Here is an 83,923-nt window from a genome sequence, read left to right as displayed (position 1 = left end):
CTTCGCAATCCGTGAAGGTGGCCGTACAGTTGGTGCTGGCGTAGTAGCTAAAATCATCGCTTAATAACATAAGCAACCGATTTCAAAAAGGTCACTGAGGTGGCCTTTTTTTATGCTTGTAATAACAGATAGCACAAAATATTAGGTAATAAGCAGTGGGCAGCGTCGAATAAAGTTAACTAAAATATTGCATGCAATACTTTAGAAATCTCAACAACGAAAACTTTGTTGCCCGCTGGACATCAGTCTTTAGTGTTAAAAGTGTTGAATAATTGTTGCTTTCTGCACTGCAATTTTACATTAAGACCAACTAGTCTGGTTGAAATCAAAATTGTGCCCTGAAATCCCTAAATTGTATGGTTGATAGCTTTACACTTGCCTCGGCATTTAACATTATAAACGCCACGGAATAATATTAAGTGACAGGATGTTGCGTTTTTACCTTTAATTAAAAACTGACGTTTTTAGTTTTCGCCCACTGACTTAGGCTTGAATGGCAAAATAATGATAAATGCACTCTCAATTAGACAGAAAATTCTGCTTACACTTATTCTTTTTGTAATGCTCACTGCTACCCTCGTAGGCACTGTTAGCATGCTTACCGCCAAATCAAGCATTGAAAATCGGGTATTAAGCTCAGAATTGCCGAATACTGTAGAAAAAATAGCTGAAAGTATAGATAGTGATATCGTGTTAATGCAGGTTTTGGCACGACAGATTGCGACTGATGAACATATTCATCAATGGGTTAACAGCGGGCAAGACAAAGTAGGTGAAGCTACCTTAGTACGAAAATTAAAGTCTGCCGCAAGCCTAAACCAATTAAGTGCCGTGTCATTTGCCAATAAAAATACCGCCGATTATTGGAATCAGGATGGTTTTTTACGCCGTCTACAAAGAGATGCAGCAGATAATTGGTTCTATGACTACACAGCTAGTGGTCAAGAATATATGGTCAGTGTCTATCGTGATCCTAATACGGGCAAAACCGATTTATTTGTCAATTATCAGCAACCAAAGGGCCAAGGGCTATCAGGTACTGCGAAGTCCTTCAAATCAGTTGTGGATATGCTGGCAAGTTTTCAACTTGAACAAAGTGGTTTTGTATATCTGGTGGATGGCAAAGGTTTAATACAACTACATAAAGATAATGCAATGTTAGGCAAAGTAAACCTGAGCCAACTGTATGATCCAGAAACCAATTCAACGCTATTAAACAAACAAAAATTCAATTTGTCAGTCATAGAAAACGATGGCGAAAAGGTGTTATTAGCCTCAAGTTTTATTCCCAGCATGGGCTGGTTTGTTATCGCTCAAGTGCCCTATGAAGAAATGTTCAGTGGTTTAAATAGTGCCACTTGGCAAATACTATTGTGGTCAGGGCTGATCGCCGCGTTAGCGTCTATTGCAGCCTGGTTTATCGCGGGCACGGTTACACGGCCAATCAGTCAGTTGGCTGAGGTATTTAGTAAATTAGGCCAAGGTAACGCTGATTTGTCTTATCGTTTGCCGCAAGATGGCCAAAAAGAAATTGCTGTGGTTGCGGTTGGCTATAATAATTTCATTCAAAAACTTGAAGACTTATTTAATCAAATTGCCCACAGCGGTGAAGCTTTGCGTGGGGTGGCTACTTTGCTTAAACGAGATGCCGATCAGACTACAGCCAGTGTCAAAAGTAGTGCTGATTCTACCCAAGTCATTTCTAATTCCTTAGAACAAGTCAGTGCTAGCGTGATACTAACAGCTAAAAATGCCAGTGATGCAGCGAAAGTGGCCGATCAAATCAGTACTGATGGCAAAGTAATAACTGAGGTTATTCGAAGTACCCAAGTTGATATAAAACAACTAGCAGACAAAATTAATGATGTTGCTAAGGTGATAACATCATTAACCAATAATACCGAAACGATTGCAAAAGTATTAGAAACAATTCAGGCGATTTCAGATCAAACTAACCTCCTAGCTTTAAACGCCGCGATAGAGGCAGCTCGTGCTGGAGAGCAGGGTCGGGGTTTTGCTGTGGTAGCTGAAGAAGTGCGTAATTTAGCGCGCAGAACGGCAGACTCTACCCATGAGGTGCAAGATATTATGGAAGAGTTAAAACGCACTTCAGGTTCGGCCACTAGCGAAATAACCTTAATTATTCAACAGTCAAAAACAACCTCAAATTCGATTAGCCAAGCAGAAAAAATTCTGATGGAAAACCAACAACATTTTGCACAAATATCCCAAACGAATAAGACGGTAGCCGCAGCTACTAATGAACAGTCAGTCAATATTGAAGCTATTAATATGAAAATGACCGACATTAGGCAGAGTGCGCAGCAAAATGTGCAGAATGTCCAAAAGATAGCGGATGAGACTCTCAGTCTTAATCAGTTGGCAGAGAAATTGGACAACCTTATTAGTCTATATCAGCATAACTAACATAATAAGCAGTAAAAAAAGGCGGGATATAATGACAGAAGGTAAACGGTATAGTTTTACTATGCGTGGCGAAAATATGACGCGCATCGAAACCTTTGTTGCAGCGTCTTTTGCCTTTGCCATTACAATGATGGTGATCTCTTTGGGCACTATTCCCGCCTCCATCACCGAGTTTGTGGAAGCGACCAAACAAATCCCTGCCTTTGTTGCAAGTTGTGCACTTATAATCTGGATATGGCATACCCATGCGAAGTGGAGCCGTCGTTATGGGCTTGAAGACGGCTTAAGTATATTTCTAAGTTCTAGTTTGATCTTGTTGGTCTTGATTTATATTTACCCTCTCAGATTAATGATGCAAGGACTGTTTCAAACTATTAGTAATGGTTATTTTCCTATGCAATTGACGTTTACGTCTGAATGGGAATTTCGCTTTATGTTTACGTTTTATGCTTTAGGTTTCTTGCTGCTGTGCCTTAATTTTGTGGCATTGTACTTTTATGCTCTGAGCCAAAAGAAAATATTAATGCTAACTGCACATGAAGAATTTGATACAAAGAGTGAAATTTATCTGTGGCTGGTCGCTGCCTGTGTTTGTTTGATTTCATTAAGTATTTCATTAACTGCACAAGGCAATTTCATTAGCTACTCAGGCTATATATTTTTTGCACTTTTTCCACTATTAACCGGTTTAGGCTTTTATCGCGGTAGTTTGAGAAGAATATTAATTAAGACAATTGTCGAAAATGAACCACAAGCGTAATTGTCTCACTGCTTTTATTGTCACTGTTGTTTTTGTCACTAAATATTGGCCAAACTTTAATTAAATTGGTCTTTTTTATATTCTGTTTTATCTGGCTTGTAGTAAGTAATTGAAATATATAAGTTAATTTAATGGCTTAACAATTGCTTAACTAAGCGAGTAAAATAACTAAGGAACAAATATGTATACAGATGATGATTTGACCCATGCTGTAGAGCAGGGGATCTTTACTGATAACTCAATACAACAATTTCGCCACTATATGGCACAGTCTAAAAATACCAATTTAGTTGACGAAGAAAACTTCCGCTTGATTTCAGGATTTAATGACATTTTTGTAATGATTGCCAGTGGCTTGCTGTTAGTGTCAGTTGCTTGGTTAGGCACAACTATTGAACCTTGGTTAGGTGCTGTGGCTTGCTCAGCAGTATCTTGGGGCTTGGCTGAGTTTTTTGTTCGTCAGCGCCGCATGGCCTTACCCGCTATTGGTCTGTTGTTAACATTTTTAGGGGGTATATTTGCCCTGCCTATTTTGTTTAACGATTTTGCGCAACAAAATGTATCTGAGTCGAGTATCGTGATTTCAGGCATACTCACTGCACTCGCCGCCCGCTTGCATTGGTTGCGATTCAAAGTACCTATTACTGTTGCTGTTGGCACCGGCGCGTCGGTGGCAGGTGTAGTGGCGATTATTGTGTCTGTTTTACCCGCCGCAGTTAATATTTTGCTCCCTCTGGTTTTTATCGGTGGATTAGTGACTTTTTTCATAGCGATGATTTGGGATAGTGGTGATCGTAAACGTCAAACACGTCGTTCTGATGTCGCATTTTGGTTGCATTTGGTCGCAGCGCCAATGATTGTTCATCCTATTTTCACTGCACTAGGCATATTAGGCGCAGTGGAAAGTGTTGTCAGTTCACTTATTGTTATTGGCCTATATCTTATTTTGGCTTTTATCTCTATTGCGGTAGATCGACGAGCAATTATGGTGTCTGCATTAATATATGTGGTGTATGCATTTTCGAGCTTGTTAGATAATTACGGCATGGTTAGTTATAGTTTTGCTATTACAGGCTTATGTATAGGTGCGACCTTGCTTATTTTGTCGGCCTTTTGGCAGAATAGCCGTAAAAATGTATTGAAACTGATACCTGAAATGTTGTTATTACGTTTACCTGAATTAAAAGCATAGTAGGCGAATGTTCAAAAAAAGTCAGGGCGTTTAGCCCTGGCTATCCAGTGTTAAGTACTGTAACCACAAAAATGTAAAACTTAGCTGTTAGATTTATTGGATAGGCGCTATCCGATAGTCATTCGTTAAATAAGCTTTATTTGATAAGCCACACCGCTAGAAAACAAAATATTAGGGTGGTTTTTCGATAAAAGGAGCAAAAAGTATGGTTAAAGAGGGTACTTACTTGATAAGCTGCTCATAAATCAATCATCTAAGTTTGTTCATGATAAGAGTTTTCTTTAGCTTTATAATTCTATTGTTGTGCATGGGGCAAGCCAGTAGCAAAGTTCTCTCTGTTGGATGGGAGTTGTGGTATCCCTATCAATATCACAATAAAGAGCGTCAATTAGTTGGTTTAGATATCGAATCTTTTAAGGCAATTATGGCGGAAGCTAAATTGCCTTACACTACTGCTGAAATCCCATGGAAAACCCATTTACATTATTTAAAAACGGGCAAGATGGATATGGCAATGGGAGCTTCTTGGTCTAGTGAACGAGAAAACTATGCTTATTTTACCCAGCCTTATCGCCACGAAACGGTCAAGTTATTTGTCAAAAAAGGCTTGTCAGCCAATATCAAACTAAACACCCTGTCAGACTTGATTGGTAGTAAATATATACTGGGAGTCGAGAGCGGTTATTACTATGGCGACACTTATCAGGAGCTCATTAAAAAGCCGAGTTTTCGAGCCAACATTAGTGAAGTTATCGACCTAGAACAAAACGTGACGTTAGTATTGGATGGGCATCTGGATGGCTTTTTAGTTGATCCAAATACGATGCAATCTTTTGTTGAAAAATATCACATGCAAGATGAGTTTGAACAACACCCGCTAGAGATTTATAGCGCCGACATTTTTATTATGTTGAGTAAACAGACTTTAGACAAAGATGTGTTAAGCCTTATTGATACAGCAATTACAACGTTGAAAGATAATGGTGAATTAGCAAGAATTAATCAGCGGTGGAAGGCCTCACACAATTCTGACTAATTTTTGCTTGTGTTTGTGTTGAGACTGCCCTTTACGAATCCACGTTTTCCAATAGGATTAGTAGAGCAAGGAGATCGCCAGGGGGAGGGCGTCAGTGGCCAGTTTGAGCGATCTATAGTCATACGATTAGGGTCTGCTGACCGTCTCAAAAATGCCCGAAGCAGATATTAAGGTCTAACCAAATTGCCGATTTACTATTAATGTTCGACAACAGACAAGGTTCAAGAGTTACTAAAGCTAAAGTCGCTTTACTCTCTGCGTAATAGTGCTTTGAACTGTAAAATAAAACTTTTGTTGTTTATGTTTGATTAAGCTTTTTCAATTGCTCTTTTGCGTGTTTATTATCCGGCTTTAACTCAAGTACTTTTTTATAATGCTCTAATGCTTCAGGTGTATGACCTAACAACCAATAAATTTCCGCCAAACTATTGTATGTATTAGCGCTTAAGGGGAAAAGATATGTATTCAATTTAAAAATCTCTAGCGCTTGTTCCTTCTTATTTTGCTCAATCAATTTATAACCCCAGCTATTTAACTCATCCTCTTCAAACTTTAGTTGATGTGTTTTCTGCAACGCTTTCACAATCTGAACAGCCTTATCATATCCTCTAGATTCTAATGACTGCCATAGGGTTTTTATAGCGGGAGGCAAGCCAAAACCATTTTCTTCTTTCATTTCTGGAATGTAAAAACCGGCAATTTCATCGATAAAGTGTGATGGAAGACCTCCCATCAGGTTGGTGAGGACCACGATTGAAAGATCATCTTTTGGGTAAACAAAAAATGCAGCCCGATTTCCTCCTGCAGGCGCAACAGCCGAGTGTTCACTCCTTCCAACAACAGGCCATCCTAATGCATAACCGTTTAATAAATTATTAAAACCTTTTGTTTTACCGTTAGTGAGTACCGCCGGTGTCCATAGAGTTTCGATGCTTGCAGGTTTATTTAATAGCTTTCCGCTTTGTAAGGCCATTATCCAAGTTGCAATCTCTTTAGCGGTAGAACTCATGCCCGCCGTGGCACGAAGAAACGCAGGAAAGTCTGCCGCCTTTATATTCGCTATTTCGCCTGAACCATAATAAAAAGTATAACGACGGGCCGAGTGCGCTATAACGTCTTGAAGGTTTGAAAAACCAGCTTCTTCGGTTCTATTCATGCCTACTTTTCGTAATTGATTTTGCGTTATATAGTCAATAAAGTTTTGACCGCTAACACTGTCGATAATTTTACCTATCAACAAGTAATTCGTTTGGTTATAACGAAACTGAGTATTAGCTTCAAAATCTAGCGGTCGTTGTTTAACCAACTCCCATGATGCTTCTCCACCGTCATTAGAAATGAACTTACCAGTGTTACTATCCATTATATCGGGTAGCCCTGAAGTATGGGTCAATAACTGTTTTACTGTGATGTTATGCCACTCAACAGGCAAATCTGGTAAATACTTGGAGATGTTGGCAGATAGTTCAAGCTTACCTTGTTCAACCAACTGCATAACCGCGACACCGGTAAATGCCTTAGTAATTGAGTTAATCGAAAATACCGTGTGATCATCTACGGCAACGGCGTCCTGAATGTTAGCGAGTCCATAGCTGGACGTTTTTACTATTTTGCCATGTCTAACAACAGCTAGTTGTAAGCCTGGAATTTTTCTTTTAACCATTTCAGCATGTATGAAATCGTCTATCTCGTCAGCCTTTACCCAACTACTTGTTAGTCCCATTAATAATAATATTGAAAATAGACTAGTAACCAAAAATGTTGCTGCATTATAACCAATTGATCGGCTCATTTTTTATCCTTTATATATTTAACATGAATCCCAATAGTAAATATTTCTCTCGTAACTGCGTAATAGAGAGAGTCGTTATCGGGCTATTGCTCAGCCATTCGTAAAATCGAAAAGGCATTAACATTGGAGGGTTATAATGGCAAAGTGCTAATGAGAATTCGACCGACTAAAAAAGTCGGACGTCTTATTTATATTGGTGTACAGCGATTGATGAAAATTTATTTATTCATCATAGTAAGTTATGAATGTAATTTTCGATATTGAGAAGGTGTCATCAATAGGTGCTTTTTAAAAGCGGTATTGAACGATGATTTTGAATTGAATCCAACTTCGTACAAGATCTCTAATACCGTTTTTTGCTGTTGCTCATTTGCTATTAGCATTTCGGCGGCTGAATTGATTCGATAAGAGTTCACGAAATCAAAAAAGTGTTGTCCTATTATTCTGTTGATAGCGAGTGAAAGTTCACTGCCAGGTAGGTTAAGTTGTTTTGCCAAATTCTCTACGCTCAAAGAGGGATCTAAGAAAGGTTTACTCTGCTGCATGTAATCTCTTAATAGCGGAACAATCGCATCGTATTTTTCAGTTTCAACAGTGCTAACTTTAGAAACGCTTGAATGTTTTTGGCTCGCAGCAAGTTCATCAATCAATTCTGTGGTTGAACTTACTCTGGTAAATAGTTCTGGCCTATGCAGCGCTTGCCACAATATCCAACAAATACTCAATAACATCGAAATAATCATGATTAGTTGCACTAACCTTTCATAATCATAATCATGGTAAATTGAGAACCTAAAAAACATTCTTCCTAAACCTATGATATAGATCAGAGTAAACAGAAATATCAGTTGGGTTAACCAACGTTTGTTTAATCTATCTGCATCAGAGTAATTTTCAACAACAACTTTTCTATATCTTATCAAGTGTTTATAAATGGCTAAAAGGTACAAGCCAAGTTGTACAAACGTCATGAAATGAATAAAGGTTAATTCAGGGACATCAGTGAAGTTGTCATACCAAAGCTGTTTTGAGGCATTATCTACACTGAAAAAGTTGGGTATCATCACGAGACAGGCAATGACGTAAGAGATAGCGTGAAGCAAGTGTTTAATTTTTAATTTAAAGTCATTATAAATAGCCGCTTTAACATAAAGATATAAAGTGGGACCGATAAATAGTGAAATATTATATCTGAGCATATCTAGATCGGGATATGTTTGGTAAAAGTCGCTAAATATGATGTTACTCAGATCAATGACTACAACCAGTAAATAAGCTGCAAATAACCTATGACTTAAGCGGTTGCCAGTGCGAAGACTACAAAGAAAGGTGGCCACCAATAAATGAGAAAAAAATACCACTAAGACAATGTTTTCAAACATTAATACAATACTTTCAACCACTAAATGCTTTCCTGTTTTAAATGCTATCGGTGATTCGGCTAAAAGAATTATCAACAGTTACGATGCCATGGGTTATAACAACGTTGAGGTTATTATACTTTTGTTAAGTTCGTCTATTATTTCATAACTGAGTAAAGTTAGCGGCAACAACTAACTTTACTCAAGCGTCACTATACAGTTCAATGTAGTGGTCAACAAATTCGGGACAGTAAATTGACAGACGTTCTGTTTTTGCCGGTTGCGCACTACTATGCGGGGTGAGATACGCAGATTTATCCAATCTTCAACGATTAGGTGCGCCATGCTATGTGAAAAGTGCGTTTATGGGTTACAAAATTTGTTCATACAACTACGCACTAGCTAATAGAATGATGTCCAATGACGCTTCAAACTATTGTCAACATAATGAAGACAATCTTTCTGCAAAACCTCTATTTATCTGCGATACCTCTTCATTAATACTTCAACTCTAGAATCAATTGAGAGAAAGATTAAGGTGTATCATTTACTAACAAAGTTAAAAGCAATATTCAGTTTAAACGCAAAGGCTGTCTCCACTTTGGCTGCATCTGGACAGAACACTATTAGTTTTAAGTCATCTGACTGCGCGATGCTCAGCGAATTTGATTCAGGCTGGCAGACACCTTACGCAATTTACGATATGAGCGTTTACACCGCGCTCTGTTCCTAGCAGAGAATGCATTATTAATGGATAGTACGGCTGTTCATCAGTCAAGTTTGTCACAAAGTCTTATTATTTGCCAAAGACTCAACATAGCGTTAATTCGCTAAAAGCGATCAAACGGAGAAACATGGTGGAAAATGAACAACACAATAGCCCATCCCCCTTTCACAGTGGTGAACAGACGCTGCAATTAAGAGCCGGGAAGCGTGATGCGATGGAAAAGTTTGGTCGCCGAGTTATACGCAATTACTTACCACAGCAGCATCGAGAATTTTATGCTCAGTTGCCTTTTATTGTCGCCGGTTGTGTTGATGAACAAGGAAATACCTGGGCCTCACTGCTAGCTGGCAAACCCGGATTTATTCAATCGCCAGAAGCAACACTGCTGTCTTTGCAGCATTCACCGATCAAGGGGGATCCGATCAATCAGGCCTTAGCCACTGATGGCGCGCCGATTGGCTTGTTGGGAATAGAATTCAGCAGCCGCCGCAGGAATAGGGTCAACGCTCGTGTGCAAAATCCTGTTAGCGGTCAGCCTGCTCAATTGGCCGTCGACCAGGCATTTGGTAACTGTCCACAATATATTCAAACCCGAGCGCTTCACTTTCATCGCGAACCAAGTATGCAAGAGACTGGAGAAGCGCCGATCCAATTGACCGAGCTAGACGATGATGCCAATCGGTTAATTGATATGGCCGATACTTTTTTTGTTTCTAGCTTTATCTCAGCAACAAACAATCCGCAAGTTGAGGGAGTTGATGTCTCTCACCGAGGAGGTATGCCCGGGTTTGTCAAAAGACAAAACAATACTTTGACGATCCCAGACTACATGGGCAATTTCCATTTTAATACACTGGGCAATTTCTTACTTAACCCGAAAGCGGGGTTGGTGTTTACAGATTTTAAAAGCGGTGACGTATTAATGCTCACTGGCAGTGTTGAAATCCTTTGGGAAGATGATCCTGAGGTTCGAGCATTTAAAGGCGCTGAAAGAGCCTGGCGATTTACTATGAAAAAGGCACTTTGGCTTAAAAAAGCCCTGCCTTTTACCGCTAGCCTTGAAAAGTATTCACCCAACTCAGTTATTACCGGTTCGTGGTCTGAAGCGCAGCAGTTGATTGAAGCACAAAAGCATCGACAGCAGTGGCAAGCTATGCGGGTAACCAAGGTGGTTCAAGAAAGCTCAGTGATAAAGTCATTTTACCTACAACACGGCGCAGGCCAAGCACTATTATCATTTGAAGCAGGGCAACATTTAACGATTAAAGTCACGCCGGTTGGAAGCAACAAGCCGGTAATTCGGACTTACACGGTGTCCTCTGCCCCTCACGATGAATACTATCGGTTATCGGTAAAACGTGAAGACGAGGGGAACATCTCTAAGTATCTGCACGAAACGCTAAAAGTGGGTGACCTGATTGAGGCAAAATCCCCCAAAGGAGATTTTTTCATTGACGCGTCAATAAAGCGCCCTACTGTATTACTCGCTGGTGGAATTGGCATCACGCCAATGAAGTCTATGGGTGAGCATATTGCCAGAGAGGGTTTGCGCACACGTTATACACGACCCACCTATATCTTTCATTCGTCACGAACCAGTGAAGAAAGAGCGCTTTATCTGGAGCTTAAATCATTAGCGTCTGGCTCTGAAGGTAAGATCAAATTTTATTCATTTCTGTCGCGACCGACGAATGAAGATAAACCTGGTCAAGACTACAACGGCTCAGGACGTTTAAGTGCGGATGTGTTAAGGCAAACGCTGCCCTTAGACGATTATGATTTCTATTTGTGCGGCCCCTCGGGGTTTATGCAGTTTATGTACGATGAGCTTATGACGCTAGGGATCCGCGACGAACGGATCTTCGCTGAGGCCTTTGGTCCTTCAACGATACGCCGGCAGTTTGTCCCAAATAACGTTGCTACTCAAGCTGCCAAAGAAGAGGGCGATGATGTCATCGTTAAATTCAACGTATCTGGCTTCGAGCAGCGTTGGAGCAAAGGTGATGATGTGTTGTTGAAGGTTGCCGAAGCACATGGTCTGGAACCTGAATTTAGTTGTCGAAACGGGGCTTGTGGGTCATGCGCGGTGAAAGTGAATTCAGGCGAGGTTGCCTATCGAACTCAACCCACTGCATCGGTCAATTCCGGAGAGGCACTCATTTGTTGCGCGGTTCCCGCTAAAGGCACAAAGACACTCGAGCTGGCCCTTTAACGTTTTACTTTAATTAACTTGGAGATTTTTATGCAAACACGTCCGCCCATCCCACCTTTTGATTTTGTTAGTGCATCCCAAAAGGTTCGGTTAGCCGAAGACGGTTGGAATAGTCGCAACGCTAGTGCTGTGTCTAACGCCTATAGTGTCAATACCCAGTGGCGAAATCGTGCTACTTTTGTTGAAGGTCGAGAGCAAGCAGAACGTTTTTTATCTGAAAAATGGAAAAAAGAGATTGATTATAGACTGATTAAAGAGCTGTGGGCTTACTCGGATAACCGCATTGCGGTGCGATACGCATACGAATGGCACGATGACAGTGGCAATTGGTTTCGTTCATATGGAAATGAAAACTGGGAATTCGACGAAAATGGTTTGATGACCAACCGCTATGCTTCAATCAACGACCTGCCCATCCAAGAAAAAGACCGCAAATTTCATTGGCCATTGGGCAGAAGACCTGACGATCACCCTAGTCTTTCAGAGTTGGGACTGTAGTGTTTTGCTTGGGCGAGATCAATGCTTCAGTGCTCGCGAGATAAATAAAACCTTTGGCAAAAATCCATTTTCTGGGTAAATAATTAACATGCAAACCTTTTATTATTAGTGACTGCTCTATCGTGGATAAGAGGCTGCGCATAAAAACAAGATGTAGGTGGGGCGGGACTGTTACATCGTTGGTGATGGCAGCCCACCTCGTCCCATAGGCAGAAGCCTACCATGTCATTAATGACATACAAGAAAAGGCACAAGAACAGTTAGCGTTGTGGCGCGAGCTTTTTGCTCCTGTCTAGCAAAAAAGAATTGATATCATCATGAGTCAAAGCGCTATCGCGGATGCAGAGTTGAAATTCAACCAACAGCATATTGCTTTTTTACAACTGAGCGTGAAGACAAGCATATTTAATTGACTGAAGTGGAGAGAACAAGACATTGATGGTAAGAAGAATCAAAACATCATCGATAACGCCGCGTTTTTAAGCGCTATGCAAGTATTGTTTTTCCTGACCCGACTCAAGAAAAAGTTGTTGGCTACACATATAACAGCCCAATTCACGATTGCTTTGTTGAAAAATCTTTTAAATATAAAGCCGCTTTCAATGTCAGAATGTCCGAATTGAACGGCTTATGCACCTAATAAGTCAATAAAACAACGCGTTACAAAATGCGTAGGACCCTAGTTTGAGCACTCCTGAAAAGAATCCTCGGTTTTACTTCGTTAATAACTATTGAGCAAAATCAGAAATTATTGAATATTTCGACTATCAGAGTATTGTTATAAAAATGTTAATTTAAAGAGCTCCATCATGGAACGCTCGCCTATTACGCGCAGAAAATTTATTTCTCTAACTGGCGCAGCTATCGCCACAGGAATGACCCCAATAATCGCCATCGGCCAGGATCGTCAACCTACGGCGAAACAAGTTGAAGGTCCATTTTTCCCAAAACATCAGCAAATCGACAAAGACGCTGATATGACAAGCGTAGCGGGTATGTCAGGCAAAGCATCTGGAGAAGCTCTTATAGTAAAGGGTAGGGTATTGGATACCAATGGAGATGTCGTCGCCAATGCGCTAATTGATATTTGGCAAGCAGATAACAATGGTCGCTATTTGCATGAAGATGCGCCAGAAACCTCGCCACTAGACCAAAGTTTTCAGTATTGGGCAAAAATCAAAACAGCCGAAGATGGCAGCTACAGGGTAAAAACCATTAAACCCGCCAAATATGCCGCTGAGGAAGATTGGCAGCGACCTCCACATATTCATTTTAGGGTCGCCAAACGAGGCATGCGCGAACTGACTACGCAAATGTACTTTGCCAATGAGCCACTTAATGAAATAGACAGGCTTTACTTGGAAGCACCAGCAGAGCAGCGCCCGAGTATTACCGTTGATGTAGTAAAGGGTGAAGCGACGTTTGATATTGTGCTAGCCAAGGTTTAAGCACACATTGTGCTCAGAGTGAACTCGACCCTGGGCATGTTGCAGTGCGGCAGAGTCGATAAAAATAAATGAATTAAGCGCGTAACCCAACATAGGTTACTTGCATAGGCACAAAGCCTTTTAACGCGCGTATATTGTTAAGCCAGTTTCGAATATTGGGATAGTTATCTAGCGATACATCACCCTCTGGCGCATGTTCGATATAAGTGAAGTTTGCAATATCGGCGATGGTGGCTGAATCACCTACCAACCAATCCCGCTGTGCTAAATGCTGCTCCAACGTATCGAACAATTTATAAGCGGTTTGCTTGGCATTTTCATGATCAATACCGGCGCCAAACACATTGACGAGTCTTGCGGCGGCTGGACCAAAAGCAACTGCACCTGCTGCGACAGATAACCAGCGCTGAATTTCAGCTTGAATGACGGGATCATGCGGATACCATTGGTTCGTGCTATCAAATTTACTCGCTAGGTACACTAAAATGCCGTTTGAATCATTGATAAACGTTCCGTTGACTTCTAAAACGGGCACTTGTCCAAAAATGTTTTTCGCTAAAAACTCTGGTTGCTTATGGTCGCCTTGTTTTAGAGCGACTTCAATCACTTCGATATTTAGCCCTAATAAAGAGGCAAATAATTCGGCGCGGTGAGAATGGCCCGAAAGTGGAAAACCGTGCAATTTAATCGTGTTCATAGTGTTGTCCTTTTGTTTATTTAAGGTTGTTAAAATTAATGTTTAAAAGTTCTTCAAAACCGCCCACTGAGCGATTATTAATAAATACTTGTGGGTAAGTTCGGTTTGCCGTTCTAGTGCGCAGTACTTGTAGCGCACTTGAGTCTTGATAGACGTCGTATTCGATAAACGGTATGTGCCGGCTGGTCAACAAAGCGAGTGCATGTTCGCAGTATCCACAGCCGGGTCGGGTATATATTTCTACAGGGTGCATGTGGCCTCCAATTAACTCGTTTCAACATTGTCCCGAGCACGGAATGCATATTACGCTTCTCAATTTATTGAAAAAGAGGGTTGATATAGAATTAATGTCAATGCTACATTGACAGTCATGGATACTATTCTTGGCATTAAAACCATTATTGCGGTCGTAGAAACGGGCTCGTTTACTGCAGCAGGTGATCGGCTGTCTATTTCAAAAGCGCTGGTTAGTAAGTATGTGGGGATTGTGGAAGAGCAAGTTGGTGTGCGTTTGTTCAATCGCTCTACACGAAAAATATCTATTACTGAAGCAGGGAAAAACTACTACGAGCGGGTGGTGCCACTATTTGATGACTACTCTGAATTAGTCGATAACTTGGCAGAGCATGAAACCTCACCTCGTGGTCAATTGAGGATCAGCGCACCAGTCACCTTTGGCGAATCTAACCTAGCGCCTTTGTTACCTGAACTGCTTAATCGATATCCTGATTTGAGTGTCGACCTGCATCTATCTGATAAAATTATCGATATGCTTGAAGAAGGCATTGATCTGGTGATCAGGATCGGCGGAGTGGACGATTCAAACCTTATCGCCCGCAAAATCACATCGTTTCCATTAATCATGTGTGCTTCACCTGCCTATCTTGAAAAGCATGGACACCCAACGAATGCGCGAGAGTTAGAACAACATACCACCATTATCGATAGTAACTTTAGAATTGGATTTAACTGGCCATTGATAAGCAAGTCTGGAGAGCCATCGGTGGCGCATGTTAAATCACACATCTCAGCAAACAGCCCCAGAGCAGTTAAAGAGGTAGTACTGGCAAACGGTGGAATTGGCTTGATACCGGAATTTGTTATTGAAGAGCAGCTTCGAACGGGTGAGTTGCTGCGTGTTATGGACAACCATAAAACCCTCGAATTTGGTATGTTTGCTATTTACCCACATCGGAAATTTGTGCCCAGAAAGGTGCGTACTATGGTCGATTTTCTTATCGAAAAGTTTAGTTGAAAGCGCACTTTGGTTTGATAAAAGTCTAAGTCGCTACTCTCGCCCAAAGCTACACTCGATGGTTTTTCTACACCTTGTTTTGATAAAGTTTTTCAGTCGCATTCTTAAGTTCAGCGTGCGGGATAAACTGATCTGCAATGGTTAAAATGGCATGAATATTATTCGTCAATTTTTCGATTTCCAATTCACCTGGTTTTACCGCGCTTTGGAACAGATGAATTGCCATGTCTGCAAGCAGTATTCTTTGTTTTTCCAGCCATTGCTCATCGCCTTTTTTTGCCGTATTGCTTAAGTAGTTACTTTCAACAATATTGTGCAGTTTCCAACTTTCTTCGATCAATTCTTTACGTTCAAAGTCGTTCATACATCATTCTTCTTAAGTGTTGTGGAGCCTAATAAATCGCGGCAACTTTCTATATATTGCGTGCTATTCAAGCCTCTCAATTAAATAGTTAAATACCGCTTAACTGTTTTTTTAATTGCTCATACTTCGTTCTGCCGACGGGAACTTCCTCCCCAGAATTAAGTAGTAGTGTGTACTTACTTCCTTCGTGAATTTTAAAGGCCTTAACTTTTCGCATATCGACCAGATATGAGCGGTGAACGCGTATAAAGCGTTCGGGAAGTAATTGCTCAATCTTCTCAATATTTTTACTGTGCAGGACTTTTGTTGGCATTGCATCAGTGGTGGAGGTGAGGTTGAGCCAAGTGTAGTGACCGTCTGCTTGAATGTAATCTATGTCTTCGAGCGATATTAGCTGGATCTCTCCGGCTTTTTTAACGCTTAAATATTTAGCGCTACGGTATTCATTTTTTCTGTTGTGTAACAGTCGCTCAAAAGCCTGAATAAGTCGTTCTCTGGTAAAGGGTTTGGCGATAAAATCCAGTACGCCATACTCAAAAGCTTCAATCGCTTTTTCTGCATAAGCTGAAATAATGATGGTGTGAAATGCCGCTGCAAGTTTGTTTTTTAATAGTGTGAAGCCATCACGGCCCATTAAATTCAAGTCAAGTAGCAATACATCAATTGTATTTTCGCTGAGGAACGATTCAGCATTATCAATATCATCAAAGCAGAATATTTTGGGGTCTTTTGCAACTAAAATCTCTGCAGTAAGACGTTGGATACGTTGCTGTATGAGCGGTTCATCTTCAACAATGACAATTACCATATGGTTCTCGTTTTTAATTTGCTGTTGCGTTGATGTTCACGTAGCTGATCTGTGACACCCAGTTGTCATCAGACTCATAGCTAGCAAACTCGGCTTGCTTTTGATTCAGCTCCGCTAATTTAGCGTGAATAAAATGGTTTCCACTGCCCGTTCCTTGATGATTGGTTTTGTTTTCAATAGGGGTTATCAAGGTCAAATTTACCCGTTTACCTGCTTGCCTTACCTTAAGTTCGAAGGTTCTATCGCTGGATATTTTGTTATGGGTAAAACAGTTTTCTACCAAACTGTGCAATATAGCAGAGGGTATCCAGATCCCTTCCACTTCGCCAACTACCGCTAATCGATAATCTTTCTGATAACGGATAGACATTATCTGAATATGGTTTCTGCATAAAGCAATCTCGTCGGCTAGCGGCACATAGTCTTGCTCGCTCTGCTGAGTCAGTTGACGGAACTCCTGACTCAAAGCGGAAATCAAGACAAGGGCATCTTGCGGGTTGGTTTCGATCAGCTCCATTAGTTGAGTTAAACAATTCATCAAAAAATGTGGCTGCATATTGCGCCTAAGCAGTTCAGTTTTGATGCGCTCCGCTTTTAATGAACGTGCCTTGTGCTGTCTCATTTCTTTGATTAGCGCCACCAACATGGTCAGAACAATAGCGATAAAAAACACCGCAAAACCAAACTCTACAAAATATTCAGGGTAGAAAATAATAAAGCCGATACCAATGATGATAAATAATGAAGCGGCTTTACCTCGCCCAGATTCTCTTACTTGCAAAATGTTTATAATAAGTGACCAACACAAAGCAGCAAAGAAAAGAGCCACACTGGTGATGTCATAACTAAGATTCAATAAGGAAATAATGATCAAGCTTATTAGGCTGCATGTTACCCATATTTTGACCTGCTTAAGTCTAAAGTATGCGACGTAAAACATGGGTAGTAAAAAGCTTGTAATAAAGGTAAGCACAAAGATGACAGACAGCCGCAGTGCATGCCAATTGTAAGGATAGTCTAACCAGAACTTGGCTTGCTCTACGCTTAATAGAAGCGCGGCGGATAAGCATAGAATACTGAACATTTGATAGGATTTTTCTGCTTGATACAGCCAATTTACCAGTTGAAAGATGACAAACAGAATCACTAAAACACCGATGAAAAAAGCACTCAACATGCTCACAAACAGAACCACATTAGCTAACTTTGGTTCATCCACTATGGCCAGTACATAGCCGATAGAATCGAGCTCTTTGCCAACACTGAACGTCGATATGGTTGCACTCAACATGTGCTCTCCATCGTTCAATAAGTCATCGGATAGCCTTACTAAGGTCTTTATTGTCCCTGGGTCTTCATCATTAAACGATGGTGCAGGGGAGCCGTTGGAAATCAGCGGTTTATAGTCCCATCTGAAATCTACCGAACCTAACATACCAACTAATAACGAAGGGTTGCTCGATAGTGTTTCCCGATGAATATTAATCTTTGCTCGCAGACAAAAAAACTGGTTTTGAGGCAGTTCACTGAAGCTAATATTTTGCCAGTCACCTTGGTCTACTCCGGAGGCGTGACATTGAATACTTGTGTTGAATTCATTGCTTTTTATGGGCCTTATTTGAATCTGAGTAAATACATTGTTCGGCACGCTTGGGCGATGTTCAGTATCTGCCGAGTTGTTGTTTTGTGACCACGCCGGTAATGCAAAGAAAATAATGAGCGCAACATGTAAAAGGAAGATGATTGGTTTGTGTTGTCGCATGTCTCGGTCCGGTTTTTATTTACACCTCTCCATTCTACGTTAATTAACCCGAAGTAAAATGTCGTTGGTGATATTCACGAGCAGTTGAAGCATTTCTGTCACTAAAATAAGCACCTAAAGCCTATTGTGATGACCAGTGAAAAATGAATAACGGTTTTTGTGAGCCGGACAACATAGCGAGACATTGTCATGATGAATTTTATTAAATGGGTATTGATTGTTCTGGGAGTGATGAGCCTCTGGGTTTTACTAAATGTGGTATCAACCACCCAAGGCTGGTTTAAACAACCCATTGCGCCGACTAATGATACCACCTCTTTTATGACTGAAGCGGTTAAATCAATTAAAACAGAAGCCAAGGGAAACGGTATTTTTGTCTTAGTTAGTGAAGGAAAGGTATTCGATGATTTTTCTTACTCTAAAGACAAAAAAGTCACAAAAGACACCGTTTTCGGGGTTGCGTCATTGGGCAAATGGGTCGCTGCATTTGGCGTTTTGAAGCTGGTCGAACAAGGTAAGCTAGATTTAGATGCGCCTGTAGCAAATTATCTCACGCGTTGGCAGTTGCCGCCTAGTCAGTTTAACAACGAACAAGTCACCATACGCCGTTTGTTGAGCCATACCGCGGGGATAACCGATGGCTTAGGCCACAATGGTTTTTTAAGCGCAGAACAAGTACAACCACTTGAAAAGCATTTAACCCACGCCTTAGACGCCGATGAGGGAGTTAACGGCCAAGTATTGGTAGGTATTGAGCCTGGTACTCAATTTAAGTATTCGGGTGGGAGTTACAATTTACTGCAACTGATTGTTGAAGAGGTTAGCGGTATGTCCTTTAGTGCTTACATGCATCGTGCAGTGTTTGAGCCGCTCAACATGACAAATACCGGTTATAACAAAGACCAGTTTGGTGACAATTTAGCGCAATACTTCGACGATAAAGGCACCGTTAGGCAGTATCCTTATTACACTTCATTGGCTGCAACGGGCTTGTATACCAGCGCGAATGATCTGGTCAAATTCTTAAACCACAACATTACGCTTTCGGAAATGGAAAGTAGCACTCCCGATTTACTTTCTGCATCGACGCTTAAACACATGCGAACCCCAAACGCGACTAGCATGGGAATAGATATTTGGGGCTTAGGAGTCATGCTGTTTGCCAGTAATAATGCTGACGATTTTATTATTGGACATGGCGGACAATCACCCTCTTTGAATGCCACTTTACGAGTAAACCCAAACACGGGAAATGGCATCATTATGCTTACCACGGGTAATCGTTCCTTAGCCGCTGATACAGCAACACAATGGACTTTATGGGAAACTGGCAATCCAGATATGTATATGCTGCGACATATGATCCCGAAGATGTTAAAGACCTCTGCCATAGGATGTTTGGTGATTTTTATTCTAAGTCTAGTTTACGTATTTTTTGTACGACGCAAAGCAAGTAAGTTAGCTCTACAAAAATAATATTAATTACTCGAGATTCAACAAGGAAAAATTAACATGAATACAGGCTCAAAACTCTTGGTTGTATTACTGATAATGTCGTTAAGCGGATGCGCAGTTCCCGTGATCGTTCACGAAATTGCGACAGAGGTGCAAGAAGGAAAGCGTATTGATAAGGAAAATAAACGCGCCATTGCCCAAACCCACAACGATCTTAAACAGTTAAAAAGCTAATGATAATAGTGGTGGGATAGCCTCTAAATATAGCTTCTAACAACTCAACCAGTTAACTAAGTAGGTTAAACCCATGAAAATATAATAATTAACACTTATCAAATAAAAAGAAGCTACAAGGGCATTTTATATTTAAGTGATTAATTTAATTAAAGATAAATTTTTCATTGTGGATGTAATTAAATTCGCATGTTTATTAGTCAATTAGAGGAAGTTATTAGTGAATACCTTGAAGTTTTTTTGTTTTTTTATCTTAATATTTATTGGTAGTTGTGGCAGCAACGGTACAGATGATGAGAGTTCTGTCCCTGAAATTAGTTCAACACTTACCGAGACATTAGATAACTATATTGATACATCAATTCCAAGCTCAGGCGCAGGTATAGCAATTTTTGTCAATAAAAATGAAACGGTTAAATATACTGGTTTTAAGGGACTTGCGAATATACAAGAGAGCATTTCAATTGATGCAGATACTGGGTTTCGTATAGCTTCTATAAGTAAAGTTTTTACGGCTTTAGCTACTATGAAGCTTTTTGAGCAAGAATTGATTCAGCTAAACGACTCTATTTTAAAGTATCTCCCTGAGCTGCCTTCCTCATGGCAGCATATTACTATTCATCATTTGTTATCACATCAATCGGGTATTCCTCAATATGAGAATCATCCTGATGCGACAATATGGGATGGGCAAACAAATGATGATGTGTTGAGATTTTACATTTCTCACTCTGAGCTGTCTTTTGAAGCAGGCTCGAAAGGCGAATATAGTAATGCAGGTTATCATTTACTTGCGGAAATTATTTTTAGGGCGGTTGGTATCCACTATGAAAATTATATGCATGAGTATTTTTTCGAACCTCTAGGTATGAACAACAGCTATGTAGCGGATGAAACAACGTCACCTAGAGTCAATGATGCGCTAAATTTCGCACAATACACTACGTTTAATGGTAAGAATAATTTTACCAATGGTGCCAATGGTATTGTGAGTTCAATTAATGATCTAAATATTTTTATTTCGGCTTTACTAGATGGTCAAATCGTTAAACTTGAAACGCTCAACTTAATGTTGGTGCATCATACACCTGCTTTATTAGGCGAAGCTGATTATGGTTATGGTTGGATCCTTGCTCCAGAAGGAAGTGATGCGTTTTCTCATACTGGCGGACATGATGGATTCAGAACGTGGTTGCTAATAAATAGAGATAAAAATCTTCGAATGATTATTCTTGGAAACGGTGGTGACCTTACAGGCGACCACGAACAGTTAGCTAAACTTATGGGGCCTTTTCTTTAACATTAAGTTTTAGCTCGTTAGTGCTAATGTCTTTTTTTTGTGGCAAAAGTTAGCGTTCCGAGATGAAACCTGACCGTCTGCTTACCACCCTGAGCCGTTCGTCAACCATATTTTAGACAATCAATGGAGAGTTCCTCTCTCTTAGTGCTTTCAAATATTTTGACTCATCGTAAAAAACCTTGTCCTTCCAACAACGATATAAAATCCGTATCCACTTAAAAGCCAGAGACCGCAACGCTGAATTGTGATTATTTCCTTTATTGCGCTGCTGCAAATAATATTCCTCAGCCCAAAATGAAAACTTGATAGATTTCCCTGCCCATTCAACAAAACTCTGCCGGACGAATCTTGAGCACTGCAAACGCCAGTGGATCCAACAGCTTTTGCCACTGCGCTCAGTAACGGGTGCAATGCCAGAATACCGCTGTATCTCGGCTGCACTTGAGAAGCGTTTTCTATCCTGACCAAGTGCGACCAATAACCGTGGCGCTAGACATTTTCCTACGCCCGGAAAAGACCTGAACAGATCTGCATCTGGCATATCCGCGAATAAGTTCTCGATCAATGTGTCAAATTCTCTAATAGCGTGAATGATTGGCAAGACTTGGCGAGCCAGCGTCATTGCCAGCAATTGATTCGTTTCAACTACCGTCGGATTATCAGTCAGCTCTTTGGCTTCCTTGATTAACTCTAATCGTTTGGCAATGGATTTCATGTTGCTGCTATGAGATGACATGAACTTACTCACAGTCTGAGGTCTGGCGCGTTTTAATATGGTTAAATTCGGCCAGCGTATGATCATATCCATAAAGAGCTCGGTATCCCTGTGTGAGAACCAGTCCAGTATTTGTGGGAAGTATTGTTTTAGGGTGGCATTTAAACGGTTGCAATACCGTTTCTTGTCATCCACAAGGCGTCTGCGCTCTTCTACGTAAAACTTCAACTTATTAACCTTCTCATCAGCAGGTTCAATCGGAAGGACGACGTCGGGATACCTGAGCATTAGCTCAAGAGCAAACATCGCATCAGTTGGGTCGTCTTTGGCCCCAGATAACGCAAATGTTCGGCGATAACGGCAAAGCATTTTCGGGTTTATTGGAAAAATAGTAACAAAATCATATTTTTGCAGTGCATAAACAATCGGCCCTTTACTCAGTTCAACAGCAACTGCTATTTGGCCAGGATAAGCTGCGTGAAGTGCTTGAAGCCAGTTATCAATGACTTCAGAGTTGTGTTCAATGATGGAATTAACTCGCTTCCCATCTGGATATTGAATACAGACATCATGCTTACGTGTTGCCCAATCCAAACCAACTAATAAAACGAATTTTTCTGTTATTTTAGTCATCATAGCCTCCCAACAAAAGTGACAAGGCATGTATGCTTAGCAGTTCGAAAAGAATATAGTTGGTATTGGTTAATACAAACCCTGAGTATTCGTTAGCTGCTTAGCGTACCCAAAACATCGAAAAGAAAGCGGTAAACATCAGATGTTTTCTCAGTTTTATTCGTATGAATTAGGTACATACCTTTGAACATATAATTTATAGCTCAAAGGGCGTGAATGACTATATTCTCAGTAACTTGAGACGGTCACCAAATCAGTGACAATGTCTGCAATTGGCACAAACTTGTCCTTCAGCTTAAGCTAGGATTCGGCCAAAAGCTGACCTATATACACAACAGCTTCACACCCAAAGCGGACCAAACAACTTATAAGATTGAACGGTAAAAATACTGAGAAAATCGACGTTCACAATACCGAGGGTGTACTCTACTTTTGTTCCTTACAAATTATATCAGCTAATATTAAGGGACAAAGTCACTTACTCAATGAGCATTGCCAGTTTCCTAGTCAATTACATGTCTGAAAATCGATTAACCGCTTGTACCATTCGTTTAATTTCATTTTCCTCAACATCTTGTATCGTATCGAGCAACTCTTTTGCACTGTCTATATCGACACGAGAATAAAGATGAGTGTATAACTCAATCACTTGCTCGTGATGATTTACTGTCTTTTCCATAATGTGCGTCATATCTAATTCTTTAAAAGGTGAGTCGCAATGACCATGCTCAATAAAGGGGTGTTTTTCGATATAGTCATAACACCAAGTGTTCAATGCTTTTTTGTCAGCAGTATTTACAAACCCCTTTACAATGCGCTCTAAACTCGCTTCGTGATCAGACAGGTAGAGAAGGGTCATTTGTGCCCGTTCATCTTTATTTTGTTCAGAACAGTGTTTTAAGCAGTCCTTTAAGTTTTTATGAAATGTAACAGTCCAATTAAGTACGTCTCTAATTGTTTCAACTTGCATAGTATTATTCCTAAGTTTAATCGTATTTATCTTCGCTAATTATATGATTACTCTGATGTTTCTTTTGAGTCTTTACCGTACCAAGTAGACAAGTAAAAGCGTTCGTATGAAAATATGCTAACAATAGCAACCGCTGAATAAACAACGATGAGCGGATCTGTGTTTATTTTGTAAATTGTGAGAGACGTAAGGACGACCGCATCGAAAGTCAAGGCCATCAATATTATCGGTGACGAAGCACTTATTTCCTTTCTCATATAGCGATAAACACCCCATTGAATGATCATATCCATTACGATGTATAAAAAAGCGCCAAGTGAAGCAATCCTTCCGATATCAAAGAATACGGCCAGTAGCGACGCAATCACGACAGCATATACAAGTGTGTGTTTACGAATAGAGCCTGACATCCCAAAATGGCTGTGCGGGATCATTTTCATATCAGTCATCATGGCCAACATACGCGATACCGCAAAGATACTTGCTATTACGCCAGACAATGTCGCCACAGCAGCAAGGGCGATTGTTAAATAGAATCCAGTGCGACCAAGAGCTGGCTCTGCCGCTTCTGCCAAGGAGTAATCTTTTGCTGAAATGATTTCTTCAATGGAAAGACTAGAGCCAACAGCAAATGTGACAAGCACATAAACGACAGCACACAAGGCAATAGAAATCATGATAGCCAAACCGATATTTCGATGAGGGTTGGTGATTTCCGACCCGCTATTAGTGATGGTCGTAAAACCTTTAAAGGCTAAAATGGTAAGTGCCACTGAAGCGACAAATCCTGTTAAACTAAAGGTAGATGTTGAATCAACGGTGGCAGAAAATTGAAATCCACTTGACCATAATGCGGCTATGGCAAACAGGGAAATACCACCAATTTTTATGACGGCCATAATTGATGACAGTAAGCCAACCGAACGATTTCCAGCAATATTGACGGCAAATGCAAAAAGTATAACGCCAACAGATATGATGGGCACCAATAGACCACCAGTGATATCGAAAGGCCGCAAAACGTAAGAGGCAAAGGTTCTAGCAACAAGGCTTTCTGCAATGACCATGGATAGTGCCATCAATAAAGCCGCGCCAGCGGCTATCGCGCCTGTGCCATACGACTTTTGTAAAATCATTGCAACGCCACCCGATGATGGCCATGCATTGGACATTTTTATGTAGCTGTAAGCACTGAATCCGGCAATAATCGCGCCGACAATAAAAGCAAATGGAAAGAAAGGCCCGGCTAATTCGGCTACTTGACCAGTTAGCGCAAAAATACCGGCACCAATCATAACGCCAGTTCCCATCGCAACGGCACTAGTAAGGGAGATTGACTCTTTGTCCTTTTCGTTGTGTTTATGATCCATATGGCGGATACCCCATTGGTAAATGAATGAAAATGTTGACTAAATTAGTTTTACAAACGCCATCGGCTCAAATTATTTAACTAAGGTAGTCTCCTGAATGAGCATAATGAGTCTCCTGTCGGTAATTTATTTAGTGTTACTTACCGCTACTGCACCGAACACCAATTCCTTCAATTGCTCCCGCTGCGCTTCTGTTGGTGCGGTTTCAACATCAATTTCATGAGCTATATTAAAGTCCAGCCTTCCTTCGGCATCGAATACCAACCAACTGCAGGTCTCATTAACAACGGTTTCCGGTTGGCAACACACAAGTCGTAAATACCAGTCGACTAATATGAAACGACGACCGGCAAACTCTTGTGCACTGCACTTGCCGCGAACGAGCGCAAGGTAGAAGGCATGTTCGAGTGGCATTACGGTGTCTTCTGCAATTAGAAACAATCGGGTTTCATGTTGTACAAACATTTCGGGCGGGGTTGAACAAATTAATTCACTAGGGTCAATTGGCCCTTCGTAGACCGGTGCAAAACCGCCGCCGAGGGTACGGAAATTTGTAGTTTGTCCCTGATACAAGCGTGCAGCGACCCATTGCACCTTGTCGTCATAGGTGTAGTTGCGCAAATCAAATTTGAGAACTTGTGCCGGTTCGAGATCTGAAATAACCCGACTACCAGGTATCACCAAAGCTTGTGCTATATAACCGCCTGCGAGGATTTCCCGCCAGACACGTTTAGTTAACTTGTCGCCACGGTAGGCAGCTCGACCGCCAAACCCAGCGAAAGGCTTGAAAAAAAGTTCTCGGCGCTTTTGCCAAAGACGTTCTGCGTTCTCGGGCAGCACAATCTCAGTGTGTGGGATCGCAGCAAGCAAAATATCTTGTGTGGCCTTTGGCACCCCCAATGCCTGTAACCGTATTGGATCACTAAGCAACACCAGATTACGTTTATCCGCAAACAGGGCATGCGCCTGCGGATTGGGCGTGAGCACTATAGCGTTTTGCAGGTAAGCCTCACGCAATGTAGCGCTGTCAGGCTCACTAAGCGAAAAATCTGTCAGTCGGTTATATACCAAGTCAATATTCATCTTGCCGTGTTTAAGCACACCTTCATGCAAGGTGAACTCACTCGGGTCCGCAATCACGACCTCTAATCCGTGTCTTTGAAACAGTTGCTGAAAGAGCAAAAATTCAGGATATAGATACTGTTGTGTGGGGTTCTCATCGACGATAGCTATGCTGCGCAACGCTCGTTCATGACCTGAAAGAGACCATTCTTGGCGGAACATCGCTATAATATCGTCTTCAAGGGCGCTGGACTTGTTTTGCGCTGACACGATTTTTTCTATTGCCGGACAGCAAGCCTGGTGCGCCCTTGCCAATACTGCGTTGAGCATGGCTCCACCCGCATTGGTGTTGATCTCGATCAGCCCAAAGCCGCCTTCAGTGACATGAAAATCGTAACCGAAAAATACGCCCTTAGCGCCACCTGGATCATGTCTCGCAATGTGCGGCGAATCACCTAAGATTTCTTCACGATAGGCCGGCAATGCCACAACAAACTCTATAGCATGAACTAATTGCTCCATGCGTGCCATGTTGGCGTGAGAGACAAATACGGGGCGCGTAGCGAACAAATAAGGACAACGTTGCTGAATTAAATCAAATAGGCTCGGTTGGCCAATTTCAGACTCCAACGCTTGTTTTAGCGCTTTGGTATCAAGGCTAATGCAAAAACATTCACTGTTGAGTAGCTCAATCAAATCCGGTTTGGAGGATATGGTAGCCGCAATTGAACGACTTGGTATGTCATTCTTCATAAAATATTACCCTCGTTCAAAGTGTTTAAATTCCCCCCTAATTTAGATAGTTGACCTGTTAGAGCAAAAATATCGGCTCCAATCATAAAGGCAATTTTCATCGAAATAGCACTACTAAGAGCGTTTCTTATTACTACCGGGTGGCTGGGTGTGACAGCTCCAAGGCTTATGTTTAGCGTTATCTCTGATGTTCTCATCAACAAACTGATAATAGCCTTCTTTGAAGTTTGTCCACCAATCGTGTGAAATATCAGCACCATTTATTTTTATTATGTTTTCTATGCCGTCCAGCTCACAATGCGTGGCGTCATAACCTATATGCAATGTTTGTTTGGCTTGTTCGAATGAAACGGCATCAATACCAAACGTCGCGTCAATATCACGAACAATGGCGCTAATCTTTGCTTCATCGGTGTTGCTAAGTTTTAGATGACGAAGTACCAAATTTTCCTCTGTCACCCCTACTCTATGCTCTAATTTACTCATAACTAACTCCTATAAATTGCTTAAAAGACTGATTAAATTTTTGCTTGTTTAACGAAGGACTTCCATTGTTCGCGCCGAGGAATGAACATCGGTACACGTTTTTTATAACGTATATATTCGGCTCCATATTCGGTAATGACCTTTGTTTCTTCACGCAGGGCTAAGCGGTAATAAATAAACACTATTATCGGGAACAGACCGACCGAAAATAAGGTAGGCCAATGCACTATGCCCTCGCCAAATAAAGCAATAAACAACCCTGTATATTGCGGATGTCTTGCCAAGGCATACAAACCATCGGTGACCAAGGTGTGCTGTTCACGCGCTCTGTGTACTTGACGCCAGCCCTGAAAAAATAGCCCGATGCCTATAAAAAGCAGTATGTAGCCAAGGATCATTGAAATCATCATGCCGGTTTCCCCCATACCTAGCAGTGACGACCATAAATTGGCATTGAGTTCAGTGCGGTCTAGTCCGCCAAAACGCGCTAGTAAATAAATAGTTAAAGGGAAGCCATACATTTCAGCATACAACGCAATAATGAAGGCTTGTACTACTCCCACCCCAGCCCATTCATGCCAAGATTTAGGCGCCAAATATTTATATAGATACCAAGACACCAGCACGATCATGATAAGTGCCAAGACCCACACGCCTGAATGTGCTATCGGTTCGCTCAAGAGCTGAACTCCTTTAAGTTAACTATCACTAGTTTGTTCACACAGTTATTTTGCTTTACTGCCAAAAAAATTGTACAAGGGCACCCAAATTAGGGTGATAAACCAACCGTATAGATAACTCTCAATCAAACCTAAAAAGAAGCTTTGCCAATTTAACCATTCAAATCCAGGCAACAATTTCTGCCATACTTCGTACATAGCTTGCTGTGGAAATAAAAGGTCAAACACCACACAAAGCGTAAAACTTATGCTGATAAAAAGGCTGCTCGCTTGGCCAAAGGCCAGTAAAGATATTTTATGGCTCACGACAACTCCCCTTTACCCTTTGTGCTGGCTATATACTTTTCCGGCTCCCGATCAAATTCATCGAGACAGTGCTTTGAACAAAAACGATAAAGCTCACCCTCATGTAATTTTCCATAGCCTTGATTTTGCTCAACGACCTTTCCACAAACAGGATCAATAATGGGGTCTGCTTTATCTGATTTAGCATGTGTATGATGGCCGTGTGCCATGTGTGCACCACAACCAAAACGCATCATTAAATAGAAAAAAACGGCAAATAATAAAAATGAAATTAAGCCGTGCATAAGACACCTCCTAGTTAACTCAGTTTTTGATTTTTAAGTCTTAATGCATTTAAAATAACGGACACCGAACTAAAACTCATGGCGGCAGCGGCAATCATGGGGGAGAGTAAAATGCCGAAAAATGGATACAACACACCTGCCGCTATCGGCACACCTAAAGCGTTATAAATAAAGGCGAAAAACAGATTTTGCCGAATGTTACGCATGGTGGCGCGACTTAATATTATGGCTTTAACAATACCGCGCAAATCACCTTTAACTAAGGTGACTCCGGCACTTTCCATCGCTACATCTGTGCCGGTTCCCATGGCGATGCCCACTTGGGCCTGAGCTAGGGCTGGCGCATCATTGATACCATCGCCTGCCATCGCGACTATTTTCCCTGCTGCCTGCAACTCTTTGACGATAATGGCCTTTTGCTCGGGCAATACATCTGCTTCGACTCGGTCAATATTCAGCTTTTTAGCTACCGCATGCGCGGTTACGGCATTGTCACCGGTTAACATCACTGCTGTGATGCCCTGCTTATGTAATTGAGCAATAGCATCTGCGGTTGAGGCTTTAATTGGGTCGGCTACACCAATTAAAGCCGCGGGCTCCCCATCAAACGCAAGTAACATGACAGTTTGTCCCTCGCTGCGCAGCGCATCCGCTTGGGCGAAGAAGATCTTATCGCTGTTTGACTGGGCTTTGCTGATATTTTGCTGTTCCATCAATTTTAGATTGCCAAGCAAAAGGGACCGACCATTTACAGAGCCGGTAACGCCCATGCCTGTTACCGATTCGAAATCACTTACCTCAATGGCGTCAATATTTCTATCTTTTGCACCTTGTACAATCGCATTGGCGAGGGGATGTTCACTGTATTTTTCTAAGCCAGCTACCCAAGCCAATACCTGCTTTTTATCCAATGACTGACTATGATCCGAGTTGATAGTGACACTGACTAGTTTGGGTTTGCCTTCGGTCAGAGTGCCGGTTTTATCTATGACTAGGGTGTCTACTTTCTCCAGTATTTCTAGCGACTCAGCATTTTTAATTAATACACCTTCGAGTGCGCCGCGGCCTGTTCCTACCATGATTGATATAGGAGTAGCCAATCCCAGAGCACAGGGACAAGCTATAATAAGCACCGCCACAAAATTAATCAGTGCATAAGCAAATGCAGGTGCGGGGCCAAAGAAGAACCACACAGCAAAGGCTATTGCAGCAATAAGTACAACTACTGGCACAAAATAACCAGCCACTGTGTCGGCCATTTTCTGAATGGGGGCACGGCTGCGCTGAGCGTCTGCCACTAATTTAACAATTTGAGCTAACAGAGTGTCTGCTCCGACTTTATCCGCACGCATGACTAAACTGCCAATGCCGTTTACGGTTGCGCCGATCAGTTGTTGTGATGCTGTTTTGCTCACCGGAATGGGCTCACCGGTGACCATAGACTCATCCACACTGCTGTTCCCTTCAAGTACCTCGCCGTCAACAGGAATTTTTTCACCGGGACGAATTCGAAGATGGTCGCCTACTTGCACCTGTTCGAGGGGAATATCTTTTTCGTCGCCATTGGCGCTGATAACCCTTGCCGTTTTGGGTGCCAAACCTAACAGTAATTTTATCGCCGCATTAGTTTGTGATCGGGCGCGCAGTTCAAGCACTTGCCCAAGTAGAACCAAGGCGGTGATGACGGCAGCTGCCTCAAAATATACGTGTACAAGACCTTCAGGGCTTCGCATGGCACTAGGGAAAAAGTCAGGCAACATTAATGCAATGATGCTGTATACATAAGACACCGATACACCTAACCCTATGAGAGTAAACATATTTAGGTTCCAGCTTTTTATCGAATCAATTGCTCGAACGTAAAAAGGCCAGCCACCCCAAATGATGACAGGGCTTGCCAGCAAAAACTCAAGCCACTGCACGGTGCTCATGGATAACTGTGAAGGGAGTAAATTTGGCACAAGGTCAGCAACCATAGCCAATAGAAATACCGGTATTGCCAGTACTGCACTCCATGTTAAACGTCGACTCATATCCTTTAATTCAGGATTTTCATCGTCAAGGGAAACCGTTGTCGCTTCCAGAGCCATACCGCAGATGGGGCAGTTAACTGGTTCATCCTCTAATATTTGTGGATGCATCGGGCACGTATATTGAGTTTTTGTGGCACTAATAGATACGTCTTTGGGCTCCAAGGCCATACCACATTTTGGGCAAGTGCCAGGCCCCACTTGTTCTATTTCTAAATGCATGGGACAGGTATAAATGGCATCTTTGCTGGTTTTAATTGCGGGCTTTATTTCTGCATTGTTCTTTGCATGTGGTTCGCTATCTTTGCTTTTGTCACAATGACCACAACAGTCTTTTTTAATATACTCTTGAGGCGCTGCATCAAATTTGGTTTTGCACTTCAAACTGCAAAAATAATAATCTTTTGTTTTAAGTTGGCTGTCATATTCGCTGGTGTCACTCACGTCCATTCCACAGACAAGATCTTTCAATTCCATTGACTCAGTCATTTACTAATACCCCTTTGTCGCTTTGGTTAGTACATGATTTAATCAGATGACAAATCAAAGCTTTGCTTGGAGCCTTATTTGGCAAATGTTGGCACTGTACAATGGCCTCTTGTATCTTTTTGCGTGACTTAGACCTATGTGTAAAACATAGGCCAAGCTATTAAATAATCGGTGCAACCTTATTTGGGAATATCATCAACCAAGCACTTATTTACCCGCGCGACATTGGTTTGCAAAGCCCACTCAAGATTAATTTTTCTTGTGTTCATGTCCTTATTTACTTTTTTCCACGGTATGACCCATCATCTGGCCCATCATCCCTTCCATCATCCCTTCCATCATCGCCATACGCTGTTCCAACATTTTTAAGTGGGCATCGGGCGTCATGGCTTCGTGGTCTACCATCATTTTTCCATCACGGTCTTTACTTGATGAGCCGCTATTCATCACAGCCATCATTTTTTCCATATTTTCTGCGTGCTCGGCGAGCAAGGCCTCACGTTTATCCTGATCTGTTTCCTGTTTCACTTTAGCTAATAAGGTAGCCATTTTATTCATATGTTGTTGCATCAAGGACAACTGCTCTGCCGTTATGACCTTCATACCCATACCCATACCCGTACTCATTCCCATTCTGTCGTTATTTTGTGCGGCATGTGTCGCGAAAAAGGGTGAGCACAACAAGGCAGATACTAAGACGATTTTATTTAATAATTTCATTACATTCTCCATTAGATTAAGTGATATATATTATGTTCTTTGCTAGATGCTCGATAAAAATGCGCCAGACTGTTATGTACAACATTTTTATTCAAAAAATATGTTTTGTCTGTTCTCTAACGAACATACGGAGCAGCCGGAATATGGCGAGAATAAGAATTTTTTTGGCATCTACATGTTTTAGAAGTCAAGTTTACTGGCAGTGAATTCAATAATTTCTTTCGCATGGTAGCTAACGATGAAGTTGGCAATGTCTGCAATTGGCACAAACCACTAATTCAGCTCTAGCAGTATGGCCGTCAGTAATCGCCTTGAAAGTCATCGATTGTCTACTGAACGTTCACAAGTGCAGTTCAGGACTAGTTCTACTCTATTCTAGGAAAATCTTTGGTTGTGTGGTGAATGATTATTTAATTGGCTCTTCGCTTTTTTTGCCATATCAACTTTGAGCGGGGCCATGCGTTCAAACACTAATTTGAAAAGATGTGTGCGTCTTTGGAGATGAATACATGCCAATGCTTTAGTTTTGTTATCAAAATCAACAAGGGTAGCAGAGGATAACAATTGGTTGTTATCCTCTGCTTGGAACGTTACTCGGTAAGCGTTACCCAGTAAGCGTTAATCGGTATTCGTTACCCGGTATTCGTTACCCGGTATTCCTCATACCCACTGCGATCCCTGCGATGGTGACCATCATTGCACGTTCTAGTACTGGGTCACTATCTACGTCATCTAATTGCCTAATGCGATTTAGAAGTTCGATTTGTAAATAGTGCAAAGGCTCAAGATAACTAGCACGTATATTCATCGATACTGCGCCTTTGGGGTCACTTTCCATTACTGTTTTTTGTTTAAGTAATTCCAGTAAAAGCACAATACTTTGTTCCAATTCAACGCGTAAGGCGTCGCCAAAATGACGTAAATCTGCGGGCACTAAACGTTTGTCATATTCAGCACTGATCCGCGGGTCTGCTTTGTTAAAAACCATATCGAGCATAGATAAACGCGAATTAAAGAATGGCCAGTTCTGCAACATGTCATCTATGATGGCGCGCTGACCTTCATCTAAACTGGTTTGTACCGCTTTCATCACACCCAGCCAAGAAGGCAAGACCATGCGAGTTTGCGCCCAAGCGAATATCCATGGAATAGCGCGCAAGCTTTCAATACCGCCAGTAGGCTTGCGTTTTGCGGGTCGAGAGCCCAAAGGCAACTTGCCTAATTCTTGTTCTGGTGTTGCGACCCTAAAATAAGGCACAAAATTTTCGTCGTGACGAACAATCTTGCGATAGTTGTCACGGCCATTGGCGGCTAATTCAATAACGGCTTTACGCCACTCTTCTTTTGGCGCTGGTGGCGGCAAAATTAAGGCTTCTAAAATTGCACTGGCATACATATGTAAGCTGCGCTGTGCCAAAATTGACATACCAAATTTATAACGAATAGTTTCGCCTTGTTCAGTGACCCTAAACCCACCTTTGAGTGAACCCGGTGGTTGCGACAGTATTGCTGCATGAGCGGGTAAACCACCGCGACCGATAGTACCGCCACGGCCGTGGAATAAGGTAAGTTCAATGTTATTTTCATTTGCCACCGCAACTAGGGCTTCTTGCGACTCATATTGTGCCCATCCTGCCGCCATAGCTCCGGCATCTTTAGCTGAGTCAGAATAACCAATCATGACGTATTGATGACCTTGGATGTAACCTCGGTACCAGTCGATAGACATCAGTTGTTTAATCACTTTGGCGGCGCTATTTAAATCGTCGAGTGTTTCGAATAGTGGCGCCACTGGCATTGACCAATTAACCCCTAATTCTTTTAATAACAACACCACACTCAATACATCAGAGGGCAAACTAGCCATTGAAATAATGTAGATACCGAAGCCCGCTTGGCGGTTTTTAGCGATAACTTTAAAGGTATCGATAACTTCTTGTACATCTTCACTAGGTTGCCAAGTAGGCGGAAACAAGGGGCGCTTTGAGCTCAACTCGCGTAGTAAAAAGGCTTGTTTGTCTTCTTCACTCCACTGTCCGTAGTCACCTAAACCCAAATAACGAGTTAGTTCTGCAAAAACATCTGCATGGCGTTCAGAATCTTGACGGACATCTAATTTAAGTAAATGTACACCAAAACAATGTACTCGACGAATCGTGTTAAGCAGATGTCCTCGAGCGATAACTTGCATACCGCAAGCATTCAACGAGTGATAACAGGCCATTAATGGCTGTAATAATTCTTCATTGCTGGCAACCCAGTCGTCAGGATTAACTAAGCTCGCGGCTTCATTACCTGCGAGCGTTTCAATAATACCTTCTTGCGTCTTTTGCAGTTTATTCAATAATGGACGTAGAAGGGCACGATAGGGTTCCAGTACATCGCCGACCATTGCTCTTAGATCGTCATCACAATCGCTCATCGACAATTCAGTTTGTAGTATATCGATGTCTTGGGCGAATAATTTAGCCGCACGTTTACGTGCTAATAGCAGAACTTGTTCAGTGACTTTAGACGTAACAAAAGGGTTACCATCACGGTCACCGCCCATCCAAGAGCCAATATTAACTAAACGAGAGTCTAGGGGAATTGCTAAGCCATATTTAGCGACAAAGCGCTGATCCAGTTCTCTGATAAATTCTGGTACTGCGTCCCATAGTGAATTTTCAATAACTGAAAAGCCCCAACGCGCCTCATCTACTGGGGTTGGTCTGACGGTGCGAATTTCTTCAGTATGCCAAGCTTGGGCGATTAGTTCTGATATGCGTGTTTCAACTAATTTACGTTGGGTAGGGGTTAAACCTGCTGAATGTATTTGGCTTAAACATTTAGCCAATTCGCTGTGTTTATGGATTAAAGTACGACGTGTTACTTCGGTAGGATGCGCTGTCAATACTAATTCGATATTCAGCTGTTTTAGGGCCTCATCGAAGGTTTCTGCTCCGACTCCGGCTTTATCGAGATGTTGAAACAGGTTTTCGATAGGATCATCTATGGTGTTATTGCTGTTAAATTCTTGTTCAGCGATATTAGCCAAGTTGAGAAATTGAGAAAAAGCGCGACCAATAGTGAGTAACTCATCATTACCTAACTCGACAAAAAGCGTTTTAAGTTTAGTGGCAGAATCATCGCTGCCTTGGTAGGCTTTACGACCTTCTTTTCTTATGGTTTCAATACGTTGCAACCAATCTTCGCCAAGTTGGTCTCGAATCGTGTCACCTAAGGTTGCCCCTAAATAGCGGACGGTTTCTGTTAATTGAGAATCAAGAATATGTGGCACAATTTTCTCCCTAAGGCGTTTAATCGAAACGGTAAGATACTAATTTAGCTTGCCTTTGTCTAAGCCAATCTTGGATATGATATACCTAAAGCGCTAAGTGTTTGCGAGTATAGAGCGGTTTTATTCTGCTTTTTATCGGCATTTCGGTATATAATCCTTGGCTTTTATTTTACTGACGGTATGAATAGGTTTGTTCTGTTCAATACTGCGGTTTTTTCCATCAATTAGGAGCTCATGTGGCACATAAATTTTCTACAGTAGAATCTCAAGCAAGTTATGGCATTGGTTTACAAATGGGCGAGCAACTACGCGCTAATCCGTTTGCTGGTTTAGATATTGAAGCGGTGCAAATAGGTCTTGCTGATGCATTTAACGGTCAAGACGCGCAAGTTGACAACGATACCTTAGGCAAGGCGTTCAACGAAATTCACAAAATTATGCAAGCAGCTAAGTCAGAGCAATTTAAAGCGGTTATCGCTCAAGGCGAAGAGTATTTGGCAGCAAACGCTAAACGTGACGAAGTGACTGTGACAGAAAGCGGTTTGCAGTATGAAATTTTAACTGCTGGAACGGGTGACTTACCATCAGCTGCCTCTACTGTGCGCACTCATTACCATGGTACTTTGTTAGATGGCAGTGTATTCGATAGCTCATATAACCGTGGTGAGCCAGCTGAGTTCCCCGTTAATGGCGTTATTAAAGGTTGGACAGAGGCTTTGCAAATGATGCCTGTTGGTTCTAAGTGGCGTTTACACGTACCTGCTGATTTAGCCTACGGTGAACAAGGCGCGGGTGGTGCTATCGGGCCACACTCTACCTTAGTGTTTGACGTTGAATTGTTAGATATTTTGGCGTAAGCCTGTTTAGCATTTTGCAATAGGGTGTTAACTCACTGCAATAAAGCCAGTTGCCTTAGGGCGCTGGCTTTTTTATTGGTGCGCCAAGTATGGCGCGTAGCGCCCATAATGGGTGCTGTTCTGATACGCGTGGTGGCGGTCAGAGGACTTGGTGGTGAAAGTCCACTATTAGCCCGACAAGGGGAATAATTAGCTGAACGGCAAGGGTGTTCATCGCGAGGTGAAATCTGAAGAAAGCCCAAAGCAAAGCACTGGCCTGACGAACAGAAATCGTATACAAGGCGGTCGCAGTGGGTAAGAAGGCCAATATCTTCAAAGCCCAATACTTGTACGGACACTGCGGACGTAGATACGGCGGGCATAAGTGTGAAGGTCACGCGCATTACCTTGGGAGGTCTGTTGTTCTGCCTTAGGCTACTGTTATCGCGAGATATCAGGATGGGGCAATAGAAGTCAGCAGAAGCCATAGTAGGTTGGTAACCGTCAACTGAAGGGCTGAACATGTTAGATGGATTGAGAGCCAAGCGCTCGATGACCCTATAGGGGCAGAAACGGTTGTTGAGATATAACCGCTTATTGTCGAGGGGCGCAGACAGTATCTGCTTGAGTAGACAAATAAGGCACCAAAGGTCACGGCGCGTGAGGGGTACTCTCATGAGGAGATGATGGAATTACTCGATAAAATACTATCAAGGCCGAATATGCAGCGTGCTTATCAGCGAGTGATGCGTAATAAAGGCGCAGCGGGTGTTGACGGAGGGGGGTGAATGAGCTCAAAGGCTATCTGCAAACCGACTGGCAACAACATAAAGCGGCTTTATTAAGCGGTAACTACCGTCCACAACCCGTGCTGAAGGTAAGTATTCCTAAAGCAGGCGGAGGGCAACGTGAGTTAGGCATTCCCACGGTACTGGATAGGCTCATTCAGCAAGCGATACATCAGGTGCTAAGTCCGATATTCGAGGAGCACTTCTCGGACAGTAGTTATGGATTTAGGCCAAATCGCAGTGCTGGACAGGCCGTCCAAAAAGCGCGTGTGTATATGGAGGAAAGTCATCGATGGGTAGTGGATATTGATTTAGAGAAGTTCTTCGATAATGTTGATCACGACATCTTGATGTCGAGAATAGCGCGTCATGTACAAGATAAAGCGGTATTGAAGTTGATCCGCGCTTATCTGGTGGCAGGAATATCGGACAATGAACAAGTCAATAAACGAACAATGGGCACCCCACAAGGTGGACCGCTGTCACCACTGCTATCAAACATCATACTGACCGACTTGGATAACGAGCTTGAACACCGAGGGCATAAGTTCTGCCGCTATGCCGATGACTGCAATATCTATGTCAAAAGCGAGCGTGGCGGACAACGAGTCCTGCAAAGCGTCACCACCTTCTTGGAAACCACCTTGAAACTCAAGGTAAACCAAAAGAAAAGTGACGTGGGTCGGCCTTGGCAACGAAAATTCCTAGGGTATAGCGTCTGCACTCGAAAACAGAATATTCGACTGCGAATAGCCCCTGCGGTACAAATGCGTTTCAAGAAGGATGTAAAACACACACTGCGTAGTGCGAGAGGTTGGTCTATTCACCGCACGGTGGATAAACTCAATCTGAAATTACGCGGGTGGATAACTTACTTCCGTCACATCAACGTCAAAAATGTGTTACTTGACTTAGATGGCTGGCTACGGCGCCATCTGCGTAAGATATTATGGCGACAATGGAAACGTGTTTACACCCGCATAAAGCGGTTAATTGCATTGGGTATAGATGAATCGAGGGCAGCGACTAGCGCGGTAAATGGCAGAGGGGCGTGGTTTAACTCAGGCGCTTCGCACATGAATCAAGCGCTACCCAAAAAGTATTTTGACTCCATTGGGTTGGTATCGTTAATCGATTACTATCAACGTCTCAAGTATCAAACATGAACCGCCGTGATACGGAACAGTACGTCCGGTGGTGTGAGAGGACGGAGAGCGCAAGCTCTCCTCCTACTCGATCCAACAAGGCCAGTCGTAGGCATACAATAAATTAGTTGATCACGTATTTATTTTTCACCGTGTTGGTGAATTTCTTTTCTAAATTTTGTTAATAGTTTGTTTTTTTTGGGATCTAGGTTATCACAACAGACCTTCCCGTATATGTTACGGGTCAGTTAAACAAATCTCAGTCTAAGAGCTAAATTAAGCAATGACCTTGTTTGTGCTGCGACAGACTATCCGCCTCGTAAACAATTGCAATATGAAAAGGGTATAAGCATGGGATGGCGATTAGTTAATGTTTGTGTGTTAATTTTTACGCTTGATGCATGCAGTGCAAACATCAATAAGCTGCGCAGCAAACAACCTGAAATTAACTCTCAATCCGTCAATTTAGCCTCTAGCTCTCTTGCTCAGATGCCAAGGTTGACACTGTTGCACTCTAAAAATTTGCTTAACTTGCAGGCAATTGAGAATAAATTCACAGTAGTTTTTGATTGGTAAACGGGCACCTTTCAAGGCGAGCAAATATCCCTGTTTTGTGACACCTGTTCCACTCAGGGTGGCTATATCAATAGCCTCAGTCTGACAGCTTAGGGACATAATTAAACTACGACAACCGACTTTACGACCAAGGAATATTTGCAATGAAAATAATCACATCTAGTCTGAAGGGCTGTTTTTTTCTGCTCCTTAGCTTGTTTGCTCAGAGTGTTTATGCTGAACATGAAATTTCAGCTTTCAAGGATATAGAGTGGGCTAAACCCCAAGGTTTTGCCTTGACCAGTGATATTTATGTGCCGGATAACAGCGCACATAAAATGCCAGTGCTAATTATTTATCATGGCGGTGGTTGGTTACTCAATAGTAAAAGCATTATGGATGACTTAGCCCAGTATATTGCCAAACATGCGCAAATCGTGGTGGTTAATGTTAACTATCGGGTACTAGCAGATGTCGATAACACCACTACCGCCAACCAAATTATTGAAGACGCCATGGGGGCTGTATTGTGGGTAAAAGATAACATTGCGCAATATAAGGGGGATCCACAAAACATTGCGGTAACTGGTGACAGTGCTGGTGGACATTTGGCAGCAATGGTAACGCTAGCTGGGCAGCAATTAGACAGCGATGGGTTTGCTGGTAGTTCACTTGGCTTCACTCCCAGTTATTTACCCAAAGGAAAAAATGCCGAACAGGTCGCGGCACAAAATGGCTTGGCGGTACAGGCCACTATCCTAAGTTATGCTGGTTTTGATTTATATGCAACGGCTAAAAATGGCTTTGAAAGCGCCAATAATCCCTTCTGGAAATGGGCAAATGCGACGCCTCGTGGTATGTTTGGCCCTAATATAAACCTAGCTAAAAACCCTGATTTTTATCACGCAGTGTCACCTCAACATTATATTGTCAATCAGGATGTAAGGGCCTTAGGCCCGCAATTTGTGCTCGTCGGCAGTGACGATCCGATGACACCACCTGCAAGCTCTGCCAATTATGTCAAACAACTAAAAGATGCGGGTCAGCCAGCCACACTCAAGATTTATCCAAATCGCACACATGGTTTCCTAGATAGCGGTTGCCCCCCTTATTCAAGTGGCTGTTTTAGCGAACTGGCCATACCAACAGTGAAAGATATGATTGATTTTCTCAACGAGGTGTTTGCTATTCATTAAACGTTGAGTACATAAAAAGTCAATTTGAGCACAAGTTGCTGTAGATGACTCAGCCCTTGTCTGTATTTGGATTTTTGTAACATCTCAGGGAGATCGCGGGTGTCTAAACTGCTAACAAAAATTGTTGTTGGTTTATTGAGTATTGGCCTTGTAACTCAATGCGCCTACGCCAATTCTGACTCAGTAAAATTATGGTACAACGGGCCAGCCACAAGCTGGGAAGGCGCTTTGCCATTGGGTAACGGCCGTCTAGGTGCAATGGTATATGGTGGCGTACAGCAAGAGACTATTCAGCTTAATGAAGATACCTACTGGGCAGGAGGGCCACACAATAATCTTAATCTGACAGCAAAAAATGCCCTGCCGCTTATTCGTAAACAGCTAGAGGGGAGAGATTATGCTGGTGCCGCTGATTTAGCGCAAAAAACCATTACCAGTCAGGGCTCGCAAGGCATGCCTTATCAGTCAGCAGGTTTGCTACAGATTGAATTCGACGGACATCAGCAATACTCCGATTACTATCGTGAACTGGATCTGCAAAATGCCGTTGCAAGCACCACTTACAAAATAGCTGGGGTGACTTACAAAAGAGAAGTATTTAGCTCTTTTGTTGATCAAGTGATTGTAGTCAAACTGAGCGCCAGTGAAGCAGGTAAGTTGAATTTTAATCTGTCCTTGTCTCATCCCGATGATATGCCAGTGCAGGCTAACGCAACTCAGGCAACGCTATTAATGCAAGGTACTTCACCTGCTCACGAAGGTATTAAAGGACAAGTTAAGTTAGTCAATTTGGCAAAAATAGTGACTAATGATGGCCTGCTTAAACAACAAAATAACAAGCTTGTGGTGTCGTCTGCGTCAGAAGTGGTGATATTGGTGTCGTTGGCGACTAATTTTGTGAATTATGCCGACATCAGTGCCAATGCTCTTGAACGCGCTGAAAAAATAATGCAAAAAGCTGAGTACACATTTACTCAGTCAGACGCGGCTTACACGCAGGCGCGCGGCAAGCATATTCAATTTTATCAGCAGTATTTTCAGCGTGTCACATTGACTCTCGGCACTAACTCATTTGCAGATGAGCCCACTCACGTGCGTATTCGGGAGTTTGCCAATCGACATGATCCGGCGCTAGTAAGTTTGTATTTTCAATTCGGTCGTTATCTGCTTATCTCGTCCTCCCAACCGGGTACACAAGCCGCCAATTTACAAGGGATTTGGAATCCTCTCTCCCAGCCACCGTGGGACAGCAAATACACCTTAAATATTAATCTGGAGATGAATTACTGGCCCTCAGAATCCACTCAACTTAGTGAGCTGAATGAGCCATTAATCCAGTTGGTACGTGATTTGTCTGAGACCGGCCAAGACGCGGCTAGCCTGATGTATGGTGCCAGAGGTTGGATGGCACATCATAATACCGATATTTGGCGTATCAGCGGCGGAGTGGATTGGTCGTGGGGAGCTTGGCCGACCAGCAATGCCTGGTTGGTCGAACATTTGTGGCAAAAGTATCTATATTCTGGTGATGAAGCTTATTTGCGTGATATTTATCCCATCATGAAAGGTGCTTGCGAATTTTTTGAAGATTTTTTAATTGTGTCACCTGAAACCGGCTGGCTGATTGTATCACCCTCTATGTCGCCCGAAAACGAGTCGCCCATCACTGCTAAAAAAATTGCCCAAGGTGTCACCCTAGACAATCAATTACTGTTTGATTTATTCACCCATAGTATTGCCGCGGCCACTATTCTTAAAACCGACCCGAACCAGAGATCTAAATGGCGCGAAATTGTGGCGCAACTGCCTCCCATGCAAATCGGCCAATACCATCAATTGCAAGAATGGCTGGATGACTGGGATGATCCTAAGGACCATCACCGCCATGTATCCCATTTGTACGGGCTGTTTCCGAGCAATCAAATATCGCCTATTCGCACCCCTGAGCTTTTTAGTGCAGCGCGAGTGACTCTAGAGCAACGTGGGGATCCTTCAACGGGTTGGTCGATGAATTGGAAAATCAATTTATGGGCGCGCTTGCTTGATGGCAATCGCGCTTTAAAGTTAATTCGCGATCAAATTCAATTAGTTGACCATACATCAGGAGAAGAGGGGGGCACCTATCCCAATATGTTTGATGCCCATCCTCCTTTTCAAATTGATGGTAATTTTGGTTTTACCTCAGGCATTGCCGAGATGCTCCTGCAAAGTCAAGATGGTAGCGTGCATTTACTACCAGCACTCCCGCAAGCTTGGCCAGAAGGAGAAGTTAAAGGTTTAGTCGCGCGAGGCGGATATATTGTGGATATTCGTTGGCAAAAAAATCAACTCAGCTATTTAAAAGTGACATCTCGCCTCGGTGGCAATTTGCGTTTGCGCTCGTATGTGCCATTACCAGAACCACATAATTTTAAGCAAAAAAATGCAATTGGAGAGAATAAAAACCGGTTTTACCAGCTACCCATTACCAAACCAGTCTTGAAAAACACAAGACTGAATTTACCCAAAATATCCCTGGCAGATTCATTTTTGATTGATGTGGTCACTACACCGGGTCAGAGCTACGTTTGGGGGCAATAAATCCCCTTATTTGCTTTCGTTGATATTAATGCTGACGGTTGCTTTTCACTTATTTCCAACTCACTATAAGCAACAATTTATTTTGTTTATCCAAAAGTTAACCAGCAAAGATTAAAAAAGGCAGAGCAACAATGCAATACTCAATATTAGGCTCCAGCAACGAAAAAGTTTCTCGAGTTTGTCTAGGCTCCATGACATGGGGGATTCAAAATACTCAACAAGATGCAAATCAACAAATCGAGTATGCCCTTGATGCCGGTATTAATTTTATTGATACCGCAGAAATGTATCCAGTACCTCCGGCCGAACCCACCTATGGTGGTACAGAAACAATTATTGGTAATTGGATCGCGGCTAATCCACAACGTCGTAAAGAATTTTTACTTGCCACTAAAATTGCTGGTAGTGGTTTTTCGTATTTACGTAATGGTTCAGGTATTAGTGGTGAAACGGTAATTCAGGCTGTCGATGCTTCTCTTAAGCGCTTGCAAACTGACTATATCGATTTATATCAATTACATTGGCCAAACCGAACTACGCCCCATTTTGGTAAGCACTGGCCGGGTCAAATATCTTTCTCAAAAACTGAGACTGCTGATGAAAAGCAGGAAATGTTGGAAATTCTGCAAGCTTTAGAATTGTGCGTTAAAGCGGGCAAGATCCGCCATTGTGGTTTGTCTGATGATACACCTTGGGGCATTAATACATATTTGCAGTTAAGTGAGAAACATAGCCTGCCTAAAATGGTTTCAATTCAAAATGAATTTAGTTTATTGCATAGCAAGGATTGGCCTTATTTAATTGAAAATTGTGCCCGAGAAGAAGTGGCTTACCTTCCTTGGTCACCATTGGCTGGTGGTGCATTAAGTGGCAAATATTTGAATGATCAACGTCCTAAGGGCAGCAGATGGAGCTTTAGCCAGCGCCAAGGTTTGTTTCGCAATACCGCGATGAGCCAACAAGCAATTGCACGCTATGTTGAGCTGGCTGCTGCCCATAATATGACACCATCTCAGCTCGCATTAGTATGGTGTGATCAGGTAGAGGGTGTTACCTCAACTATTATCGGAGCAACAACGATGCCCCAGCTCAAAGAGAATATTGATGCTTTTACAATGTCACTATCGGAGCAGGCTAAAGCAGATATTAATTTGGCACTGAAAGAATTTGCGGTTCCATTTTAGTCAGGGCTGCAGATTTATAATGACTTAGAACGCTGATTGCAAATTGATACAAGTCAGCGCTTTTGTTAGGTGTAAAGTTAAATTAAGCTGCTTCACAAAATTAATTATTATGGCAGGATCATTTTGAATAATACTGATATTAAAGGTTTTTTACCAAAACTAGGGCGAATGCCAAAAGCTCTTTTACTGGGTGTAATGTTATCTTCTACGAGTTATCTCAGTCAGGCTACGGTGGTCGAAATTCGTACCTCGCTAGGCATCGTGCAAGTTAACTTATTTGACAATACTACTCCGCAAACCGTGGCAAATTTCCTCGGCTATGTGAACTCAGGAGCTTATGCGAATAATGTTGTGCACCGTGTTGAGCCCAATTTTGTAGTGCAAGCCGGTGGATTTAGCTACAGCGGTGATTTTCCTTTGGATAATGTTGCGACCGGTACGCCTGTGCAAAATGAGCCGAAGCTTTCAAATGTACGTGGCACTATTGCCATGGCAAAACAGGGCGGCAATATCAATAGTGCAACATCTCAATGGTTTTTCAATTTGTCCAATAATAGTGCGAATCTCGATGTGCAAAATGGCGGATTTACTGTCTTTGGACAAGTGTTAGGTGACGGTATGCAAGTGGTTGATGCTATTGCTGCACTTGACCGATTTAATCTTGGTGGTGCGGCAACGAGCATGCCTTTGCGCAATTATACTGCCACTGATGCAGCCAATAATATAGATGTGACAGATGACAATTTGGTAATCATTTCGGATGTTGTTGTAGTCGATGCTGCTGTGTCAACTCATCCTGAGATAGTGCCAGTTAACAATACTCGAATTAACAACAATGGAGGTGGCGGCTCCAGTTCATCGGGTGGCGGAGGCGGTGCTATGGGCTGGTTGTCGCTCATAGTTTTGCTCCTTGTTGGTCGTAAGGTACGTCGAGCTTAGTTTGCCACTAAGGGCTATATTGGAAGGAGGATTATTCCTCAATTGAAGATGGACCTAGTCCATCTTTTTTTACCTTGAATTTATTAAGCCCATAAAAAACCCCGCACTTGGCGGGGCTCTTAATACAACTTAGTAGTAATGATTAATTACTTTTTAGCTTCAGCTGCTTTGCGTGCTTTGGTATCTGCAATAACTTTCTCAGCAACGTTGTTTGGACAAGGCAGGTAGTGTGAGAACTCCATAGAGAACTGACCACGACCTGAAGTCATAGTACGCAATGTACCGATATAACCAAACATTTCTGCAAGAGGTACATCAGCCTTAATGCGAACACCCGTTACACCAGCTTCTTGATCTTTGATCATACCGCGACGACGGTTTAAGTCACCAATTACGTCACCAACGTGATCGTCAGGAGAGAACACATCTACTTTCATGATGGGTTCAATTAACTGAGGACCAGATTTAGGAATCGATTGACGGAATGCGCCTTTTGCAGCAATTTCAAAGGCAATCGCAGATGAATCGACAGCGTGGAAACCACCGTCTAACAATTCAACTTCAACGTCTAGCACGGGGAATCCAGCTAATACGCCTTTGTCCATCATGCTTTTGAAACCTTTTTCAATGGCTGGGAAGAATTCTTTTGGAACGTTACCGCCCACAACAGAAGACTTAAACGCAAAACCAGTGTTAGCTTCACCAGGACGAATTTTATAATCAATTTTACCGTATTGACCAGAACCACCAGATTGTTTCTTATGGGTATAAGAATCTTCAACTTCTTTGGTGATGGTTTCGCGGTAAGCAACTTGTGGCTCACCCACAATCAAATCAACACCGTAAGTACGTTTCAAGATGTCAACTTTGATGTCTAAGTGTAATTCACCCATGCCTTTTAGGATGGTTTCACCAGAGTCAATGTCGGTTTCAACACGGAAAGTAGGATCTTCTGCAACCATTTTACCAATAGCAACACCCATTTTCTCAGAACCACCTTTATCTTTTGGTGTAACTGATATAGATATTACTGGCTCTGGGAAGACCATCGCTTCTAAGGTACATGGATGCTTAGGATCACAAAGAGTATGACCAGTTTTGACGTTTTTCATGCCCACGATAGCAATAATATCACCAGCAGTAGCTGAGCTGATCTCAAGACGTTCGTTTGCTTGCATCTCAACCATACGGCCAATACGTTCTGTTTTTCCGGTGAATGAGTTCAGTATGCTGTCACCCTTGTTCAATTTACCAGAGTAAACACGAACAAATGTTAAAGCGCCAAAACGGTCATCCATGATTTTAAACGCTAAAGCACGGAAAGGCTCAGCAGCATCAACCTTAGCAAACGTACCGATGGGGTTACCTTCTTCATCGGTTAGTGGCTGTGGGTTAACTTCGTTTGGCGCAGGCAAGTAATCAACTACTGCATCAAGTACGTTCTGGACACCTTTGTTTTTGAAAGCTGAACCACATAAAGTGGGGAAGAAGACCAGATCACGCGTACCCTTACGGATACAATATTTAAGTTGCTCAATAGAAGGCTCTTCACCGTCCATATAAGACATCATGATATCGTCGTCTTGGTCAACAACTGTTTCAATCAGTAGTTCACGGTATTCTTCAACCTTGTCTACCATGTCGGCAGGTACGTCAGTTACAGTGTAGTTTTCTGGTAAACCAGTGTCATCCCATATATAGGCTTGACGGGTTAATACATCTACAACACCGACAAAATTTTCTTCGATGCCGATTGGTAGTGTCATAACCAATGGGGTGGCCCCCAATACTTTCTTGATTTGACCACAAACACGGTAGAAGTCAGCACCCATACGGTCTAATTTGTTGACGAAGATAACCCGTGCAACTTTAGAATCGTTAGCATAGCGCCAGTTGGTTTCTGATTGCGGTTCAACACCACCAGAACCACAGAATACGCCGATACCGCCATCGAGTACTTTTAATGAACGGTAAACTTCAACTGTGAAGTCAACGTGTCCAGGAGTATCGATAACGTTGAAACGGTGATCTTTCCAAAAACAGCTTACGGCTGCTGACTGGATAGTAATACCGCGCTCAGCTTCCTGCTCCATGAAGTCAGTGGTTGATTCTCCATCATGCACTTCACCAGTTTTATGGATTCTGCCAGTTAATTTTAAGATACGTTCAGTAGTGGTAGTTTTACCCGCGTCAACGTGGGCGAAAATACCGATGTTTCTGTATAGGGATAAGTCTGTCATTGTTTCAACTTCGGTCTGAGTAAAAATTGCGCGGGATTATACAAGATATTTTCCGCGCTTGCTGATTTCTTTTTGCTGAAATATCAATAAATTGCCGACATAGGTGCAAAAAGAGGGATTTTTTGTGGGAAAAACTAAGTGATTTGACTATAACATCGGCATTACTCGATTACGACCTAGGTGTTTCGCTTCGTAGAGTTGTTTGTCAGCAGATTCGACTAATGCTAAGGGATTCATGCCTTTTTTTAATTCTGCTATACCAAAAGACGCACTTATATCACCGAGGATTTCACCGTTTCTTTTATCTTTTACGGCTATCTTTTCAATGGCGCGGCGCATTGTTTCAGCCAAACCGCGGGCTTTAGAAAAATTCGAATTAGGCACAATAATAGCAAACTCTTCGCCACCAAATCGAAAGGCTTGGGCTCCATCTCGGCATGCGGCTTGCAATTTTTTGGCGGTAGCTTTGAGTACTAAGTCACCCATTATATGCCCATAATTATCATTGATCTTTTTGAAATGGTCTAAATCTACAATGATTAAAAATAAATTAGGTCGGACAGCATGGCTGGCCAACTCTTCATCAAAATAACGTCTGTTACTTAGTCCCGTCAGAGCATCATATAAGGCTTCTTGCTGACTTTGTTCTAACTGTGAGCGTAGCGCGGTAATTTCAACTTGTGCATCTGATAGGGCTGAATTAAAACTCATGGTGCTGCGTCTGATCTTCTGTGTTTCTTTAACAAGATTACGTACTAGGGTCATTACTTCTTCTATGGATAAGCCTTCTTTTTCAACTTTTGTGAGGTTATCAACGCAACTGTCCATGGTAGTTTTAAAACTAGTAGTTTCACTGTGAGTGTCGTTAATAGATTGGGTTAATTCTATTAGCATGGCCTCAAGTGATTGCCGCAACTCCCAGGCTTTTACTTCTTGGTTTTCTGACAAGTATTGGCGGTAAAGTTCTTTAGTCTTCGCTTCAGATAATGGCCTGTCTTGTTGCAGTGCATCATCTAAGGCAAGCTTAAGTTCAGGTGATTCGTTAGAAACATAGGTATACCAAAGCGCATAATTTAGTGGCAATGCCGGCACCTTATGTTTTATTAACAAAGGGATTGTTTGCTTTAAATGGCTAAAAGAGATTTCAAAATCTTTATCTGACATAAAGTAACTGCTCACTCGAGTATAAAAGCGCTTTTGAGTAGATTAAGTCTAGACTGCAAACTCACAGGATTAAACCGTTGTTGTATTGTAACTTAAAAAGGGTTCAGTAAACTGAAAAGTAGTAGGCGCTTATGTGCCCACTACTTTTGTCATCATAGACGGTTAATGCACCCAATGGTGTTTTTGTGCTTTAGCTTCGACTGCTTCAGCCGTTTCTTTGGGCATATACACATTATTATTGTGCTCAAAAAAGAAAGGTTGACGTTGATGTTTGCTGCCAACTTCGTTCATTGTAGCCGACTCATAGATACGGCCATTTAATACGGTGTATTCAACATATTCACTGCGCCTAACATCCTCTAATACATTTGCATCGGTAATAAATAGGTCTGCCAACTTTCCTTCTTCGATACTACCGATTTGTTTATCCATACCCAAGTGTGTTGCACCATCGATTGTGGCTGCACGCAACGCTTCCCAGGGGGTAAAACCACCTTGTGTCATTAGTTGTAGTTCCCAATGAGCTGCTAGGCCCTCGCGTTGGCCATGGGCACCGATGTGAACACTGACGCCTTTGTCGCGCAGTGCCTTGGCATAACGCGCCACGTTAGGATGGTTGTATTGTTGATCAGGAGCAGTAGGGCGAACAATGGCCCGTTCATCTAATAAAAAACTTGGGGTATAACGCAGTAGTCGGGGATTAAGCCATACTTCGTTACGGTCATAAATATATTCTTCGCCCATCATTCCACCATAAGAAACCACAAAGGTGGGGGTGTACCCAAATTTAGTGGCCGCCCATAAAGTACTCAAATCGTTGTAGCCGGTAGCAATAGGTAAAGAGTGCTCTAGTCCTGTATGGCCGTCGACCAACATCGTTATATTCTGTTGATATTTGCCGCCACCTTCGGGCACAACCATCATGCCGATTTCTTTAGCTGCCGCTAAGATTTGTTGTCGCTGCGAGCGAGCGGGTTGGTTGTAGCTTTTAACTGAAATAGCGCCGGTGTCTTTAAGGCGTTGCACATGATAAAGCGCATCTTCATAACTGTTGATTATAGCCTTGTAGCCGTAGGCTTCGGCACCGTATAAAATAGTGCCCGTTGAGAAAATTCGCGGTGCAACTATTTTGCCGGCTTTTTGTAATTCAGCGGCAGAAAATATTTCAGTGGTATCGTTTGAAGGGTCATGAATTGTAGTTACACCAAACGATACGTTTGAATACATCGCCCAGTTTTGCTGCGGGATAATTTCATTGCTACCTTGGGCACCATGCGCATGCGTGTCAACCATACCTGGAAGTACCGTTTTGCCTTTAGCATCAATAACAAGAGCACCTTTGGGAATGCTTATCTCGCCCGATTTTCCTACCTTTATAATTCGGTTGTCTTTAATTAATACCACTCCGTTTTCAATGACTTCTTGCTCATTGTTGGCATTGCGCATAGTGACAATGTTGCCACCAATAATGGCCTTGTAACCTGAGGGTTTATCGCTCGTTTGTGCAAAGGAAACGCTCATACCCTCACTGACTGGTTCTGGTAAAGAGTCTGGTGCACCGGCAATAAAGTCAAAGGCGTCTTTAAGTTCCCTTTCGTAATACATCGCAGCGTGATACCAACTAACGGCTTGACTATCTGCCCGCCAATTTAGGTATTCACCCGCATGGCTCGACAATTGTTTTACTGGAAACGCGGTTGATTTAGGGCCAATACTGACTCTTTTGCCGGTATCGACAAAAGGAGCAACATAGGCGTTATACTGGTTGACAAAGGCGACCCACTTTTTGTCATGAGAAAGACGATATTCAGATACATTATCAGCACCATATAAGTGTTCTCGTTTGTCCTCTCCATTAAGATCAACACTAATCAGCTGTGTTTCTGGATAATCACTGCCTGATACTGATGTCGTTAAAAATACACGGCTATTGTCGCCAGCAAAGTGCGGAGCCCAGCCTGAGTGACTTACTCGGGTGTTTTTCTGCGAGGCTAAATCTAGTACATAAATGCCCGGCTCGACCGAATAATCAGGGCTGAGTAAATATCCTCCTGTGACTTTTTGATAAGTGATGAGTTTTCCATCAGTAGAAAAACTTGGTTCAATATAGTGACCGGGAGCAGAGCTAACAATTTTATCGTTGCGACCTGAAGCACTGATAATGTGAATTGCGCCTAATTTTTGATCATTCCAACTGGTGTAAACAATACTTTTTCCGTCGTTTGAAAAGCGAGGATAGAGTTCATCATACTCATTTTGTTTGGTCAGACGGGCAATTTTTCCAGACTTAATATCTTTACTGTATAGTTTACCTAAAGCCTGAAATAACAATGTACTGCCGTCAGGGGAACGCTGTGTCCAGCGTGCCATTTTGATATTGAAGGTATCAGGGGCTACATCCACTTCAAAACGTAAGGCGTCAGCATATTGTAGTTCAGCATTGATTTTGACATTTATGTCTTGAATTTCACCACTTTTTAAATTGAGTTGATGAAACTTGCCTGCTGTCCAAAATACGATGTTTTTTGAGTCGGGTGTCCAGTCAAAGTAAGCAAAATAGCCTTCAGAGCCAAAACCTTCCTGCATATCTCTTTCAAGCTCAAAGTACAGCGGTGTCTCGATGCCAGTAGAGAGCTCTTTAACAAACAAGACAGTTTTTTCTTTTACACGCCGAATAAACGCAAGGTGTTTACCATCGGGCGAAGGCGTGGGCACTACAGCACCCCCTGTGCCACTGACATACGTCTCTTCTTCCCCATTGGCTAATTCATAACGAGTAATGGCAAAAATACCCTTGAGTGGATCGCGATTATAACTGAAGGTACTTCCGCCACTGACATCTTGGGTGAAATATAAGAATTTTCCGTCTGCCGAAAAGGCCGGGTCTGCGATGTTTTTTTGGTCTTTTTTGCCATTAACCCGTTCTTTCAAAGCTAAACCGTCACCGCCGCTTTTATGGTAAAGCCATATCTCGCCTGCGGGTATACTGCGTGAGGACATGATGCCTTTTGTCACTGCGATATATTCACCATCAGGACGCCACTTCGGAGAGTGGATTAGATTGTTTTTTTCAGTACTAAGTTGTTTAAGGTTACTGCCATCTCGGTCCATGACCCACAAATTTGAGATACCGCCACGGTCTGATATAAAAGCGATATGTTTACCATCGGGACTCACCGCTGGATGGATATTCCACGCAAAATCTTGGGTTAATGCTTTAGCTTGGCCACCCGATAGAGGCACTTCGTATAAATCACCTAACATATCAAACACCATAGTCTTACCATCTGGTGTGATGTCGAGACTTGACCAAGTTGTTTCATCTGTTTCTATGGCGAGTTTATGCAGTGGGAAAGAAGGGTTGAGTATGTCCCACTTCGGTTTTTCCGAGGCATCTTCAGCATTAACAGCAAGTCCACAACTTAATAAAGTGCAGGCTGTCACTATGTGCAGCAATTTGTTATTGATTAATCTCATAAATTTTCCTGTCATTTTATTTTTATATTTTTAAAAAAATGTAACTCAAGCACTTTACTGGATTAGTTTGACTCAATCGAGAGTGTGGTAATAAGTCAAAAATATTTGTGAAAATTTAGCAAGAGCAAACATTCTAAAGTGAGCGTTTGTTCTTGCTAAGTAATAAAAGTTTTATAAATACAGCTTAAGATATACCGCTGATTATCTGCACTTGGGCAATATCGGTATCGCCCTTAAGTACTTTCAGTATGCCGTCCTGAGTCAGGGTGCGCATACCGTCTTTCATGGCTTGTGCTTTCATTTCATGAACAGACGCTTCTTTATATACCAGGGAGCGCAGTTCTGCTGTCATGGCCAATAATTCATGGACGCCTGTGCGTCCGCGATAACCGGTATTGCCACATTCGTCACACCCTTTTCCTCGGGTCAGCATTATGGTTTCAGGTAAATTTAACTCGGCAATATAAGCTTCGCCGTATTGGCGTTTTATAAAGGCAGTATCAACTTCACTGGCTGGATATTTCTCTTTACAGTTAGGGCAGATGGTTCGTACCAAACGTTGTGCCAGAATCCCCACACAAGCATCAGAAAAGTTGACCGGATCGAGCCCTAAGTCTAACAAACGGGTAATCGTTTCAGGAGCAGAGTTAGTGTGCAGAGTCGAAAACACTAAGTGACCCGTTAATGAAGCTTCGATACCGGCATGGGCTGTTTCTTTATCACGCATTTCACCGATGAGAATGATATCAGGGTCGGCCCGCAAAAAAGCGCGTAGTGCATTGGCAAACGTAAAACCAATCTTAGGGCTAACTTGCACCTGTTGTAAGCCCGCTTGGGTAATTTCAACCGGATCCTCAGCAGTCCAAATTTTCTTTTCTGGTGTATTAATATGACCCAATATGGCATGCAAAGTGGTGGTTTTACCCGAACCGGTTGGCCCTACAACTAATAAGATCCCATGTGGCTTTTTAACCATCGTTTCGATAGTGGCATAATTGTTGGGTGATAGGTTCATCTTGCCAATTGGTAAAGCCCCACCTGATGCAAGGATACGCATGACGACGCCTTCACCTGCAACGGTAGGTATTGTTGCTACCCTGACTTCAATTAGTTGTCCACTCATTCGAAAGGATAATTTTCCATCTTGCGGTACTCGTTTCTCGGCGATGTTCAAATTAGACATGATTTTAATACGGGCAATCACAGCACTGTGATGCGAAGCCGGTACTTGAGTGATGTCGCGACATACGCCATCAATACGCATTCTTACCCGTGTAGGAGCGTTTTTTTCAGGGTCAACGTGAATGTCTGAGGCATTAAGTCGTTTAGCGTCGTGTAATACTCGACTAACAAGACGCACCACGGCTGGTGCATCATCGGACATTTCATCGGTACTTTCATCCAACTCATCAGCGCTACCGCTGATCTCGTCAAGTATCTCATCCATGGCGCCAGGGCCAGCACCACCGACGGCTTCACCCAAATACTGCAGCACGACGTTAGGCAAACTGACCGATATTTCATAACTGTCGATACCGAGTGCACTTTCAATCTCCATAAGTAAGCCGGCATTGTTAGGTTCAGCCATCAAAACAATCGGATTTTCTGCAACGTCAGCTAATACGGCGACAAAATTACGTTTGAGATAAGACAGATTTAGTCGGCTCTCACTTTGAAACATATGATACTTGTCGGGTAAATAAGGTAAAAATGGCACTTGAAAATGCACCGATAAAGCGTTGCCTAATTCTTCATCAGGAATGCGATATTCTGATGTGAGACGTTGCACTAATTGGCGGTTATCGTTACTTCCTTCGGTAATTTTAGCTAATTGGTCCTCGGTGATGAGATTGCGATGCACCAAATAATCAAATGGTTTACTGGTACCACCTAACTCGTAACGAAATTTTTTGCCCATAATATCAGCGACATCATTGGCAAGATCGAGATCTGATTGAGCAAATACACCTTCTTTCTTATTAATAATCTGCATGACACCCATTAATACACCAGAATCTAGTATGGGCACACAGATTACATTGCGTGTTTTAAAGGTTGAATTTTTATCAAAGCGATCGGCAAATTTAAGACGCTGGTGGATGGCGGCCAACTCTTCCTTATTATACGGATCACTAATAAGTAAGGAGCTTTGACTCAGTGCTACATAACCCGCAATGGATAATGGACTAATGGGCACTTTGATTTCTTTCGTTTCTCTACCGGTTTTAAACCTTGCGACTAAATCCTGATGTTGACGACGACGCTGAAAGATACTCATACGCTCTGCATCAAATAGCTCAAGAATAAATGGCTCAAGTTTACCGTAGGCATCCATTAGAGAGGGGTGGGCAGCCAACAGATGGTGAATATGTTTCAGTTTATCTTGGTGAATGTCAGAGTTGCTCATCGTTATTTTTATTTTTCAATCTTATTACAATTCAAGAGGCTACTATAACGTAGCACCTATCTTAGGCAAATAGCTTTTACTATCTATAAGTATAAGGAGGTCATGATCACTGTCGTTAAAGCATGAGTATTATCTAATCTGTTGTGGTTTTTATGGTTGCCAAACGTAAAATGAAAATTAGACAACAGAGCAAAAACTTTTTAGTGCCTTGACATGGAGTCATTGTTGTAACGCGGGGGAGTTTAACGTCTGGCCTTTTGTCTGGCTGCTTGCTTTATTTCTCGATTAACTAGCATAAAGGTAATCACCATTTTAGTTGGTATCGATAAAATCATACCAACAGCGACACAAGCTGCACTGATAATAATGCCATTGACGCCCATTGACTCTATAGTTGCATTGTACAAATGTAAGTATATGCCCAATAGAATAAGAGTTATGCCAATGAGCATTAAAATTTTTAGCAACAACACAAGATTTTTGTCCAACATGGAATTGAGCCTTACAGTGCTTTATTCTTGACGATAAACATACACTGATCCGGACCCTTGGGACTTGACCTACATCATAAACAGAAACATTGAATGTTTTTGTTAGTTTGTAGTTGCATCTTATGACAACGCATGTATAATTCGCGCCCACTTGTTCTGATGAACAGTGATTTTGACCGAAGGCTTCGGCTAGAGTGTCAATCTTAACTACAAGACCCCAATTGGGGGTCAGCGGTAAACACACACATCCCCCACCCAATAGTTAGGTGGTTGAGGATGATTTTATTTTGTTCTTTCGATTGGAGCTTAATCGATGCCAAATCAAAGAATTCGTATTCGTTTGAAAGCGTTTGATCATAAATTGATCGATCAGTCTACGGCTGAAATCGTTGAAACTGCGAAGCGTACAGGTGCTCAGGTTAGCGGACCCATTCCACTACCTACTCGTAAAGAGCGCTACACAGTGTTGGTTTCTCCTCACGTAAATAAAGATGCACGTGATCAGTATGAAATCCGCACACACAAGCGTTTGGTAGATATCATTGAACCTACTGATAAAACAGTAGACGCGTTGATGAGATTGGACTTGGCTGCTGGTGTTGATGTTCAAATCAGCCTGGGCTAACAAGAGAGGGTTTTAACATGGCGATTGGTCTTATCGGTCGTAAAGTAGGTATGACTCGCATCTTCACTGAAGATGGCGTTTCTATCCCTGTGACTGTTATTGAAGCAACTCCTAATCGTGTGACTCAGTTACGTACTGAAGAAACTGACGGTTATAAAGCGCTTCAAGTAACTGCTGGCGACAAAAAAGCTAGCCGCGTTAACAAAGCTCAAGCAGGTCATTTTGCTAAAGCAGGCGTTGATGCTGGTCGCGGTTTGTGGGAATTCCGTTTAGACGCTAATGAAGGCGAAGGCATAGTAGTAGGCAGTGAATTAACTGTTGAAATGTTTGCTGAAACTAAATTAGTCGATGTAGCGGGAACCTCAAAAGGTAAAGGTTTTGCTGGTGTTATTAAACGCTGGAATTTCAGTCATCAACGTAACTCACACGGTAACTCTTTATCTCACCGTGCACCTGGTTCAATTGGTCAAAACCAAAGCCCAGGTAAAGTTTTCAAAGGCAAAAAAATGGCCGGTCAGCTTGGTAACAAGCGAATCACTGTTCAGTCTTTGGATGTAGTGCGTGTTGATTTAGAGAACAACCTTTTATTAGTAAAAGGTAACGTTCCTGGAGCTCCGGGTGGCGATGTCATCATTAAAGCTGCAGTTAAAGCGTAACGTCTGGGGAGTGAAGTGATGGAATTAGTATTGAAAGATGCGCAAAGCGCTCTTGAAGTATCCGAAGCAACCTTTGGACGTGAATTTAACGAAGCACTAGTACATCAAGTAGTAGTTGCCTTCGGTGCCGGTGCCCGTCAGGGTTCTAGAGCACAAAAAACACGCTCTGAAGTTCGTGGTGGTGGTAAGAAGCCATGGAAACAAAAAGGTTCTGGTCGTGCCCGTGCAGGTACTATCCGTAGTCCTATCTGGCGTTCTGGCGGCGTAACATTTGCTGCTAAGCCACAGGATCACAGCCAAAAAGTTAACAGAAAGATGTACCGTGGGGCGATTCAAAGCATCCTATCTGAATTGGTACGTCAAGACCGTTTAATCGTGGTCGAAGAGTTTTCAGTTGAGACTCCTAAAACGAAAGAATTACTTTCTAAATTAGCTGCTCTTGAATTGAAAGATGTGCTTATTGTTACATCAGAAGTTGATGAGAATTTATTCTTGTCTGCGCGCAACTTGTACAAAGTTGACGTACGTGATGTTCAAGGCATTGACCCAGTAAGTCTTATCGCATTTGAGAAAGTATTGATGACTGCAGCAGCAGTGAAGCAATTAGAGGAGGCGTTAGCATGATTAATGAAGAGCGTCTACTTAAGGTGTTATTAGCACCACATGTTTCTGAAAAAGCAACGCTAGCCGCTGAAAAGAACAACACTGTTGTACTTAAAGTAGCCAAAGATTCGAACAAAGAAGAAATCAAGCAAGCAGTTGAGAAAATGTTTGAAGTTGAAGTCGACTCAGTTCGTACACTAAACGTTAAGGGAAAAACTAAACGTCATGGTGCATCTTTTGGTAAGCGTAAAGACTGGAAAAAAGCCTACGTCGTGCTTAAAGAAGGTCAAGACATCGACTTCAGTGGCGGCGCAGAGTAAGAAGGGGATTAGATATGCCATTATTGAAAGCTAAACCGACTTCTCCTGGTCGTCGTCACGTAGTTCAGGTAACCAACCCTGACCTACATAAAGGTGCTCCTTATGCGCCTTTATTAGAAAAAAACAGCAAGTCTGGTGGTCGTAACAACAATGGTCGCATTACCGTGCGTCACATTGGTGGTGGCCATAAGCAGCATTATCGTATAGTCGATTTTAAACGTACCAAAGATGGCATTCCTGCTGTAGTTGAGCGTTTAGAATATGATCCAAACCGTTCTGCTAACATCGCTTTGGTGTTATATGCAGATGGTGAGCGTCGTTATGTACTAGCCCATAAAGGTGCTAAAGCAGGTGATCAGATTCAATCTGGTCCAGACGCTGCGATTAAAGCAGGTAATACTTTACCAATGCGTAACATGCCAGTGGGTACTACGGTACACGCCATTGAAATGAAGCCTGGTAAAGGTGCACAAATTGCTCGTTCAGCAGGTACTTACGCACAGATCCTAGCGCGTGCCGAAGGTTATATAACTCTTCGTTTACGTTCTGGTGAAGTTCGCCGAGTATTGGCAGATTGCCGTGCCACCGTTGGTGAAATCGGTAATGCAGAACATATGCTACGTTCACTTGGTAAAGCAGGTGCAACTCGTTGGCGCGGTGTTCGCCCAACAGTTCGCGGTGTTGCCATGAACCCTGTAGATCACCCACATGGTGGTGGTGAAGGTCGTACCTCTGGTGGCCGTCATCCCGTTACACCTTGGGGTATTCCTACTAAGGGTAAGAAAACACGTAGTAACAAGCGTACCGATAAACTTATCGTACGTCGTCGTAATAAGTAATAGCGAGGATTCACCATGCCACGTTCTCTCAAGAAGGGTCCTTTCATAGACCTACACTTGTTGAAGAAGGTTGAGGCTGCAGTGGAAAAGAACGACAAGAAACCAATTAAGACTTGGTCTCGTCGTTCTATGATCATCCCAGATATGATTGGGTTGACCATTGCGGTCCATAACGGTCGCCAACATGTTCCAGTATTCGTCTCTGACGAAATGGTCGGCCATAAGTTGGGCGAATTTGCGCCAACGCGTACTTACCGCGGCCATGTCGCGGATAAGAAAGCCAAGAGATAAGGGAGATAAAAATGCAAGCTTTAGCTAAACATTGTCACGCCCGCACTTCGGCTCAAAAAGCACGTTTGGTAGCAGATCAAATTCGTGGTTTACACGTTGAAAAGGCTCTTGAACTTTTGACTTATAGTCCGAAGAAAGGCGCCGATCTAATCAAAAAAGTATTAGAGTCAGCGATTGCGAACGCCGAACATAACGAAGGTGCAGACATCGATGAATTGACTGTCTCACAAATCTTCGTTGACGAAGGTCCAACTATGAAGCGTATTAAGCCAAGAGCCAAAGGCCGTGCTGATCGTATATTTAAGCGTAGCAGTCACATCACTGTTGTTGTGTCTGATAACTAGGAGAAGATAATGGGACAGAAGGTACATCCTACAGGTATACGCCTGGGTATCAGCAAACCATGGACATCTACCTGGTACGCTAATACTGCAGATTATGCAAATAACCTTTTTAACGATCATCAGGTACGTCAGTATCTGACTAAAGCATTGAAAAGTGCTTCATTGTCTAAAATTATTATCGAGCGTCCAGCTAAAGCGATCCGTGTGACTATTCATACAGCTCGCCCAGGTGTGGTTATCGGTAAAAAAGGTGAAGACGTTGAAAAGATCCGTAAGCATGTTTCTAAGTTAGCTGGTGTGCCAGCTCAGATTAACATCGCGGAAGTGCGTAAGCCTGAACTAGATGGCCAACTCGTTGCTGATAGCATCGCAAGCCAACTAGAACGGCGTGTTATGTTCCGTCGTGCTATGAAGCGCGCGGTACAGAACGCAATGCGAATTGGAGCCAAAGGTATCAAAGTTGAAGTAAGCGGTCGTTTAGGCGGCGCTGAAATTGCACGTACTGAATGGTATCGTGAAGGTCGTGTTCCATTACACACTTTCCGTGCTGATATCGATTATGCAACGTCAGAAGCTTTAACTACTTACGGTATCATTGGCGTAAAAGTATGGATCTTTAAAGGTGAAGTATTGGGCGGATTGCCTCTTACTCATGAGCAGCCAGCTGCTGCCCCTGCACCTAAGAAGAAACCTCGTACTGCTAAGCGTGAGGGCTAATAATTATGTTACAACCTAAACGTATGAAGTTCCGTAAAATGCATAAGGGTCGTAACCGTGGTTTAGCCACTGGTTGCAACGTAAGTTTCGGTACTTACGCCCTTAAGGCAGTTGGCCGCGGTCGTATGACTGCTCGCCAAATCGAATCGGCTCGTCGAGCCATGACTCGTGCTGTTAAACGTCAAGGTAAAATCTGGATTCGGGTTTTCCCTGACAAGCCAATTACTCAGAAGCCTCTAGAAGTGCGTCAAGGTAAAGGTAAAGGTAGCGTTGAGTACTGGGTATGCCAAATTCAACCAGGTCGTGTGTTATATGAAATGGACGGTGTTCCAGAGTCATTGGCTCGCGAAGCATTTGAATTAGCAGCGTCGAAACTGCCGTTTAAAACCACCTTTGTAACTCGGACGGTGATGTAATGAAAGCGACAGAACTGAAAGAAAAAAGCGTAGAAGAATTAAACGTTGAACTATTAAGTTTGTTACGTGAACAATTCAACTTGCGTATGCAAGCGAGCACAGGTCAGCTTGAAAAAACTGACGGTCTTCGTAAAGTGCGTCGCAGTATTGCGCGTGTTAAAACTATTCTGACTGAAAAGGCTGATGCGTAATGACTGAACAAAGTGTTCGTACAGTACAAGGCCGTGTTAGCAGCAACAAGATGGATAAATCTATTACTGTTGTAGTAGAACGTAAAGTGAAACACCCTATTTATGGTAAGTTCATTAAACGTACTACTAAGCTACACGCTCATGACGAAACTAACCAATGTAACGAAGGCGATGTAGTCACAATACGTGAGTGCCGTCCTTTGTCTAAGTCTAAAAACTGGACTTTGGTAGCAATCGTAACTAAAGCTGTTCAGCTTTAGTTAAAAATAAATTAAAAGGCGCTGTTCGTAAGAACAGCGCCTTTTTTTTATCAAAAAAGTTGACCATCAGCCATATCGAGTGGTTTGGGTGTTCAATCCTGTTCAAAAAAAATAGCGGTAATATTGGCAATTCGTCGCAAAGTGACTACATCAGACTCTAGCCATTGATTTTTTTTGCCAATCGCTTCGCAACAAATGACACCCATAGGTCTATTGTCTTTGATCAATACATAATCAAGTAATGATTGAATATCATTGGGTATAAAATAACTATCATTGAAACAACGAGTGGAGGGGTGGTTTCGCGCGTCCGACGCAACTAGAACCTGCTGAGCTAAAATCGCGTCAAAATAGTCTGGATAATTGGTTTTTGCTAATATTTGACCGCTTGAAAACACATTATTTTTTTGTTCCAAACACATCAAACACTCAATTTGCGTTAAACTTTCGTTAAAAGCCCACAAGCTCACTCTGTTAGTAAATGAGATGACCTCCATGGTCTTTGTGCAAATATGTTGTCGCTTATATTGCAGAGATCTTGCAGGATTGCTAATAGCTATGACCAAATCTGTTATAGATTCCATACTTTCCTCCCCCTAGCTAGATTCTCTATCAATATTAATCAATTAAGCGAAACAGAATAGATGACTTTTTTGAGGATTACAAAAGTTACCTTTAGATTAAATTACAATAAAAAACAATTAGTTAAAATGTCCCAACTCTTCAAACAACAAAGCTACTAAGTCGCTTTGTATCGTTTTGCTGAAACACATAATCGCAACGATCTATTTTACGATCAGTAATTGTTTGTGGATCAATCTAAGATCTTTTGGCCAGAGGTTTACTAAAACCATCATCGTCAACAATATTGGGGTGAGAGACATCAAGTCTCAATCTATTTTGCATATCAAAGCCATACGCTCACTGAGTCACTTAATTCCTGCTCACCTCTTATCTGCAACGATCGTTTTCAATACCTTAGACAGTGCGTTGATATAGTGTTGGATTATCAAATTTGCATTTGCACATAAAAATGTAAAAACGCGCCACAAAAGAGTAGCGCCTTAATTATTGAGAGCAAATATAGAATTGCCGTGTTTTTAACTTAACATTTTCGCTAACGACTCATAAAAGAGAGAGCTCATATCTTATCAAGTTAGAATATAAGTGCTTACGAAATACTCTTTAGGCTTTACATAATTCTCGAAAAGAGTCTTCTGCCGCTACTACCTGGTCGATTGCGACGCATATTTGAGCGAAATGCTGCACGTGTAGACGCTAACCAACTTTCACGATTAACGTGAGCTTCACTACCCCGACGTTTTTCTTCGGTTGAGCGGAATCCACAGAATTGTCTATAAGCGTCTAAATCTTGTGATAAATCTTGAATAACCAGTTCTATCATAATGGCGTCATCAACATAACCTAGTCCAGGGATTTCATCTGGAATAAGATCGTGAGGTTCACTAAAGTAAGCCAGAGAGGTGAGAATTTCAGCTTTTTCGTCATCCGGCATTTGCCACTCTGGATCTTCCAGCGCTGCAATCAAGGTTTCTAAAGACTGCATGCGTGTTTTGACAAAATCAGGTAGGGCTGCATTTTCCATCGCCGCAGTAACCGCCCTTGCTTTGGTCAACACCTCTTCTTGTGTGTACTTGCTAGTCTTTTCTATAGCCGTATTCATCATCTTTCTAAAGTGTTCTAGGTCGCTATCAGTAAGTTCAAAAGTAATTTGGATTGACATCTTAATTTTCCTTTTTAATTTTAGTCGGTAATAACATAGTGAAGCGCAATTACTCTGTCAACAAATAGCGGAATGTCTGGCTTCAGTATCTGAAAAAACTTAACTTATAGCGTTTAGGTCGGTCTTGCATGCTGTAAAAGCAAGAATGGGGCAAGGTATTTCAGCATCATATTTGAAGCAAACCAGTAGCAAATATTCGCCAAACTATTGAACTTGCTAAAGACTCAGTTAAATTCTTTAAATACAGTATACGATGAATAAGTATCTGCCCTTTCATTTTAAACTACGTTTATTACAACCCTGTTGTGACTCTCTTTCGACTTATATGCGATGCGGATAATTGAGTTCCAATCATTGATAACAAACAGTAAGCAGTAAAATAGTAGAATCCGGGACCGGCCGCTGAAAAAGTTTGTGTGCTTACTTCAAATAGAATTTTAAAACCAAATATTGAAAATTGTTCTGTGCTGGCAGTATCAGCATGGTTAGTTGATAAAATCGCTAAGAATATTGCCACTACAAAAACATCAGCCATAGACCACTTGCCAATTCGATTGACTAATTGCACCAAAAAATTCTCAAGCGAGTTACTTTTAGCAAAATAGGCGAGGGTAATTGCCAGCGTTTTTAACAAAGGAATACAAACAGAAAATAAAAAAATCAGACCAGCCACAAATAGTCTGTCATCTTGCCAAAGCTCTTTGATAGTTGCCATGATAGACAATTCTTTATTGACCAAAGTCGATGTTAAGCTAGAGCCACTTAAGTCAACAAGCATACCCATATCCAACATGAACATGGTCAACAATATGCCTGGGAAAAATAAACCTAAGGACAATAGGTTTAGGGCGAAGCCTAGATGTTTTTTATACATTGGGTCAACAATAGTAAAGGGACTGATGTAGGTAGGTTAATAGGAAAACCAAATAACTACAGTATAAAGTTGTAACAAGTGTTATTTGCTAAAGTTTTGCCTACCTAATCCACATTGCTAATCACCATAAAAATCTTGGTTAGTTAGATTAATCAGTTAAGTGAGTATTAGTATTAGTGATAGTGAGTTTACATCGATTTTATTGAGTATGTTTCTTACTTCTATGGGGTATTAAATAATATACCAAATAGCTGTTTCCAATACGCTTATGGAGGCTTAGATTAGCTACACTCTGTGTATATTAAATCTGCCAGGCTAAACAAGTGAAACGATTCCTAATGTCATTTTTCGTCTTTGCTAGTTTTTCTTGTGTAGCCGAAAACTCGTTAATGAAAACCTCAGTGCAATGGATTGTTGATGCCTTGCCTGAGGATACCTCTTTCAATTTGGCATCTGAGGGTCTGGGATTTAAAGGTTGTAAACACCGTGATTATCAAATGCGCATATCACAACCTTTGACTGAATCTTTATCGTTTGATACGTCTGTAGGTTATTCGAAAGGTAAGCTGCAATGGGGGGTATTTAGTCAAAAAGTATCAGTATACGAAGTCTCTCTTGTTCCACGTTATCAAGTGTCTGAGCGACTCAGTTTTGGTCTTGGCGTCATTGCACAATCTCAAGTTAAATTTACCACCACTCAAGGTTTGGCCTTTGACCTGCCTAGTAATACAGAATGGTTAGCCTCTTCTCGTATACAAGGCTCTGCACCAGGTCACTATTGGGAGCTGATGGTGTCGAGCCAGAAATGGCAAGCGAGCCAAAACTCAGGGACTTGGTTTGAACGTGGGGCGGCAAATAATAAGTTTACGCTGCTATATAACGGTTCTTTTTAGGCCAGTAACAAGACTATTTTATGATTTAAGCGACACCTCCTTGTGCCAATTGAGAGAAGGTTAAGTGTCGGGTATCACATAAGGTCAACACGGTTTTGAAATCTGCACTATCTACTTCTATTATGCTGGTATTAGCATACTCTGCCTTCGCCCAGTTCTGATACAATCTTAAATCAAGATGACTCTTGACGAGTTCACGCAGGACTAAGCCGTGGGTCATAACAATTATATTGTCATTAGCCGTTTGCCATTGCTTTAGAATGTATTGCCATGTTTGGTCTATACGCTGTGAAAACTGTTCAATACTCTCGCCATTTGGCGGTATAAAATTTTGTTGATGAAAATCATGACCAATTTCGTCATAGTGTTTACCTCTGATATCGCCAAAATTTCGTTCGCGTAATAGTTCGCTGTAACTAATGCTGCAACCTAAAGCAGCAACCAGTGGTGCTGCAGTTTGCTGGGTTCTTATATAATCACTGCAAAATATATGGTTTATAGTTCGCTGTGAAAAATGTTTTGCTAGTTCCTGAGCTTGTTTAAACCCAAGGACTGATAATTCTGTCTCGGGTTGTTGTACTATTTTATCTCGATTACCGTCAGTTTCACCGTGGCGGATTAAATAAAGTGGCATTAAGCAAATACCACCGTTTTGTGTTGATGAATAATCACGCGATCTTCTAAGTGATAGCGAACACCGTTTGCTAATGCTGTTTTTTCACAGTTTTTACCTTTTCTAACCATATCGACTGAACTATCGCTGTGACTGATGCGCATCACTTCTTGTTCAATAATCGGCCCTTCATCTAAGTCACTGGTCACATAATGACAGGTTGCTCCAATGAGTTTTACCCCACGATCATAGGCTTGTTGATAAGGTTTTGCCCCAGCAAATGAGGGTAAAAAGCTATGGTGAATATTGATCGCCTTACCCGCTAACTTTTTACATAAATGGTCAGGAATAATTTGCATAAAGCGCGCTAGTACCGTTAAGTCAGCGTCATAGGCGTCAATGAGTCTCTCTACTTCAGCAAAGGCCTTTTGTTTTGACTGATCTTTAAAGTCAACCCAATGAAAGGGTATGTTGTGCCAATCTGCAAACTGTTTCATTTGAGGATGGTTGGCGATGATGCAAGGTATATCGCAGTATAGTTCACCGCTGTGCCAGCGATGTAATATGTCCATTAAACAGTGAGATTCATGGCTAGCTAACATCACGACTTTTTGCTTTTGCAAAGAATCACTTAATTTCCAATTCATGGCAAATTTTTCAGCAATTGGGGCAAAAGCAAGGTTCATCTTTTCAATCGTCATATTGACAGAATCTGCGCGGATTTCATGGCGCATAAAAAAGCGCCCGGTCTGTAGGTCGGTATGATGGTTGGCTTCGACAATCGTTGCCTTGTGCTCGGCTAAAAACTGACTAACATTGGCCACTAAACCAAGTTGATCGGGGCAATCTATGACTAATCTAAAGGTTTGTTGCATGTCTATTCCAATAATGATGTTCAATTTGCATAGTGTACTGGCGCAAGTTTTTGGTAAAAGAACTAAATCCAATAACGCATAAGTATTTCATCATAGAACTGCCTTGCTGTCCTATTCAAGCCAAGTTAAACAGTCCCAAAGATGGAAATGAATTTATTCTGGAGTCTTTTATTACTCCTTGGGTAAAAAACACCGACAAAACTTGGCTAAGTAGAGACAAGCTATAAATATAAAAATATTGATGCCTGTGCTTAAGATGTCAAGCTGTGTGCTTTTATTACTGGGGGGAGTTGCCACGTTTTTTTAATGGCATAGTTTACCCCATTAGCAGTTGATATGGATTCATATAGATGAAAGGCACAAGCTCGCCAAGTGAAATCGGGAGCAATTAGAGGGGCTGGCGGATTGGAGCTGCATTTTCTAACTAAAGTAAGGTGGGCTTGATAGTCTCTTTTTTGCATAATTATATTTGCACTGTGGGCAGCGCTAGTGAGTGTTTTGACTAAGTCTAGATGGAATTTTGCAGGCTGTGAACAGCCTAACCATAGCGCCTTAGGCTTTGGCCAATAACCCAAAATATCCAAGTGGACCTGAAATTCTGTAATACCATCAATCAATTGGATGTGCTGTTCTAAGCGGTCCTGTTGGTCGAGATTAATCTGCCCGAGAAATGCTAGGGTAATATGATAATTAGCCGCAGGTACAATCTGGTTAAAAGGTGGTAAAACTTTGCTGCGCCAGTTTTCTATGGCAAGTTTAGTTGTTGCATCGGGTTCAAGTCCTACAAAAGCACGCATACTGTTCACTTATAATTTTGTTATCATAGCGCTAATTTACGCAAACCCGATTTTAGTACAACGAGATTTTAATTGTTACCCATCACCTCTATTTTGCCACAACTTCAAAATCAACTTTTAGTAGGCGACGCTATTGTTGTTGCGCCGCCTGGCGCGGGGAAGTCAACTGAACTGCCGCTCGCGTTACTGCGCGGTGGCTTATTTGCTAACAAAAAAATTATCATGTTACAGCCCAGACGTATCGCGGTGCGTAATATTGCCGCTTATTTGGCGGCACAGCTTAATGAATCCGTCGGTCAAACAATAGGTTACCGCATAAGAGGTGAAAGCAAAGTAAGTGCTAACACTAAGTTAGAAATAGTGACTGAAGGCATTCTGACTCGTATGTTGCAGCACGAGCCAGAATTACCTGATATTGGATTAATTATTTTTGATGAGTTTCACGAGCGCAGTGTACATGCTGATTTTTCTTTAGCCTTGTGTTTAGAGGTGCAACAAAGTTTACGTCAAGATCTGCGCTTGTTAGTGATGTCAGCGACCATGGATGTCGATGCGTTAATACGATTGCTGCCTGCGGCCATGTTATTAGAATCTGTTGGGAGAAGTTTTCCCGTGGATGTGCATTATCATCCAAACGTTAGCAAGATTTCTTTAGCAGACAAAATTACTCAGTTAATTCTTAGCGTTTTTCCCCAACATAAAAAAGATGCATTAGTTTTTCTACCAGGAGTTGGCGATATTAAGCGGGTTGCCGAGCGTTTAACGACGAGCTTAGCAGGGAAAGTCGAGGTGCACAGTTTATATGGCGAACTAACTAGCCAGCAGCAACAAGCTGCTTTGATGCCTAGTTCATCGGGTAGCCGTAAGATAGTCCTAGCCACCAATATTGCAGAGACCAGTTTGACCATCGAAGGCATTGAATTGGTTATCGACAGTGGTATTGAAAAGTGTGCGATTTTTCATTTAAATCGGGGAATAAATCAGTTACGCAGTCAAAAAATATCCCAAGCCTCTGCCACCCAGCGCGCTGGTCGAGCTGGTCGTCTTGGCCCGGGTACGTGTTATCGTTTATGGAGTCAGGAACAGCAGCAACGACTGAGTGCCCAGTCAAGTGCAGAAATTTTACATACTGATATGGCGTCTTTTGTTTTAGAGGCCGCTGTTTGGGGGTCTGCAATAAATAAACTTAACTTGTTGGATTTTCCGAGTGCTCCTCAACTAGAACAGGCGCAGCAGTTGCTGCTCAGTTTAGGCCTATTAGACAATCAGCTTAAAGTGACTGACAAGGGGCGTAAAGCCCATCGTTTAGGCTGCCACCCTAGTATCGCCAATATGTTGCTAAAAACCGCTGAGATGGGACAGGCTCACCTTAGCTTAGCCTGTGCTATAGCCACCTTGTTAGAACACAAAGATCCTCTGGGGATTAGCGCAGGTGCGCAACTAAGCCTAAGACTTAGTTACTTGTTAGCGAATAAAAATCATGGTCTTTGGCAGTATGTGCGTCAATGGTATAAAAAAGTAAATTGTAGCCATGCTGTTTGGCCTTTGCACGATGTGGCAGCTTTATTGGCCTTTGCTTTTCCGCAGCGTTTAGCAAAGGCGCGACAGCAAGGGCGTTATTTACTCGCCGGTGGTTCTGGGGTGAAATTACCGCCAGAAGATGGCATGTATGGCTCTGACTGGCTAGTTGTAGCCGATATGCTAATTACTGACCAGCAGCAAGATGATGCGTTAATACGCTACGCTGAACCTATTGATAAAAAATGTATATTAGCTATTTATGCCGAATCGATTGAACCAAAGGATGTGCTTGTTTGGGATAAGTCTGCTGAAAAAATATCAGCGAGTCGAGAATTGAAGCTGGGCAGTATTGTGCTGCAAAAAGACCAACTGGCCAAACCTTCGACGGCGCAAATACAAACAATTTTGCGCGCTGTGATAGTTGATAAGGGCATAGAGGCCCTGCGTCTTAATGATGAGTGTTTGTCTTTGCAGCACAGGGCAACTCTCGCGCAAAAACTATTACCAGACGAAAACTTGCCTGACTTATCAAATGAGGGTTTATTAAGTGCCCTAGATAGTTGGTTTTTGCCCTTTGTTGAGCAAATGACTTCGTGGGCACAGATACTTAAACTCGATTTTTACACCTTACTAAAAAATCAATTTTCTTGGCAACAATGGCAGTCTATTGAACAACTTTTACCCAGCCAACTATTGTTACCCAGTGGTCGTAAACATACTTTATCTTACGGACATAATGATGAGGTAACGTTGGCCGTGAGAATGCAGGAATTGTATGGTTTACAAGTACATCCTAGTATTGCACGAGGAAAGCGCCTGGTGACCATCGCCTTGTTATCACCAGCGAGTAGACCTTTGCAAACAACCCAAGATTTACCGGGTTTTTGGCAAGGCACATATAAACAAGTACAAAAAGAAATGAAAGGTCGTTATCCTCGGCATTTCTGGCCAGATGACCCTGCAAACTCTCCAGCAACAACCACAACTAAAAAGAATATGAAATTATCCTGATGCGTAAATCTAATAAAGACACAAGGGCAAAATCTGACAAACAAACGGCTACAAAAAGGACTTGGTGGCGCAAATTTAATCCATTCACTTGGTTATTTCGTCATTGGTGGAAATTGACGTTGGTGATTGTGGTGCTACTAAGCGCCTACGGTTTGTATTTAAATACTCAGATTACGGCTAAATTTGCCGGCAATAAATGGCAAGTTCCCGCACAGATTTTTGCGCGCCCATTGCATTTAGAGCTTAAGCAAGAAATTACTGTGGCGGAAATTATTGATGAGCTGAATTTATTGGGGTATCGCAAGGTAGGACGTGCTGATAGCTCGGGCGAATATCAACTACTCGGTAAAAAAATACGTTTTGTGAGGCGCAAATTTGACTTTCCACACGGGGCTGAAGACATTCGTCATATCGAAGTGACTATTGAATCAGACCGTATTAAGCAGATTATTGAGTTGCCCGTCGGCAATGATTTGCAACAAATCGACCTAGAACCTTGGTTGGTGACACGCTTGGTTAGTGGTGGTCGTGAAGATCGTATGTTAGTGAGATTAGATGAAGTACCTCCGGCCCTTATTCAAGCGTTAGTCTTAGTCGAAGATAATGATTTTTATCAGCATCATGGGGTTGCTCCTATGTCGATAATGCGTGCACTGTTGGCTAATATAGCGGCGGGCAGAGCGGTACAAGGTGCCAGTACCCTAACTCAACAATTGGTAAAAAATCTATTTTTGACTAATGAAAAGTCAATCTCTCGTAAAGTAAAAGAAGCCTTTATGGCGCTAATTATTGATGCGAAATACAGTAAAAGTGAAATTCTTGAGACCTATTTGAATGAGGTGTTTCTTGGTCAAAATGGCAATAATGGTGTATTTGGCTTTGGCTTAGCCAGTTATTTTTATTTTGACCGCCCAATCAATGAATTGAGCGTTGATGAAATGGCAACCTTGGTTGGCATAATAAAAGGGCCTTCGTTTTACAACCCCAGAAAATATCCAGAGCGGGTGAAAGAAAGGCGAGATCTCGTACTGCGTATCATGCTCGAAAATAATTTACTCACCCCCAAGGATTATAAACAATCTGTCGCCAATAGCCTGCAGTTGGCCTCTGGTGCCAGTCTTAAAAAAGATAAACACCCTGCATTTATGGATAAGGTACGCCGGGAATTACGTGATGTGTTGATTAATCCAGACATTCGTCAGTCTGGATTAAAAGTCTTTACTACCTTGGATACCAACGCGCAGATTAAGGCTGAGTTAGCGCTTTCTGAAGGTGTGGCTAAACAAGAAAAACGTATGGGTCTTAGCCAATTTGAAGGGGCCATGGTGGTGACTGATATTGCTAAAGGTGAAATCCGGGCTCTTGTGGGGAGTCGTGATATCAATTATGCCGGTTTCAATCGCGCCTTGGACGCAAAGCGTGCAATAGGGTCCCTGATTAAGCCCGCCATTTATCTGACCGCCTTAGAGCAGCCTAGCGAATTTAATTTAGCCACCTTGTTGGCTGACGAACCTATCAAGCTAAAAAGTAGTGAAGGTAAGGTGTGGGAGCCAAAAAATTCAGACAAAACCTTTCGAGGGCAAGTACCCTTAATGACCGCCTTGGTTCAATCGTTAAATGTACCTACTGTCGGCTTGGGGATGGAGCTTGGTTTGGGCACGATAACCGATACCTTATGGCGCTTAGGTATCGAGGATGATATTGCCTTGTATCCAGCGTTGACGCTAGGTGCGGTAAATTTTTCTCCTGAACAGGTAAATCAAATGTTTCAGACTATGGCTAATCACGGCCGTTATCTGCCGTTGCATAGCATTACTAATATTATGTCACCTGACAATCAGTTGTTATGGCATTTTGATACATTAGCTCAGCAACGGGTCGATGAGCAGGCAACTTATTTATTGAATTATGCTTTGCACAAAGTGACTTTAGAGGGCACAGCCGAACAGATACACAGCCAATTTCAAGATATTAATATGGCGGGTAAAACTGGAACGACTGATGACTATCGGGACAGTTGGTTCAGTGGCTTTGATAATAATATTCTGATCACAACATGGATAGGTAAAGATAATAATCAACCGGTCAATTTGAGTGGTTCAAGTGGGGCTATGCAAATTTTTATTGATTATCAGCAGCGCCAGGCACCTAAGTCTTTGGTTAGGCGTTTCCCCGATGGCCTGAGCATCGCTCATTTTGATATTGCTAGCGGTAAAGTAAGTAAGGCAGGCTGTCAAGATACTGTCAGTTTGCCGGCCATAACGGTGGCCTTACCTCGCCCACCTGATAGGTGTGCGGGTGCGCCTATCGAATCGAAAAAGTCTAAGAGTTTATGGGAAAAAATATTCGGCTAAGTAAAGCTTAACTAAGGTTGATTACTATTATCTTGATTTTGCATCGCGGGCAATTCTGCGGTCTTATTCAAGCGCTTTTGAATAAATGCCTCAAAGGGCGGCGGTTCACTGCATTTTACCTTACCGCCCATAAAGCCGGCCACGGTGGCTAAAGCTTGACTAGATGCTGAACTACAATCAACACTCGTGGTGACTTTTTGTTCGAATCGTTCTGCTTCAGTTAAAAATGAATCGCTTTCTGTGGCGCCTAACTTTGGATGGTCTCGCTGTTGCCTATATTCACTTGCTGCTTGCGCAGCTAAGCTGTTCAATTGACTTTGTTGATAAGAATTCAACTGGCTTTTTGCTACATCTTGTACAGGTTGTTGAAACCTATTTTGTTGCTCGTCTGAAGCTGCAAACGTCGGTGGGGTGTCATTGACTGGTGGTGATTCAATCTCTGGCTCTGGTGCCTCTTCAACCTTTGATTCATCATTGATGGGCTCTTTTACTGGGTCGAGTTCAGGAGGAAGGGCCAAATTTTCAGGTTCTAGGCCTTGCTCTTCTGGCGCGGTGATTTCCTTTGGTATTTCTGTCTCTACGGCACTTGGCGTTTGTTCATCATCCGCTGGTAAAGACTCCTCCACCGGCACAAACGAGGCGGTATCTACAAATAATAATTCAGCTTGAATAATCGGCGGGTTTTCCAAGCTAACAATAGGCTTATGCTTGCCTATATAAAGCAAGGTAAACAGAGCTAAATGAAGTGAAATGGAAACAAGTACGATCAGGCTTAATCTACGATTTTGGTTATTGAGCACTTATCGAGTCGACCTGTCCAGAATAAAAGTATCAAGCATAGAGCTCCAATAAAGCATAAAGTTCCCCTCGCTGGTCACAGTCTATGTTTGTAAAAGTTTACGCGCTTCCGCCTCTGTTTGCACTACAGTGACTTGCCAACTGCTTTTGACAAAAATGTCTTTTAGCAATAAGCCCACACCTTCTGACTCTGCAAACGCCGATAAGATCACCAGATGTCTGTCGCTCACTTGTTCGGCATCGCGCTTACCTAAAAGAGCTAAACCCTGTCGATCCTCTGCGGTAAGCTGAGAGCCAGAAATTCGGCTAAAATCCCAAAATAAATTACGATTGTTTTTCAAGGCTTGACGATACTTTGAGTCCTGAATCATAAAAATTAAATCTAAGGCCGTAATTAAACCTTCAAATCGAATCGTTGCTGTTGAATCTTGGCTCGTAATTTCATAGTGCATAGCCCCTCCGTTTGATGCATAGATATGCATCTGATGATTACTTTCACCGCGCATGTCTAAGGTAATTAGCTGACATCCCATTACAAGTGTACTGGATGTCACTTTTTTTGACGAATATTTATCTGCTAAGAATGAATTCATCTCTTATACCAGTGCATTGCACCAATTTGGGGTGAAATGTGTATTGCGAACCAAAACCGTGCAATAAAAAACTATTTTTGCTGACTCATTTCATTTATGTAATTGAAATATATAGTTTTTTATTTGTGGCATAGGTCTTGTTCTATGTAATGCAGCGACTTGCAATAAAAAATCAATAAAACACTGAAAAACACTGGGAGCAACACCATGAAATTAGTAACTGCGATCATTAAGCCCTTCAAGCTTGATGATGTACGCGAAGCAATCTCCGAAATAGGAATCGATGGTTTGACTGTTACCGAAGTTAAAGGCTTTGGTCGTCAAAAAGGTCATACAGAACTTTACCGCGGTGCAGAATATCAAGTCGATTTTTTGCCCAAAGTGAAGCTTGAAATCGCTGTTCAAGACGATCACGTTGACCGTTTAGTTGAAGCCATCGTGGGTTCAGCTAAAACCGGAAAAATAGGTGACGGTAAAGTATTCGTCTATGACCTAGAACATGCAGTACGTATTCGTACCGGTGAAATCGATGGCGAAGCCATTTAGTCGTTAAGGAGAGAATCATGGAAATTACATTTGAATTGGGTTACGCCCTCGATACGTTTTACTTTTTAATTTGCGGTGCCTTAGTGATGTGGATGGCAGCTGGTTTTACTATGCTAGAAGCCGGTTTGGTTCGTGCTAAAAACACCACTGAAATATTAACTAAAAACGTCGCTTTGTATGCAATCTCTTGCATCATGTTCATGATTTGCGGTTACTCAATCATGTACGGTGGCGATGAGTTTGTGATGTTTCTTTCAGGCATCACTGGTGATGGCGCAACCGGCGTAGCTGAAGAGCCCGCAACCTATGCTCCATCAGCTGACTTTTTCTTCCAGGTAGTATTCGTTGCAACAGCAATGTCTATTGTTTCTGGGGCAGTCGCTGAGCGCATGAAATTGTGGTCCTTCCTTGCTTTTGCTGTTGTCATGACAGCGTTTATCTACCCAATGGAAGGTCGTTGGACTTGGGGTGGCGAGCCTGTGTTTGGCATGTATACCTTAGGTGATTTAGGTTTCGCAGATTTTGCAGGTTCTGGCATTGTTCATATGGCCGGTGCAGCAGCTGCATTAGCGGGTGTATTGTTATTAGGCGCTCGTAAGGGTAAATATGGTGCTGATGGCAAAACTAACGCGATTCCTGGTGCTAACTTACCTATGGCGACTTTAGGTACATTTATCTTGTGGATGGGTTGGTTTGGTTTTAACGGTGGTTCAGTATTAGCTACCGCTACTGTTGAAAGTGCTAACAGTGTTGCAGTGGTATTTATGAATACTAACGCAGCAGCAGCAGGCGGTTTAGTCGCTGCGCTTATCTTAGCCCGTATATTGTTCAAAAAGGCTGATCTTACTATGGCCCTCAACGGTGCTTTAGCTGGTTTGGTGGCAATTACTGCTGAACCTTCAACTCCTACTCCATTACAGGCAACTCTTTTTGGTGCGATGGGCGGTATCCTAGTAGTACTTAGTATTCTGGCCTTAGACAAACTTAAGATAGATGATCCAGTTGGCGCAATCTCTGTGCATGGCGTGGTTGGTTTACTTGGTTTGTTACTCGTTCCTATTACTAATGACGGTGTATTACTAACTGGCCAGTTAATCGGTGCTGCTACTATTTTTGTTTGGGTATTCGGTGCTAGCTTAATTGTTTGGGCTATCATTAAAGCCGTAATGGGTATCAGAGTTAGTGAAGAAGAAGAGTTTGAAGGTGTTGATATCAGCGAGTGTGGCTTAGAAGCCTATCCAGACTTCGCTATCACACGTAACTAAGCTTGATATTTAAATAATGGGATAATAATAATAATCACCCATTGATACTCGAGAGACTTAAAATTTCGCGAGTATCTCAGCCAGGAAGGCCATAACCCCGCAATTAGCGGGGTTTTTTTATGCGAGGAATAAATACTTAAAAACTTCAAAAATATCAATAATAACGTATAGTTAGAAGAGGATAGTTAAAAGATTAGTCGTGATATGACCCAAGCTCAAAAAGGTATATGCGCAGAGCCTAATTTGCATGCCTTGTACTTGATTTTTAATGTGATTGATGACGAAGAACAAGCCATTCGTAGCAAGTTGGCTTATATTCTAGAGTTATTCACCCATTTTGATGAAGAATATTATGAGGCGATGGTCTCGGGTATTATTGCTATTGGTGCGCATTATTGGCATGAACTCTATCCCGGTTTAATCCCTCAGGCCTTAGCGCCTTTTCCGGATATGCACTGTGAAGACCGCAATGCGCCAGTTTCTCCCGGTGATCTATTTATCCAAATACGTGCTGATCGCTTGGATGTTTGTCACGCCTTGGGTATGGAGATTTGTCAGCTGTTAAAGCCTCATGTTGATTTGTTGGAAGAAGTCAGAGGTTTTCGCTATTTAGACGGACGTGAATTGACCGGTTTTGTGGAGTCTGTCAGTAATCCAAAAGGCATGCAAAAGTTTGCTATTGCGGTGGTAGACGACAATGATCCTGATTTTACGGGGGGCAGCTATGTCCATGTGCAACGTTATCAAATTAATATGCAAACTTGGCAACTGCTGCACGAGTCTGATCAAGAAGATATTATGGGCTGTAATAAGAGCAATAACCTTTCTTTCGATTTGGGTGAATTAGCGGAGTACTCTCATGCTAAACGCAGTCATTATAGTGCAGACAATCTGGAAAAAATTGAATTATTACGTCACAGCATGCCCTTTGGTGACATGTCAGTACAGGGCAGTATGTTTGTAAGCTGTGCAAACAGCCCGCAACCCTTTAAAAAGATGTTGCGCAGTATGATCTTTGGCACAGAGCAAGGCATGTATGACAAACTACTTGATTATATGACAGCACAAACAGGTGGTGCTTTTTTTGCTCCTTCAGTGAATTTTATTAAGCAACAAGCTAAAAGTTAATCCTGCTTGAGCTAAATAACTAAAGCAATATAGCCCCATCCCAATCACTTTTTAATGGCAGTTGCTGCAATTTTTGACATTGGTTAATGTGATGAATAACCAAAGTATCGTGAGGATTAATGGCTTGTGCTTGTTGGAAATAGCTTATAGCTTTTGGCCAGTTTTGTTGTATGCGACTACTTAAACCTTTTGCAATTAAGGCTGCATTGGCTAGTTTAAGTTGCTGCAATTCAATAGGTAAGTGATCAATCACTTCATATATCTCGATAGGTGAACTGCGGCCCTTAACTCTTACCCAATCTAATACTCGATAACTAAAATGGTGTTTCGCTTCAGCAACGTCAAGTGTTGCCGCGCTTACCACAATATCGGTTTGATAAAGAGGCGCAAGTGCCTCCAAGCGATAAGCAATATTCACGCTATCGCCAATCACCGTGGTGTCCATTCTGTCATCTGAACCAACGGTACCGATGATCACGGGACCAAAATGAATGCCGATACCGATATTGATTGGCGGATATTTAGAGTTATTACGATGCTGGTTGTAAATATTAATCGCGTAACGCAAATCGAGTGCGGCTCGAATGGCATCTTGGGCTTTATCAGAGTTTTGTCCTTCCGGTCGGTCAAATAAGGCCATGATGGCATCACCGATGAACTTATCGATAAAACCGCCGTTTTGATGGATAGGATCATTCATGCGCAAAAAATAGGAATTCAAAAAATTCATTAGTTCTTGCGGGCTCATTTTTTCTGAAAGCCCGGTAAAACCGCGAATATCGCAAAATAAGATGGCTAGTTCGTCTTCATCGGCGCGGCCCAGCTCTAAGGACGAAGAGCCATGTTTAGCAAAGTGATCAACAAACTGCTTAGGCACAAATTTACGAAAAGTTTGATTTAATCGCATCGACTCATCCGCTTTATCTTTAAAGCGTTGAATGGTTTCTGCGTCTTGAGGTTCGTCAAGCTTGCTTGAGGAAGGATCCAATAGGGGATGAAGCTGTTTCTCAGCACGAGGTATTTTGCGCCAGAGAATCACCAGCAACACAGTATAGACCATGATAATAACAAGCAAACCCAGTGTTAGTGGGTGAGTAAGTTGTTCTAGCATAGTGTGTTGTTCATCCAGTGGGCCCTTGCTGACTACTGTCTTTGGAAGTATGTGCTTCCAAAGACAGAGTTATGCTTTGCTATTTGTTGGTTGTGGCTGCAACGTCAGCCAATACTTTATCAGCTATGAGCAAAGTTTGCTCGATGATATCCTTTGTGTGGGCCGCGGATACAAAACCTGCCTCATAGGAGGCTGGAGCCAAATAAACACCATTAGCTAACATGCCATGATAAAACTGGTTAAATTGTACCGTATTACAATGCGTCGCTTGCTGATAATTGGTCACTCTTTCAACATCGGTGAAAAACAAACCAAACATACTACCGGCATAATTAACCGTCATCGGAATGCCATGTTTATTAGCGATGGTCTTAAACCCTTCTGCTAACATTTTGGTGTTTTCAGTAAGTTGCTCATATAGACCTTCTTGCTGAATCGCCGTCAATGCAGCAATACCTGCCGCCATAGCCACGGGATTGCCAGACAATGTACCCGCTTGATAAACAGGTCCAACCGGGGCTAAACATTGCATTACTTCACGTTTACCGCCAAAGGCACCAACCGGCATGCCGCCACCAATCACTTTACCTAAGCAGGTGATATCAGGTGTAATCGCATATTTTTGTTGTGCCCCACCCAGCGCGACACGGAATCCTGTCATGACTTCATCAAAAATAAGTAGGGCACCATATTGGTCACAAATGTCGCGTAAACCGGCTAAAAAGCCCTCTACTGGCGGAATACAATTCATATTGCCAGCGACAGGCTCGACAATAATACATGCAATATCATCTGGATTCTGAGCAAAGGCTTCAGCGACGGAAGCTAAATTATTAAACTCTACGGTTAAGGTATGTTTAGCAAAATCAGCGGGTACGCCAGGTGAGCTCGGCACACCAAATGTGAGTGCCCCAGAGCCCGCTTTAACTAATAAGGAGTCAGCATGGCCATGGTAACAACCTTCAAACTTGAGTATCTTGTTGCGATTAGTGTATCCACGGGCCAAACGAATCGCACTCATGGTCGCTTCAGTGCCCGAATTAACCATACGGAGCATTTGCATTGAAGGCACTAGTTTATTGACCAACTCGGCCATAGTTACTTCCGCTTCGGTAGGCGCGCCAAAGCTTAAACCAAAGTGTGCGGCTTCAATCAGGGCATTGCGAATAGCTGGATGATTATGCCCCAGAACCATGGGACCCCACGATTGCACGTAATCGATATAGCGTTTTTGATCAACGTCGAAGATATAGGGGCCATCTGCTTTGCTGATGAATGGTGGCGTACCACCAACTGCTTTAAAGGCTCTAACGGGTGAGTTAACGCCGCCAGGAATATGCTGCTGGGCGCGATGAAATAGATCGATTGATTTTTGCATAATGACTTCTTATTTGTGGCATCAAATGCCAATGAAAATTAAATTTGTCTAGAGACGTCTAAGTGCTTTGCACATTACAGTTAGCTCTTTACGTGCCAATGCACGTCACGATCAAATTTGTGCACAATATCGTGCACACCGAGAGTTAATGCGAACAGCGCCATTCTGACCAAAATACCATTATCGGTTTGTCGAAAAATAGCCAGATTTGGGTTTAAATTCAAATCGTTATCTAACTCGTTTGCCTCAGCCCGTGAATCACGAGGGAGGGGGTGCATAATGACTGTTTTAGATTGAAAATGTTTAGTATAAATTAACTGATTCAAGCGAAACTTCCCACGATAAAGATTGGCTTCCTGTTGTGAGGGAAATCGCTCTTCTTGAATACGTGTTTGATAGCAAATATCAGCATCAAGATAGCCTTCTAATTGTTCACTAATTGTATAGTGGTGACCGGCTTGATCAATGGCATCAATGATAGCCGCAGGCATGGCCAGTTCTTTAGGCGAAATTAAAGTAAATCGTACATTTTTAAATAAACACAACAACTTAGAAAGTGAATGCACGGTTCGACCATGTTTTAAATCACCGATCATTGCTATATGCATGCCGTCAATATTACCACCATGGTAGGTCAATTCTTTTTGAATAGTGTATAAATCTAACAAAGCTTGGGTTGGGTGCTCATTTGAGCCGTCGCCACCGTTAATCACCGGAACACGGCTGCCATCGGCAAATTCTGCTACCGAACCTGAATCAGGGTGGCGCATCGCAATAATATCTGAATAGCCACTCAATACTCTGGCAGTATCATATAGTGACTCACCTTTTGCTAACGCAGAATTGCTCATACCAGTTGTTTCTCTAACATCACCACCAAGTAAGTTAAAGGCTGAACCAAAGCTCACTCTCGTTCTTGTACTGGGTTCAAAAAATAAATTGCCCAATATCGCACCATCAAGCACAGTCGTGCGTTTTTGCCGTTTGGCATAGGGCAACATTTGATTAGCAATGCTAAATACTGTTTCAATTGCGTCGCGATTAAATTGATTAACGGAGAGAATATGACTGCCTTCAAACTTCATAAATTAGCATACTTGCAAGGTGAAAAGTGGTGAGTATTTTAGCAAAGTTAAAGGTGTATTGGCTTGAAAATATCGATATTACGTCTTATTTCTTTGCATTAATTTAGTTGTGTTAAGTCCAAGTGCATAAAAGTGCTGTTTGGATCGGCTTTATAGTCAGCAAAAGGGCCACAAAATTGAAAACCTTTATGTAAATAAAGCTGATGTGCTGGATGGAAAAAAGTTTGGGTACCCGTTTCGAGGAGCAGTTGTTTTAGACCTAAACAATGTGCCTCACGAATAATGTGATCGACTAACTGACTTGCTATCCCCTTACGACATTGACCGTTAGCGGTGCGCATTGATTTAATCTCACCTTGAGAAGTATTCAATATTTTCAGTGCGCCACAGCCTAGAAGTACTTCACCTTGCCACGCGCACCAGAACTTAATATTGCTGGCTTTCAGTTTGCTTAAATCTAAGGCATGCACTGATTCGCTAGGGGAAACACGATACATATCGTTCAAATGTTGTTGCAGAAGTTCGGCAATTTGCAGACCGCTTAAGTCATCTCGTTCGATAGTCAGCATAATGACTCCTATTATAATTTAGTGGGTACTAAACTTTAATAGGAGTCATCGAACAAACAAACCTTTTTGTGGATTATTCCTTTACCCGTCGCTGTGATTGGTGCGACTTGTTTGAACTTGAGTTCGTCTTACTATTGCTATTACTTTTTTGTGATGACTCTCGTTGTCGATGGGTGTTATTAGTATTGTTATATTTACTCTGTTCTTGCCTTTTATACTGAGTCTGTTGTGTTTTTTGCTGTCTGTTGGTGTCAGTTGAAGATCTACTATCTCTTTGAGACTGCTCTTGAACCTGCGATTGGCGAGCTGAAGTGACAGGTGCCTGATACTGCTTTGTCTCTTGAGTTCGACTCCTTTGCTGACTACTTGCTTGGTCAATCAAACGCTGTTTATTGTTATTTACTTTTTCATATTTATTAACTTTTAATTCTTGTTGAATCTGGCTTGCACGCTTTTCGTCGTGCAGACTTTTATTGCGCTGCTGCGTTTTTTCAGATTGATAATGTTGAATATCCAATACACGCTGCTTATCAATTTGCGAACGTTTTTGCGTGGAATATTCTGTTGAATTGGTGACATACCGATTAGGATTAGTTTTTAAGTTGCCATAATCGCGGCTGATTGCTTGGCCATTAGTCGTATAATGTACGCCTCTTCTATGGGTTTCGTTGTGCTGCCATCTTGAGTATTCACGGTTGACTACAACGCGTCTGCTGTCGTGTGGCCATGATCTATAAGCCCGAGAACGATAGGCATAATCGGCATAAACATAACGTTCACGCCATCTAAAGCCACCAAAATAAAAGGTTGGACCGATATGAAAGCTAGGGCTCCAATAAACGCCTGAATTCAGCACATAGTAGGAGGGACGGTTCCAGTAATAAGGTTGATATGAATCCCACCACCAAGGGCCATAAACAACTCTTGTATCGTAATAGGGCACATAAATAACTTCTTTTTGTACCGGTTGAATGGTGATTTGTTCATTTTCTTGACTTACTTCAATGTATTGGTTGTTGTTTAGATTGCCTTGAGCATAGGCTTTTTGACGCAAAGTTTGTACGCTGCTTAATACCTGTTCTTCGTTGTTTAAAAAAGCGTCACCTAGTGCTTGCAGCCAATTCAGATCTTCGCTGAAGCGTTGCAGTAAGTCATTGAAAGGGATTAAGGCCTTGACACTGGGATCCCAGTCTTTATCTTCCACCGCATTAAGGGCTTGTTGTTCATCCAGATCTTTATTAGCTAAGCGCCAACGAGCAGCCTGAATAACTTCTAGTGGGTAGGTGGCGGCGACCAGTATATGTGACAACAGAGTGTCAGGATATAGAGCGATAGGAGCCAGTATTTGGTCAAGTTCTGCTTGATTGAGTTCAACTGACAGCTCATTTGATTGTACATTGTTGGTGTAAGGCGTGTTATCGGCTGCTTTCAATTGTGTTACTTGTGCATGTAACACATTCGCTTGCAAACTTAAGGCGATAGAAATCGATAATACAGATAGGTAGTATTTGATATTAATGGCTGGTTTTGACATATCAGTTTCCTAAACAAATGCCAGACAATGAATTTTGTATGACAATCTTTAACTACAGTTATAAGGCGTTTGCCCTTAACCAAAACTGAATAGAAGCTTAAAATTGTTGAAAAAGATTAAGGGTGGGCATAACGCCAACTATAGCTCACTACTAATATTATAGGATTGAGCTAGGATAAAATAAGTATCATTTAAGCAGGTGGGGATCAAATTCATGGCCGAGTTTTTCGGTTTTAGTACGAATATAACTGCGGTTATCGTCTGTTACTCCGTGATCAATCGGGGTGCGAAGAACTACCTCTATGCCCATTAACTCGAGAGCTCTGCGCTTTTTTGGGTTGTTGGTCATAAGATTGACTCTTGTTACCTTAAGCTTCTCTAGCATTAATTTGCAAATGCCATAGTCACGCATGTCGGCATCAAAACCTAAGTGTTCATTTGCTTCAACAGTATCCATGCCACTGTCTTGCAGTTTATAAGCGCGTATTTTATTTAATAAACCTATTCCTCGGCCCTCTTGGCGTAAATACAAGAGCACGCCCTTACCGCTGTCAACGATGTTTTGTAAGCCCTTTTCCAGTTGAGCACCACAATCACAGCGTGTACTAAACAAGGCATCGCCAGTTAGGCACTCTGAGTGGATGCGAAGTGGAATAACGTCACCAGGCTGCCATTCACCAAAAGACAAGGCAACATGTTCTTGTTGGGTGGCAATTTCAACAAAACCGTGGATATAAAACAATCCCCAACGGGTGGGTAGCTTAGCTGAACTTACATATTCAAATAGAGAAGAGGTTGTTGTATTCAAAAAATTAGACTCTTAAGTAAAAACATCATTACTTTACTTGCACCTATATGGGTCTTTTAAAATTATTTACAAGGCAATTTAATCATCAAATTAGCCCAAATTAGTAAATTCGTTGAGTGACTTTGGTTTAGCTACGCCGTAACCCTGAGCATAATCGACGCCCATTTTGCCCAGTTCAACTAATATTTCTGACGATTCAACAAATTCTGCAACGGTCTCTATGCCCATCGCCTTGGCAATGTCATTGATAGAATTCACCATCGCCATATCGATAGGATCAACCAATATGTCTTTGACAAAACTTCCATCAATTTTAACTTGATCAACGGGCAAGGACTTTAAATACGAATAGGATGAAAAACCGCTGCCAAAATCGTCCAGTGAAAACAAGCATCCCAAGCGATGGAAGGTATTAATAAATTCCAAGGTTTCATCCATTTTAACGATCGCCATGCTCTCAGTGATTTCAAAACAGATCTTTTTGTAGGGAATTGAATATTTTTCAAAGGCGTTCAAAATAAATAGCTTTAGATCTTTGTCAGCCAGTGAATGACCGCTCAAATTAATATTACATCGCAGTAATTGACTCTTATGTTCTGGGTTTGCTGCTAACCACCTAAAGTAATGTTCAATGACCCACCGATCAATCTTGGAGGTGAGATTATATCGCTCTGCGGCAGGTAAAAATGAGCCAGGCGAAATGATTTTTTTATCTTGGTCACGCATTCTGAGCAAAATTTCATAATGATGGCCTTCTATGGTGTTTTTTAACGACTGATAATGTTGGTAATAAAGCTCGAAACAGTCGTGTTGCAGGGCGTAATTAATGTCTGAAACCCAAGTGATTTCTGATTCATAACGTTGCATTTGTTTATCATGAAATGAGTAGGTATGAATTTGATTGCGACCCATTTCCTTTGCCATATAACAAGCAGAGTCAGCCATACTGAGTAACTGTTCGGAAGTCTTTATGTCTTGAAACCAAGGTACTTGGCCAATACTAACCCCTAAGGTAAAAATTCTATTTTCCCAGACAAACCGGAATTCTTTTACCGTGTTTAATAATTTATTGGCTAATAAATAAGCCATTTGGGCGGCATCACCCAATAGCAGAACCCCAAATTCGTCACCTCCTAAGCGAGCTAAAACACCTTTACCTTGCACAACATCTTGCAGTTTTAACGACAACTGCTTGATCAGCAAATCTCCTGCCTTGTGCCCACAGGTATCATTCACAACTTTAAACTGGTCTAGGTCCATATAAAGCAAGGTTAGTTCGCTGTTATTGAGTTGCGCTTCAATTAAACCTGCATTGAGTCGTTTTTCAAACTCTCGACGATTATAGATCCCCGTCAATGAGTCATGGCTGGCTAAAAATTCAAGACTAATATTCGATTGTTTGCGTTCAGTAACATCAAAGATAGAACCAAACATATATTTAGTAGCGTTTTCTTGTTTAATTTGCGTAGAAATTGAAAACCAAAATTCACTGCCATCTTTACGTAAACCGCGCAATTCTTTACCAATGACTTTGCCATGTTGATGAAGTTCACCAAGCAGTAATTCTCTATCTCGTGGGTCGGCATAAAACTGACTGGCGTTACTTACGCACTGTAGTAACTGCGTTTCATCTTGGTAGCCAAATAAGTTACACATAGCGGGATTTACTGTCACCAGACCACCGTCTAATGTTGAAGTATAAAGGCCCTCCGCTGAATTTCGAAACAAGTCATAAAAATGTTGTAAATCGCTAATGGTGGTTTGCTGCTTGATTTGTTGACGTTTAACCAATACGCGTTCATGGGCTTCAATCGCTAAGGCTATCATCACAATTGCTACGACCGAAGCCAAGGTGAAAAGCCAAGATAAAGAAGCGACAACTGCTGTTCCGTTAAGAAAAAAACTAAGTTGCACAATACTCGTCGTTGAGACCAATGTTAAGGCAATAAAACCGATTAGGTTTGGCAGAATCTTGTCTTTTTTATGGTAACAGATGGCTAAAATTAACAAGAGTCCACCACTGACACAGGCTAATACGGTAGCGATGTAAGTTTGCTGATATGTGTTTTGGAGTAATCCGGTGGCAATACTAAGAAAGCCGATGAAATAAGAGCAATAGCGCCAAAAAATAGGTACTCGCTCTAATATGGCAAAACATACCTTAGCAACTGAGATCAGAAGCAGACCAAATATGGCATTGCTTGTATTGGTGATATACGCGGTGATACCAATGAGCTGGCTAATAAAACCACCAATATTAAGAGATAGTAGTAAATATAAACCACAAGAAACCGCAAACCAAAAGCGTATTGGACTGCGCAGAAATACATAGGTTATTAAAAAATAACACGCTAATAAACTTAATCCGCCACACAGAAAACCAACAAAAACAAACACAAATTGTTCTTTCGCCAGAGTAGACGTTTGAGTTGATAGCTCGATGGGTAAAACTAAAGGGCCATCATCCACAATCTTTACATAAATACTAATTCGGCCTTGTTGGTTTGCGGTAAGAGGAATAACAAATGAACGGTGATTAACGGGGCGCTGTGAAAACTCTCGATTGGCCCCGAGTAAATATGAGCTCAGGATACGGCTCTTATCATCAAGTACATAAACATCAACAAAGTTAAGTTGTGGATTAGCTATGCTTAAAAAATAATTGTCCTGGCTGTTGTGCTGAAAATTGAGTTCAAGTTTACCCCATAAACTTTGCTGCGGTTCTAAACGAGGGGGCGCAAACTGAGTTTGCCAATTTTGCAACGATTGCACATCGGACAATTGAGTTTGTTTATCGGTAATTAGCCATGTCATGCTGCTGCGTAAATCAATACTGGTATCGTTGTGGCTAACGTCTATTAGAGGGGATTTATCCGCAGCAACTAAGGACGTTGAAAAGCCCGAAATTAATATTAATATTAATGACATAAGCCCGATACTCGGCTTTGTTGGCCAATACAAATACTGCAACATTATGGCATTAATCTCCTAGTGTGTTGTGGTTTATCATAACAGAAGTACGAAACATGACTATCAGTGACCAGCCTAACTACTAC

74 protein-coding genes (1 of these 74 cut by a window edge) are annotated in these 83,923 nt (G+C 42.1%); 34 read left to right on the top strand and 40 right to left on the bottom strand.

Annotated elements, in window-relative coordinates:
• Positions 1-594: 594 nt before the first annotated feature.
• The 4 genes from ABKW31_RS09175 (at position 595) to ABKW31_RS09160 (ending at position 5,415) form a co-directional block, all read left to right on the top strand.
• Positions 595-2,427: a methyl-accepting chemotaxis protein gene (locus tag ABKW31_RS09175; RefSeq protein ID WP_348616023.1), complete on the top strand. Its 1,833-nt coding sequence runs from the start codon at positions 595-597 to the stop codon at positions 2,425-2,427.
• A 31-nt stretch (positions 2,428-2,458) separates the two neighbouring features.
• A complete protein-coding gene (locus tag ABKW31_RS09170) occupies positions 2,459-3,187 on the top strand; it encodes a TMEM175 family protein (RefSeq protein WP_348616022.1) in 729 nt (242 codons plus the stop codon).
• 181 nt (positions 3,188-3,368) lie between these two features.
• Entirely contained in the window at positions 3,369-4,379 is a 1,011-nt protein-coding gene (locus ABKW31_RS09165; RefSeq protein WP_348616021.1) for a hypothetical protein, read from the top strand.
• Positions 4,380-4,644: 265 nt separating this feature from the next.
• Entirely contained in the window at positions 4,645-5,415 is a 771-nt protein-coding gene (locus ABKW31_RS09160) for a transporter substrate-binding domain-containing protein (protein WP_348616020.1), read from the top strand.
• A gap of 298 nt (positions 5,416-5,713) precedes the next feature.
• On the opposite strand, the gene ABKW31_RS09155 is transcribed toward ABKW31_RS09160, so the two are convergent.
• Positions 5,714-7,207, bottom strand: coding sequence for a serine hydrolase (locus ABKW31_RS09155; RefSeq protein WP_348616019.1), 1,494 nt, complete (start codon positions 7,205-7,207; stop codon positions 5,714-5,716).
• 239 nt (positions 7,208-7,446) lie between these two features.
• Positions 7,447-8,610 carry a helix-turn-helix domain-containing protein gene (locus tag ABKW31_RS09150; RefSeq protein ID WP_348616018.1) on the bottom strand — a complete coding sequence of 388 codons (1,164 nt, stop codon included), beginning with the start codon at positions 8,608-8,610 and terminating at the stop codon, positions 7,447-7,449.
• An 812-nt stretch (positions 8,611-9,422) separates the two neighbouring features.
• Between ABKW31_RS09150 and ABKW31_RS09145 the strand changes: the two genes are divergently transcribed.
• The 3 genes from ABKW31_RS09145 (at position 9,423) to ABKW31_RS09135 (ending at position 13,453) form a co-directional block, all read left to right on the top strand.
• Positions 9,423-11,507, top strand: a complete 2,085-nt coding sequence (locus ABKW31_RS09145; protein ID WP_348616017.1) for an FAD-binding oxidoreductase — start codon at positions 9,423-9,425, stop codon at positions 11,505-11,507.
• Between the two features lie 30 nt (positions 11,508-11,537).
• Entirely contained in the window at positions 11,538-12,005 is a 468-nt protein-coding gene (locus ABKW31_RS09140; RefSeq protein WP_348616016.1) for a nuclear transport factor 2 family protein, read from the top strand.
• 809 nt (positions 12,006-12,814) lie between these two features.
• Positions 12,815-13,453 carry a protocatechuate 3,4-dioxygenase gene (locus ABKW31_RS09135; RefSeq protein WP_348616015.1) on the top strand — a complete coding sequence of 213 codons (639 nt, stop codon included), beginning with the start codon at positions 12,815-12,817 and terminating at the stop codon, positions 13,451-13,453.
• A gap of 73 nt (positions 13,454-13,526) precedes the next feature.
• On the opposite strand, the gene ABKW31_RS09130 is transcribed toward ABKW31_RS09135, so the two are convergent.
• Complete coding sequence (locus tag ABKW31_RS09130; RefSeq protein ID WP_348616014.1) at positions 13,527-14,150, bottom strand: glutathione S-transferase; 624 nt, start codon at positions 14,148-14,150, stop codon at positions 13,527-13,529.
• Positions 14,151-14,166: 16 nt separating this feature from the next.
• Entirely contained in the window at positions 14,167-14,403 is a 237-nt protein-coding gene (locus ABKW31_RS09125; protein ID WP_348616013.1) for a glutaredoxin, read from the bottom strand.
• A 117-nt stretch (positions 14,404-14,520) separates the two neighbouring features.
• On the opposite strand from ABKW31_RS09125, the gene ABKW31_RS09120 reads away from it, so the two are divergent.
• Positions 14,521-15,405 (top strand): LysR family transcriptional regulator, encoded by an 885-nt coding sequence (locus ABKW31_RS09120; RefSeq protein WP_348616012.1) that lies wholly within the window; start codon positions 14,521-14,523, stop codon positions 15,403-15,405.
• Between the two features lie 67 nt (positions 15,406-15,472).
• Here ABKW31_RS09120 and ABKW31_RS09115 read toward each other — a convergent pair whose 3' ends face one another.
• From ABKW31_RS09115 to ABKW31_RS09105, 3 genes are all read right to left on the bottom strand, one after another.
• On the bottom strand, positions 15,473-15,769 hold the full coding sequence (locus ABKW31_RS09115; protein WP_348616011.1) for a hypothetical protein: 297 nt from the start codon (positions 15,767-15,769) through the stop codon (positions 15,473-15,475).
• A gap of 88 nt (positions 15,770-15,857) precedes the next feature.
• On the bottom strand, positions 15,858-16,577 hold the full coding sequence (locus tag ABKW31_RS09110) for a LytTR family DNA-binding domain-containing protein (protein ID WP_348616010.1): 720 nt from the start codon (positions 16,575-16,577) through the stop codon (positions 15,858-15,860).
• Between the two features lie 13 nt (positions 16,578-16,590).
• Entirely contained in the window at positions 16,591-18,339 is a 1,749-nt protein-coding gene (locus tag ABKW31_RS09105) for a histidine kinase (RefSeq protein WP_348616009.1), read from the bottom strand.
• Between the two features lie 189 nt (positions 18,340-18,528).
• On the opposite strand from ABKW31_RS09105, the gene ABKW31_RS09100 reads away from it, so the two are divergent.
• The 3 genes from ABKW31_RS09100 (at position 18,529) to ABKW31_RS09090 (ending at position 21,328) form a co-directional block, all read left to right on the top strand.
• Positions 18,529-19,815, top strand: coding sequence for a serine hydrolase domain-containing protein (locus ABKW31_RS09100; protein ID WP_348616008.1), 1,287 nt, complete (start codon positions 18,529-18,531; stop codon positions 19,813-19,815).
• 36 nt (positions 19,816-19,851) lie between these two features.
• On the top strand, positions 19,852-20,028 hold the full coding sequence (locus tag ABKW31_RS09095; RefSeq protein ID WP_348616007.1) for a hypothetical protein: 177 nt from the start codon (positions 19,852-19,854) through the stop codon (positions 20,026-20,028).
• Between the two features lie 220 nt (positions 20,029-20,248).
• Positions 20,249-21,328: a serine hydrolase domain-containing protein gene (locus ABKW31_RS09090; protein WP_348616006.1), complete on the top strand. Its 1,080-nt coding sequence runs from the start codon at positions 20,249-20,251 to the stop codon at positions 21,326-21,328.
• Between the two features lie 112 nt (positions 21,329-21,440).
• Here ABKW31_RS09090 and ABKW31_RS09085 read toward each other — a convergent pair whose 3' ends face one another.
• The 11 genes from ABKW31_RS09085 to ppc form a co-directional block, all read right to left on the bottom strand.
• Positions 21,441-22,676, bottom strand: coding sequence for a transposase (locus ABKW31_RS09085; RefSeq protein ID WP_348616040.1), 1,236 nt, complete (start codon positions 22,674-22,676; stop codon positions 21,441-21,443).
• Between the two features lie 511 nt (positions 22,677-23,187).
• Positions 23,188-23,646, bottom strand: a complete 459-nt coding sequence (locus ABKW31_RS09080; RefSeq protein ID WP_348616005.1) for an ATPase — start codon at positions 23,644-23,646, stop codon at positions 23,188-23,190.
• Between the two features lie 47 nt (positions 23,647-23,693).
• Positions 23,694-25,016, bottom strand: a complete 1,323-nt coding sequence (locus tag ABKW31_RS09075; protein WP_348616004.1) for an APC family permease — start codon at positions 25,014-25,016, stop codon at positions 23,694-23,696.
• A gap of 126 nt (positions 25,017-25,142) precedes the next feature.
• On the bottom strand, positions 25,143-26,831 hold the full coding sequence (locus tag ABKW31_RS09070) for a hypothetical protein (RefSeq protein WP_348616003.1): 1,689 nt from the start codon (positions 26,829-26,831) through the stop codon (positions 25,143-25,145).
• Between the two features lie 114 nt (positions 26,832-26,945).
• A complete protein-coding gene (locus tag ABKW31_RS09065) occupies positions 26,946-27,317 on the bottom strand; it encodes a cation transporter (RefSeq protein ID WP_348616002.1) in 372 nt (123 codons plus the stop codon).
• Positions 27,318-27,349: 32 nt separating this feature from the next.
• The gene (locus ABKW31_RS09060) at positions 27,350-27,997 is read right to left on the bottom strand and encodes an isoprenylcysteine carboxylmethyltransferase family protein (protein ID WP_348616001.1); all 648 of its coding nucleotides are present in this window, start codon (positions 27,995-27,997) and stop codon (positions 27,350-27,352) included.
• Positions 27,998-28,042: 45 nt separating this feature from the next.
• Complete coding sequence (locus ABKW31_RS09055; protein WP_348616000.1) at positions 28,043-28,303, bottom strand: DUF5676 family membrane protein; 261 nt, start codon at positions 28,301-28,303, stop codon at positions 28,043-28,045.
• Positions 28,300-28,587 (bottom strand): YHS domain-containing protein, encoded by a 288-nt coding sequence (locus ABKW31_RS09050; RefSeq protein WP_348615999.1) that lies wholly within the window; start codon positions 28,585-28,587, stop codon positions 28,300-28,302. Before ABKW31_RS09050 ends, ABKW31_RS09055 begins: the two co-directional genes overlap by 4 nt.
• 14 nt (positions 28,588-28,601) lie before the next feature.
• Complete coding sequence (locus ABKW31_RS09045; RefSeq protein WP_348615998.1) at positions 28,602-31,106, bottom strand: heavy metal translocating P-type ATPase; 2,505 nt, start codon at positions 31,104-31,106, stop codon at positions 28,602-28,604.
• A 273-nt stretch (positions 31,107-31,379) separates the two neighbouring features.
• The gene (locus ABKW31_RS09040; RefSeq protein ID WP_348615997.1) at positions 31,380-31,826 is read right to left on the bottom strand and encodes a hypothetical protein; all 447 of its coding nucleotides are present in this window, start codon (positions 31,824-31,826) and stop codon (positions 31,380-31,382) included.
• Positions 31,827-32,472: 646 nt separating this feature from the next.
• Positions 32,473-35,106: a phosphoenolpyruvate carboxylase gene (gene ppc, locus ABKW31_RS09035; RefSeq protein ID WP_348615996.1), complete on the bottom strand. Its 2,634-nt coding sequence runs from the start codon at positions 35,104-35,106 to the stop codon at positions 32,473-32,475.
• Positions 35,107-35,342: 236 nt separating this feature from the next.
• Here ppc and ABKW31_RS09030 point away from each other — a divergent pair, with 236 nt between their 5' ends.
• Positions 35,343-35,963, top strand: a complete 621-nt coding sequence (locus tag ABKW31_RS09030) for an FKBP-type peptidyl-prolyl cis-trans isomerase (RefSeq protein ID WP_348615995.1) — start codon at positions 35,343-35,345, stop codon at positions 35,961-35,963.
• A gap of 32 nt (positions 35,964-35,995) precedes the next feature.
• Here ABKW31_RS09030 and ABKW31_RS09025 read toward each other — a convergent pair whose 3' ends face one another.
• Positions 35,996-36,340 (bottom strand): hypothetical protein, encoded by a 345-nt coding sequence (locus ABKW31_RS09025; RefSeq protein ID WP_348615994.1) that lies wholly within the window; start codon positions 36,338-36,340, stop codon positions 35,996-35,998.
• 386 nt (positions 36,341-36,726) lie between these two features.
• On the opposite strand from ABKW31_RS09025, the gene ltrA reads away from it, so the two are divergent.
• The 5 genes from ltrA (at position 36,727) to ABKW31_RS09000 (ending at position 44,329) form a co-directional block, all read left to right on the top strand.
• The gene (ltrA, locus tag ABKW31_RS09020; protein WP_348615993.1) at positions 36,727-37,896 is read left to right on the top strand and encodes a group II intron reverse transcriptase/maturase; all 1,170 of its coding nucleotides are present in this window, start codon (positions 36,727-36,729) and stop codon (positions 37,894-37,896) included.
• Between the two features lie 698 nt (positions 37,897-38,594).
• Positions 38,595-39,626, top strand: coding sequence for an alpha/beta hydrolase (locus tag ABKW31_RS09015; protein WP_348615992.1), 1,032 nt, complete (start codon positions 38,595-38,597; stop codon positions 39,624-39,626).
• Between the two features lie 99 nt (positions 39,627-39,725).
• On the top strand, positions 39,726-42,206 hold the full coding sequence (locus tag ABKW31_RS09010) for a glycoside hydrolase family 95 protein (RefSeq protein ID WP_348615991.1): 2,481 nt from the start codon (positions 39,726-39,728) through the stop codon (positions 42,204-42,206).
• Between the two features lie 131 nt (positions 42,207-42,337).
• On the top strand, positions 42,338-43,390 hold the full coding sequence (locus ABKW31_RS09005) for an aldo/keto reductase (protein WP_348615990.1): 1,053 nt from the start codon (positions 42,338-42,340) through the stop codon (positions 43,388-43,390).
• Between the two features lie 168 nt (positions 43,391-43,558).
• Positions 43,559-44,329, top strand: coding sequence for a peptidylprolyl isomerase (locus ABKW31_RS09000; RefSeq protein WP_348616039.1), 771 nt, complete (start codon positions 43,559-43,561; stop codon positions 44,327-44,329).
• 146 nt (positions 44,330-44,475) lie between these two features.
• Here the strand turns inward: ABKW31_RS09000 and fusA are convergent, their stop codons facing one another.
• From fusA to ABKW31_RS08975, 5 genes are all read right to left on the bottom strand, one after another.
• Positions 44,476-46,569 (bottom strand): elongation factor G, encoded by a 2,094-nt coding sequence (gene fusA, locus ABKW31_RS08995; protein WP_348615989.1) that lies wholly within the window; start codon positions 46,567-46,569, stop codon positions 44,476-44,478.
• Between the two features lie 147 nt (positions 46,570-46,716).
• Complete coding sequence (locus ABKW31_RS08990; protein WP_348615988.1) at positions 46,717-47,733, bottom strand: GGDEF domain-containing protein; 1,017 nt, start codon at positions 47,731-47,733, stop codon at positions 46,717-46,719.
• A 162-nt stretch (positions 47,734-47,895) separates the two neighbouring features.
• A complete protein-coding gene (locus tag ABKW31_RS08985; protein WP_348615987.1) occupies positions 47,896-51,210 on the bottom strand; it encodes an amidohydrolase family protein in 3,315 nt (1,104 codons plus the stop codon).
• Between the two features lie 184 nt (positions 51,211-51,394).
• A complete protein-coding gene (locus ABKW31_RS08980; protein WP_348616038.1) occupies positions 51,395-53,545 on the bottom strand; it encodes a GspE/PulE family protein in 2,151 nt (716 codons plus the stop codon).
• A gap of 314 nt (positions 53,546-53,859) precedes the next feature.
• Positions 53,860-54,108 carry a hypothetical protein gene (locus ABKW31_RS08975; protein ID WP_348615986.1) on the bottom strand — a complete coding sequence of 83 codons (249 nt, stop codon included), beginning with the start codon at positions 54,106-54,108 and terminating at the stop codon, positions 53,860-53,862.
• A 313-nt stretch (positions 54,109-54,421) separates the two neighbouring features.
• Between ABKW31_RS08975 and rpsJ the strand changes: the two genes are divergently transcribed.
• Genes rpsJ through rpsQ form a run of 11 tightly spaced genes read left to right on the top strand, consistent with a single transcriptional unit; the run spans position 54,422 to position 59,370 of the window.
• A complete protein-coding gene (gene rpsJ, locus ABKW31_RS08970) occupies positions 54,422-54,733 on the top strand; it encodes a 30S ribosomal protein S10 (protein WP_008845776.1) in 312 nt (103 codons plus the stop codon).
• A gap of 17 nt (positions 54,734-54,750) precedes the next feature.
• Positions 54,751-55,389: a 50S ribosomal protein L3 gene (gene rplC / locus ABKW31_RS08965; protein WP_348615985.1), complete on the top strand. Its 639-nt coding sequence runs from the start codon at positions 54,751-54,753 to the stop codon at positions 55,387-55,389.
• An 18-nt stretch (positions 55,390-55,407) separates the two neighbouring features.
• Positions 55,408-56,013, top strand: a complete 606-nt coding sequence (rplD, locus tag ABKW31_RS08960; RefSeq protein ID WP_348615984.1) for a 50S ribosomal protein L4 — start codon at positions 55,408-55,410, stop codon at positions 56,011-56,013.
• Entirely contained in the window at positions 56,010-56,312 is a 303-nt protein-coding gene (gene rplW, locus ABKW31_RS08955; RefSeq protein WP_348615983.1) for a 50S ribosomal protein L23, read from the top strand. Before rplD ends, rplW begins: the two co-directional genes overlap by 4 nt.
• A 14-nt stretch (positions 56,313-56,326) precedes the next feature.
• A complete protein-coding gene (gene rplB / locus ABKW31_RS08950) occupies positions 56,327-57,151 on the top strand; it encodes a 50S ribosomal protein L2 (RefSeq protein ID WP_348615982.1) in 825 nt (274 codons plus the stop codon).
• Positions 57,152-57,166: 15 nt separating this feature from the next.
• Positions 57,167-57,442 (top strand): 30S ribosomal protein S19, encoded by a 276-nt coding sequence (gene rpsS / locus ABKW31_RS08945; protein ID WP_011573392.1) that lies wholly within the window; start codon positions 57,167-57,169, stop codon positions 57,440-57,442.
• Positions 57,443-57,453: 11 nt separating this feature from the next.
• Complete coding sequence (gene rplV, locus ABKW31_RS08940) at positions 57,454-57,786, top strand: 50S ribosomal protein L22 (RefSeq protein WP_068376641.1); 333 nt, start codon at positions 57,454-57,456, stop codon at positions 57,784-57,786.
• 9 nt (positions 57,787-57,795) lie between these two features.
• A complete protein-coding gene (rpsC, locus tag ABKW31_RS08935; RefSeq protein WP_348615981.1) occupies positions 57,796-58,503 on the top strand; it encodes a 30S ribosomal protein S3 in 708 nt (235 codons plus the stop codon).
• Between the two features lie 5 nt (positions 58,504-58,508).
• Positions 58,509-58,919, top strand: a complete 411-nt coding sequence (gene rplP, locus ABKW31_RS08930; RefSeq protein ID WP_348615980.1) for a 50S ribosomal protein L16 — start codon at positions 58,509-58,511, stop codon at positions 58,917-58,919.
• Positions 58,919-59,110, top strand: coding sequence for a 50S ribosomal protein L29 (gene rpmC / locus ABKW31_RS08925; protein ID WP_348615979.1), 192 nt, complete (start codon positions 58,919-58,921; stop codon positions 59,108-59,110). The genes rplP and rpmC overlap by 1 nt, the downstream gene beginning before the upstream one ends.
• Positions 59,110-59,370, top strand: coding sequence for a 30S ribosomal protein S17 (gene rpsQ, locus ABKW31_RS08920; RefSeq protein WP_348615978.1), 261 nt, complete (start codon positions 59,110-59,112; stop codon positions 59,368-59,370). The genes rpmC and rpsQ overlap by 1 nt, the downstream gene beginning before the upstream one ends.
• 92 nt (positions 59,371-59,462) lie before the next feature.
• Here the strand turns inward: rpsQ and ABKW31_RS08915 are convergent, their stop codons facing one another.
• The 3 genes from ABKW31_RS08915 to ABKW31_RS08905 all read right to left on the bottom strand — a co-directional run bounded on the left by ABKW31_RS08915 (position 59,463) and on the right by ABKW31_RS08905 (position 61,988).
• Entirely contained in the window at positions 59,463-59,954 is a 492-nt protein-coding gene (locus tag ABKW31_RS08915) for a GAF domain-containing protein (protein ID WP_348615977.1), read from the bottom strand.
• A gap of 608 nt (positions 59,955-60,562) precedes the next feature.
• On the bottom strand, positions 60,563-61,114 hold the full coding sequence (locus ABKW31_RS08910; RefSeq protein WP_348615976.1) for a YkvA family protein: 552 nt from the start codon (positions 61,112-61,114) through the stop codon (positions 60,563-60,565).
• A 292-nt stretch (positions 61,115-61,406) separates the two neighbouring features.
• Entirely contained in the window at positions 61,407-61,988 is a 582-nt protein-coding gene (locus ABKW31_RS08905) for a paraquat-inducible protein A (protein WP_348615975.1), read from the bottom strand.
• A 323-nt stretch (positions 61,989-62,311) separates the two neighbouring features.
• Here ABKW31_RS08905 and ABKW31_RS08900 point away from each other — a divergent pair, with 323 nt between their 5' ends.
• The gene (locus ABKW31_RS08900; RefSeq protein WP_348615974.1) at positions 62,312-62,881 is read left to right on the top strand and encodes a hypothetical protein; all 570 of its coding nucleotides are present in this window, start codon (positions 62,312-62,314) and stop codon (positions 62,879-62,881) included.
• Between the two features lie 25 nt (positions 62,882-62,906).
• Here the strand turns inward: ABKW31_RS08900 and ABKW31_RS08895 are convergent, their stop codons facing one another.
• The 3 genes from ABKW31_RS08895 to thpR form a co-directional block, all read right to left on the bottom strand.
• Positions 62,907-63,515, bottom strand: a complete 609-nt coding sequence (locus ABKW31_RS08895; RefSeq protein ID WP_348615973.1) for a histidine phosphatase family protein — start codon at positions 63,513-63,515, stop codon at positions 62,907-62,909.
• On the bottom strand, positions 63,515-64,369 hold the full coding sequence (gene purU / locus ABKW31_RS08890) for a formyltetrahydrofolate deformylase (RefSeq protein ID WP_348615972.1): 855 nt from the start codon (positions 64,367-64,369) through the stop codon (positions 63,515-63,517). The genes ABKW31_RS08895 and purU overlap by 1 nt, the downstream gene beginning before the upstream one ends.
• Positions 64,370-64,620: 251 nt before the next feature.
• Positions 64,621-65,166, bottom strand: coding sequence for an RNA 2',3'-cyclic phosphodiesterase (thpR, locus tag ABKW31_RS08885; RefSeq protein WP_348615971.1), 546 nt, complete (start codon positions 65,164-65,166; stop codon positions 64,621-64,623).
• Positions 65,167-65,238: 72 nt separating this feature from the next.
• On the opposite strand from thpR, the gene hrpB reads away from it, so the two are divergent.
• Complete coding sequence (gene hrpB, locus ABKW31_RS08880) at positions 65,239-67,698, top strand: ATP-dependent helicase HrpB (RefSeq protein WP_348615970.1); 2,460 nt, start codon at positions 65,239-65,241, stop codon at positions 67,696-67,698.
• Positions 67,698-70,052, top strand: coding sequence for a penicillin-binding protein 1B (gene mrcB, locus ABKW31_RS08875; RefSeq protein WP_348615969.1), 2,355 nt, complete (start codon positions 67,698-67,700; stop codon positions 70,050-70,052). Before hrpB ends, mrcB begins: the two co-directional genes overlap by 1 nt.
• Positions 70,053-70,063: 11 nt before the next feature.
• Here the strand turns inward: mrcB and ABKW31_RS08870 are convergent, their stop codons facing one another.
• The gene (locus ABKW31_RS08870; RefSeq protein WP_348615968.1) at positions 70,064-70,852 is read right to left on the bottom strand and encodes a hypothetical protein; all 789 of its coding nucleotides are present in this window, start codon (positions 70,850-70,852) and stop codon (positions 70,064-70,066) included.
• 81 nt (positions 70,853-70,933) lie between these two features.
• Positions 70,934-71,443 carry a hypothetical protein gene (locus ABKW31_RS08865; protein ID WP_348615967.1) on the bottom strand — a complete coding sequence of 170 codons (510 nt, stop codon included), beginning with the start codon at positions 71,441-71,443 and terminating at the stop codon, positions 70,934-70,936.
• A 207-nt stretch (positions 71,444-71,650) separates the two neighbouring features.
• Between ABKW31_RS08865 and ABKW31_RS08860 the strand changes: the two genes are divergently transcribed.
• The 3 genes from ABKW31_RS08860 to ABKW31_RS08850 all read left to right on the top strand — a co-directional run bounded on the left by ABKW31_RS08860 (position 71,651) and on the right by ABKW31_RS08850 (position 74,382).
• Entirely contained in the window at positions 71,651-71,989 is a 339-nt protein-coding gene (locus tag ABKW31_RS08860) for a P-II family nitrogen regulator (protein ID WP_306024307.1), read from the top strand.
• A 17-nt stretch (positions 71,990-72,006) separates the two neighbouring features.
• Positions 72,007-73,254 (top strand): ammonium transporter, encoded by a 1,248-nt coding sequence (locus tag ABKW31_RS08855; RefSeq protein WP_348615966.1) that lies wholly within the window; start codon positions 72,007-72,009, stop codon positions 73,252-73,254.
• A 204-nt stretch (positions 73,255-73,458) separates the two neighbouring features.
• The gene (locus tag ABKW31_RS08850; RefSeq protein ID WP_348615965.1) at positions 73,459-74,382 is read left to right on the top strand and encodes a Dyp-type peroxidase; all 924 of its coding nucleotides are present in this window, start codon (positions 73,459-73,461) and stop codon (positions 74,380-74,382) included.
• Between the two features lie 19 nt (positions 74,383-74,401).
• Here ABKW31_RS08850 and ABKW31_RS08845 read toward each other — a convergent pair whose 3' ends face one another.
• The 8 genes from ABKW31_RS08845 to ABKW31_RS08810 all read right to left on the bottom strand — a co-directional run.
• A complete protein-coding gene (locus ABKW31_RS08845) occupies positions 74,402-75,493 on the bottom strand; it encodes an adenylate/guanylate cyclase domain-containing protein (protein WP_348615964.1) in 1,092 nt (363 codons plus the stop codon).
• Between the two features lie 79 nt (positions 75,494-75,572).
• Positions 75,573-76,871 (bottom strand): glutamate-1-semialdehyde 2,1-aminomutase, encoded by a 1,299-nt coding sequence (hemL, locus tag ABKW31_RS08840; protein WP_348615963.1) that lies wholly within the window; start codon positions 76,869-76,871, stop codon positions 75,573-75,575.
• Between the two features lie 80 nt (positions 76,872-76,951).
• Complete coding sequence (locus ABKW31_RS08835; RefSeq protein WP_348615962.1) at positions 76,952-77,956, bottom strand: aspartate carbamoyltransferase; 1,005 nt, start codon at positions 77,954-77,956, stop codon at positions 76,952-76,954.
• Positions 77,957-78,054: 98 nt separating this feature from the next.
• Positions 78,055-78,525, bottom strand: a complete 471-nt coding sequence (locus ABKW31_RS08830) for a GNAT family N-acetyltransferase (protein WP_348615961.1) — start codon at positions 78,523-78,525, stop codon at positions 78,055-78,057.
• 73 nt (positions 78,526-78,598) lie between these two features.
• Entirely contained in the window at positions 78,599-80,059 is a 1,461-nt protein-coding gene (locus ABKW31_RS08825) for a DUF3300 domain-containing protein (RefSeq protein ID WP_348615960.1), read from the bottom strand.
• Between the two features lie 187 nt (positions 80,060-80,246).
• Complete coding sequence (gene ribA, locus ABKW31_RS08820; RefSeq protein WP_348615959.1) at positions 80,247-80,867, bottom strand: GTP cyclohydrolase II; 621 nt, start codon at positions 80,865-80,867, stop codon at positions 80,247-80,249.
• 90 nt (positions 80,868-80,957) lie between these two features.
• A complete protein-coding gene (locus tag ABKW31_RS08815) occupies positions 80,958-83,795 on the bottom strand; it encodes an EAL domain-containing protein (protein WP_348615958.1) in 2,838 nt (945 codons plus the stop codon).
• 117 nt (positions 83,796-83,912) lie between these two features.
• Positions 83,913-83,923, bottom strand: partial view of a protein adenylyltransferase SelO gene (locus tag ABKW31_RS08810; protein ID WP_348615957.1) — the 3' portion only. 1,426 nt of this gene lie beyond the right edge of the window; 11 of the gene's 1,437 nt are visible here — the last part of the coding sequence; its start codon lies off the right edge, out of view; it ends in the stop codon at positions 83,913-83,915.

The organism is Paraglaciecola sp. 25GB23A, from assembly GCF_040012495.1.
Taxonomy (GTDB): domain Bacteria; phylum Pseudomonadota; class Gammaproteobacteria; order Enterobacterales; family Alteromonadaceae; genus Paraglaciecola.
The sequence above is the reverse complement of the archived record's forward strand: the minus strand, read 5'-3'. Positions and strand labels throughout refer to the sequence as shown.

What these genes read in the sequence shown, in the direction of transcription:
- rpsQ (WP_348615978.1), top strand. Translation starts at nt 59,110, where the DNA reads ATGACTGAACAAAGTGTTCGTACAGTACAAGGCCGTGTTAGCAGCAAC.
- ABKW31_RS09140 (WP_348616016.1), top strand. Translation starts at nt 11,538, where the DNA reads ATGCAAACACGTCCGCCCATCCCACCTTTTGATTTTGTTAGTGCATCC.
- ABKW31_RS08825 (WP_348615960.1), bottom strand. Translation starts at nt 80,059, where the DNA reads ATGTCAAAACCAGCCATTAATATCAAATACTACCTATCTGTATTATCG.
- ABKW31_RS09085 (WP_348616040.1), bottom strand. Translation starts at nt 22,676, where the DNA reads ATGACTAAAATAACAGAAAAATTCGTTTTATTAGTTGGTTTGGATTGG.
- ABKW31_RS09145 (WP_348616017.1), top strand. Translation starts at nt 9,423, where the DNA reads ATGGTGGAAAATGAACAACACAATAGCCCATCCCCCTTTCACAGTGGT.
- ABKW31_RS09105 (WP_348616009.1), bottom strand. Translation starts at nt 18,339, where the DNA reads ATGCGACAACACAAACCAATCATCTTCCTTTTACATGTTGCGCTCATT.
- ABKW31_RS08865 (WP_348615967.1), bottom strand. Translation starts at nt 71,443, where the DNA reads ATGAATTCATTCTTAGCAGATAAATATTCGTCAAAAAAAGTGACATCC.
- ABKW31_RS08895 (WP_348615973.1), bottom strand. Translation starts at nt 63,515, where the DNA reads ATGCCACTTTATTTAATCCGCCACGGTGAAACTGACGGTAATCGAGAT.
- ABKW31_RS08910 (WP_348615976.1), bottom strand. Translation starts at nt 61,114, where the DNA reads ATGTCAATCCAAATTACTTTTGAACTTACTGATAGCGACCTAGAACAC.
- ABKW31_RS09125 (WP_348616013.1), bottom strand. Translation starts at nt 14,403, where the DNA reads ATGCACCCTGTAGAAATATATACCCGACCCGGCTGTGGATACTGCGAA.
- rplP (WP_348615980.1), top strand. Translation starts at nt 58,509, where the DNA reads ATGTTACAACCTAAACGTATGAAGTTCCGTAAAATGCATAAGGGTCGT.
- ABKW31_RS09005 (WP_348615990.1), top strand. Translation starts at nt 42,338, where the DNA reads ATGCAATACTCAATATTAGGCTCCAGCAACGAAAAAGTTTCTCGAGTT.
- ABKW31_RS09155 (WP_348616019.1), bottom strand. Translation starts at nt 7,207, where the DNA reads ATGAGCCGATCAATTGGTTATAATGCAGCAACATTTTTGGTTACTAGT.
- ABKW31_RS09040 (WP_348615997.1), bottom strand. Translation starts at nt 31,826, where the DNA reads ATGAAATTATTAAATAAAATCGTCTTAGTATCTGCCTTGTTGTGCTCA.
- ABKW31_RS08860 (WP_306024307.1), top strand. Translation starts at nt 71,651, where the DNA reads ATGAAATTAGTAACTGCGATCATTAAGCCCTTCAAGCTTGATGATGTA.
- rplB (WP_348615982.1), top strand. Translation starts at nt 56,327, where the DNA reads ATGCCATTATTGAAAGCTAAACCGACTTCTCCTGGTCGTCGTCACGTA.
- ABKW31_RS09175 (WP_348616023.1), top strand. Translation starts at nt 595, where the DNA reads ATGCTTACCGCCAAATCAAGCATTGAAAATCGGGTATTAAGCTCAGAA.
- ABKW31_RS08985 (WP_348615987.1), bottom strand. Translation starts at nt 51,210, where the DNA reads ATGAGATTAATCAATAACAAATTGCTGCACATAGTGACAGCCTGCACT.
- ABKW31_RS09165 (WP_348616021.1), top strand. Translation starts at nt 3,369, where the DNA reads ATGTATACAGATGATGATTTGACCCATGCTGTAGAGCAGGGGATCTTT.
- purU (WP_348615972.1), bottom strand. Translation starts at nt 64,369, where the DNA reads ATGCAACAAACCTTTAGATTAGTCATAGATTGCCCCGATCAACTTGGT.
- ABKW31_RS09130 (WP_348616014.1), bottom strand. Translation starts at nt 14,150, where the DNA reads ATGAACACGATTAAATTGCACGGTTTTCCACTTTCGGGCCATTCTCAC.
- rplW (WP_348615983.1), top strand. Translation starts at nt 56,010, where the DNA reads ATGATTAATGAAGAGCGTCTACTTAAGGTGTTATTAGCACCACATGTT.
- hemL (WP_348615963.1), bottom strand. Translation starts at nt 76,871, where the DNA reads ATGCAAAAATCAATCGATCTATTTCATCGCGCCCAGCAGCATATTCCT.
- ABKW31_RS08815 (WP_348615958.1), bottom strand. Translation starts at nt 83,795, where the DNA reads ATGTCATTAATATTAATATTAATTTCGGGCTTTTCAACGTCCTTAGTT.
- ABKW31_RS08990 (WP_348615988.1), bottom strand. Translation starts at nt 47,733, where the DNA reads ATGTCAGATAAAGATTTTGAAATCTCTTTTAGCCATTTAAAGCAAACA.
- rplD (WP_348615984.1), top strand. Translation starts at nt 55,408, where the DNA reads ATGGAATTAGTATTGAAAGATGCGCAAAGCGCTCTTGAAGTATCCGAA.
- ABKW31_RS08845 (WP_348615964.1), bottom strand. Translation starts at nt 75,493, where the DNA reads ATGCTAGAACAACTTACTCACCCACTAACACTGGGTTTGCTTGTTATT.
- ABKW31_RS09160 (WP_348616020.1), top strand. Translation starts at nt 4,645, where the DNA reads ATGATAAGAGTTTTCTTTAGCTTTATAATTCTATTGTTGTGCATGGGG.
- ABKW31_RS08835 (WP_348615962.1), bottom strand. Translation starts at nt 77,956, where the DNA reads ATGAAGTTTGAAGGCAGTCATATTCTCTCCGTTAATCAATTTAATCGC.
- ABKW31_RS09110 (WP_348616010.1), bottom strand. Translation starts at nt 16,577, where the DNA reads ATGGTAATTGTCATTGTTGAAGATGAACCGCTCATACAGCAACGTATC.
- ABKW31_RS09000 (WP_348616039.1), top strand. Translation starts at nt 43,559, where the DNA reads ATGCCAAAAGCTCTTTTACTGGGTGTAATGTTATCTTCTACGAGTTAT.
- rplC (WP_348615985.1), top strand. Translation starts at nt 54,751, where the DNA reads ATGGCGATTGGTCTTATCGGTCGTAAAGTAGGTATGACTCGCATCTTC.
- ABKW31_RS09115 (WP_348616011.1), bottom strand. Translation starts at nt 15,769, where the DNA reads ATGAACGACTTTGAACGTAAAGAATTGATCGAAGAAAGTTGGAAACTG.
- ABKW31_RS09120 (WP_348616012.1), top strand. Translation starts at nt 14,521, where the DNA reads ATGGATACTATTCTTGGCATTAAAACCATTATTGCGGTCGTAGAAACG.
- ABKW31_RS09065 (WP_348616002.1), bottom strand. Translation starts at nt 27,317, where the DNA reads ATGAGTAAATTAGAGCATAGAGTAGGGGTGACAGAGGAAAATTTGGTA.
- ABKW31_RS09045 (WP_348615998.1), bottom strand. Translation starts at nt 31,106, where the DNA reads ATGACTGAGTCAATGGAATTGAAAGATCTTGTCTGTGGAATGGACGTG.
- fusA (WP_348615989.1), bottom strand. Translation starts at nt 46,569, where the DNA reads ATGACAGACTTATCCCTATACAGAAACATCGGTATTTTCGCCCACGTT.
- ABKW31_RS09170 (WP_348616022.1), top strand. Translation starts at nt 2,459, where the DNA reads ATGACAGAAGGTAAACGGTATAGTTTTACTATGCGTGGCGAAAATATG.
- rplV (WP_068376641.1), top strand. Translation starts at nt 57,454, where the DNA reads ATGCAAGCTTTAGCTAAACATTGTCACGCCCGCACTTCGGCTCAAAAA.
- ABKW31_RS09015 (WP_348615992.1), top strand. Translation starts at nt 38,595, where the DNA reads ATGAAAATAATCACATCTAGTCTGAAGGGCTGTTTTTTTCTGCTCCTT.
- ABKW31_RS08855 (WP_348615966.1), top strand. Translation starts at nt 72,007, where the DNA reads ATGGAAATTACATTTGAATTGGGTTACGCCCTCGATACGTTTTACTTT.
- rpsC (WP_348615981.1), top strand. Translation starts at nt 57,796, where the DNA reads ATGGGACAGAAGGTACATCCTACAGGTATACGCCTGGGTATCAGCAAA.
- ABKW31_RS08980 (WP_348616038.1), bottom strand. Translation starts at nt 53,545, where the DNA reads ATGGATGCCTACGGTAAACTTGAGCCATTTATTCTTGAGCTATTTGAT.
- ABKW31_RS08975 (WP_348615986.1), bottom strand. Translation starts at nt 54,108, where the DNA reads ATGTTGGACAAAAATCTTGTGTTGTTGCTAAAAATTTTAATGCTCATT.
- rpmC (WP_348615979.1), top strand. Translation starts at nt 58,919, where the DNA reads ATGAAAGCGACAGAACTGAAAGAAAAAAGCGTAGAAGAATTAAACGTT.
- ABKW31_RS08915 (WP_348615977.1), bottom strand. Translation starts at nt 59,954, where the DNA reads ATGGAATCTATAACAGATTTGGTCATAGCTATTAGCAATCCTGCAAGA.
- ABKW31_RS09100 (WP_348616008.1), top strand. Translation starts at nt 18,529, where the DNA reads ATGATGAATTTTATTAAATGGGTATTGATTGTTCTGGGAGTGATGAGC.
- ABKW31_RS09070 (WP_348616003.1), bottom strand. Translation starts at nt 26,831, where the DNA reads ATGAAGAATGACATACCAAGTCGTTCAATTGCGGCTACCATATCCTCC.
- ABKW31_RS09050 (WP_348615999.1), bottom strand. Translation starts at nt 28,587, where the DNA reads ATGCACGGCTTAATTTCATTTTTATTATTTGCCGTTTTTTTCTATTTA.
- ABKW31_RS09080 (WP_348616005.1), bottom strand. Translation starts at nt 23,646, where the DNA reads ATGCAAGTTGAAACAATTAGAGACGTACTTAATTGGACTGTTACATTT.
- ABKW31_RS09135 (WP_348616015.1), top strand. Translation starts at nt 12,815, where the DNA reads ATGGAACGCTCGCCTATTACGCGCAGAAAATTTATTTCTCTAACTGGC.
- mrcB (WP_348615969.1), top strand. Translation starts at nt 67,698, where the DNA reads ATGCGTAAATCTAATAAAGACACAAGGGCAAAATCTGACAAACAAACG.
- ABKW31_RS08850 (WP_348615965.1), top strand. Translation starts at nt 73,459, where the DNA reads ATGACCCAAGCTCAAAAAGGTATATGCGCAGAGCCTAATTTGCATGCC.
- ABKW31_RS08905 (WP_348615975.1), bottom strand. Translation starts at nt 61,988, where the DNA reads ATGTATAAAAAACATCTAGGCTTCGCCCTAAACCTATTGTCCTTAGGT.
- rpsJ (WP_008845776.1), top strand. Translation starts at nt 54,422, where the DNA reads ATGCCAAATCAAAGAATTCGTATTCGTTTGAAAGCGTTTGATCATAAA.
- ABKW31_RS09095 (WP_348616007.1), top strand. Translation starts at nt 19,852, where the DNA reads ATGAATACAGGCTCAAAACTCTTGGTTGTATTACTGATAATGTCGTTA.
- thpR (WP_348615971.1), bottom strand. Translation starts at nt 65,166, where the DNA reads ATGCGTGCTTTTGTAGGACTTGAACCCGATGCAACAACTAAACTTGCC.
- rpsS (WP_011573392.1), top strand. Translation starts at nt 57,167, where the DNA reads ATGCCACGTTCTCTCAAGAAGGGTCCTTTCATAGACCTACACTTGTTG.
- ABKW31_RS09075 (WP_348616004.1), bottom strand. Translation starts at nt 25,016, where the DNA reads ATGGATCATAAACACAACGAAAAGGACAAAGAGTCAATCTCCCTTACT.
- ABKW31_RS08830 (WP_348615961.1), bottom strand. Translation starts at nt 78,525, where the DNA reads ATGCTGACTATCGAACGAGATGACTTAAGCGGTCTGCAAATTGCCGAA.